At 48.9% G+C, this 115,343-nt stretch carries 102 protein-coding genes, 2 tRNA genes and 2 pseudogenes (2 of these 106 only partly in view); 83 read left to right on the top strand and 23 right to left on the bottom strand.

Features of this window, described 5'->3' with window-relative positions; all coding sequences use genetic code 11:
- From DW642_RS04295 to DW642_RS04205, 19 genes are all read left to right on the top strand, one after another.
- On the top strand, window positions 1-13 hold the 3' portion of the coding sequence (locus tag DW642_RS04295; protein ID WP_055228010.1) for a YveK family protein. It extends 731 nt beyond the left edge of the window; only the last 13 of its 744 coding nucleotides appear in the window; the start codon falls outside the window, past its left edge; it ends in the stop codon at window positions 11-13.
- A 15-nt stretch (window positions 14-28) separates the two neighbouring features.
- Window positions 29-730 carry a polysaccharide biosynthesis tyrosine autokinase gene (locus DW642_RS04290; RefSeq protein WP_055227943.1) on the top strand — a complete coding sequence of 234 codons (702 nt, stop codon included), beginning with the start codon at window positions 29-31 and terminating at the stop codon, window positions 728-730.
- 5 nt (window positions 731-735) lie between these two features.
- Entirely contained in the window at window positions 736-1,470 is a 735-nt protein-coding gene (locus DW642_RS04285; RefSeq protein WP_055227944.1) for an immunoglobulin-like domain-containing protein, read from the top strand.
- A 138-nt stretch (window positions 1,471-1,608) separates the two neighbouring features.
- On the top strand, window positions 1,609-2,445 hold the full coding sequence (gene yqeC, locus DW642_RS04280) for a selenium cofactor biosynthesis protein YqeC (protein ID WP_117509368.1): 837 nt from the start codon (window positions 1,609-1,611) through the stop codon (window positions 2,443-2,445).
- Window positions 2,446-2,470: 25 nt separating this feature from the next.
- Entirely contained in the window at window positions 2,471-2,959 is a 489-nt protein-coding gene (moaC, locus tag DW642_RS04275; RefSeq protein ID WP_022462471.1) for a cyclic pyranopterin monophosphate synthase MoaC, read from the top strand.
- Between the two features lie 3 nt (window positions 2,960-2,962).
- Window positions 2,963-3,478 (top strand): MogA/MoaB family molybdenum cofactor biosynthesis protein, encoded by a 516-nt coding sequence (locus DW642_RS04270; protein ID WP_117509367.1) that lies wholly within the window; start codon window positions 2,963-2,965, stop codon window positions 3,476-3,478.
- Window positions 3,479-3,499: 21 nt separating this feature from the next.
- On the top strand, window positions 3,500-4,543 hold the full coding sequence (selD, locus tag DW642_RS04265; RefSeq protein WP_117509366.1) for a selenide, water dikinase SelD: 1,044 nt from the start codon (window positions 3,500-3,502) through the stop codon (window positions 4,541-4,543).
- Between the two features lie 26 nt (window positions 4,544-4,569).
- On the top strand, window positions 4,570-5,184 hold the full coding sequence (gene yedF / locus DW642_RS04260; protein ID WP_082424685.1) for a sulfurtransferase-like selenium metabolism protein YedF: 615 nt from the start codon (window positions 4,570-4,572) through the stop codon (window positions 5,182-5,184).
- Entirely contained in the window at window positions 5,181-6,329 is a 1,149-nt protein-coding gene (locus DW642_RS04255) for an aminotransferase class V-fold PLP-dependent enzyme (RefSeq protein ID WP_117509365.1), read from the top strand. Before yedF ends, DW642_RS04255 begins: the two co-directional genes overlap by 4 nt.
- A gap of 57 nt (window positions 6,330-6,386) precedes the next feature.
- Entirely contained in the window at window positions 6,387-6,623 is a 237-nt protein-coding gene (locus tag DW642_RS04250) for a DUF3343 domain-containing protein (protein ID WP_022462466.1), read from the top strand.
- A 15-nt stretch (window positions 6,624-6,638) separates the two neighbouring features.
- Window positions 6,639-7,010 carry a winged helix-turn-helix domain-containing protein gene (locus tag DW642_RS04245; protein WP_022462465.1) on the top strand — a complete coding sequence of 124 codons (372 nt, stop codon included), beginning with the start codon at window positions 6,639-6,641 and terminating at the stop codon, window positions 7,008-7,010.
- A gap of 151 nt (window positions 7,011-7,161) precedes the next feature.
- The gene (yqeB, locus tag DW642_RS04240; protein WP_022462464.1) at window positions 7,162-8,007 is read left to right on the top strand and encodes a selenium-dependent molybdenum cofactor biosynthesis protein YqeB; all 846 of its coding nucleotides are present in this window, start codon (window positions 7,162-7,164) and stop codon (window positions 8,005-8,007) included.
- Window positions 8,008-8,036: 29 nt separating this feature from the next.
- The gene (locus DW642_RS04235) at window positions 8,037-9,062 is read left to right on the top strand and encodes a molybdopterin-binding protein (RefSeq protein WP_117509364.1); all 1,026 of its coding nucleotides are present in this window, start codon (window positions 8,037-8,039) and stop codon (window positions 9,060-9,062) included.
- A gap of 3 nt (window positions 9,063-9,065) precedes the next feature.
- A complete protein-coding gene (gene moaA, locus DW642_RS04230) occupies window positions 9,066-10,037 on the top strand; it encodes a GTP 3',8-cyclase MoaA (protein WP_117509363.1) in 972 nt (323 codons plus the stop codon).
- 37 nt (window positions 10,038-10,074) lie between these two features.
- Complete coding sequence (locus tag DW642_RS04225; protein ID WP_022462461.1) at window positions 10,075-10,512, top strand: MOSC domain-containing protein; 438 nt, start codon at window positions 10,075-10,077, stop codon at window positions 10,510-10,512.
- A gap of 29 nt (window positions 10,513-10,541) precedes the next feature.
- The gene (locus DW642_RS04220) at window positions 10,542-11,564 is read left to right on the top strand and encodes an XdhC family protein (protein ID WP_117509362.1); all 1,023 of its coding nucleotides are present in this window, start codon (window positions 10,542-10,544) and stop codon (window positions 11,562-11,564) included.
- Between the two features lie 26 nt (window positions 11,565-11,590).
- The gene (modA, locus tag DW642_RS04215; RefSeq protein WP_117509361.1) at window positions 11,591-12,538 is read left to right on the top strand and encodes a molybdate ABC transporter substrate-binding protein; all 948 of its coding nucleotides are present in this window, start codon (window positions 11,591-11,593) and stop codon (window positions 12,536-12,538) included.
- 153 nt (window positions 12,539-12,691) lie between these two features.
- Window positions 12,692-13,396: a molybdate ABC transporter permease subunit gene (gene modB / locus DW642_RS04210; RefSeq protein ID WP_117509360.1), complete on the top strand. Its 705-nt coding sequence runs from the start codon at window positions 12,692-12,694 to the stop codon at window positions 13,394-13,396.
- Between the two features lie 12 nt (window positions 13,397-13,408).
- The gene (locus tag DW642_RS04205) at window positions 13,409-14,452 is read left to right on the top strand and encodes a sulfate/molybdate ABC transporter ATP-binding protein (protein WP_117509359.1); all 1,044 of its coding nucleotides are present in this window, start codon (window positions 13,409-13,411) and stop codon (window positions 14,450-14,452) included.
- 91 nt (window positions 14,453-14,543) lie between these two features.
- Here DW642_RS04205 and DW642_RS04200 read toward each other — a convergent pair whose 3' ends face one another.
- On the bottom strand, window positions 14,544-15,917 hold the full coding sequence (locus tag DW642_RS04200) for a sodium-dependent transporter (protein ID WP_117509358.1): 1,374 nt from the start codon (window positions 15,915-15,917) through the stop codon (window positions 14,544-14,546).
- 124 nt (window positions 15,918-16,041) lie between these two features.
- Entirely contained in the window at window positions 16,042-17,118 is a 1,077-nt protein-coding gene (locus DW642_RS04195; RefSeq protein ID WP_055220533.1) for an NAD(P)H-dependent flavin oxidoreductase, read from the bottom strand.
- Window positions 17,119-17,580: 462 nt separating this feature from the next.
- Here DW642_RS04195 and DW642_RS04190 point away from each other — a divergent pair, with 462 nt between their 5' ends.
- The 12 genes from DW642_RS04190 (at window position 17,581) to atpC (ending at window position 28,839) form a co-directional block, all read left to right on the top strand.
- Window positions 17,581-18,159 (top strand): nitroreductase family protein, encoded by a 579-nt coding sequence (locus DW642_RS04190; protein WP_117509357.1) that lies wholly within the window; start codon window positions 17,581-17,583, stop codon window positions 18,157-18,159.
- A 412-nt stretch (window positions 18,160-18,571) separates the two neighbouring features.
- Complete coding sequence (locus DW642_RS04180; protein ID WP_117509434.1) at window positions 18,572-21,169, top strand: alpha-L-rhamnosidase; 2,598 nt, start codon at window positions 18,572-18,574, stop codon at window positions 21,167-21,169.
- A 248-nt stretch (window positions 21,170-21,417) separates the two neighbouring features.
- Window positions 21,418-21,702 (top strand): AtpZ/AtpI family protein, encoded by a 285-nt coding sequence (locus DW642_RS04175; protein WP_055220696.1) that lies wholly within the window; start codon window positions 21,418-21,420, stop codon window positions 21,700-21,702.
- Window positions 21,703-21,806: 104 nt separating this feature from the next.
- Window positions 21,807-22,229 (top strand): hypothetical protein, encoded by a 423-nt coding sequence (locus DW642_RS04170; protein ID WP_117509356.1) that lies wholly within the window; start codon window positions 21,807-21,809, stop codon window positions 22,227-22,229.
- 166 nt (window positions 22,230-22,395) lie between these two features.
- The gene (locus tag DW642_RS04165; RefSeq protein WP_117509355.1) at window positions 22,396-23,157 is read left to right on the top strand and encodes a F0F1 ATP synthase subunit A; all 762 of its coding nucleotides are present in this window, start codon (window positions 22,396-22,398) and stop codon (window positions 23,155-23,157) included.
- 50 nt (window positions 23,158-23,207) lie between these two features.
- A complete protein-coding gene (atpE, locus tag DW642_RS04160; protein ID WP_022462449.1) occupies window positions 23,208-23,486 on the top strand; it encodes an ATP synthase F0 subunit C in 279 nt (92 codons plus the stop codon).
- Window positions 23,487-23,523: 37 nt separating this feature from the next.
- On the top strand, window positions 23,524-24,027 hold the full coding sequence (atpF, locus tag DW642_RS04155; protein WP_022462448.1) for a F0F1 ATP synthase subunit B: 504 nt from the start codon (window positions 23,524-23,526) through the stop codon (window positions 24,025-24,027).
- The gene (gene atpH, locus DW642_RS04150; protein ID WP_117509354.1) at window positions 24,024-24,563 is read left to right on the top strand and encodes an ATP synthase F1 subunit delta; all 540 of its coding nucleotides are present in this window, start codon (window positions 24,024-24,026) and stop codon (window positions 24,561-24,563) included. Before atpF ends, atpH begins: the two co-directional genes overlap by 4 nt.
- Before the next feature lie 9 nt (window positions 24,564-24,572).
- Window positions 24,573-26,102 (top strand): F0F1 ATP synthase subunit alpha, encoded by a 1,530-nt coding sequence (gene atpA, locus DW642_RS04145; protein ID WP_055220549.1) that lies wholly within the window; start codon window positions 24,573-24,575, stop codon window positions 26,100-26,102.
- Between the two features lie 18 nt (window positions 26,103-26,120).
- Complete coding sequence (atpG, locus tag DW642_RS04140; protein ID WP_055220552.1) at window positions 26,121-26,987, top strand: ATP synthase F1 subunit gamma; 867 nt, start codon at window positions 26,121-26,123, stop codon at window positions 26,985-26,987.
- 35 nt (window positions 26,988-27,022) lie between these two features.
- Window positions 27,023-28,423: a F0F1 ATP synthase subunit beta gene (gene atpD / locus DW642_RS04135; protein WP_022462236.1), complete on the top strand. Its 1,401-nt coding sequence runs from the start codon at window positions 27,023-27,025 to the stop codon at window positions 28,421-28,423.
- Between the two features lie 14 nt (window positions 28,424-28,437).
- On the top strand, window positions 28,438-28,839 hold the full coding sequence (gene atpC / locus DW642_RS04130) for an ATP synthase F1 subunit epsilon (protein WP_117509353.1): 402 nt from the start codon (window positions 28,438-28,440) through the stop codon (window positions 28,837-28,839).
- A 92-nt stretch (window positions 28,840-28,931) separates the two neighbouring features.
- On the opposite strand, the gene DW642_RS04125 is transcribed toward atpC, so the two are convergent.
- From DW642_RS04125 to DW642_RS04090, 8 genes are all read right to left on the bottom strand, one after another.
- Entirely contained in the window at window positions 28,932-30,329 is a 1,398-nt protein-coding gene (locus DW642_RS04125) for a Na+/H+ antiporter NhaC family protein (protein ID WP_117509352.1), read from the bottom strand.
- Window positions 30,330-30,407: 78 nt separating this feature from the next.
- On the bottom strand, window positions 30,408-31,286 hold the full coding sequence (gene aguB, locus DW642_RS04120; protein ID WP_117509351.1) for an N-carbamoylputrescine amidase: 879 nt from the start codon (window positions 31,284-31,286) through the stop codon (window positions 30,408-30,410).
- Window positions 31,283-32,413, bottom strand: coding sequence for an agmatine deiminase (gene aguA / locus DW642_RS04115; protein ID WP_117509350.1), 1,131 nt, complete (start codon window positions 32,411-32,413; stop codon window positions 31,283-31,285). The genes aguB and aguA overlap by 4 nt, the downstream gene beginning before the upstream one ends.
- Window positions 32,385-33,518, bottom strand: coding sequence for a carboxynorspermidine decarboxylase (nspC, locus tag DW642_RS04110; protein WP_022462241.1), 1,134 nt, complete (start codon window positions 33,516-33,518; stop codon window positions 32,385-32,387). Before nspC ends, aguA begins: the two co-directional genes overlap by 29 nt.
- A 4-nt stretch (window positions 33,519-33,522) precedes the next feature.
- On the bottom strand, window positions 33,523-34,782 hold the full coding sequence (locus DW642_RS04105) for a saccharopine dehydrogenase family protein (RefSeq protein ID WP_022462242.1): 1,260 nt from the start codon (window positions 34,780-34,782) through the stop codon (window positions 33,523-33,525).
- Window positions 34,783-35,252: 470 nt separating this feature from the next.
- Window positions 35,253-35,783, bottom strand: a complete 531-nt coding sequence (locus tag DW642_RS04100; RefSeq protein ID WP_022462243.1) for a GNAT family N-acetyltransferase — start codon at window positions 35,781-35,783, stop codon at window positions 35,253-35,255.
- A gap of 2 nt (window positions 35,784-35,785) precedes the next feature.
- Entirely contained in the window at window positions 35,786-36,304 is a 519-nt protein-coding gene (locus DW642_RS04095; RefSeq protein WP_055227969.1) for a peptidylprolyl isomerase, read from the bottom strand.
- Between the two features lie 149 nt (window positions 36,305-36,453).
- Window positions 36,454-37,662, bottom strand: a complete 1,209-nt coding sequence (locus DW642_RS04090; protein ID WP_117509349.1) for an aspartate kinase — start codon at window positions 37,660-37,662, stop codon at window positions 36,454-36,456.
- A 245-nt stretch (window positions 37,663-37,907) separates the two neighbouring features.
- Between DW642_RS04090 and tsaE the strand changes: the two genes are divergently transcribed.
- The 5 genes from tsaE (at window position 37,908) to DW642_RS04065 (ending at window position 41,106) form a co-directional block, all read left to right on the top strand.
- Window positions 37,908-38,327, top strand: a complete 420-nt coding sequence (tsaE, locus tag DW642_RS04085; RefSeq protein WP_022462246.1) for a tRNA (adenosine(37)-N6)-threonylcarbamoyltransferase complex ATPase subunit type 1 TsaE — start codon at window positions 37,908-37,910, stop codon at window positions 38,325-38,327.
- Between the two features lie 118 nt (window positions 38,328-38,445).
- Window positions 38,446-39,198, top strand: coding sequence for a tRNA (adenosine(37)-N6)-threonylcarbamoyltransferase complex dimerization subunit type 1 TsaB (gene tsaB, locus DW642_RS04080; protein ID WP_117509348.1), 753 nt, complete (start codon window positions 38,446-38,448; stop codon window positions 39,196-39,198).
- Window positions 39,195-39,650, top strand: coding sequence for a ribosomal protein S18-alanine N-acetyltransferase (gene rimI / locus DW642_RS04075; RefSeq protein ID WP_179965869.1), 456 nt, complete (start codon window positions 39,195-39,197; stop codon window positions 39,648-39,650). The genes tsaB and rimI overlap by 4 nt, the downstream gene beginning before the upstream one ends.
- A 168-nt stretch (window positions 39,651-39,818) precedes the next feature.
- On the top strand, window positions 39,819-40,061 hold the full coding sequence (locus DW642_RS04070; RefSeq protein ID WP_022462249.1) for a hypothetical protein: 243 nt from the start codon (window positions 39,819-39,821) through the stop codon (window positions 40,059-40,061).
- Between the two features lie 46 nt (window positions 40,062-40,107).
- On the top strand, window positions 40,108-41,106 hold the full coding sequence (locus tag DW642_RS04065; RefSeq protein WP_117509347.1) for an alpha/beta fold hydrolase: 999 nt from the start codon (window positions 40,108-40,110) through the stop codon (window positions 41,104-41,106).
- A 72-nt stretch (window positions 41,107-41,178) separates the two neighbouring features.
- Here DW642_RS04065 and DW642_RS04060 read toward each other — a convergent pair whose 3' ends face one another.
- Entirely contained in the window at window positions 41,179-42,267 is a 1,089-nt protein-coding gene (locus tag DW642_RS04060) for an MFS transporter (protein WP_117509346.1), read from the bottom strand.
- 358 nt (window positions 42,268-42,625) lie between these two features.
- Between DW642_RS04060 and DW642_RS04055 the strand changes: the two genes are divergently transcribed.
- The 11 genes from DW642_RS04055 (at window position 42,626) to DW642_RS04000 (ending at window position 56,292) form a co-directional block, all read left to right on the top strand.
- A complete protein-coding gene (locus DW642_RS04055) occupies window positions 42,626-43,762 on the top strand; it encodes an aldo/keto reductase (protein WP_242991121.1) in 1,137 nt (378 codons plus the stop codon).
- A 390-nt stretch (window positions 43,763-44,152) separates the two neighbouring features.
- Window positions 44,153-45,109: a substrate-binding domain-containing protein gene (locus DW642_RS04045; RefSeq protein WP_117509344.1), complete on the top strand. Its 957-nt coding sequence runs from the start codon at window positions 44,153-44,155 to the stop codon at window positions 45,107-45,109.
- 188 nt (window positions 45,110-45,297) lie between these two features.
- Window positions 45,298-46,152, top strand: coding sequence for a phosphate ABC transporter permease subunit PstC (gene pstC, locus DW642_RS04040; RefSeq protein WP_226906297.1), 855 nt, complete (start codon window positions 45,298-45,300; stop codon window positions 46,150-46,152).
- Entirely contained in the window at window positions 46,142-47,044 is a 903-nt protein-coding gene (pstA, locus tag DW642_RS04035) for a phosphate ABC transporter permease PstA (protein WP_226906296.1), read from the top strand. The genes pstC and pstA overlap by 11 nt, the downstream gene beginning before the upstream one ends.
- Before the next feature lie 20 nt (window positions 47,045-47,064).
- Window positions 47,065-47,817 carry a phosphate ABC transporter ATP-binding protein PstB gene (pstB, locus tag DW642_RS04030; protein ID WP_117509342.1) on the top strand — a complete coding sequence of 251 codons (753 nt, stop codon included), beginning with the start codon at window positions 47,065-47,067 and terminating at the stop codon, window positions 47,815-47,817.
- Window position 47,818: 1 nt separating this feature from the next.
- Window positions 47,819-48,463, top strand: coding sequence for a phosphate signaling complex protein PhoU (phoU, locus tag DW642_RS04025; RefSeq protein ID WP_117509341.1), 645 nt, complete (start codon window positions 47,819-47,821; stop codon window positions 48,461-48,463).
- Between the two features lie 3 nt (window positions 48,464-48,466).
- Window positions 48,467-49,138 carry a winged helix-turn-helix domain-containing protein gene (locus DW642_RS04020; RefSeq protein WP_022462258.1) on the top strand — a complete coding sequence of 224 codons (672 nt, stop codon included), beginning with the start codon at window positions 48,467-48,469 and terminating at the stop codon, window positions 49,136-49,138.
- A gap of 9 nt (window positions 49,139-49,147) precedes the next feature.
- Window positions 49,148-50,806, top strand: coding sequence for a sensor histidine kinase (locus DW642_RS04015; protein WP_117509340.1), 1,659 nt, complete (start codon window positions 49,148-49,150; stop codon window positions 50,804-50,806).
- 438 nt (window positions 50,807-51,244) lie between these two features.
- Window positions 51,245-52,726 (top strand): 4-alpha-glucanotransferase, encoded by a 1,482-nt coding sequence (gene malQ, locus DW642_RS04010; protein WP_117509339.1) that lies wholly within the window; start codon window positions 51,245-51,247, stop codon window positions 52,724-52,726.
- A gap of 98 nt (window positions 52,727-52,824) precedes the next feature.
- Window positions 52,825-53,859: a LacI family DNA-binding transcriptional regulator gene (locus DW642_RS04005; protein ID WP_117509338.1), complete on the top strand. Its 1,035-nt coding sequence runs from the start codon at window positions 52,825-52,827 to the stop codon at window positions 53,857-53,859.
- 168 nt (window positions 53,860-54,027) lie between these two features.
- Complete coding sequence (locus DW642_RS04000) at window positions 54,028-56,292, top strand: glycogen/starch/alpha-glucan phosphorylase (protein ID WP_055227980.1); 2,265 nt, start codon at window positions 54,028-54,030, stop codon at window positions 56,290-56,292.
- 73 nt (window positions 56,293-56,365) lie between these two features.
- Here the strand turns inward: DW642_RS04000 and DW642_RS03995 are convergent, their stop codons facing one another.
- Genes DW642_RS03995 through DW642_RS03985 form a run of 3 tightly spaced genes read right to left on the bottom strand, consistent with a single transcriptional unit; the run spans window position 56,366 to window position 58,261 of the window.
- Window positions 56,366-57,199: a hypothetical protein gene (locus DW642_RS03995; RefSeq protein ID WP_055227981.1), complete on the bottom strand. Its 834-nt coding sequence runs from the start codon at window positions 57,197-57,199 to the stop codon at window positions 56,366-56,368.
- Window positions 57,193-57,891 carry an ATP-binding cassette domain-containing protein gene (locus DW642_RS03990; RefSeq protein WP_055227982.1) on the bottom strand — a complete coding sequence of 233 codons (699 nt, stop codon included), beginning with the start codon at window positions 57,889-57,891 and terminating at the stop codon, window positions 57,193-57,195. Before DW642_RS03990 ends, DW642_RS03995 begins: the two co-directional genes overlap by 7 nt.
- Window positions 57,884-58,261 (bottom strand): GntR family transcriptional regulator, encoded by a 378-nt coding sequence (locus DW642_RS03985; RefSeq protein WP_022462266.1) that lies wholly within the window; start codon window positions 58,259-58,261, stop codon window positions 57,884-57,886. The genes DW642_RS03990 and DW642_RS03985 overlap by 8 nt, the downstream gene beginning before the upstream one ends.
- A 202-nt stretch (window positions 58,262-58,463) precedes the next feature.
- Between DW642_RS03985 and pepF the strand changes: the two genes are divergently transcribed.
- From pepF to DW642_RS03960, 4 genes are all read left to right on the top strand, one after another.
- The gene (gene pepF, locus DW642_RS03980) at window positions 58,464-60,272 is read left to right on the top strand and encodes an oligoendopeptidase F (protein WP_226906295.1); all 1,809 of its coding nucleotides are present in this window, start codon (window positions 58,464-58,466) and stop codon (window positions 60,270-60,272) included.
- Window positions 60,273-60,611: 339 nt separating this feature from the next.
- Window positions 60,612-61,376 carry a nitroreductase family protein gene (locus tag DW642_RS03975; protein WP_022462268.1) on the top strand — a complete coding sequence of 255 codons (765 nt, stop codon included), beginning with the start codon at window positions 60,612-60,614 and terminating at the stop codon, window positions 61,374-61,376.
- Window positions 61,377-61,635: 259 nt separating this feature from the next.
- Window positions 61,636-61,707 (top strand) — tRNA-Gly (locus DW642_RS03970).
- Window positions 61,708-62,232: 525 nt separating this feature from the next.
- Window positions 62,233-62,760 (top strand): flavin reductase, encoded by a 528-nt coding sequence (locus tag DW642_RS03960; protein WP_117509337.1) that lies wholly within the window; start codon window positions 62,233-62,235, stop codon window positions 62,758-62,760.
- A gap of 304 nt (window positions 62,761-63,064) precedes the next feature.
- On the opposite strand, the gene DW642_RS03950 is transcribed toward DW642_RS03960, so the two are convergent.
- Window positions 63,065-64,252: an MFS transporter gene (locus DW642_RS03950; protein WP_117509335.1), complete on the bottom strand. Its 1,188-nt coding sequence runs from the start codon at window positions 64,250-64,252 to the stop codon at window positions 63,065-63,067.
- Window positions 64,253-64,620: 368 nt separating this feature from the next.
- Between DW642_RS03950 and DW642_RS03945 the strand changes: the two genes are divergently transcribed.
- From DW642_RS03945 to DW642_RS03915, 7 genes are all read left to right on the top strand, one after another.
- On the top strand, window positions 64,621-66,033 hold the full coding sequence (locus DW642_RS03945) for an amidophosphoribosyltransferase (protein WP_055227987.1): 1,413 nt from the start codon (window positions 64,621-64,623) through the stop codon (window positions 66,031-66,033).
- A gap of 115 nt (window positions 66,034-66,148) precedes the next feature.
- Window positions 66,149-67,711 carry a response regulator transcription factor gene (locus DW642_RS03940; protein ID WP_117509334.1) on the top strand — a complete coding sequence of 521 codons (1,563 nt, stop codon included), beginning with the start codon at window positions 66,149-66,151 and terminating at the stop codon, window positions 67,709-67,711.
- A 310-nt stretch (window positions 67,712-68,021) separates the two neighbouring features.
- Window positions 68,022-68,906 (top strand): ABC transporter permease, encoded by an 885-nt coding sequence (locus tag DW642_RS03935; RefSeq protein ID WP_242991120.1) that lies wholly within the window; start codon window positions 68,022-68,024, stop codon window positions 68,904-68,906.
- 38 nt (window positions 68,907-68,944) lie between these two features.
- Window positions 68,945-69,856 (top strand): carbohydrate ABC transporter permease, encoded by a 912-nt coding sequence (locus DW642_RS03930; RefSeq protein ID WP_055220601.1) that lies wholly within the window; start codon window positions 68,945-68,947, stop codon window positions 69,854-69,856.
- Between the two features lie 55 nt (window positions 69,857-69,911).
- A complete protein-coding gene (locus DW642_RS03925; RefSeq protein WP_158554970.1) occupies window positions 69,912-71,582 on the top strand; it encodes an extracellular solute-binding protein in 1,671 nt (556 codons plus the stop codon).
- A 127-nt stretch (window positions 71,583-71,709) separates the two neighbouring features.
- Window positions 71,710-73,755: a glycoside hydrolase family 31 protein gene (locus tag DW642_RS03920; protein WP_117509331.1), complete on the top strand. Its 2,046-nt coding sequence runs from the start codon at window positions 71,710-71,712 to the stop codon at window positions 73,753-73,755.
- 236 nt (window positions 73,756-73,991) lie between these two features.
- Entirely contained in the window at window positions 73,992-75,740 is a 1,749-nt protein-coding gene (locus DW642_RS03915; RefSeq protein WP_117509330.1) for a sensor histidine kinase, read from the top strand.
- A 191-nt stretch (window positions 75,741-75,931) separates the two neighbouring features.
- On the opposite strand, the gene DW642_RS03910 is transcribed toward DW642_RS03915, so the two are convergent.
- Together DW642_RS03910 and DW642_RS03905 are read right to left on the bottom strand one after the other, a co-directional pair.
- The gene (locus DW642_RS03910; RefSeq protein ID WP_117509329.1) at window positions 75,932-77,884 is read right to left on the bottom strand and encodes a glycoside hydrolase family 31 protein; all 1,953 of its coding nucleotides are present in this window, start codon (window positions 77,882-77,884) and stop codon (window positions 75,932-75,934) included.
- Between the two features lie 151 nt (window positions 77,885-78,035).
- Entirely contained in the window at window positions 78,036-78,944 is a 909-nt protein-coding gene (locus tag DW642_RS03905) for an AraC family transcriptional regulator (RefSeq protein WP_117509328.1), read from the bottom strand.
- A 130-nt stretch (window positions 78,945-79,074) separates the two neighbouring features.
- On the opposite strand from DW642_RS03905, the gene DW642_RS03900 reads away from it, so the two are divergent.
- Window positions 79,075-79,419 (top strand): MATE family efflux transporter, encoded by a 345-nt coding sequence (locus DW642_RS03900; RefSeq protein WP_117509327.1) that lies wholly within the window; start codon window positions 79,075-79,077, stop codon window positions 79,417-79,419.
- Window positions 79,419-80,039, top strand: a complete 621-nt coding sequence (locus DW642_RS03895; protein WP_022462409.1) for a sugar O-acetyltransferase — start codon at window positions 79,419-79,421, stop codon at window positions 80,037-80,039. The genes DW642_RS03900 and DW642_RS03895 overlap by 1 nt, the downstream gene beginning before the upstream one ends.
- Before the next feature lie 168 nt (window positions 80,040-80,207).
- Here DW642_RS03895 and DW642_RS03890 read toward each other — a convergent pair.
- Window positions 80,208-80,280 (bottom strand) — tRNA-Phe (locus DW642_RS03890).
- A gap of 180 nt (window positions 80,281-80,460) precedes the next feature.
- Here DW642_RS03890 and DW642_RS03885 point away from each other — a divergent pair.
- The 6 genes from DW642_RS03885 to trmL all read left to right on the top strand — a co-directional run bounded on the left by DW642_RS03885 (window position 80,461) and on the right by trmL (window position 86,361).
- Window positions 80,461-82,212 carry a B12-binding domain-containing radical SAM protein gene (locus DW642_RS03885; protein WP_117509326.1) on the top strand — a complete coding sequence of 584 codons (1,752 nt, stop codon included), beginning with the start codon at window positions 80,461-80,463 and terminating at the stop codon, window positions 82,210-82,212.
- A 41-nt stretch (window positions 82,213-82,253) separates the two neighbouring features.
- Window positions 82,254-82,991: a 3'-5' exonuclease gene (locus DW642_RS03880; protein ID WP_055220616.1), complete on the top strand. Its 738-nt coding sequence runs from the start codon at window positions 82,254-82,256 to the stop codon at window positions 82,989-82,991.
- 24 nt (window positions 82,992-83,015) lie between these two features.
- Window positions 83,016-83,174: a hypothetical protein gene (locus DW642_RS15815; RefSeq protein WP_022462412.1), complete on the top strand. Its 159-nt coding sequence runs from the start codon at window positions 83,016-83,018 to the stop codon at window positions 83,172-83,174.
- Between the two features lie 55 nt (window positions 83,175-83,229).
- Window positions 83,230-84,738: a VanW family protein gene (locus DW642_RS03875; RefSeq protein WP_117509325.1), complete on the top strand. Its 1,509-nt coding sequence runs from the start codon at window positions 83,230-83,232 to the stop codon at window positions 84,736-84,738.
- A 109-nt stretch (window positions 84,739-84,847) separates the two neighbouring features.
- Window positions 84,848-85,828 (top strand): AIR synthase-related protein, encoded by a 981-nt coding sequence (locus DW642_RS03870; RefSeq protein ID WP_117509324.1) that lies wholly within the window; start codon window positions 84,848-84,850, stop codon window positions 85,826-85,828.
- A 32-nt stretch (window positions 85,829-85,860) separates the two neighbouring features.
- Window positions 85,861-86,361 carry a tRNA (uridine(34)/cytosine(34)/5-carboxymethylaminomethyluridine(34)-2'-O)-methyltransferase TrmL gene (gene trmL, locus DW642_RS03865; RefSeq protein WP_117509323.1) on the top strand — a complete coding sequence of 167 codons (501 nt, stop codon included), beginning with the start codon at window positions 85,861-85,863 and terminating at the stop codon, window positions 86,359-86,361.
- A gap of 42 nt (window positions 86,362-86,403) precedes the next feature.
- Here the strand turns inward: trmL and DW642_RS03860 are convergent, their stop codons facing one another.
- From DW642_RS03860 to DW642_RS03845, 4 genes are all read right to left on the bottom strand, one after another.
- A complete protein-coding gene (locus tag DW642_RS03860) occupies window positions 86,404-86,895 on the bottom strand; it encodes a CinA family protein (RefSeq protein ID WP_117509322.1) in 492 nt (163 codons plus the stop codon).
- 63 nt (window positions 86,896-86,958) lie between these two features.
- Window positions 86,959-88,377 carry a sensor histidine kinase gene (locus DW642_RS03855; protein WP_117509321.1) on the bottom strand — a complete coding sequence of 473 codons (1,419 nt, stop codon included), beginning with the start codon at window positions 88,375-88,377 and terminating at the stop codon, window positions 86,959-86,961.
- Complete coding sequence (locus DW642_RS03850) at window positions 88,377-89,081, bottom strand: response regulator transcription factor (RefSeq protein ID WP_022461607.1); 705 nt, start codon at window positions 89,079-89,081, stop codon at window positions 88,377-88,379. The genes DW642_RS03855 and DW642_RS03850 overlap by 1 nt, the downstream gene beginning before the upstream one ends.
- 74 nt (window positions 89,082-89,155) lie before the next feature.
- Window positions 89,156-91,531, bottom strand: coding sequence for an endonuclease MutS2 (locus DW642_RS03845; protein ID WP_117509320.1), 2,376 nt, complete (start codon window positions 91,529-91,531; stop codon window positions 89,156-89,158).
- Window positions 91,532-92,032: 501 nt separating this feature from the next.
- Here DW642_RS03845 and DW642_RS03840 point away from each other — a divergent pair.
- The 7 genes and pseudogenes from DW642_RS03840 to rhaD all read left to right on the top strand — a co-directional run.
- Window positions 92,033-93,487 carry a S1C family serine protease gene (locus DW642_RS03840; protein WP_117509319.1) on the top strand — a complete coding sequence of 485 codons (1,455 nt, stop codon included), beginning with the start codon at window positions 92,033-92,035 and terminating at the stop codon, window positions 93,485-93,487.
- Window positions 93,488-93,724: 237 nt separating this feature from the next.
- Window positions 93,725-94,675 carry a 3'-5' exoribonuclease YhaM family protein gene (locus tag DW642_RS03835; protein ID WP_117509431.1) on the top strand — a complete coding sequence of 317 codons (951 nt, stop codon included), beginning with the start codon at window positions 93,725-93,727 and terminating at the stop codon, window positions 94,673-94,675.
- Complete coding sequence (gene rlmD / locus DW642_RS03830) at window positions 94,672-96,060, top strand: 23S rRNA (uracil(1939)-C(5))-methyltransferase RlmD (protein ID WP_117509318.1); 1,389 nt, start codon at window positions 94,672-94,674, stop codon at window positions 96,058-96,060. The genes DW642_RS03835 and rlmD overlap by 4 nt, the downstream gene beginning before the upstream one ends.
- Before the next feature lie 396 nt (window positions 96,061-96,456).
- Window positions 96,457-96,750 (top strand): ParB N-terminal domain-containing protein, encoded by a 294-nt coding sequence (locus tag DW642_RS03820; protein WP_055267517.1) that lies wholly within the window; start codon window positions 96,457-96,459, stop codon window positions 96,748-96,750.
- A gap of 429 nt (window positions 96,751-97,179) precedes the next feature.
- Window positions 97,180-97,443: a hypothetical protein gene (locus tag DW642_RS16190; protein ID WP_055267519.1), complete on the top strand. Its 264-nt coding sequence runs from the start codon at window positions 97,180-97,182 to the stop codon at window positions 97,441-97,443.
- A 414-nt stretch (window positions 97,444-97,857) separates the two neighbouring features.
- Complete coding sequence (locus tag DW642_RS03810) at window positions 97,858-98,094, top strand: hypothetical protein (protein ID WP_118700810.1); 237 nt, start codon at window positions 97,858-97,860, stop codon at window positions 98,092-98,094.
- Window positions 98,095-98,184: 90 nt separating this feature from the next.
- Window positions 98,185-98,727, top strand: a pseudogene (gene rhaD / locus DW642_RS03805) (rhamnulose-1-phosphate aldolase); the annotation flags it as partial.
- 8 nt (window positions 98,728-98,735) lie between these two features.
- Here the strand turns inward: rhaD and DW642_RS03800 are convergent.
- On the bottom strand, window positions 98,736-99,773 hold the full coding sequence (locus DW642_RS03800; protein WP_158554969.1) for an AraC family transcriptional regulator: 1,038 nt from the start codon (window positions 99,771-99,773) through the stop codon (window positions 98,736-98,738).
- Window positions 99,774-99,987: 214 nt separating this feature from the next.
- On the opposite strand from DW642_RS03800, the gene DW642_RS03795 reads away from it, so the two are divergent.
- The 10 genes and pseudogenes from DW642_RS03795 to DW642_RS03755 form a co-directional block, all read left to right on the top strand.
- Window positions 99,988-101,079 carry an alpha/beta hydrolase gene (locus tag DW642_RS03795; RefSeq protein WP_055267525.1) on the top strand — a complete coding sequence of 364 codons (1,092 nt, stop codon included), beginning with the start codon at window positions 99,988-99,990 and terminating at the stop codon, window positions 101,077-101,079.
- Window positions 101,080-101,114: 35 nt separating this feature from the next.
- Window positions 101,115-103,367, top strand: coding sequence for a glycoside hydrolase family 3 C-terminal domain-containing protein (locus DW642_RS03790; RefSeq protein ID WP_117509315.1), 2,253 nt, complete (start codon window positions 101,115-101,117; stop codon window positions 103,365-103,367).
- A gap of 62 nt (window positions 103,368-103,429) precedes the next feature.
- The gene (locus DW642_RS03785; RefSeq protein ID WP_117509314.1) at window positions 103,430-106,225 is read left to right on the top strand and encodes an alpha-L-rhamnosidase; all 2,796 of its coding nucleotides are present in this window, start codon (window positions 103,430-103,432) and stop codon (window positions 106,223-106,225) included.
- A 14-nt stretch (window positions 106,226-106,239) separates the two neighbouring features.
- A complete protein-coding gene (locus DW642_RS03780; RefSeq protein WP_117509313.1) occupies window positions 106,240-106,671 on the top strand; it encodes a glycoside hydrolase family 78 protein in 432 nt (143 codons plus the stop codon).
- A 12-nt stretch (window positions 106,672-106,683) separates the two neighbouring features.
- A pseudogene (locus DW642_RS16415) lies at window positions 106,684-107,148 on the top strand (alpha-L-rhamnosidase N-terminal domain-containing protein); the annotation flags it as partial.
- A 36-nt stretch (window positions 107,149-107,184) separates the two neighbouring features.
- Window positions 107,185-108,870 carry a family 78 glycoside hydrolase catalytic domain gene (locus tag DW642_RS03775; RefSeq protein ID WP_256359691.1) on the top strand — a complete coding sequence of 562 codons (1,686 nt, stop codon included), beginning with the start codon at window positions 107,185-107,187 and terminating at the stop codon, window positions 108,868-108,870.
- Between the two features lie 105 nt (window positions 108,871-108,975).
- A complete protein-coding gene (locus DW642_RS03770) occupies window positions 108,976-109,788 on the top strand; it encodes an SGNH/GDSL hydrolase family protein (protein WP_227093632.1) in 813 nt (270 codons plus the stop codon).
- Between the two features lie 103 nt (window positions 109,789-109,891).
- Window positions 109,892-111,268, top strand: a complete 1,377-nt coding sequence (locus DW642_RS03765; RefSeq protein ID WP_117509310.1) for an MFS transporter — start codon at window positions 109,892-109,894, stop codon at window positions 111,266-111,268.
- A 23-nt stretch (window positions 111,269-111,291) separates the two neighbouring features.
- Complete coding sequence (locus DW642_RS03760) at window positions 111,292-113,547, top strand: beta-glucosidase (protein ID WP_117509309.1); 2,256 nt, start codon at window positions 111,292-111,294, stop codon at window positions 113,545-113,547.
- 213 nt (window positions 113,548-113,760) lie between these two features.
- A protein-coding gene (locus DW642_RS03755) for an alpha-L-rhamnosidase (protein WP_055267552.1) crosses the window boundary here: on the top strand, window positions 113,761-115,343 show its 5' portion. 1,228 nt of this gene lie beyond the right edge of the window; 1,583 of the gene's 2,811 nt are visible here — the first part of the coding sequence; its start codon is at window positions 113,761-113,763; its stop codon lies beyond the right edge, outside the window.

Below are 115,343 nucleotides of genomic sequence, written 5' to 3'. Positions count from 1 at the left end.
AAGAAAGAAATAAGGGAGGATACGGAACGTGAATCAGGTAGTAGTAAAACAGGAAAAATCAGGCTATCAGATTGTGGAAGCCTACAAATCTCTTCGGACCAACCTTCAGTTCTGCGGAGAAGATAAGAAAGTAATCGCGGTTACAAGCTGTACACCAAATGAGGGAAAGAGCAGTGTTTCTATGCAGCTCGGCATTTCTCTTGCAGAGAGCGGAAAAAGAGTGATTTTGATCGATGCCGATCTTCGGAAATCGGTTCTTCTTGGAAGAACGAAAACACAGAAATCTGTTCGCGGACTGGCACACTTCCTGTCCGGTCAGGCAACTCTGGAGGATGTCATCTGTTCTACCAATGTAAAGAACTTTTACATGATTTATTCCGGCCCGTTTCCGCCGAATCCGGCAGAGCTTCTGGGGGGAAAGAACTTCCGAAGTCTTTTAAATGCACTTCGTAAAGTTTACGATTATGTGATTGTGGATACTCCTCCGCTTGGAAGCGTTATCGACAGTGCAATCGTTGCAGAAATCTGTGATGGTTCAATCATGGTCATTGAGTCCGGTGTGATCAGCTATCGTTTTGCACAGGAAGTAAAGAGCCAGCTCGAGAGAAGTAACTGCCCGCTGCTTGGCGTTGTCCTGAACAAGGTGGATATGCAGAAACAGGCGTATGGTAAATACGGAAAATACGGTCAGTACAAATATGGAGATTACGGCCAGGAGGAGGACGATTAACTGCCATGAAAAAAGGGATTGTTGCAGGTTTGATTGTCCTGTGCGTGGCGCTAGGAGCCGGTACAGCAGCTGTCGTAGTGACGGACGACCGAAAAGGCCCGGAAATCGAGCTTCCAGCTGATGGGGATGTAACGTATGAGGAAGGCAGTGATACAGCGTCTTTGCTGGAAGGCGTTACTGCAACGGATGAGAAAGACGGAGATGTGACAGATTCGCTGATGATTGAAAACATTTTCCCGAACGATGATCATACCAGTGCATCGGTTGTCTATGCGGCAAAGGACAGTCACAATAATGTATCAAAAGCAACACGCCGCGTGAATTATAAAGCTGCAGCGGAAGATACCCCGGCGGAAAATGAGGCTACGCAGGAAACGGATAACAGTGGGGCGGCAGATGAGTCTGCACCGGCAGCAGAGGAGCCGCAGCAGAATGACACAGAGGGCACAAAAAATGAGACAGATGCGCAGATGGAAATCGAAGCACTGCCGGCGGAAAGCCCAAAACTGTACCTGAATACGTATGAAGTAACAGTGGAAGCCGGAAACGATCTGGACAAAACCAGCTATATCAAAGAGATGACCGATGATGCAGACAGCCAGGAGTCACTCTTTAACCAGATTGAGATCGACGGCGATGTGGATACTGCAGTGCCGGGAGATTACACGCTGACGTATCATGTGACGGACAGCGATGGAAACAGATCAAATGCAGCGGTGCTTACCGTACACGTTCAATAAGAATAGAAGAACTGCTCTGATGGGGATGCCCGATCGGGGCAGTTCTTTTTTCAAGTTTTTACGGCGCGAGTAAAATTTGACAGCCCAAAATGAGTATGGTAGAGTGAGAAAGAAAGACGGCAGAAGGGGGCAGAGGAGATGCTTCGAATCTGGCAGAAAACAGAAAAACAGAAGCTGGAGCCGGTAGGGATGGGAACGGCGTTCCCCTTTTTAAAGGAAAAGAACCATGTAGTTTCTATCATCGGCGGCGGCGGAAAAACGACGCTGCTGTACGAGATGGCAGGCTTTTGTGTAAAAAACGATCAGAAGGTACTGGTGACAACTTCGACGCACATTTATCGTCCGCCGAAGGAATGGCATGACCAGAGTCTGGAAGCGGTCGAAAGAAAATTTCGCACAGGCCGCGCAGCGATTATCGGGAGTGCCTGCCGGGATCCGGAAAAGCTTTCCATGCCGGAAACGGAACTATTTGAAGAGGCACGCAAAAAGGCCGATCTGACGCTGATCGAGGCGGACGGCGCAAGGCACCTGCCGTGCAAGGCACCGGCGGAACATGAACCGGCGCTGCTTTCCTCTTCAGATCTTGTGATTGGTGTGACAGGTCTTTCGGCACTGGGACAGCCGCTTGGCAAGGGCTGCTTTCGGGCAGAACGGGCGGCGGAACTGCTTGACTGTACGATGGAACACCATATCACGGAAGAAGATCTGGCACGGCTGATCGCATCGGAACAGGGACAGCAGAAGGATTTGAAAGGCAGAACGTTTTATGCGGTACTGCACCAGTATGAGGAAAAAGAACACCGGGCGGCCGCAGAGAAACTTGTGGAGCTGCTGCGCAGGCAGGGGATCGAGCATGTTCTGGTTACGTGCGCGACAGGAAACAGAAGACAAAGCGGTGAGAACACGAATCCCTGGTATGGGAGAGCAGAGCTTCCCGTGCGTGAAGCGGAAGAAGAGTGGGAACCCGGAGAATAAAACGGAAATAGAACGGAGGAGACAGATGGCGGAATTTACCCATTTTAAGAAAGACGGCAGCGCCGTCATGGTCGATGTCCATGAGAAGCCGGACACGTACCGGGCAGCATCGGCGACGGGAACCATACAGGTAAGCCCGGAGGTATTTGCAGCCGTGCGGGACCATACGGCGAAAAAAGGCGATGTGCTCGGCGTTGCACGGCTGGCAGGTATCATGGGGGCGAAAAAGAATGCGGAGTTGATTCCACTGTGCCACATTGTGCCGCTGACGAACTGCGAAGTGACATTTACCACGGACGAGAATACAAATTCTATTACGGCCGTGTGCACCACATCATGTGTCGGAAAGACCGGCGTGGAGATGGAGGCGCTGACTGGCGTTTCCACAGCGCTGCTCACGATCTACGATATGTGCAAGGCGATGGACCGCGGCATGGTGATTCGTGATATCCACATTCTGGAAAAGGACGGCGGAAAGAGCGGTCATTATATCTATCAGAAAGAGGAAAAATAAAGCATGGCAGAAAAGAAAGATTTCCCGGTTTTCCGGGTGGGAATTGTAACGTTAAGTGACAAAGGATATCAGGGCGAGCGCGAGGATAAGAGCGGCCCAAGGATCAAAGAGCTGCTTCCGGCGGAGCAGTATGAGGTCGTTTCGATGCGTCTTCTGCCGGATGAGCGGGCGATGATCGAGGAGGAACTGATCCGGCTTGCCGATCTGGAGCAGTGCGATCTTGTCCTCACGACAGGCGGCACGGGATTTTCCATGCGGGATGTGACACCGGAGGCAACTCTGGCGGTATCCGGCCGTGTGGCACCTGGCATCGCGGAGGCGATCCGCGCGGGCAGCATGGCGATCACAAAACGGGCGATGCTGAGCCGGGCAGTGAGTGCAATCCGTCATCGGACGCTGATTATCAATCTGCCGGGAAGCCCGAAGGCGGTGGAAGAGAGTCTTGGATTTGTACTTGATACCCTGCCGCATGCGTTGGGACTTCTGCGCGGAACGGACGGAGAGTGCGGAAGAAGCTGAAAAAAGAGGGAACAGGTAACGATGGAAGAAGAAAAAATTATTTTCTGTAAGAGCGGCGGCTGTACGGCAAAGCTCGGGGCAGGCGTGCTAGAACATATTCTGGAGAAGCTGCCGAAAGGGGAAAAGGATCCGAATCTGCTGGTGGGCTATGACAGCAAAGACGATGCATCCGTCTACCGGCTGACGGACGACCTTGCGATGGTCCAGACGCTGGATTTCTTTCCGCCGGTGGTGGAGGATCCGTACACGTTTGGAAAAATTGCGGCGGCGAATGCCTTAAGCGACATCTATGCGATGGGCGGAGAGGTGCGGACAGCCCTGAATATTGTCTGCTTTCCGGAACAGATGGATCTGAATGTCCTCGGAGAAATCATGCGCGGCGGCGCGGAAAAGGTGCAGGAGGCGGGCGGATCGCTCTCCGGCGGTCATTCGATTGCGGATGACAGTGTAAAATACGGCCTTTCTGTCACGGGAACCGTGCATCCGGACCGGATCTGGCAGAACAATACGGGCCGCGTGGGTGATCTGCTCATTCTGACGAAACCGCTCGGAACCGGCATTCTCTGTGCGGCGCACCGCGTCGGGGAGGAAAACCCGGGGGGATTTCAAAAGGCAGTGGAATCGATGATGACGCTGAATAAGTACGCCTCGGAGACGGCACGGAAGTATAACATTCATGCCTGTACCGATGTAACGGGCTTTAGTTTCCTAGGACATCTGCATGAGATGATGGAGTCGGGCGTGTCCTGCCATATCTGGGCGGATCAGATTCCGGTGTTCCAGGGGGCTGTGGAAGCGGCGGAGGAGTTTCTGATCACTGCGGCAGGCCAGCGGAACCGGAATCATCTGGAGCAGCATGTGACCTTTAAGGATATACCGTTCGGCATGCAGGAGGTGCTGTTTGACCCGCAGACATCGGGAGGGCTTCTGATGGCCGTGGATGCCGTGGATGCAGAAAAAATGCAGAGAAAACTGCTGGAGCAGGGGATTCCGGCAGCAATCGTTGGAAAAATCACAGAGCCGGCAGGAACCGAAATTTATGTGACACAGAGCAGGAAATGGTAAGGCAGGGAGGATGAAAAATGGCAGAGATGGAGAAAAAGACAGTAAACGCAATGGGTGATGTGTGCCCGGTACCGCTGGTAAAGGCAAAAAATGCGATTGCAGAACTTGCGGGAAGCGGAAAAGTGGAGGTTCTGGTGGATAATGAAATCGCCGTGCAGAACCTGGAAAAAATGGCGCAGCAGAAAGGATATGGCTTTCTGGTAAAAGAGAAGAAAGAAAAAGAGTATCATGTGGAGTTCACCGTATCAGAAACAGAGCCGGCTGAAACAGAAGAGAAAACCGTATGCCTCGTACCGGCGGCAAAGAAAACAAAACTCGTCGTTCTTTCTGCAGACCATATGGGCGAAGGAGCCGAGGAGCTGGGTAAAATTCTGATGAAGAGCTTCCTTTATGCACTGACCCAGCAGGATGAGCTGCCGGATACGATTCTGTGCTACAACGGCGGTGCAAAGTTGACCTGCGAGGGTTCCGAGTCCCTGGAGGATCTGAAAGATCTGGCAGCGCGCGGCGTTGAAATTCTGACCTGTGGAACATGCCTGAACTTCTACGGCATCACCGAAAAGCTGCAGATCGGCAGTGTGACCAACATGTATGACATCGTGGAGCGCATGAGCAGCGCAGACCGCGTGATTAAGCCATGATTTACCTCGATTCGGCGGCAACGTCGCTGTGGCATCCAAAAGAAGCAGAGGAGCGTATGATCCAGGCACTGCGCGGCTGTGGAAATGCAGGCCGCGGTGCACACGATGCGACACTGGATGCGGGCCGCATCGTCTTTGAGACGAGAATGCGGCTGGCAGAGTTGTTTCACGCGGAGAGTCCGGAGCGGATTGCATTTACGTGCAACGATACGGAGGCACTGAACACGGCAATTTTCGGACTCTTCGGGCCGGGGGATCATGTGATCACGACAGTCTGCGAGCATAATTCCGTTCTGCGCCCGCTGTATGCACTGGAAAAACAGGGACTGGAGCTTTCCGTGATTCCGGCGGATGTATCTGGAAGGATCGATTACGATCAGATGGAAGCGGCAGTGCGGAAAAACACGAAAGCGTTTGTCGTTACGCATGCCTCCAACCTGACCGGAAATATCACGGATCTTGCGCGGGTGTGCGAAATTGCGGAACACCATTCCCTGCTTCTGATCGTCGATGCGGCGCAGACAGCGGGGATTCTGCCGATCAATGTACAGAAAAGCGGGATCGACGTGCTCTGCTTTTCCGGCCACAAGGGACTATTAGGGCCGCAGGGAACCGGCGGAATCTACGTCCGTCCCGAACTTTCGATCCGGCCGCTCAAAATGGGCGGAAGCGGAATCCGAAGCTATGAAAAAGAACAGCCTGCGGCGATGCCGGAGCATCTGGAAGCGGGAACTTTAAATGTCCACGGAATTGCGGGACTTCTGGGAGCGCTGGAATATCTGGAGAAGACGGGGATTGAAATGATTTACAAAAGAGAGAGGGAGCTGATGCATCTCTTTCTGGAGGAAATTCAGGGAATCCCGGGACTTACTTTATATGGAACAGACGATCTGCAGCAGCGGGTACCAACGGCGGCATTAAACATCGGCTCCTGTGATTCGGGATATGTCAGCGACTGGCTGTATGAGAACTATGGTATTGCAGTCCGAAGCGGGGCACACTGCGCGCCGCTGATGCACGAAGCACTCGGGACACGGGAGCAGGGAGCCGTGAGGTTCAGCTTTTCCCATGTACTGACGGAAGAAGAAGTCCGGATTGCCGCGCAGGCTCTGCGGGAGTTTGCCGAAGAAGAAATGCAGCAGTGAGAGAGGCGGCAGCCGGCATCCGGGATACAAAAGAAGCTGGAAAAAGGAAGAAACGATATGAGACAGCGAAAAGAAACCTGGATTCTGACGTTTGCGGGGACAACGCAGGCGATGCAGATGGAGCAGTATGCGAGAGCGCACGGCCTGCCGGGAAGGATGATCCCCGTTCCGCGGGAAATTACGGCGGGCTGCGGCCTTTCCTGGAAAGCAGCGCCGGAAGAGGGAAAAGAAATCCTTGCGGCACTTCAGACGGCGGGACTTGCCTATGAGGCGGAGTACCGTGTGCTGTTGTAGAGGTGTGAGGTGGAAATGGAAGAAAAAGAAGAAACATTACGACAGAAGCTGCGGTACGACATGCGGCTGCGCGTCAGCCGGACGGATCATGCCTTCGGTCCCGGTGTGGCGGAGCTGATGGAGCATGTGGAAGCAACCGGCTCCCTTTCGAAGGGCTGCAAATGCATGCAGATGGCGTACTCGAAGGGATGGAAAATCTTAAAGCGCGCCGAGGAGGATCTCGGCATCCCGCTGGTACAGGGCAACCGGGGCGGCAGCAACGGCGGCCAGACGGTACTGACCCCGGAGGGAAAAGAATTCCTGAAGCGGTACCGGAAGTTTGAACAAGAAGTCCGCGCAGGTGCCGATGCGTCGTTTCAGAAGTGGTTTGGAACAGAAGAAAAATAACATTTTTTACGGGGACACGTTGACAAAACGGGTCCTTTCCTGTATTTTTATTAATGGAAAAAGCGTTATTCTCGAACAAGAATAACGAAGCAGGCCGCGGAAGACGGAAGAAAACGGCTGCTGCTGAAACGAAAGAAGGAAGACAGCGAAGATGAAAAAGAAAGATCTGATCGTGGTACGGGGAGCAGGAGATCTTGCAACCGGTACGATCCATCGTCTGAAAAAAGCGGGCTTTCGTCTGCTGGTTCTGGAAGCAGAGCACCCGGCGGCGATCCGGCGGCAGGTGGCTTTGAGCGAAGCGGTATATGCCGGCAGTGCCAGGGTAGAGGACGTGGAAGCCGTGCGCATGGACGTGGATCTCGCAGAGAAAAAGAACCGGAAAGAACTTCTGGAACAGGAAATGGAACGGATCTGGAAGAAAGATGGTGTTCCGGTGCTCGTGGATCCGGCGGGACTAAGCATTGCAGCACTTCGCCCGGCCGTCGTGGTCGATGCGATTCTGGCGAAGAAAAATCTCGGGACGACAAAAGAGATGGCGCCGCTTGTGATTGCCCTCGGACCGGGCTTTACGGCAGGAGAAGATGTGGATGTTGTAATTGAGACGAAGCGCGGTCATAATCTTGGACGCGTGATCCGAAGCGGAAGCGCGGTTCCGAACACTGGCATTCCGGGCATCATCGGCGGGTACGGAAAAGAGCGTGTGATGCATGCACAGGCGGAAGGTATTCTGCGGAATGCGGCTTCGATCGGAGACATTGTGGAAGCCAGGGCTGTGATTGCAGAGATTGAGACAGAAAACGGGACGGTACCTGTGGAAGCATCTCTCTCCGGTCTGCTGCGCGGGCTGATCCGCGACGGCTATCCGGTGACGAAGGGATTTAAGATTGCGGACATCGATCCGCGGAAAGAAGAACTGCAGAACTGCTTCACGATTTCCGATAAGGCGCGGTGCATCGCCGGAAGCGTGCTGGAAGTGATCTGCGGGGAACTGGAATAGATTCAAATAGAAAAAGTGAGGCGTTTCAGATGAAACTGATGAAAACAGAAGACGCGGTAGGCCAGGTGCTCTGCCACGATATTACACAGATTATCAAAGGTGTGACAAAAGATGCGGTATTCCGCAAAGGCCACATCATTACAGAAGAAGATATTCCGGTGCTGTTAAGTGTCGGAAAGGACAACATTTACATCTGGGAAAAGGACGATACAATGCTGCATGAAAATGAGGCGGCACAGATTCTTTACGATATGTGTAAAAACGATCACATGCATCCGTCCGATGTCAAAGAAGGAAAAATTGAACTGATCGCGGACTGCGACGGTCTTTTGAAAGTGGACCGCGAGAAGCTGAAAAAAGTAAACAGCCTCGGCGAGATGATGATTGCGACGCGCCACGGTGATACATACGTGAAAAAAGGCGACAAACTGGCGGGAACGAGAATTATTCCGCTCGTCATCAAAAAAGAGAAGATGGAGACGGCACAGGCAGTCTGTTCCGACGGGCCGATCCTGACCTTAAAGCCGTTCCACAAGAAAAAATTTGCGGTTCTGACAACGGGAAATGAAGTGTATTACCATCGGATCGAGGACACCTTCACACCGGTTATCCAGGAAAAGCTGGCAGAATTCGGCGCGGAGATGATCTTTCATGAGGTTTACGATGATGATGCATCGAAGATCACAGACGGATGCCGCCGCGCGATGGAAGCGGGTGCCGATCTTGTCTTCTGCACCGGAGGAATGAGTGTGGATCCGGACGACAAGACGCCGCTGGCGATCAAAAATACCGGAGCACGCATCGTTTCCTACGGCGCGCCGGTGCTGCCGGGAGCCATGTTCCTTCTGGCGTATGCCGAAAACGGAACATCGATCGTCGGCCTGCCGGGATGCGTCATGTATTCGAAACGGACGATTTTCGATCTTGTCCTGCCGCGCCTCATTGCAGATGATGAGGTGACAGCGGAGGAGCTGGCCGGTCTTGGCGAGGGCGGTCTCTGCCTGAACTGCAAGGTCTGCACCTTCCCGAACTGCGGTTTTGGAAAAGGCAGATAAACGATGAAGGATCAGTATGGCAGAACGATAGATTACCTGCGGATTTCCATCACGGACGCGTGCAATTTGAGATGCCGGTACTGTATGCCGGAGAGTGCGGCGGGCTGTGCACTGGAGCAGGCGGAACAGAATCCACCGCTTACCGTCGAAGAGATGCTGAAGATTGTGCACGCCGCGGCTGGGCTTGGCATCACGCATTACCGGATTACCGGAGGGGAACCGCTGGTAAGAAAAGAGTGCGTGGAGCTGGTGCAGAAAATAAAAGCAGTGCCGGGCACCGCATCCGTTGGGATCACGACGAATGGCGTACGCCTGGCATCGTGTGCGAGGGATCTGAAGGCGGCCGGCTGTGACAGTGTGAATGTGAGCCTGGATACAGTGGATGCGGCAGAGTTTGCGGCGCTTACCGGACGCGATGCGCTGGAGCAGGTAAAGCAGGGTATCTGCGCGGCCAAAGAGGCGGGTCTTTTAGTGAAGCTGAATGCGGTGCATCGAAAAGAACTGCATGCGCAGGAACTGATTGAATTTGCAGAGCAGGAAAAAGTCCCGGTGCGGTTCATCGAGGTGATGCCGGTGGGCGCCGGAAAATCGTACGTGGGTCCGTCGAATGAGGCGCTGAAAACAGAGCTGGAACAGTGGTATGGGGCATGTACGCCGGACCAGGAAAAAGAAGGAAACGGTCCTGCGGCTTATGTGCGGTACGAAAAGCTGTCGATGCCCGTCGGCTTTATCAGCGCGATCCACGGAAAGTTCTGCGGAAGCTGCAACCGCGTACGGCTGACAAGCCGCGGCTTTTTAAAGCTCTGTCTCTGCTATGAGAACGGCGTGGATCTGCGGGAGGTTCTGCAGAACGGAACGGCGGCGGATCTGCGGGATGTGATGGCACAGGCAATCTTAAAAAAGCCGATGGAACACTGTTTTGAACGGCCGAAGGATATGACAGAGCATCACCTGATGTCCGGTATCGGCGGATGAAATGACGGCGGTTCGAAAAGAAGAGGAAACAAAAGAAATGGGAAAAATCATAGGAATCTGTATCAGTGAAAAACGGGGAACGGCAAAGCACGAGGTGGAAACGGCGAAGCTGGTGGAAGACTGGGGCATCGAGGGCGATGCACACGCCGGGCACTGGCACCGCCAGGTGAGCCTTTTGTCGTATGAAAAAATAGAAGCCTTCCGTGCAAAGGGGGCGGATATTCCGCTCGGCGCCTTCGGGGAAAACCTGATCGTGGAAGGATATGATTTCCGGAATCTGCCGGTCGGCACGCGGTTTTCCTGCGGGGATGCGCTGCTTGAGATGACGCAGATCGGAAAGGAGTGCCACAGCCACTGCGAGATTTTCAAACGCATGGGTGAATGCATCATGCCGCGGGAGGGCGTTTTCGCGGTGGTGCTGCGCGGCGGCACGATTCAAAAGGGTGACACCATCGAACTGGTGACGGAAAAGTAGACCAGAGATCAGACACAAGGAGAGGAAACATGGACGAACTTTACCGGAAACTGCTTGCACAGCTGGAAGAGGGACAGGACACGGTTCTTGCCTTTATCACCGAAGGGGACGGCTCCATTCCGCGCACGACGGGCGCCTATATGCTGGTCGGCCGGGAAGGACGGATTTTCGGAACTATCGGCGGCGGAAACCTGGAATATCAGGCGGTTCTGCATGCGCAGGAGCTGGTGCAGGAGAAGAAAAGTGAATACAGAGAATACGATCTCGGAACCGGAGAGGGGAAGGGGCTTGGCATGGTCTGCGGCGGCAGAGTGAAGGTGTGCTTCTATTTTATGAATGGAGCGCACGGCGAAGCAGAAAGTCTGGCGCAGGCGCTTGCGGCGCAGGAGCAGTACCGCAGTTACTGGATTTTTTTTGCGCTGGACGGAACCGGCATCCGCGTGCTGGAAAAAGAAGCGTGGGAAATGCTTCCGGCGGCACAGGAAAAAGCGGGCCACTGCCGGATTCTGGAACTGGACGGGAAAACGTATTACGCCGAGGAATTCTGCTACGACGGAAAGATTTATCTGTTCGGCGGCGGCCATCTGGCCCAGGAACTCGTTCCGGTGCTGCATCATCTGGATTTCTGCTGTATCGTACTCGATGACCGGGAGGAATATGTGGACAAAGCATTGTTCCCGGACGCCGGGCAGACCATGCTGGTGGATTTTACGAAACTGGACGAGATTCTTTCGATCCGGAAAAATGATTATCTCGTGATTGTGACACGCGGCCACCGGTGCGATGCGGATGCCGAGGCGTTTGCGCTTCGCACCGGCGCATCGTACATCGGTGTGGTGGGAAGCCGCAGAAAGACAAAGTATGTGCGCGAAAAACTGGAAGCGCAGGGTTTTACCGGAGAACAGCTCGACAGTGTCTATGCCCCGATCGGAATCGAGATCGGAAGCGAGACGCCGGCGGAGATTGCAATCAGCATTGCCGCACAGCTCATTCAGATCCGGTCAGCAAAAACCGGAAAACGAAAAGGTGCACATCCGGCGCTTCATACGTAAATATACAAAATGAGGAGTCAATTATCATGAAAAAGAAAACCGTATCCATTCTTCTGATGGCAGCTATGGCACTTTCTCTTGCCGCATGCGGATTTTCCAATTCCACAGATTCTTCCAGTAAGAGCAGCTCCAAGGCAGAGAGCACATCTGCATCCAGCGCTTCTTCGGAAGCAGAGAGCGCATCCAGCGCCAAGAGCACAGCAGGCGGCGAAGTATTTGACGATACCACTGTCACCGTATTTGCCGCAAAGAGCCTGAACTCCGTAATGGAGACGCTGATCAGCGAGTACAATAAGACCCAGCCGAATGTCAAACTGGTTGGAAGCTATGACAGTTCAGGAACCCTGATGACACAAATCGAAGAGGGTGCATCCTGCGACGTATTCTTCTCCGCAGCAGCAAAACAGATGGATCAGCTTGAGGAAGAGAATCTTCTGGTTGAGGGAACCCGCCACAATATCGTAAACAATCAGGTCTGCGTTGTAACCTATGAGGGAAGCAATACAGAAGTTACGGGCCTGGAGGATCTGAACAAGGCATCCAGCATCGCACTGGCAGACGGTTCCGTTCCGGTTGGAAAATACACAAGAGAAGCACTGGTCAATGCAGGCATTCTGGAGAAAGCAGACGACGTATCGGCCATCACAACCCAGCAGGTTTCCGAAGCGCTCGGCGGCGTGGAAATCAATGAGTGTGCAAACGTAGGAGCCGTTACTTCCGCAGTTGCAGAGGGATCCAACGAGGTTGGTACGGTTTATTATTCCGATACCTACGGTCTGGAGGACCGTCTGAAGGTTCTGCAGGTCGTTCCGTACGATCTGACCGGAAATGTCATCTACCCGGCAGCACAGGTTGTCAACAAAGAGGCAGATGAGACCGAGCAGGCAGCAGCGAAAGACTTTGTAGAGTTTCTGACTTCCGATGAGGCAGCCGCCATCTTCCGGAATTATTACTTTGATACAGAGGTAGAATAAAAAGAAGATCCCACAAAAAACAGCAGGGATTTGGAATCACCGTCCGAAAAAGAAAGATTTCGTTTCTGCGGACGGTGGTTTTGCATCAGAGAAAATCCGGGCAGGATGCGTGATGCAGGTATGCAGGGCTGCCGTGGATAGAAAGGAAATGTTATGCAGGAAATACTGGATTTTTTACAGTCACTGGACTGGAGCCCGCTTGTCATTTCGATCAAGACCGGTATTGTGGCGACGATTCTGTCCTTTTTCTTTGGTATTTTTGCCGCGCGTGCGGTGATGAAGCTGCGTCCCGGCGCGCGTGCCGTGATTGACGGCTTTCTGACACTTCCGATGATTCTGCCGCCGACCGTTGCAGGCTTTTTCCTGCTTCTGATTTTCAGCCTCCGCCGTCCGTTTGGTGCTGCACTGTATGAGAAGTTCAGTATCAAGGCAGTACAGACATGGCTTGGCTGTATTCTGGCGGCAACGATTATCGCGTTTCCACTGATGTACCGCAATACGAGAGCGGCATTTGAGCAGGTGGATACGAACCTGATCTATGCGGCGCGGACGCTTGGTATGTCGGAGTGGAAGATTTTCTGGAAAGTGGTCATCCCATCGGCAGGTCCCGGCGTGCTCTCCGGTACGGTGCTGGCATTTGCAAGGGCGCTCGGTGAGTACGGCGCGACGTCGATGCTGGCCGGAAATATTCCGGGAAAGACGGGTACCGTTTCCCAGAAAATCGCAATGGTGATTCAGGACGGGGATTATAAAACGGCGGGTTTTTGGTCTGTTGTCGTACTGCTCGTCGGATTCCTTACGATGACAGCGATGAATCTTCTCGGCAACCGGAGAAAGAAAAATCAGAAACAGTGGTAGAGAGGATAAATCATGGCGCTTGAAGTAGATATTACGAAAAGACTGGACGGCTTTTTTATGCATATGCAGTTCCGGGCGGAGCAGGAGATTTTTGCGATTCTCGGCGCGTCGGGCTGTGGAAAAAGCATGACCTTAAAGTGTATCGCCGGAATCGAAAAGCCGGATGAGGGGCGGATTGTCCTTGACGGCAAGGTGCTGTTTGATTCGGAGAAAAAAATCAATCTGCCGCCGCAGAAGCGGAAAGTCGGCTATATGTTCCAGGATTACGCCCTGTTTCCGCATATGAATGTTGTGCAGAATATTGAGGCAGGCATGGGAAAACGGCCGGACCGGAGCCGGACGGAATCGTTGATCCGCCAGTTTCAGCTGGAAGGGCTGGAGAAAAAGATCCCGGGACAGCTTTCCGGCGGACAGAAACAGCGCGTCGCGATGGCACGGATGCTCGCAGCAGAGCCGGAGCTGATTCTGCTCGACGAGCCGTTTTCAGCGCTCGATACCTATCTGAAATGGCAGTTGGAGCAGGAGATGTACAAACATCTGAAGGAGGCCGGAAAACCGGTCATCTTCGTATCACACAACCGCGATGAGGTGTACCGCCTCTGCGATACGGTCAGCTGTATGAACCGGGGAAAGATGGAAGTCATGGAACCGCTGAAGGAATTTTTCCAGAATCCGAAGACGCGCACAGCGGCAATTTTGTCGGGCTGCAAGAACATTTCGGCGGCCGAGCGGGTGGATGCGCACACGCTGCGGGCCGTGGACTGGGGCGTAACGCTGCACGTAAAGGAGCGGGAAATTGCAGACGATATCCGCGCAGTCGGCATCCGGGCACATTTTCTGGCCACAGTAGAAAGGCCGGGTGAGGAAAATGTATTTCCGGTCAACGAATCCGAAATCTGGGAAGATCCGTTTGAATGGAACATTTCGTTCCGGAAGAATGCCGAATGCAGCTGGCTGCAGTGGAAGATCGCAAAAACAGACTGGAGTCCGGAAATGGGGATTCCAAAGGAGCTGTATCTGAAGGAGGAAGATATTCTGCTGCTGACGGATTCCTGATGCTGGTGTGACAGATTTGGATAAAAAAAGATTGTTTTCGAAATCGTGATCGTGTTTCGAAAACAATCTTTTTTCATCGTTTACAGATTCATTACATGGTGATCCAGCCGAATGCATTTGCCACGGAGCTGAACAGAATGATCAGCGCAAACACCGGGCAGAGATACTGGATCATGACAAGAAAGATTTTCTTTCTGCGGAAGCGGCTCTCGCCATGGATGATTTCTTCCTCGATTTTTGCCACACCGATGACTCTCGAAACGAGAAGACAGGTGGCAATGGCAGCAATTGGCATCATTACGGAGTTTGTCAGGAAGTCGAAGAAATCCAGGAACTGCATGCCAAGAATGGTGACGGAGGAAAGCGGTCCGTAGCCAAGGCAGGAGAGCGTTCCGAGCGCAATCATGATAACGCCGATCAGAACGGTCGATTTTTTACGGCCCCAGCCGAGCTCATCCTCAAAGGTGGAAACGGCGCTTTCTGTCAGTGCAATGGAGCTGGTCAGTGCGGCAAACAGCACCAGAAGGAAAAACAGAATACCGATCACAGTGCCAAAGCCCATATTGGCGAATACCTTCGGGATGGTGATAAACATCAGGGAAGGTCCTGCCTGCAGGGTATCCGGATTTCCGCCGGAGAAGGCAAAGACGGCAGGAATGATCATCAGGCCTGCCATGATCGCAATGGCAGTGTCAAAGATTTCGACGTTGCGTGTGGAATCCTCGATCGAGGTGTCTTTTTTCATGTAGGAGCCAAAGGTGATCAGAATACCCATCGCAATCGAGAGGGAGTAGAACATCTGTCCCATGGCGGCAACAACGGACATCCATGAAAAGTTTTTGAGGTTCGGAACAAGGAAATACTTCACGCCTGCCAGTGCGCCCGGTCTTGTCACGGAATAAACGGCAATGATAACGGAAAGGACGATCAGAATCGGCATCATCACCTTGGAAACGCGTTCAATGCCGTTTCGCACACCGGCGTAGATGATGGCGACCGTAATAAGGCAGAAAATGGCAAAACAGAGCTCTGTGGAAACTCCGTTTGAGATGAAGCCGGAAAAATAGCCGTCCTCTGCGAGCAGGGTACTGTTGCCCTTCACGTATTCGATCAGATATTTGATGACCCATCCTCCGATGACAGAGTAGTATGGAACGATCAGAATCGGGATAATGGCGTTGATCCAGCCCCCGGCGGAAAGCCATTTCGATTTGCCGAACGACTGGAAAGCGCCGACCGGGCTTTTTCGTGTCATGCGTCCGATGGCGGACTCGGCAACGATCATGGAGTAGCCGAAGGTGAGCGCCAGCAGGATATAAATGAGGAGGAAAATTCCTCCGCCGTATTTTGCTGCGAGGTAGGGAAAACGCCAGATATTTCCAAGTCCGACGGAAGCGCCTGCTGCAGCCAGCACGTAACCGATTTTGCCGGAAAACGAGCTGCGGGATTTGTTGTGTTTGTTCATAGAGTTCCTTCCTTTTGTGTGTTACAAAAATTTTGGGTTTATGGTCAGTTCTTGAAGATTTTTTATGCTGACACCATAAAGAAGATTGTAACATTATTGGGAAGGAAAGTCACTACTAAATTTTTTATTTTTTGCTGTCCGGCAGGGATTCCCCGGCCAGTTCCGCCATCAGCTCCGGCACGGTGGTCATGTGATCGAGACGCCATGCATTTTCTCCGCAGAAAAGGAGAGCGTTGTCGGTATCGCCATCGGCAGCGCGGGTCAGGGCAGTGGTAATACAGTAGGGAATGGAGGCTTTGTCGCATTTTTTGAGGCACTGGTAGCAGTGTGAGATTTTTTCCCGTTCCTGTTCGCGTTCCGTCAGAAACGGATTGCGGATTGCGCGGCCCGGCATGCCGACCGGACTGTGCATGATCGTGATATCTTCTTTTTTTGCATTCAGGTATGCCTGTTTGTAGCGGGGATCGGCATCGCATTCTTCCGTGACAACGAAACGGGTAGCCATCTGGACGCCTGCGCAGCCAAGCGACAGATAGTGAAGGATATCCTCATGGGTGTAGACGCCTCCGGCAAAGACGACGGGGATGGTACAGGCATATTTTTCTTCGTAGCCATGTACAATCTGCAGAATTTCCCGGATTTCGTCATCGTAGCCGCGTCGTGCTGTTTCTTCTACGGTTTCGGCGGAATAGCCGAGATGGCCTCCGGCTGCAGGACCTTCGATGACAACGAGATCAGGGACGCGGTGATAGTGATTGTCCCAAAGCTTCAGAAGAACCTTGGCGGTCCGGGGCGGGGAAACGATAGGCGCGAGCTTGATGGAGCTTCCCGCTGTGTATTTTGGCAGATCAGTCGGGAGACCGGCCCCGGAGATGATGAGATCGGCTCCGTTTTCGATGCAGCAGCGGACGTATTCCTCGTAGTGGGTCAGGGCGCACATGATATTGACGCCGATGATGCCGCCGTTTGAAATTTCTTTGGCGCGGCGGATGTGGAAGGCGAGGGCGCGGAGATTGGCGCTTAAGGGATCACGCGCGAATTCCGGATCGCGCCAGCCGGGCTGGGCGGCGGAGATGACGCCGATTCCGCCTGCTTTGGCAACGGCACCGGCGAGGGATGAGAGGCTGATGCCGACGCCCATTCCGCCTTGGATGATGGGGTATCTGGCAACTAAATTTCCTATTTTTAATTCTGGCAGCATATAAATTCTCCTTTTTTGATAAACGGACGATCCAGTGGCTGCCGCCGCGCCGTGGATGTTCCTCCAGATGGGCGCGGTTTCGGAGGCCGGGAAACTCTAAGGCTTTGAAATTTTGTTAAAAGCGCTTTCGAAAACGGCAAACTCGCTGCGCTCAGACAGTGCCGTTTTTGAAAGCAACACAAAATCCCATAGCCTAAGAGTTTGCGGGCCTCCTGCAAATGCGCTCACCTGGAGGAACATCCACGGCGCGGCGGCAGCCATTGGATCTGGTTATTGGTGACGAATAAATAGAATAAATATGTGATGTAAAATACTTTAGCATGTGGTTTTTAAAACTAGATATATAATACTTTGAATATCAAAGTATGTCAAGAGGGAAAATGAAAAAGGTGATTGCGGGGGGTGGGGAGGTGTGGTAGAGTGGGTGGTAGAAAGTAAATTTGAGACAGGAGGATATGGGACATGTTAAGGGATCTGGTGTTGAAGAACAGGAGTTATCGTGGTTTTGATGAGTCGGTGAGGATTTCGCGGGAGACGTTGGAAGGGTTTGTGGATTGCGCGCGGCTTTGTCCTTCGAGTGTGAATAAGCAGCCGTTGAAGTATTTTCTGGCGTGGGAGCCGGACGAAGTGGAGAAGGTGCAGGGTCTGACGAAGTGGGCGCGGGCGCTGCCGGATATGGTACTGCCGCATCCGGGAAAACGGCCGACGGGTTTTGTTGTGATCTGCCAGGATAAGAGGATTGATGAGAATCTGAACCGGTATCAGAAGGATGTCGGGATTGTGGCGCAGACGATGCTGCTTGCGGCTGTGGAGCAGGGGCTTGGCGGCTGCATGATCGGGAATTTTCAGGCGGGCGAGGTGATGGAAGTGCTTGGACTGCCAGAGGAGATCCGGCCGCTTTTGATTGTGGCGTTTGGAAAACCGGCGGAGGAGATTCATCTGGTAGATGTGCCGGAGGATGGGAATACGAATTATTACCGGGATGAAAATGATGTGCACTATGTGCCGAAGAGAACGCTGGCGGATGAATTGCTGAACTGAAGATAGAAACTGAAGATAGAGCCGGAAAATTCCGGAAAAATGTCGGATGAACCGTCCTAAAAAGTTAGATCTAAAAAATCTGATTTCTTGGGGCGGTTCAAAGAATCCGGCATTTTTTTACTTTGCAGGAAACTTCGTTGAATTTTCCTGTAAAGTCAAAAGCCCTCCGGGCAGGATCGCACTGCGGCGGAGGGGAAAGGAAAGCACAGGCTCTTATTAGTTTCGGTGTAGCCCGAAAAAGGGAAAATGTCCCATACTTTCTGGCAATCCGGGGAGATGTCTGGTGGGCAGGAAATGGTGCAAATAAAGATGTTTTTTCCTGCAAAACAGAACCTTTTTTCTCGAAAGGGATCATGATAAAATGAGAAAAAATGGGGGAATTTTCAAAAATAAGATGGAGGAGGATATTGAAATGAAAATTTATCACGCACAGGTGAATCATCTGGAAAATCCAATGGGGTTCCGGATGGAGAGAACGGTCTTTTCCTGGAAAGTGAAAGACGCGGAAGGAAAAAAACAGAGCTATGCGAGAATCCGTGTAGCATCGGATGCAGCGATGGAGCATCTGCTGTTTGATTCCGGAGAGGATGATAAGGCGAGCAGTCTTTTCTATCCGGTGAAGCTGGATCTGGAGCCGAGAACGCGGTATTACTGGAACGTGGAAGCGGGCAGTGATGCCGGGGAGACGGCGGTGAGTGAAGTACAGTTTTTTGAGACCGGAAAACGGAATGAAGCATGGACAGGAAAATGGATTTCCTGTGACAGTAAGGAGAACCGTCATCCATATTTTGAAAAAGAAATTGTTCCGGCAAAAGAGGTAGCGAAGGCCAGGCTGTATGTCTGCGGACTTGGACTGTATGAGGTGTATGTGGATGAGAAGCGTGTCGGGGATGAGTACCTGACGCCGTACAGCAATGATTACAATGAATGGGTACAGTATCAGACGTATGATGTGACAGAGGAGGTTTCAAAACAGGGAATGCTCCGTGTGTTGCTTGGAAACGGCTGGTACAAGGCGCGGTTTGGATTCAGTGCGTTTGAGGACAAGGGATTTTACGGCAATGAGTGGAAGCTGATTGCGGAGCTGCATCTGACGTATGCGGACGGTTCGGAAGAGGTGATTGGCACGGATGAATCGTGGCAGGTGCGGCGCAGTAAAATTGCATTCTCGAATCTTTACGACGGTGAGCACCGGGACGACACGCTGTCGGAACTGCCATTGGAGAAGGCGGTTTTTTGTGAGGCACCAAAAGGAGAACTGACGGAACGCATGAGCCTTCCGGTGACGATTCATGAGACGTTTGAACCTAAAGAACTGCTTCATACTCCGGCCGGCGAGCTGGTCTTCGATATGGGGCAGGAGTTTACGGGAATTTTCAAGCTGCATGTCAACGTGCCGGCAGGAACCAAAATTCATGTTCAGACAGGTGAGATTTTGCAGCGCGGCAATTTCTACAATGACAATCTGCGGAGTGCAAAATCCGAATACATCTATATTTCCGATGGAACCGAAATGGATCTTGTGCCGCATTTTACGTTCTACGGCTACCGTTACGTGAAGATCGAAGGCATTCCGGATCTGAAAAAAGAGGATTTCACGGGTCTTTCTTATTACAGCAACATCACAGCGACAGGCTGGATGAAAACAGGAAGTGATTTGGTCAATCAGCTCATCAGCAATGTGCGCTGGGGCTTAAAGTGCAATTTTGTGGATGTTCCGACCGACTGCCCGCAGCGTGATGAGCGCATGGGATGGACGGGTGATGCGCAGGTGTTCTCGCCGACGGCGATGTATCTCGAAGATACGTATGCATTCTATGCAAAATACCTGTACGACATAGCAAAAGAGCAGAGCGTGCTCGGCGGAAAGGTGCCGCATGTGGTGCCATCGTGCGGCATCGAGGATGCAGCGTGTGTCTGGGGCGATGCGGCGTGTATCATTCCGTGGAATCTATATCTGTTTTATGGGGACAAGAGCATTCTGGAAGATCAGTTTGTGAGCATGAAATCGTGGGTGGACTACATCACGAAAGTGGATGGGGACAACCATGGCTGGAGATATGTATTCCACTTTGGCGACTGGCTGGCGCTTGACAATCCGGTGCAGGGCGCTGAGCAGGTCATGGGTGCAACGGACGAGGAGTTTATTGCAAACCTGTATTATGCGATCAGCGCAGGAATCGTGGCAAAAGCGGCCGGTGTGCTGGGATACCGCGAGGAGCAGGAGAAGTATCAGAAGCTGTCCGAGGAGCAGTTTGCTGTGGTACAGGAAGAATATTACAGCGCAACAGGCCGCTGCTGCATCAAAACACAGACGGCGCTGCTGCTGACGCTGAAATACCATCTGTCAAAGAACGAAGAGCTGACAAAACGGCAGCTTCTGAAGCTGTTTGAGCAGAGTAACCACAAACTGAAGACGGGATTTGTCGGAACACCATTGCTGAACAATGTGCTCACCGACAACGGCATGAATGATCTTGCCTACGAACTGTTGCTGAACGAGGAATTTCCGGGTTGGCTTTATGAGGTTAAGCTTGGTGCAACTACCGTCTGGGAACGCTGGAATTCCCTTCTTGCGGACGGTACGATTTCCGGCATCAGTATGAACAGTATGAACCATTATGCTTACGGCTCCATCCAGGAATGGATGTTCCGTCACGTTGCCGGCATCAACACGATGGAATCCCATCCGGGTGTCAGGACCGTACAGTTTGCACCGACGCTGAACTGGGATTTGAGGTATGCAGAGGCAAAATATGATTCTGCATCGGGAATGTACAGCATTCGCTGGGAGCTTTCCGACAAAGAGCACGTGACCATCACCATGGATGTTCCGTTCGACTGTACCGCAGAGGCCGTACTTCCAATGGTTGCCAAAAGTGAAAAAGAAGCGGTTGCAGAAGTGCTCGGATCAGAAGAAAACGGTAGATACCTGCTGGAGCCGGGACACTATGAGGTAAGCTATCAGCTTTCCGGTTGGAAAGAAAAAACGGCAGTATGTGTGGAATAAAACCGCAGTTTTTTTCAAAAAATAAGAAGCGAGGTGAACGCTGCAATTTTGCAATGGGACAAAATGAGAAAATTGTTCCAATTATTATGAAAAGAATATAAATAAAAACAAATAATTTGGAAAATATACAAATTCATTTGTCTTATGAAAACGTTTATGGTACAATCTGACTAAGCGGTTACAAAAATGGAAGACAGAACGCAGACCCGAAAGTCTGACAAAAAAGAGGCGGCAGAAAGGGACAGGATATGAAGAAGTGGACGGGGATGATTACCAATCTCACAATGTTGACACAATTCGGACTGTCTCTTGTGACGCCTCTTTTTCTTTGTCTGGCACTTTGCTGGTGGCTTTGCGACCGCTTTTCGGTTGGAACATGGATTTATCTGATCGGCTTTTTCTTTGGGATCGGAGGCGGTGCCGTGACAGCCTGGAAATTCGGGCAGAGCGTTCTGCGGCATCAGAAACGCATCGAGACGGAGCCGGACGGAAAAAAGAAGAAAAAGCGGGTGTCTTTCAACCGACATATTTAGAACGTGTCTGAAAAAGTTTTCACAGTTGACGAAGATCAAGTGGCAGAGAAAAGATTTCAGACTGATTTTAAGGGGAAAATCCCTTAGAAAGGAAACAAGGCGATATGAGCAATTTCGGAGACAAGGTCCAGCCGGCCGTAAAAAAGGAGACGAAAAATGTTGCCATCTATACTGTTGTCGGCGTGGTTGTGATGTGGGTCGGGTTTCTGATCCTGCACCTGATCTGGCCGGAAAAAATCCCATTTGACTATCGGGTGATCCTCGGGGGAATCGGAGGCGGTGCCGTTGCTGTGCTGAACTTTTTCCTGATGGGCATGGCAGTACAAAAAGCAGTGTCCGAGACAGACGAGGCGGGAGCAAAACGGCGGATGCAGGCAAGCTATTCGCAGAGAAACCTGATGCAGATGCTCTGGGCAGTTCTGGCGATTGTGCTTCCATGCTTCCAGTTTGCCGCAGGAATCCTGCCGCTTTTAATTCCGGGAACGGCCATCAAGCTGAAGGGCATAAAAAACAGCATAAAGCGCTGAACCTGATCTTTGGCGAAAGCCGCAAAGACGGGACGGCGTTTTGAAACCGAAACAGCGAAGCAGCGATTCGGTTATGAGCAAGCAGCGAAGCGGATTGTGAAGATCCGCTTTGACAAAAGGTTCAAATTTTTTATTTTATCTCATACAGAGGAGGTGAGAAAAGAGAATGGAGGTTGATATCTCCGGTGCAAAAGTCTTTTTTACGATCCCGATCGATTTTCCGCTGTTCGGGAAAATTCAGATCAGCGAAACGCTGGTGGTAAGCTGGATTGTAATGGCACTCATTACCGGACTTTGCATCTGGCTCACAAGAGATTTGAAGATACGGAACATCTCCAAACGCCAGGCGGTGGCAGAAATGATTGTGGAGACCGCAAATAAATTCGTCATCGGCAACATGGGAGAAAAATTCCGGTATCTGATTCCTTTTGTGTCGGCGCTTTTCGCGACCAGCGTTGTCTCGAACCTGATCAGCCTGATCGGACTTCGAAGTCCGACAGCAGATCTTTCTACCGAGGCGTCCTGGGCTGTTGTGGTTTTCATCATGATCACCACACAGAAGATCAAAACCAACGGTTTTGGCGGATATCTGAAGGGCTTCACGACTCCGATTGCGGTTATGACACCGTTTAACGTTTTGTCGGAGCTCGCAACGCCGATCAGTATGGCGTGCCGTCACTTTGGAAACATCCTTTCCGGCGTTGTCATCAATGCCCTGATTTACGGATCTCTGGCACTGGCAAGCGGAAAGCTGCTGGGACTGCTTCCCGGCGTGCTCGGAAGAACCCTTTCACAGATCCCGATTCTGGACGTCGGTGTTCCGGCTGTTCTGTCGGTCTATTTTGACTGGTTCTCCGGCGTGATGCAGGCCTTTATTTTCTGTATGCTGACTGTCATGTACATTGCGAATGCAGCAGAGGAAGGCTAAAGAGATTAAAAAATGAGGTTTACAAAAAGAAAATACAGGAGGAAAACAAGATGGATTTTCAGATTTTAGCAAAAGGTATCGCTCTCGCAGGATGCGCAATCGGCGCAGGATGCTCCCTGATCGCAGGTATCGGACCTGGTATCGGTGAAGGTAACGCCGTAGCAAAGGCACTTGAGGCAATCGGACGTCAGCCGGAATGCAAAGGCGATGTAACAAGCACCATGCTTCTTGGCTGTGCGATCGCAGAGACCACAGGTATTTACGGTTTCGTAACCGGCCTGCTTTTGATCTTCGTAGCACCGGGAATGTTCATGAACTTCCTGAAATAGTTGCAAGGAGTAAATGATTGCTAGGAGGAAAGAAACTATGCAGGTTCAGGAACTGGTAGGAATTGTCCCCTGGACTTTTATCGCGCAGATCTGCAACCTCTTCATCCAGATGTATCTGATCAAACGGTTCCTTTTCAAACCGATCAATGAGATGCTGGAAAAACGGCGTGCGGCAGCCGATGCGGAGATCACAGACGCAGAGGCGGCAAAAAAAGAAGCCAACGCCATCAAAGAGGAATATGAGCAGAATATGCAGGAGGCCAAGGCAAAGGCCAACGAGATTCTCGAAAGCGCCAGAAAGACAGCAACGCTGCAGAGCGAGAAAATCGTAAAAGAGGCTTCCGAACAGGCGGCTGCCCTGAAAAACAAGGCAGAAAAAGAGATTGCCCAGGAGAAAAAGAAAGCGGTCAATGAAGTCAAAGGCGAGATCGGCGGCATTGCCATGGATATTGCCGGAAAGGTCATTGAACGTGAGATTAATGAAAAAGACCATGAGAAGCTGATAGATGAATTTATATCGAATGTAGGTGAAGCATCATGACAGAAACTGCCGGAGTATACGGTGGGAGCCTGTATGAGCTGGCCGCAGAGGAGCATCTCGAAGAGGAAATCCTTTCCGAGATGAAGGAGATCCGAGCTCTGTTCCGGGAAAACCCGGAGTATCCGCGCCTTTTATCGGAGCCTTCGATTCCGCGAAAAGAGCGGATCGGGCTGATCGACGCGGCATTTGGCAGCCAGGCGGAACCGTATTTGGTCAATTTTATCAAACTGCTGTGTGAAAAAAATCTTCTCCGTGAATTCGGCGGATGCCAGGAAGCATTCCAGCGCAGATACTACGCAGCCCACAATATTGCCGAGGCAGTTGTGACGAGCGCAGCATCCCTGTCGAAGGAACAGGAAGAGCTTCTGAAGAAAAAACTGGAAACGATGAGCGGAAAAACGGTCGTGATGGAACTGAAAACCGATCCGTCCGTTCTGGCGGGTGTCCGTGTGGAGCTCGACGGAAAGCTGTTTGACGGAACCGTAAAGGGACGTTTGGCCGAGCTTTCCAGAAGAATCAGCGATACAGTGGTGTAGGAGGAAAAAATGCAACTGAAACCAGAAGAAATATCCAAGGTCATCCGCAGCCAGATCAAATATTATGAAAATGCGATCCGGCAGGATGAGACAGGCACCGTTCTGATGGTCGGAGACGGAATCGCAAGAGCCAGCGGTCTTTCGAACTGCATGGCAGGCGAGCTGCTGGAATTTGAGGATGGAAGCTATGGAATGGCACAGAACCTCGAGGAAAACAGCGTATCTGTCGTTTTATTCGGTTCCGGCGAGAACATCAGCGAGGGACAGCTTGTAAAAAGAACGGGAAAAGTTGTTTCGGTTCCGGTCGGAGAAGGCATGATCGGACGCGTTGTCAACGCGCTCGGCCAGCCAATCGACGGCGCAGGCCCGATTACGGCAGCAGAGTACCGTCCGATTGAAAGCCCGGCACCGGGCATCTGTGAGAGAAAAGGTGTTAATCAGCCGCTGCAGACCGGTATTAAAGCGATCGATTCCATGGTTCCGATCGGAAGAGGTCAGCGAGAGCTGATCATCGGAGACCGTCAGACCGGAAAGACAACGATTGCAACCGATACCATTCTGAACCAGAAAGGCAAGGATGTGATCTGTATCTACGTTGCCATCGGACAGAAACGTTCGACAGTAGCGTCCTTAGTAGAAAATCTTGAGAAGAACGGCGCAATGGCGTACACCATCGTCGTGGCAGCGACGGCATCCGAAGCGAGCCCGCTGCAGTATATCGTACCGTATTCCGGCTGTGCCATGGGCGAGTACTTTATGTATCAGGGAAAAGATGTGCTGATCATTTATGATGACTTAAGTAAGCACGCGGTTGCATACCGTGCACTCTCCCTGCTGATCCGCCGTCCGCCGGGACGTGAGGCTTATCCGGGAGATGTTTTCTATCTCCATTCCAGACTTCTGGAGCGTGCCGCAAAGCTGGACGATGAACACGGCGGCGGATCCATGACGGCCCTGCCGATCATTGAGACCCAGGCAGGCGATATTTCCGCCTATATTCCGACGAACGTTATCTCCATCACAGACGGACAGATTTTCCTTGAGACAGAGCTGTTCCACTCGGGCGTTATGCCGGCGGTAAACCCTGGCGTATCCGTATCCCGTGTCGGTGGAAATGCGCAGATTAAGGCGATGAAGAAGGTAGCCGGAACTCTGAAACTGATCTATTCCCAGTACCGCGAGCTGGCAAGCTTTGCACAGTTCGGATCCGATCTGGATGCCGATACAAAGGCGCGTCTGGAGCAGGGTGTGCGTATCGTGGAAGTATTAAAACAGAACCAGAATGCACCGGTTCCGGTAGAAAAACAGGTGGCCATTCTTTATGCGGTAACGAAAGGAATTCTGTCAAAGGTTGCAGCTGAGGATGTCCGCGCCTATGAGGACGGACTGTATACCTGGCTTGATACCGACGCAGAGGGTGCTGCCGTGATGCAGGAGATTTCCGCAACCGGAAAACTCGAGGCAGATACCGAAGAGAAGCTGAAAAGTGCGCTCGAATCGTACACCGAAAACTTTATCAATACAAGACCTGCAAAATAAGGAAAGAAGGAGGAGCCTATGGCTGCAAACATGAAAGCCGTAAAGCTGCGGATCAAAAGTGTCGAAAGCACGATGCAGATTACCAAGGCGATGGAACTTGTAGCGTCCTCCAAGCTGCGAAAAGCGAAGGAGCGGGCTGATACCTGCCGTCCGTATTTTCAGGAGCTGTACCGCACTTTGCAGGATATTGCAAAAGGAAACACGGAATTTTATTCCATTTATGCAAAAGAGGCAAAAAACGAGAAATGCTGCTACGTGCTGGTTGCCGGAGACCGCGGCCTTGCGGGCGGATACAACGCGAATCTGTTCCGATGCTTTGAGGCAGATGCCAAAGGAAAAGAGATCTGTGTGGTTCCGGTCGGCAAAAAGGCAGTGGAGTATGCAAAATCCCGGAAGCTGGACATTCTGACGGACAGCTTTGCCGAGATCGCAAATCTTTCCGTGGCAGACAGCTTTGAGATCGCGCGCGCACTGTGCCGTGAGTTCCGGAAAGGGACCTTCGGACATGTGGAGCTTTGCTATACGAAATTCGTGTCGATGCTGTCGCAGATGCCGGTTTCCGTGCCGATCCTGCCTCTGATTGACATTGCAAAAGAGGACGGAGAGGATCCGGAAGCGAAAAAAATCCGGAATCTGATCCTGTATGAGCCAAACGGTGTCGAGGTATTCGAAGCGATTGTGCCGGAATACTTAGGCGGCCTGATCTACGGCGGTATCTGTGAGAGTGTGGCAAGTGAGCTTGCGGCACGCCGTACCGCAATGGAGGCGGCAACGGGAAATGCAGAGGAGATGATTGAACAGCTCAATCTGTATTACAACCGTGCCCGTCAGGCAAGCATTACGCAGGAGATCACGGAGATCGTCGGCGGTGCGGAAGGCGTGTAAGAGTGGAAACAAGAAAAGTGAGGAGAAGTCGTTAAATGAGTGAAAAACACATTGGCGAGGTTGTGCAGGTAACGGGTCCTGTTCTGGACATCCGTTTTCCGGAAGGAGAGCTGCCGGCACTTCTGAATGCCATCGAGATAGACAACCACGGCGAGAAGCTGGTTGTGGAAGTGGCGCAGCAGACGGGCGACAACATGGTTCGCTGCATTGCCATGAAGTCCACAGACGGACTTGTCCGCGGAACGAAAGCAGTCGACACGGGCGGCCCGATCGCCGTTCCGGTCGGAGAGGAGTGCTTAGGCCGCGTGTTCAACCTGCTCGGTGAGACCGTAGACAATAAGCCGGCACCGGAAACAGCAGAAAAATGGCCGATCCACCGCGATCCGCCGTCCTATGAGGAACAGGTTCCGGCAACGGAAATCCTCGAAACCGGAATCAAGGTCGTTGACCTGATCTGCCCGTATGCCAAGGGCGGAAAAATCGGTCTGTTCGGCGGTGCCGGCGTTGGAAAAACAGTCCTTATCATGGAGCTGATCCACAACGTGGCAACGGCACACGGCGGACTTTCCGTTTTCACCGGTGTCGGAGAGCGTACCCGTGAAGGAAATGACCTTTACAACGAGATGAAAGAGAGCGGTGTTATCGACAAGACAGCACTGGTCTATGGACAGATGAACGAGCCGCCGGGAGCGCGTATGCGTGTCGGACTTTCCGGCCTTACCATGGCAGAATATTTCCGTGATGTGAAAAATCAGGATGTGCTGCTGTTCATCGATAATATTTTCCGATTTACGCAGGCAGGTTCCGAGGTTTCGGCTCTGCTTGGCCGTATGCCGTCCGCAGTAGGATACCAGCCGACGCTGGCAACCGAGATGGGCGCACTGCAGGAGCGTATTACTTCCACAAGAAAGGGATCCATCACATCGGTACAGGCTGTTTACGTGCCGGCCGATGACCTGACCGACCCGGCTCCGGCAACAACGTTTACCCATCTGGATGCCACGACGGTACTTTCCCGTGAAATCTCCAGCCAGGGTATTTACCCGGCTGTTGATCCGCTCGATTCTACCAGCCGTATCCTGACACCGGAAATCGTAGGCCATGAGCACTATGAGGTAGCGCGTGCCGTACAGCAGGTGCTGCAGAGATACAAAGAGCTGCAGGACATTATCGCCATCATGGGTATGGACGAGCTGTCCGAAGAGGATAAGCTGACGGTCAGCCGTGCCCGTAAGGTACAGCGTTTCCTGTCCCAGAGCTTCTCGGTAGCGGAGCAGTTTACCGGTATGGAAGGAAAATACGTGCCGTTAAAAGAAACCCTGCGCGGATTCCGCATGATCCTCGATGGCGAGTGCGACGATCTTCCGGAGAGCTGCTTCCTGTTTGCAGGTACCATCGACGAGGTATTTGAAAAAGCAAAAGCACTGAATCAGTAAAGGAGGAATGACGTATGAGTACATTTCCTTTACGTGTCGGCACGCCGGACGGACTTCTCTATGAGGGTGACGTAGCGCGCGTTGTCTGCAGAACCATCAGCGGCGACCTGGCAATTCTGCCTGGGCACTGCAATTACTGCACTGCACTCGGTATGGGCGAGGCGCATATTGTGCTGGAGGACGGAACGAGAAGAAATGCCGCCTGCATCGGCGGAATGCTTTCCATGATGAATGGGGTCTGCCGTGTTCTGGCAACGACCTGGGAGTGGGAAGAGGATATTGATGCAGAGCGCGCCGAGGCTGCCAAACACAGGGCCGAGCAGGCGCTGGCAAACGGCGGTCTGACAGACAGAGAATACCGTATTGCTGAAGCCAAGCTGCAGCGTGCACTGGTGCGGCTGAGTGTAAAAGAATAAAAAACAAAAAGCCTCCGACGAATTCAGAAAAATCCTATCGTCGGAGGCTTTTTTAATTTACAGGAAACTTCGTTGAAATTTCCTGTGTGTCTTTAAAGAGCAAAAATTCCGCAGATTAAGAATCCCGATACGGCGAGAGCAGCACTGATCAGGACGTAAGGAAACTGCGACACGGCATGTGACATATTGTCAATCTCGCAGGTCGCGGAGGAAAGAACCGTTGCGTCGGAATAGAAGCATGCATGGCTTCCGAAAACACCGCCGGATACGACAGCGCCAAGCGCCAGAAGTACATTAGCATCAAGGGCGATGGCAAGCGGAACAACGATGGAAACGGCTACGGCCTCAATTCCCCAGAAAGAGCTGGTGACAAAGGTCAGAACTGCAATGACAACAAAAATAATAGCTGCCAGTGTTTTGGCATTCATGTACGGAACACACAGGTTGATAACATATTCCGAGAGTCCCATTTCGCCGCAGGCAGTCTTGATCATAAAGGATGCAAGAAGAATGGCGAGAACCGGAAGAATATCTGCAAAGCCGGCAAAAAACAGTTCCACGTACCGCGTAAAGGTCATTTTCTTCCGTGGAAGATAAAGAATCATACAGGAAGCAAGAGCAAGAATGATCGCCTGCATCATATCCTGTGTGGCTACTGTCACACCGATCAGAATGCCAATAGGGATCAGAAAATCCAGTATATTTCCGGTATTGGTATTTTCGGGCGGGTAATCAACGCTCATTCCGGCCATGGCAAGGTCGACGGAAGGGGCATTGTGCATTTTGGGATGCTCCGGTGTCTGCTCTTCCTTTTCCAGATCTGCATAGGCAGCTTTCATTTTTCCGAGCTTTGGCATTAGTTTGCAGGCAAACAGAATCACAACCAGAAGGGCAGTCATGGGATAAAACATATAAGGAAGCACTTTTAAGTAAACACTCATACCAGTGGAAAAGCCCATGTTGAGAATATCCGGTTCCTGAATAAAAACACCGGAATAAAAGACCACCCAGGTGGAAAAGGGAATCAGTGCACAGACAGGTGCACCGGTTGAGTCAATGATATAGGCAAGCGCCTGTCTTGGGACTTTTCGTTTGTCACAGACATCCTTCATACAGGTTCCAACGGTCATGATGTTGAGATAGTCATCGACAAAAATAATGATTCCGAGAAATACCGACATCATCATGGTGATCCGCTCATTTTTACAGAAACGGCTTAACAGGTTGGAAAAACCAAGTGTTCCTTTTGCCTCGCGGAGCAGGAAAATGAAGCCTCCGAACAGTCCGCAGAGAAGAAGAATATACTGGTTATCTGCGTTGCTGATCTCCGAAAGCAGCAGATCACACCAGGGTCCGATAAAAGCTGCTTTGTACATGATGAGATAGGCAACCAGGGTTCCGAAAATCAGAGCTTCGAAAGATTTTTTCGTTTTTAATGCAAAAATCAGCATCGCCGCAGGCGGCAGCAGACATAAAATTCCATATTGCATAGCGGTTCTCCTTTGTAGTTAGAATATGTGATGCAGCGCACCGCTGTAGGAAGAGTTACAACAGGAAGAGACAGAGCTTTACTGTTTCGTCATGATACGATAAGTTTCCGGCCGCCGGTCACGGAAAAGCCCCCAGGAAAAACGTTCTTCGCGCAGGGCATCCAGATCGAAGGAGGCGTACAGGATTTCCTCGGTATCTCTTCCGGCAGATGCTGCGAGTTCACCTGTTGCATCGGCAATAAAGGAAGAGCCGTAGAAAGTAAGAGAAGAGGACTGGCCGCCATTTTCTTCACAGGGCGTTACGGTTTCGGTACCAATCCGGTTTGCAGCAGCAACCGGAACAAGATTTGCGGCAGCATGTCCCTGCATGACGCGCCGCCAGTGCCCGCTGCTGTCTACATTCAGAATCGGTTCACTTCCGATTGCGGTAGGATAGAGCAGGATTTCAGCCCCCTGCACAGCCATACATCGTGCTGTTTCCGGAAACCACTGATCCCAGCAGATGCCGACGCCGACGGTTCCAAAACGTGTTTCAAAGACTTTGAATCCCGTATCTCCCGGAGTGAAATAGAATTTTTCCTGATAAAAATGATCGTCCGGGATATGGGTCTTGCGGTAAACGCCAAGAATGGATCCGTCTGCATCGATCATGGCAATGGAATTAAACAGGCGCTGAACATCCCTTTCATAAAAGCTGACCGGAATCACGACCCCAAGTTCTCCGGCAACGGCCTGAAAACGCCGGATGGCGGGATTTTCTGTCAAAGGCAGGGCATAATCATAATAATCGTATCGCTTTTCCTGACAAAAATACGGTCTTTCAAATAATTCAGGAAGAAGGATGAGATTGGCGCCGTTGGAAGCGGCTTCACGGACCATGGTCTCTGCTTTGTCTATATTTTCCTGTACCTGGCTGCAGCATGAAAACTGCAGTGCGGCAATTTTTATATTTCTCATAATCTGTTTCCTCTTTTCTTTGCCGGAATCTGCTGGGTAATACAGTGAATGTTGCCTCCGCCGGTCAGAATGACGCGTGCATCGACAGGGAGGATCCGTCGATCCGGAAAGCATTTTCCGAGAATTTCTGCAGCCGCGGTGTCGTTTTCATCGCCGAACCGGGGAAGAAGGACACAGTGATTGGCAAGGTAAAAATTGATATAACTGGCGGCAAGACGTTCGCCGGCTTCCCGCTGGTCTTCGCCAGCTTCAAAATCATAGCCGAGAAGATCTTCTTCTGTAATACAGATGGGATGCTTTGGAATGGGCAGCTTGTGAATCACAAAGCTTCGTCCCTTCGCGTCAACGGTATGGGAGAGAAGATCAAAAGCGGCCCTGCTTCTGGCATACTGAGGATCGTTTTCGTCATCTGTCCAGGCAAGAAGCACTTCTCCTGGCTTTACAAAGCAGCACATATTATCAATATGGCCGTTGGTTTCATCGTTGTAAATACCAAAAGGCAGCCAGATGATTTTTTCAACCGAAAGATACTGACGCAGCTTTTCTTCAATTTCCGCTCTTGTAAGAGAAGGATTGCGCCCCGGACTCAGCAGACATTCTTCGGTCGTAAGCAGGGTTCCTTCCCCGTCAACATGGATGGAGCCGCCTTCCAGAACAAAGGGGCGGGCATTATAGAAGGAATCTCCGAGAAAACTGCAGATTCGTTCCGGAACCTCACGGTCATGCTCAAAGTGGGAGTACAGACCGTCATACTGGCCGCCCCAGGCGTTGAATTCCCATTGAATGCCTCTTCGCCCGCCCTGATCGTTGACCACAAACGTAGCGCCGGTATCTCTTGCCCAGGCATCCTCTGTCGGGGCTTCGATCAGATGAATCCGGTCGGAGGAAAGCAGTTCCTGTGCCGATGCTTTATCCTGTGGCCGGACGAAAAGATAAACCTGCTCATAAGCGGCAATTGCTTCTGCAATTTCTGCAAATGCCGTTCTTGCCGCTTTTGCCCCGTAATTCCAGGAACCGGGACGCCACGGCCAGATCATCAGCGTGCCTTCGTGGGGCTCAAATTCGCCCGGCATGTAAAAGCCATCGGCTTTTGGGGTTCTAAGACAATCGGTTTTTGAAATCTTCATATCCAAACTCCTTTATCATTCGGCAGTTTCCAGCTTTGTCCATCACCGCGATGGAAGGGAGTGGGATTCCGTTAAAGGTATTGGTTTTTACCATCGAATAAATCGCCATATCTTCAAAATACAGTCTGTCACCGATCCGGATTTGGGAATCGAAGGAATATTCGCCGATTACGTCGCCCGCCAGGCAGGTATTGCAGGAAAGGCGGTAGGTATAAGGCTTTTCTCCGGGCAGTCCGCTGCCTTTGAGCGGAGGGCGGTACGGCATCTCAAGCACATCCGGCATATGGCAGGCGGCGGAAGTGTCAAGAATTAAAATTTTTCCGTTATTTTCAACAATATCGAGAACTTCCGTGACATTGTAGCCTGCGTTTAAGGCAACTGCTTCCCCGGGCTCCAGGTAAATCTGAAGACCATACGTTTCTTTCATATGGTTGATACAGGAAATCAGGCGTTCGATATCGTAATCCTCACGGGTGATATGATGTCCGCCTCCCATGTTAAGCCAGTTCATTTTAAAAAGCCACTTGCCGAATTTTTCTTCCACGGCGCGCAGCGTGGTTTCCAGATCATCCGAATTCTGTTCACAGAGGGTATGAAAATGAAGACCATCCACAAGATCGGCCAGTTCGTCTGTAAAATCGCAGGCGCGGATGCCCATGCGGGAGCCGGGCGCACAGGGATCATAAATCGCATGGCCTTCCTGCGTGGAGCATTCCGGGTTGATGCGAAGTCCGGCTTTTGCGGTTCCGGAAGCCTTAAGTACAGGGAGGTACGTTCGGAGCTGCTTTTCTGAATTGAAAATAATGTGATCGCAGATCTGTGCGAGCTCTTCCATATCCTGCGGGCGGTAGGCCGGAGAATACACATGATTCTCCAGCCCCATTTCTTCCTTTCCAAGCCGCGCCTCATAGAGTCCGCTGGCAGTTGTTCCGCTGATATATTTTCCAATCAGCGGATATTCCGAAAAGCAGGAAAAGCATTTCTGAGCCAGCAGAATTTTTGCACCGGTGCGTTCTTCTACCTGGTGCAGGAGCTTTAAGTTTTCTTCCAGTTTGCCTTCATCAATGACAAAACAGGGAGTTGGCAGTTCGTTTATCTTATACATAGGCTTAATCTACTAAAACAGGATTTTCTACGACCTTCCACGGAAGACCCCACTTGTTGAGTGCTTCCATGTACGGATCCGGATCGAATTCATCTGTGGTGTAGACACCCGGTTTATTCCAGAGGCCGTTCACGACCATCATGGTTCCGATCATGGCCGGAACGCCGGTGGTGTAGGAGATCGCCTGAGACTCTACTTCCCGGTAGCATTCCTGGTGGTCACAGACGTTGTAAATGTAAATGCTTCTTTCTTTTCCGTCCTTGATACCGGTAAAAATACAGCCGATGTTGGTTTTACCCACGGTGCGCGGGCCAAGGGTGGAAGGATCCGGGAGAAGCTCTTTTAAAAACTGGATCGGTACAATCTGCTGTCCGTTGAAGGTAATCGGAGTGGTGGAGAGAAGTCCTACATTTTCCAGACATTTCATATGGGTCAGATAGCTCTGGCCGAAGGTCATGAAGAAGCGGATTCTTTTTACGCCCGGGATATTTTTTGCAAGAGCCTCAATTTCTTCATGGTGAAGAAGGTACATATCCTTCTCGCCTACCTCATCGAAGTTATATTCCCGTTTGATCGACATTGGCGGAATTTCTACCCAGTGGCCGTTTTCCCAGTAAGAGCCGGGAGCGGATACCTCGCGGAGGTTGATTTCCGGATTGAAGTTGGTTGCAAACGGATATCCGTGGTCGCCGCCGTTGCAGTCCAGAATATCAATCGTGTGAATTTCATCGAAATAGTGTTTCTGTGCATAGGCTGCAAAAACGCTGGTGACGCCCGGGTCAAAGCCGGTTCCGAGAAGACCGGTGATGCCGGCTTCCTTGAAACGGTCCATATAAGCCCACTGCCAGGAATAATCAAAGTAAGCAGAAAAGCCAAGCTCTTCGCATCTCTTTTCGTAGATCGCACGCCATGCCGGATCATCCGTGTTTTCTGCTTCGTAGTTTGCAGTATCAATGTAAGGAACCTTACATGCAAGGCAGGCATCCATAATGGTAAGATCCTGATAAGGAAGAGCCAGATTTAATACGGCATCCGGCTGATACTGTTTGATTAAGGCGATTAATTCTTCTGTACAGTCGGCATCCACCTTTGCTGTTGTGATAATGGTTTTTGTGGTCGGAGCCAGCTTTTCTTTTAAAGCATCGCACTTGGAAAGGGTGCGGCTTGCAATCATAATTTCAGAAAATACTTCGCTGTTCTGGCAGCATTTGTGAATGGCTACGGATGCAACACCGCCGCATCCGATGATCATAACTTTTGACATTGTTTGGTTCTCCTTTTTCAGAAAATGGTGTTGGGTTCATCTTTGGCTATAAGCACGAAAAAAAGACAGATGACGTGCATCATCTGTCTAAAAATCGAAATTTATACATGATCGTATTGTGCAAACTTCAGGGGATGGACAAAAATCCAGGCTTCTCCCTGTTTTCCTATGCAGAAATATATAGTCACGTACTCTTATTGACCGTTTCATAAGATGATGTGCTCGTCGTAGAGCATCGATTATAAAGTAATCAACTCATAAAATTTGCGCTTTTAACGCAATCAATAATGTGGCTCTTAACCACGCTCGGCAACTACCCCTGCCTGTCCGTCGGTTTTTTACCAGGGGCATATATTTTGCATAAGAACAGAATTGTTCGCTTGCAGTTCCAAATTATAAAGTGAAATGACATGGATGTCAAGAAAAATTTGTGAAACTATTCAGAGCTATGCGAAATGGAAGATTAAAAATCACAGGGTGATCCAGTAACGCTCCAGTGTTTTGTTTTCATCGGCACGATAAGCAGTGCCGTCGAACCGGCCGCCATTTTTCAGGATCGTTCTGCGGCTTCCCTCGTTGGTATCCAGGCAGCAGACCAGAATTTCGGAAAGGCCGAGGCTTTTGCAGTACGGCTGCACATTTTTCAGCATCCAGGAGGCATAGCCTTTTCTGCGTTCCGACGGGCGGACGGAGTAGCCGATATGGCCGCCAAAGGTGCGCAGAAAATCGTTCAGGTAGTGGCGCACCTGAATCATGCCGACAAGGCGGTTGTCTGATTTGCGGATGCACAGAAACTGTGTTGCGAGAACCATGCCCTCCGGCAGAGTCTCCTCTCTGGTATACCGCATGGTATCTTCAAGATACGCCTTCATATCATCAAACCGGCGAAGCGGTCCGCAGCCGTCCATGGAATCGCTGTTTTCCAGAAAATCGTTCCGGTAGGCGGCGAGCTCGGCGAAGTATTCCTCCGACGGTTCAACTAACATCAGTTCATCGTTCATCCTTAGCATTTCTCCGGTTCCGGATACTCGACGCCGAAGGTCTCAACGGTAACGGTAGCCATTCTCTGCGGCTGCAGCGGTTTGTCGCTGTAGTCGGTGTTGACAGATGCGATTTTATCTACGACTTCCAGGCCTTCTGTTACTTTTCCGAAAGCAGCGTATGCGCCGTCCAGATGCGGAGCAGCTTTGTGCATGATGAAGAACTGGCTTCCTGCGCTGTCCGGGAACATGGTACGTGCCATGGAGAGAACGCCTGGGGTGTGTGCGAGGTTGTTCTCAAATCCGTTCTGGGAGAACTCACCCTTGATGCAGTAATCCGGGCCGCCGGCGCCTGTGCCTGCCGGATCTCCGCCCTGGATCATGAATCCCGGGATGACACGGTGGAAGATCAGGCCGTCATAGAAGCCTTTTTTTACCAGACTGATGAAGTTGTTTACGGTGTTCGGCGCGATTTCCGGGTAAAGCTCTGCTTTCATCACATCGCCGTTTTCCATAGTAATTGTAACGATTGGGTTAGACATCATTGTTTTCCTCCTGATTTTTAAACGATTTTTTGATAAGACGTAAGCAGCCATTTTTCGAAGAAAAATGAGCGGATTACGAATGTTTTTGATGATTGCCGGAGTGCAAAGCACGTAGCAATCTGGTATCAAAGGGGTCCCCCCCTTTTTCAGACATGCTCCAGGAATGTCTCATGGATCGCACGCATTGCCTGATCTGCGTATGCTTCGTCGATCAGGGCAGTGATGCGGATTTCTGAGGTGGTAATCATCTCGGTATTGATTCCTGCATTGGCGAGCGCGCCGAACATTTTGGCAGCCACGCCCGAATGGGAGCGGACACCGGCTCCGATGACGGAAATCTTTGCCACGTTCTCATCATAATCCAGCTTTTTGATGCCGAGCGAATCCTTATTGTCGTTCAGCACATCGATCGTGCGCAGCATATCCGGCTTTGCAACGGTAAAGGAAACGGACTTTGTGCCGTCCTTTCCGAGTGACTGGATCATGACATCGATGTTCAGATTGTTCCGATCCAGTAAATTTAAGAGGCGGAACGTGCTCTCCGGATCGTTGCCAAGGCCTGCAACACGGATTTTTGCCACATTTTTGTCGGCAGCCACGCCGCTGATTAACATTTTTTCCATTTTGGTTTTCTCCCTTACCATCGTTCCGGAATTCCGGTTCAGACTGGAGCAGACCAGAAGTTCCACGCCGTATTTTTTTGCGATTTCCACGCATCTGCTGTGAAGGACTTTTGCGCCGAGCGAAGCCATCTCCAGCATTTCATCGTAAGTTACCTCTTCCATTTTGCGCGCATTCGGTACAATCCGCGGATCTGCGGTGTAGACGCCGTCTACATCCGTGTAGATTTCACAGACATCCGCGTGCAGCTCTGCAGCGAGGGCAACCGCAGTCGTATCGGAGCCGCCGCGTCCGAGCGTTGTGATATCATCGTATTTGTTGATCCCCTGAAAGCCGGTGACAATGACAATTTTGTTGTCATCCAGCTCTTTACGGATGCGCTCGGTGTCGATCCGTTTGAAGCGCGCGTTCTGATAATCGGAGGTCGTGTGCATCGGTACCTGCCAGGCATTTAAAGAAACAGCACTGACGCCCATCTGAATCATGGTTATGGCCATCAGGGAAACGGAAACCTGTTCACCGGTGGCAAGAAGCATATCCATCTCGCGGCGGGACGGTTTTTCCGTAATCTGTTTTGCGGTTGCAATCAGTCCGTCCGTCGTTTTTCCCATCGCGGAGAGAACGACAACGACCTGGCTTCCGGCCTGCTGTTTTTCGATGCAGCGCTGTGCTACATTGCGGATGTGCGCAAGATCTGCGACGGAGCTTCCGCCAAATTTCATTACAGTCAGCATAACAGTTTTGATCTCTTTCCTTTTTGATTTACGCGGACAAAAGCGCAGAGCGTGTTTTACCGCGTTTTCCGGGCCGAAAAAACAGGAGTGGGACGTTTTTGGGCCGCGAAACTCTGATACATAGTATAGCGAAAACAGATAGAAAAAGCAAGGAAAAGCACAAGGAAAAGCGGTTTCGTTCTGCGGTTGTATTACCTTTTTGTTTGTGTTAAAATGATAGGCAGAAAAAGAGGAGAAGAAAGCATATGATCATAGAAACAAATTCTGCGTCGGAGACGCTTGCCCTTGGCGAAAAGCTGGGAAAAGCGGCGAAGCCTGGCCAGATTTATACATTAAACGGAGACCTTGGTGTTGGAAAAACCGTTCTGACGCAAGGCTTTGCAAAAGGACTTGGCATCACAGAGGCAGTCAACAGTCCCACATTTACCATTATTCAGGAATATACGGAAGGACGTCTGCCATTTTATCATTTCGATGTTTACCGGATCGGTGATATAGAAGAAATGGAAGAAATCGGATACGATGATTATTTTTTCGGTGAGGGTGTCTGCCTGATCGAATGGGCAGAACTGATTGAAGAGCTGATCCCGGAGGGTGCGATTTCGATTACGATAGAAAAAGACCTCGAAAAAGGGTTTGATTACCGGAAAATTACGGTGGAATAAAAGAAAAAAATCCTGAATGTGGTGGAAAAACAAAAGGAAATCGTAAAGATTCCTGTTTCCGGCAGACTGCCAAAATGAGTTGCACAGGAAGGAAATATCGGAAAGGAAACAAAAAATTATGAAAATACTTGCACTGGACAGCTCCGGCCTGGTGGCTTCGGTGGCTGTTGTTGAAAATGACACACTGCTTGCGGAATACACCGTAAATTATAAAAAAACACATTCCCAGACTCTGCTTCCGATGCTGGATGAAATCTCGAACATGACAGAGCTGGATCTTTCGACGATCGATGCGATTGCAGTTGCTGGAGGTCCGGGCTCGTTTACCGGTCTTCGCATCGGTTCTGCAACAGCCAAGGGACTTGGTCTGGCACTTGAAAAACCACTGATTTCCATTCCAACGACGGCGGCAATCGCGTACAATATCTGGGATACTGACAAATTTGTCTGCCCGATCATGGATGCGAGAAGAAACCAGGTCTATACCGGAGTTTACTGCTACACGGATCATCGTCTCGATACGGTCTGGGAACAGGATACGATGAGCATTGAGGCACTAGCGGAGGGCCTGAACTGCCTCGACCACGAAGTGATTTTCCTCGGGGACGGCGTTGCGGTTTACCGGGAAAAATTAGAGGCACTGCTGACGATTCCGTTTTCCTTTGCACCGGCACACGTCAACCGCCAGAGAGCGGCAGCCGTCGGAGCACTGGCTGAGGTTTATTACAAAGAAGGTAAGATTCAGACGGCAGAAGAGCACGAGCCGGAATACCTGAGAAAATCGCAGGCGGAGCGTGAAAGAGCGGAGCGGGAATCTGTGAAGCATGCCGATGTGGTGAAAAAACAGGAGAACGGAGAAAAAAGCGAATGATCACAATCCGTGAAATGCAGATCGATGATCTGGAGCAGGTGATGCCGATTGAGGAGGCCAACTTTTCGATTCCGTGGACAGAAACCGGATTTTTTACATTTCTGATCCGTGACGACGCACTGTTTCTTGTAGCAGAGGAGGACGGTGAAATTTTAGGATATCTCGGAATCCTGATTTCCTTTGATGAAAGTGAGATCACAAATGTCTGCGTGGCAGAAAAAGCGAGAAGACGCGGCATCGGCCGTGCACTGATGGAAGAACTGTTCCGTCGGATGCAGGAGAGAAAGGTGCGCGTCATTCATCTGGATGTGCGCATCGGCAATACGCCGGCGCGGAATCTGTATGAGAGTCTTGGCTTTGTGCAGGACGGCCTCAGGAAGGGGTACTACGATCTTCCAAAGGAGGATGCGGTGCTGATGAGCCGGACGGATGAATCGGTTCCGAAGAGGTAGAGAGAAATCGTTATTGTATACGCATTTAACGCACAGGACTTTCCTTTCATTCCCAGTAGGAATGGCGGGAAAGATGTGTTACAATCGACAGGACACAGGAGAATCTGATTTCTGTTTTGTGTCAGGAACGAAGAAAGAAACGTTTTTTGATACACGGGAGGAAGAAAAATGCGGAAATACAACAAAAACACAAATGAGCTGGAAGCGGCGGTGTGTAACTGCTGCGGAAAAAGCATGAAAATACAGAATGGAATGCTGCTGGAGGGGATCTGCTCGGTCGACACGACGTGGGGGTACTTTTCCGGGAAAGACCTGGAAAAGCATGAGTTTGATCTGTGCGAGGAGTGCTACGATCGGATTACATTGTCGTTTGCGGTTCCGCCGGAAATTTCGGAGGACACGGAGGTTTAGAATTTCGGGCAGTTCGGCATCGTTCTGGAAGAAAGGGGAAGGTGCAATGCAAAGAGGTTTTACGATTCAGTCGAAGGTGGATGGACTGATGCTTGACGGGCTTGTGGTGGAGCCGGAGGAGGGCGTACAGCGGACGGCGCTTCTGCAGCTCAGCCATGGAATGAGCGAATACAAGGAGCGGTATCTGCCGTTTATGGAGTTTATGGCGGAACACGGTATAGTGTGTGTGATTCATGATCACCGCGGGCACGGAAAGAGTGTGAAGTCGGAGCAGGACCTCGGATTTATGTACGGCGCAGGCGGCGCAGGACTTGTGGAGGATCTGTTTCTTGTCACGAAGTGGGCAAAGAAGGAGTACCCGGATCTTCCGTTTGTTCTGATGGGACACAGTATGGGATCCCTGGTTGTGCGCGCATACGCGAAGGAACACGACCAGGAGCTGGATGCGCTGATTGTGTGCGGTTCGCCGAGCAAAAATTATCTGCGGCCGCTGGGGGCGGCTGTAGGACACGCGGAAGCGGCGGTGCTCGGGGATGGGCATCGGAGCAATCTTCTGGAGGCGATGTCGTTTGGATCGTTTGCGGCGCGGTTTGCGGATGAGAAGAGCCGGTTCGCCTGGTGCTGTTCGGACCCGGAGGTGGTGCGGGAGTATGAAGAAAATCCGCTCTGTGGCTTTACGTTTTCGGATGATGCTTTTTTTGCGCTGAATGATCTGCTGAAGGAGACGTATGGATTTCATGGATGGCATTGCACAAACCGGAAGCTGCCGGTGCTGTTTTTGTCCGGCGGGGATGATCCGTGTTATGTGAATGTGCGGCGCTTTAAAAAATCCATCGACCATATGCGGCTGATCGGGTACCGCAATGTCAGAGGAAAGCTGTATCCGGGAATGCGGCATGAAATACTGAACGAGAAAGAGAAGTACCGCGTATATGGCGATGTCTGGAAGTGGTTGAAGAAAGAAAAAGTGGTGGAGAATGTGGAGGGGGGAAGCACACCTCCGCAGACCCCGGACGGCGTTCCGGCAGGGAGCGGCGGTGTTTGATCATTTTTTGAAAAAAACGCTCATCAGCAAAAAACTGATGAGCGTTTTTCAATGAAAGTAAATTTTTGACGATCACATGATCCATCCAAATACGGTGGAAAGGACGATCATAATCATGGAAAAGACAAACGAGTTCACCGACATCAGCGTCGCCCGCTGCCTGGACGGGATCATGTCATTGAGCAGAATATCGGTCCGGACTTCAAGAAAATCATCGGAAAAGGATCCGATAAATCCGCCGAAGACCATAAGGGCCGGCAGTCCGGTAAAGCTCATAAGAAAGGCGAAAAGTACACCGATCGTGCCAAACAGCAGAATCGCGCGGTAGCGGTATTTGTGAAAGTATGCCGTCATCCGCGATCCCAGTGCCGCGCCGAGTCCCATCACGAAGAGGGCAGGTCCAAGCAGCGCGCTGTTCATGCCGGTGAGTGGCAGCTTCGCCTGTAAAAAGAAGAGAACCAGCGTAGAAACGGCACCGATGAGTGCGTTCACCAGCATAATATTTCTTGCTTTTTTCTCACGGACAAGAAACTGCCAGCTTTCCTGCACAACCGAAACGATTTCCTGTCCAACAGGATAATGAACTGGTGTTGCGTCCGTTTTTACTTCCGCAAGGCGGAATGAAATGCCAAGCGCAATCAGCCCGAAGAAGAGATCAATCGCATACGCGCGCCGGTATCCCAGCCACAGGGCAAGGCCTGCGCAGAGCGTTGCGGTGGAATTGGTGATACGGTACAGCATCATTTCAGTAGAAGAAAAACGGGCATAAAATCCTTCGTCCCCGTTCTGCTTCAGACTGTCATACGCAAGTGCCTCCCGTGTGCCGGATGCAAGGTTATAGCTGAGCGCACTGCATCCAAGCGCAAGCGCCGTTGTGGCAAAGCCGGTGGAAAAAATCATCAGCGTACCGGAAATCAGGGCGGCCACCTGACTTGCAATCAGCGTTTTCCGTCGCCCGAAAACATCGGCGACAACGCCGGAGGGGAGTTCAAAGCAGAGGCTCACGATATGGAAAATACTTTCGAGCATCCCGATCTGCAGCAGCGAAAATCCACGGAGTGCGAGCAGTGCAACCCACGAAGCCGCCGCAATCTGAAAATAGCCGACCGTGGTCATAAGATATAAAGTTCGTATTTGTTTTCTGGTATTTTTCTCAGACATAAAAAAATCTCCTTGTCAAAATATAGTAAAATTCTGATGGGGAGATACGTGCATTTTCTGTGTGGTTTTAAGAATACAAGATGTGAAGTTTACTTAAAAAAGAGCGCACTATCCCCATAAACAGCTGAAACATCGCCATTTGTGAGGTGAAGAAACTGGTTTTTCCAGATCATAGTGCTACTCCTTTTGTAATCATAATTTTTTACCAGAATACCACCGGAAACGGAAAAAGTCAAAGAAAAATTTTGACAAAAATAAAAAAAACTATTGACTTTCAAGTATACTTTAATGCTACAATTTTTTCAACAATACTGAGGAAACGAAGGTTTTCTGCGGAAAAGAAAGGGGATATTTTAACATGAGTGTAGATGTAACAAAAATGCCGAAATTAGGATTTGGCATGATGCGCCTTCCGGAGAAGGACGGAGAACTGGATCTGGAGCAGATCTGTAAAATGGTCGATGCGTACCTTGCCTCCGGAATGAACTATTTTGACACCGCCTATATGTACTGCGGCGGAAAATCGGAGAGCATCGTGAAAAAAGCGCTGGTAGAGCGTCATCCGAGAGAAAGCTTTACTCTGACAACCAAACTTCCGCAGTGGATGATGGACGAGGGCATCGAAGGCCGTGACCGCATTTTCAACGATCAGCTCGCGCGCACCGGAGCAGGCTACTTTGATTATTACCTGCTGCACAGTGTCGAGGACGGCGCAAACTATGACGGCTATGTGAAATACGACTGTTTTAACTGGGCCAAGAAGAAAAAAGAAGAGGGACTGATCAAACACTTTGGTTTCTCCTTCCACGGAACGCCGGAGCTGCTTGACAAGATTCTCTCCGAGCATCCGGAGGTTGAAATTGTCCAGATCCAGATGAACTATGCTGACTGGGACAATCCGCTGATCCAGTCCGGACGTCTGTATGAGGTGCTTCGGAAATACGATATGCCGTTCCTTGTTATGGAGCCGGTAAAGGGCGGTTCCCTTGCATCAGCAGGCAAAGAGATTGAAGCAGAGATGAAACGTGTTCATCCGGATGCATCGATTGCGTCCTGGGCACTCCGCTTTGCGGCTTCCCTCCCGGGTGTTGCAACCGTGCTCTCTGGTATGTCAAACGAGGAACAGATGGAGGATAATATCAAAACCTTCCGAAATTTTGTACCGTTAAACGAGGAAGAAAAAGCAGTGATCGCCAAAGCACAGGAAGCGCTGAAAAAGAGTCCGGCGGTTCCATGTACCGCCTGTCGTTACTGCTGCGACGGATGTCCGATGGGAATCGCGATTCCGGATGTGTTCAAGGCATTGAATACCATCCGCCTGTATGGAGAAGAAGACCGCGCGAAAAATTATTATAAAAAGCTGCTGGAAACATCGGGAAAAGCAGAAGACTGCGTGCAGTGTGGTCAGTGTGAGAGTGTATGCCCGCAGCATCTGCCGATCATTGACCTGTTAAAAGAAGCGTCCGAAAAGCTTGACGTGCTGGTGACGGAATAAGAGGATTGCGAATATCCGCTTTTGCATATGCTTTAGAAAAAGGCTCCCCGGAATACTCTGAAAAAAGAGTATTCCGGGGAGCCTTTTTTTCTATGGGAAATCTTGTTGGAATTTCCTGCGGAGAAAAAGATCCTTTGGGCAGGATTGCACTGCGCGGAAAAAATGTGCCACTTGCGAGAGATGTGACGGAGCGGTTTACGACCGGAAAAATGGAATGTAAAAAAGAAAAAACTCATGTTTTACATAAACTTAACATCTCTGAGATTTTGCATTTTACACGCCGTTGTTATGATGAAACCTGTAAAAACGAAATGTAAAAAACGTCGGGATTGCGATTTTACAAAATAGAAATCACAAAAATCCCGTGTGAAAAGAGGAGAAAAGAATATTATGAAGAGAAAAGTAATTGCAATCACCTTAACCGCAATGATGGCTGCAGGAATGCTTGCAGGATGTGGAAGCAGCGATAGCAGCAGTTCTTCCACAGCAGACACTACAAAAGAGGCTTCTGCAACAGAGGCAGATGGCAGCACAGACGGTGACAGCACCGCAGCAGGCGGAGATTTCTCCGGACAGATCAGCGTGATCTCCCGTGAGGATGGTTCCGGTACCAGAGGTGCATTCATCGAGCTGTTCGGTGTAGAAGAGAAAAACGATGCAGGTGAGAAAGTAGACAACACCACCGTTGATGCACAGATCACCAACAATACTTCCGTTATGATGAGCACGGTGGCAGGTAACCAGTACGCAATCGGTTATATCTCCCTTGGATCCTTAAATGATGAAGTCAAAGCACTGAAAATCGACGGAGCAGAGGCAAGCGCAGAGAACGTAGAAAACGGTTCCTATAAAGTAAGCCGTCCGTTCAACATTGTAACAAAAGACGGTCTTTCCGCAGATGCGCAGGATTTCATGGACTACATCTTAAGCACCGACGGACAGCAGGTTGTTTCAGATGACGGATATATTGCAATCAAAGATACCAAAGCCTACGAAGGAAACTGCAGCGGTGAAAAGGTTGTGGTAGCAGGATCTTCCTCTGTAACACCACTGATGGAAAAATTAAAAGAGGCTTATACAAAAGTAAATTCAAACGCTAACATCGAAGTACAGCAGAGCGATTCCACAACAGGTATCACTTCCGCAAGCGACGGTCTCTGCGACATCGGTATGGCATCCCGTGACTTAAAGGATGAGGAGAAATCCTCAGGGCTTACCGCAACCGTAATCGCAACCGACGGTATTGCTGTCATCGTAAACAAAGAGAACCCGACCGACGGGCTGACCAGCGATCAGGTAAAGAGCATCTATGTTGGCGACACAACCGACTGGGCAGATGTAAAATAAAGAATATATAAAGCAATGGAAAAAGAAGTAAGGGCGAACAATGGAAAATCGCTCTTACTTCCGTATCCAAAAATGTTCAGAAAAAGAAGCTGTCTTTCGGAACGTGCTTGAAAAAGCAGTTCGTAAGAAAAAACGAAAGTCTTTTTCAAACACGCTCCGCGAAACAATGAAATGAAAGGATTTATCTTATGAAACTAAGAGAAACGATCATGAAACTTGTATTCCTGATTGCGGCATGCTGCTCCGTACTGGCTGTTGCACTGATCTGCATTTTCCTGTTCATGAATGGCGTTCCTGCCATTTTTAAAATCGGACCGCTGAAATTTTTGACCGGTACCGTGTGGAAACCGGGAAACAATATTTTCGGCATCCTGCCGATGATTGTCGGCAGTATCTGCGTGACCGGTCTTGCAATCCTGATGGGTGTGCCGGTTGCCATTCTTACTTCGGTGTTTCTTTCTCGTTACTGTCCGAAAAAATTTTACGGCATCTGTAAATCAGGCATTAACCTGATGGCTGGTATTCCATCTATCGTATATGGATTTTTCGGACTGGTTGTAATCGTCCCATTGATGGCACAGCTGACCGGAAAAAACGGAAACACAATGCTGACGGCATCCATTCTTTTGGCCGTTATGATTCTTCCGACCGTGGTCGGTGTAACAGAATCCGCCATTACGAGTGTTCCGGAATCCTACTATGAAGCAAGCCTTGGTCTTGGTGCCACGCATTCCCAGAGTGTTTTCTTTGCAGTTGTCCCGGCAGCAAAATCCGGAATCCTGGCAGGTATCGTGCTTGGCATCGGACGTGCCATCGGAGAGACAATGGCAGTGATTATGATTGCCGGAAACCAGCCTCGTATGCCAAAAGGAATCACAGAAGGCCTTCGTACCATGACAGCCAATATTGTACTGGAGATGGGATATGCATCCGGACTTCACCGGGAAGCGCTGATTGCAACGGGTGTTGTGCTGTTTGTCTTTATCCTGCTGATCAATTTATCGGTGTCTATGCTGAACCGGAGGGTACCTTATGGTGATTAAAGGAAATGGAGCTGTAAATACAATGGAAGCTGTAAAAATAAATACAAAAGAAAAAGAAAGAACAAAGGTTACGTATCACAAAAGTGTTTTTTCCTCCGTGCTGACCGGAATTACCTGGGGAGCAGCCATTCTTGCACTTGCCGTTCTGGTTTTCCTGGTTGGATTCATTCTGATTCGTGGCGTGAAAAACCTGACACTGGAGCAGTTTGCCTGGACCTATAATACAGAGAATGTTACGATGCTTCCGGCGATCATCAACACTGTTACGATGACGGTACTTTCCCTTCTGCTTGCTGCGCCGCTTGGCATTTTCTCGGCAATTTATCTGGTTGAATATGCCAACAAGCGCGGAACGCTGGTTGGCCTGATCCGGATTACTGCAGAGACCCTTTCCGGTATTCCGTCGATCGTTTACGGTTTGTTCGGTATGCTGTTTTTTACGAAAACCCTGAAAATGGGATACTCGATGATGTCCGGTGCCTGTACCCTTGCCATCATGATTCTTCCGCTGATTATGCGAACAGCAGAAGAAGCCTTAAAATCGGTTCCGGATTCCTATCGGGAAGCAAGCTTTGGACTGGGAGCCGGAAAGCTTCGTACGATTTTTAAAATTGTTCTTCCATCTGCCGTACCCGGCATTCTTTCCGGTGTCATTCTTGCGACAGGCCGTGTCGTAGGAGAGACGGCAGCGCTTCTTTTCACAGCAGGAACGATTGCAAAGGTGGCAGGCCTTATGGATTCCGGCCGTACCCTTGCCGTTCATATGTATGCACTTTCCAGTGAAGGCCTTTATATGAATCAGATGTATGCAACCGGCGTCATCCTGATGCTGATTGTCCTTCTGATCAACGGCTGTTCCGGAATGATTGCGAAGAAAATTGCAAAGAAATAAAAGAGAGACGAGGAAAAAACATGAGTAAAATAGATGTATCCAATATGGATCTTTATTACGGAGACTTTCATGCCTTAAAAAATATCAATCTGAGCATTGATGCCAATGAGGTGACGGCTTTTATCGGACCTTCCGGCTGTGGTAAATCGACCCTGTTAAAATCCATCAACAGAATGAATGATCTCGTTCCGGGCTGCCGGATCACCGGTGAAATGCTGTTGGACGGAGAAAACATCTACGGCGGAAAAATGGATGTCAACGGACTCCGAAAACGGGTCGGCATGGTATTCCAGAAACCAAATCCGTTCCCGATGAGCATTTACGACAATATTGCCTATGGCCCCAGAACCCATGGTGTCCGTTCCAAAGCGAAGCTGGATGATATTGTGGAGCAGTCTCTTCGACAGGCGGCAATCTGGGATGAGGTGAAGGACCGTTTGAAGAAAAGCGCACTTGGCATGTCCGGCGGACAGCAGCAGCGTCTTTGCATTGCGCGTGCCCTTGCTGTACAGCCGGAGGTTCTTCTGATGGACGAACCAACCTCAGCACTGGATCCGATTTCTACTTCCAAAATCGAAGATCTTGCGGTAGAACTGAAAAAAGATTATACTATTATTATGGTAACCCACAATATGCAGCAGGCAGCCAGAATTTCCGACAAAACCGCATTTTTCCTGTTAGGAGAGGTAGTAGAATACGGAGAGACCGAACAGATCTTCTCCATGCCGAAGGATAAACGGACAGAGGATTACATTACAGGGAGGTTTGGCTGATATGAGGGAAAGATTTGAGCAGCAGATGGAAATTCTGCACACGGAGCTGATTGAGCTTGGCGCACTCTGCGAGCAGGCAATCGGACGGACATATGAGGTTCTGCTGGAGGGAAACCAGAGAGCGGCAGAAGAGATTATCAAAAAAGACCAGGTTGTCGATGCGAAAGAACGGGAGATCGAGGATCTCTGCTTCCGCATCATTTTACAGCAGCAGCCGGTAGCACGTGATCTGCGCCAGGTATCTGCGGCATTAAAAATGATTACCGATATGGAGCGGATCGGAGACCAGGCAGCAGATATTGCGGATATCGTAAAAGTAACGAGTCTTGGTGTGCCGGATGCAAGCATCCGTCTGAAGGATATGGCGAAAGCAACAGCTTCTATGGTAACAAAATGCATCGATGCATACGTTAAGCAGGATCTGAAGCTTGCACGGGAGGTTATCGATTCCGATGATATCGTGGATGATCTTTTTGACGAGGTAAAGGATGAAATTCTGCAGGGTATGCGAAAGGGAATTACCACAGATGTCCAGTCTCTGGACTATCTGATGATTGCAAAATATTATGAAAGAATCGGTGACCATGCAACAAACATTGCGGAATGGGTTGTGTATTCCATTAACGGTCACCATAAAGGGGAATAACAGATGATTTACTGCGTGGAAGATGAAAGAAATATACGGGAACTGATCGTATACACACTGGAATCGAGCGGTTTTACCGCAAGAGGCCTGGAAAGCGGAAAAGAGCTGAATGCAGCTATTGCAGAACAGCTTCCGGATCTGATTCTCCTGGATATCATGCTTCCGGGAGAGGATGGTCTTGAAATTCTTTCACGCCTCAAGGCATCGGAAGTAACAAAAGAAATTCCGGTCATTATGGTAACGGCAAAGGGCGCTGAGTATGATAAGGTCATGGGCCTGGACTGCGGAGCCGATGACTATATTACCAAGCCGTTCGGCATGATGGAATTTATCGCAAGGGTACGTGCCGTGCTGCGCCGTGCCGGAAAAGAAGAGAAGGAAAACGATGTGCTGGAGACCGGGGATCTGCAGATCCAGGTAAAGCAGCATCAGGTTCTGGCCAAAGGGGAGAAGGTTACCCTGACCTTAAAAGAGTTTGAACTGCTGAAATTTTTAATGGAAAATAAAGGAATTGTCCTTACGAGAGACCGTCTGCTCGGCCATGTCTGGGGTTATGATTTTGACGGAGAAACCCGTACGGTAGACGTTCATGTGCGTACACTCCGCCAGAAGCTGGGCGAATGCGGCGAGCTGATCGAGACGGTCCGCGGCGTGGGATACCGGATAGGAGGCTGAGAAAGTAAGATGCGTAAAAAAGTCTTTCAACATGCGGGAGCGTTGATTATCGCTGCGATTATCCTGACTTTTTTCACCATGAGCTGGGCAATGTACAACAATACGGCGGAGCAGCTTCGTGTTTCGGTGAGAAATGAATGTGAGTATTACAGGTATTTTCTGGACAAGATGGGTGATGACAGTCTGGATAAACCGGCCGGAAAGATTACAGCAAGCCGGGTCACCCTGATTGACACAGACGGAACTGTTCTGTTTGATTCGGTTGAGGATGCGAAGATGATGGGAAATCATTCCGGGCGGCCGGAGGTGATTGAGGCAGAAAAGACAGGGGAAAGCAATATTTCCCGTTATTCCGAAACGCTGCGGAGCAAAACATATTATACGGCACTGCGCCTGGACAATGGAAAAATCATCCGTGTTTCCCTGACAACGGACAGTGTGTTCGGTGTGATGCTGCGGAATATATGGCTTGTGGCTGTGCTGATTGCGGCAGTTCTTGTCGTAGAGCTGATGATGGTCAGCCATATGACAAAGGCACTCGTAAAGCCGATCAATGAGATTGATCTGAATCATCCGCTGGACAACAAAGCGTATGAGGAATTGAGTCCGCTGCTTGGCAGAATTCATCAGCAGCAGAAGCAGATCCAGCAGCAGATGGAGGAGCTCCGCCATAATCAGGAGGAGTATCTTGCCATCACGGAATATATGAAGGATGGTCTGATCGTGACAAACCAGTCGGTTGTACTCTCCATCAACCGCTCGGCACAGAATTTGTTTGATGTGACGGCAGAGGAGTGCATCAATCACAATATTGTGACAGTCAGCCGCAATGAGCAGCTGAAGGAGGCGCTGGATCATGCTCTGGAGGGCAGTTCCGAGGAGCGGATGCTGGAATTAAACGGAAGAGTCTATCAGCTTCTTGCTAATCCGGTGCGTGTGGACCGTGTTGTATCCGGTGCGGTCATCCTGGTGCTGGATGTGACAGAAAAACAGAAAGCGGAGGTGATGCGCCGTGAGTTTTCTGCCAATGTGTCACATGAGCTGAAAACACCACTGATGTCGATTTCCGGATATGCGGAGATCATAGAAAATAACATGGTGAAACCGGAGGATATTCCAAAATTTGCGGGAAGAATCCACAGTGAGGCGAGCAGGTTAAGCTCTCTTGTCGAGGATATTATCAAGCTGTCCAGACTGGACGAGAACGACCAGTCGATCCCGATGGAGGAAGTGGATCTGATGCAGATCTGCCGTGATGTCGAGGGACATCTTTCCATACGGGCAAAGGAGCAGCAGGTGAAGATGACACTGAGAGGAGAGAGCTGCCGGATCAAAGGTGCACGGCAGGTTCTTTATGAGATGATCTACAATCTCTGCGACAATGCGATCAAGTACAACCGCAGGGACGGTGAGGTCGAAGTGACGGTTTCCCGCGGAAGAAACGGACGGGCAGTGGTATCTGTGGCAGATACCGGAATCGGAATTGCAAAGGAAGATCAGGAGCGGATCTTTGAACGGTTCTATCGTGTAGATAAGAGTCATTCCCGTGAAACGGGAGGTACGGGACTTGGACTTTCCATTGTGAAGCATGGAGCGATTCTTCATGATGCAAAGATTAAAATTGAGAGTACGCTTGGAACCGGAACAAAGATAATTCTGGAGTTTTAAGTGAAAAACAGATAACGCAAAAGACAGCATGCGGGGACAGAACCTATATGGGAGGCTTGAAAAATTCATGATTTTTAAGTGCCCAAAGCGGTTCCGTCCCCGCATGCTGTCTTTTTATGTATGGCTTGTATCGTTACAAAAATGCAAATTCGTTGTTTTGAATAAACAGAGTATTCAATATTTGGTAAATATGATAAGGGGGTTGGGGGTTGTTTTTTGATGCAGAGTATGGTATTGTAAATATAACGAGTTCCGGAAACGTTACCGACACCGTTTCCGGAAATACAGACGAGATACCGACAGCCCTGTTTTTACGAAACAAAATGAGCTGGCTATAGGGGTTGCATAAGTTACAATTTGCTGCGTATCCGTGAACAGGAATTATGTATTTGTGGGGTCGGATGGATAGAAAAAACGACAAGGAGAAAGGGTTAAAAAATGAGAGCAAGTGGTATTTTACTTCCGGTAGCTTCGCTGCCGTCCCGATATGGAATCGGATGTTTTTCGAAAGAAGCATATGAATTTGTGGATCGCCTGGAGGAGGCCGGCCAGAGCTACTGGCAGATTCTTCCACTTGGACCGACGGGATATGGAGATTCGCCGTACCAGTCGTTCTCTACTTTTGCAGGAAATCCATATTTTATTGATCTGGAGACCCTGGTAAAAGAGGGACTTCTGACAGAAGAAGAGTGTGATGCGTGCGATTTCGGCGACAATGCAGAGTATATTGATTACGAAAAGATTTATCTGTCCCGTTTCAAAGTACTCAGAAAAGCATTTGAAAGATTTGCGGCAGATGACGTATATGATGCATTTGTATCGGAAAATGGTTACTGGCTGGAGGATTATGCGCTGTATATGGCGATTAAGGATGCACTCGGCGGAATCAGCTGGAGTGAGTGGCCGGCAGAATTAAAGGACAGAGAAGAAGCAGCACTGAATCAGAAACGGGAAGAGCTTGCCGGGGAGATTGCATTTTACAAATTCCAGCAGTTTATGTTCCTGAAACAGTGGAAAGCACTGAAGGCATACGCAAATGAAAAGGGTATCCGTATCATCGGTGATATTCCGATTTATGTTGCATTTGACAGTGCCGATACCTGGGCAAATCCGGTTCTGTTCCAGTTTGATGAGGACAACCAGCCAAAAGCAGTTGCCGGATGCCCGCCGGATGCGTTCTCCGCAACCGGACAGCTCTGGGGCAACCCGTTATACAAATGGGACTATCATAAGAGCACAGGTTATGCATGGTGGCTGTTACGTCTGGCTCACGTGTTTAAACTGTACGATACTGTCCGCATCGACCATTTCCGCGGATTTGATGAATATTATTCCATCCCGTTCGGTGATCAGACGGCAGAGCGCGGCCACTGGGAAAAAGGACCGGGCATGGATCTGTTCAACACCGTCAAAGAAAAGCTCGGCGATGTGGATGTCATCGCAGAAGACCTGGGATATCTTACCGAGAGCGTGATCGAAATGGTGAAAGAATCCGGCTATCCGGGTATGAAGGTGCTGCAGTTTGCTTTTGACTCCCGTGAGGAGAGTGATTATCTGCCGCACAATTACGAGAGAAACTGTGTTGTCTACACCGGAACGCACGACAACGATACGATTCTTGGATGGTATTATGTCATGAGTGAGGAAGACCGCGAATTCTCCAAAGAGTATATGGGAAATGCAAAGAGTACCGACGAGGAACTCCCGTGGGATTTCATTCGCATGTCAATGGAGAGCGTGGCAAATCTGGCTGTCACTCCGATGCAGGAGTTTTTAGGCCTTGGCACGGAGGCAAGAATTAACTATCCGTCTACACTTGGAAATAACTGGAAATGGCGCCTGCTTCCGGGACAGTTTACATCGGAAATGGCAAAGAGAATTCATCGGCTGACACAGATTACAGCACGTATTGCAAAATAAAAACACGCGCTGGAAAGAAAGCAAAACAGGCCGGGGAAACAAGCCGGAAGAGATTCCGGCAGAACAGGTACAGAGTTTAAAGGAGAGGCCTGCAGAATATGGAACAGGTAACAATCAGGGACATTGCCCGCAAATGTAAGGTAGGCGTGAGTACCGTATCGAGAGCGATGAACAATCATCCGGACATCAATCCGGAAACAAAAGAGATGATTTTAAAGGTGATTGCTGAATCGAATTACGTACCGAACAACAGTGCCAGAAACCTGAAGCGGTCGAATGCGAAAGCGATTGCCATTCTGGTAAAAGGCATGGACAACATGTTCTTCAACAACATGATCAGTGTGATTGAAGAGGTTGTGCGAAAAAAGAAATACGCCTGCATTATTGAGCGAGTCGAGGAAAAGGCAAATGAGGTAGACTCCGCGATCGAGATCGTCAAAGAAAAACGGCTGCGCGGCATCATTTTCCTCGGCGGAAACTTTACGCATCCGCATGAGAAAATGGCGCAGATCCCGGTTCCGTACGTGATCAGTACAATCGGGGCGGTTTCAGACGGAGGAAAACCGTGCGCGAGCGTATCGGTCGATGACTACAGGGAAAGCTATAAGATGGTAGATTATCTCTGTGGTCTCGGGCACCGGCGCATTGCCATCATTACCGCCTGCGAGGACGACATCAGTATCGGACGGCTCCGTCTGAATGCGTACCGCCAGGCTTTACTGGATCATGGGATACCTTATGACCCTGATCTGGTATTTCATATGACGAAGGACGACACGTATTCTTTCGCCACAGGGTACAAGATAACAAAAAAAATTCTGGAAAAAAAGACGGAGTTTTCCGCGCTGTATGCCACCGCGGATACGCTGGCAATCGGTGCGTGCCGTGCCTTAAAAGAGGCCGGGCTTACCGTGCCGGATGATATTTCCGTTGCCGGATTTGACGGAATTGATGCGGGAGAGTATTATATACCCAGTATCACAACGATCCGCCAGCCGGTGGAGCAGCTTGCCGCAGAGACGGCGAAAATGCTGTTTTCCTTAATTTCAGGAAAAGAAGAACCCTGCAGCAAAGTATACGATGGGGAACTCGTCGTAAGGGAATCCACAAAGTCGCGGATCGCGCAGCAGTAAAATATTTGCTGTTTCGCTGCCCCCAAAAGTGATTCAGAAGTGAACCGTCCCATTCAGGGAAAAGCTTTGAATGGAACTGCGAAAGCTGCCAATTGCAGGAAATCTGGAATGGCAGCGCAACTAAATGACACTGTGGGAATTTATCCACAGCAATACGAGGAGAAAAAAATGGAAGAAAGAATTCAGGCAATCTTAAAAGAGCGTTTTGGAAGAGATCTGGACAACTGCACAAAGAGCGAAATCTTTGAAGCCCTGATGGTTATCACCAAACAGGAGATGGCAGGTCGCAAAAGAAACACCGGAAGTAAGAAGCTGTATTATATTTCAGCAGAGTTTCTGATCGGAAAACTGCTGTCCAATAACCTGATTAACCTTGGCATGTACGAGGAAGTTGAAAAAGCACTTGCAGCTCACGGAAGAGAGCTGACCGAGATCGAGGAGATGGAAATGGAGCCGTCCCTTGGAAACGGAGGTCTCGGCCGTCTGGCAGCATGCTTCCTTGATTCTATCGCAACGCTTGGCCTGCCGGGAGACGGTATCGGCCTTAATTATCACTTCGGTCTGTTCCGCCAGCTTCTGGTCGACCACAAACAGAAAGAAGTGAAAAATCCATGGATCACAAATGAGAGCTGGCTCGTCAGACAGCCGGTATCCTTTGCAGTTCCGTATAAAAACTTCACAATGCATTCTACCCTGTATGATATCGACGTACCGGGTTACAACAATGGCTGTAACCGTCTGCATCTGTTCGATGTAGATACGGTAGACGAGAGTATCGTTCCATCAGACAGCATCAACTTTGACAAGCATCAGATCCAGAAAAACCTGACACTGTTCCTCTACCCGGATGACAGCGACCGTGCCGGACAGCTGCTTCGTATCTACCAGCAGTATTTCATGGTCAGCAACGGCGCACAGTTCATCCTGATGGAGTGCGAGCAGAAGGGCTACGATCTGCATAAGCTGTATGATCACGTTGTGATCCAGATCAACGATACTCATCCGTCCATGGTCATTCCGGAGCTGATCCGTCTGCTGCAGGAGAGAGGCTTTACCATGCAGGAAGCCATCGATGTTGTAAGCAAGACCTGTGCTTACACCAACCACACCATCCTGGCAGAGGCACTGGAAAAATGGCCGATCGATTACCTCGAGGAGGTTGTTCCGCACCTGATGCCGATTATCCACGAGCTGGACGCACAGGCAAAGAAGAAATACAAAGATGAGAAAGTAGCGATCATCGACAAGGATCAGCGCGTCCACATGGCACACATGGATATCCACTACGGATTTTCTGTTAACGGCGTTGCAGCACTGCACACCGAGATCCTGAAAAACTCCGAGCTGAAACCGTTCTACGATATTTATCCGGAGAAATTCAACAACAAGACAAACGGAATCACTTTCCGCCGCTGGCTGCTGCACTGCAACCGTGAACTGGCACAGTATATCGAGAGCCTGATCGGACCGGGATTCAAAAAAGATGCCGACGAGCTGGAAAAACTGCTCAAATACAAAGACAACAAGAAGGTTCTTGCAAAACTTGAGGAGATCAAACACAACCGCAAACTGGATCTCAAACAGTTCCTGTATGAGACACAGAATATCGCGCTGGATGAAAATTCCATCATCGATGTACAGGTAAAACGTCTTCATGAGTACAAACGCCAGCAGATGAACGCCCTGTACGCTATTTACAAATACATGGATATCAAGAGCGGCAACAAGCCGAAAACCCCGATCACCATGGTATTCGGTGCAAAGGCTGCACCGGCTTATATCATCGCAAAAGATATCATCCATCTGATCCTGTGCCTGCAGGAGCTGATTGATAACGATCCTGAGGTAAGCCCGTACTTCAAAGTGATTATGCTTGAGAACTACAACGTATCAAAAGCTGCAAAGGTGATCCCGGCAGCAGATATCTCCGAGCAGATCTCCCTGGCATCCAAAGAGGCTTCCGGAACCGGAAACATGAAATTCATGCTGAACGGTGCCCTGACGCTTGGAACAGAAGACGGTGCAAACGTTGAGATTGGCGATCTTGTCGGAAAAGAGAACATCTACATCTTCGGAAAGAAACCGCAGGATGTCATCGACCTGTACGCAGATGCTGCTTACTGCTCAAAAGACATCTATGACGAAGATCCGGAGATTGCAAAGCTGGTTGATTTCATCGTCAGCGATGAGCTTCTTGCTATCGGCGACAAGGTTTGCCTGGAGAGACTCTACAAAGAGATCTTGAACAAAGACTGGTTCATGACGCTGCTCGACCTGAAAGAGTACATCAAGACAAAAGAAAGAGTATACAAAGACTACGAGAACAAAGATGCATGGAACAAGAAGTGCCTGATCAACATCGCAAAAGCAGGCTTCTTCTCCTCCGACCGTACCATTGCACAGTACAACGAGGATATCTGGCATCTGGCATAAGTGCAGAACATGCATACAAAACGCCGCCGCAGACGATTCGGTTCGTCCGCGGCGGCGCTTTTTAATGCAATTTTTATGAAAGATTCAGCCGTCTGCTTAAGATATAGCGGCAGATCAGGAACAGAACAACGCAGAGCACCACGGTGATGATAAGTGTGGAAACCGAGGATGTGGTAACCACAGCAGTCGGTGTGGAGTCCTGGAAAACACGGACGATGCTGATTCCGCCGAAGATCTGGATCACGGTAGTCATGCCGATGTAAGAGAGGACAGCCGTCAGAATTTTGTGGCTGGATACCAGGCTTCCGATGCTGATGGCGGCATAGAACAGAAGAATGCCAAAGAACAGCGAAGCGAAGAAGCCAACGATGGAAAACAGTGCCATACCGATGTGGTTCGTGATGCCGATCAGGGAAAAAGCAGCATCGGCAACACAGGTAATCTGTGCCCAGAGATAGGACAGAAAATTGGAAAAGGTCATGGCCTTGTTGTAAAAAAGCAGGGTGTTTGCGGTAAAATACCGGATTGCGTACGGCAGAAGCAAAAAAGCGAAGGAAGCGAGAACGGAAAGTGCGTTTAAGATGCTCCATGCGCCGAAAACCAGCATTTTGGAGAGAATATGATCCGTTGCCGATACCGGAAGGACGTTGGTCAGATACCCTTCGTCGGTAAAAAGATTTTTATAGTAGCGCTGGATCATCAGCACCTGTGTCATGACGGATGCGGCGATCACAATCAAAACGTATGCAAACAGATAGAGGACGATCAGCAGATCCGGCAGCTCAGAAATCTGGGAAAAGAGGAATCCGGAGCCTCCGAGAGCGCCCATGAAAATGGCGGCACCGTTCAGCAGCGCCATGTTTTTCCAGCATGCTTTCCACTCATGTTTCAGACATTTTTTTAACATTTGAATACCTCCCTGAAATAAGAATCAATCGATTCACCCTCCTGCATCCGGATATCCTCAACCGAGGCGTGCAGTTTTAACTGGCCCTCCTGGATAAAGATGACCTCATCGAGAATATTTTCGACATCGGAAATCAGATGTGTTGAGATGAGGATGGATGCGTCTGGTTCGTAGTTGTTTAAAATCGTAGATAAAATGTAATCGCGTGCTGCCGGATCGACGCCTGCAATCGGCTCGTCGAGGCAGTAGAGCTTTGCGCGGCGGCTCATCGTGAGGATGAGCTGGACTTTCTCTTTCGTTCCCTTCGACATCGTTTTCAAACGGTCCTTCGGGCTGATTTTTAAGGATTCCAGCATGGCATTGGCGCGGGACATGTCAAAGTCCTCAAAGAAATCGCTGTAATACGTTAAAAGATCCGAGACGCGCATCCAGCTGCCGAGATACATTTTATCCGGCAGATAGGAGACGATCCGTTTTGTCTCAATACCGGGATGATTTCCGGCGATGAGGACTTCACCCTCACTCGGGGTCAGCAGTCCGTTCAGCAGCTTTAAGAGCGTCGTCTTTCCGCTTCCGTTGGGCCCCAGCAGTCCGATAATTTTCCCGGAATCCAGGGAAAGGTTGAGATGATCGAGCGCGGTGTGGTTTCCGAAGCGCTTCGTCAGGTCTTTACACGTTACAAGTTCACTCATGATTTTCTTCCTCCTCAATCGTTTCGGCAAGTAGCTGCCGGATTTCCTCCGGGGTTATGCCGAGCTGTTTCATGTGGGCAACAAAAGCAGATACTTCTGCGGCGGCAAGTTCTTTTTTCATCTGATGAATCAACTCCTTATCTTCGGTAATAAAGCGTCCGCTGGTCCGCTGGGAATAGATCAGTCCGCTGCGTTCCAGTTCGGAAAGCGCTTTCTGCATTGTGTTCGGGTTGACGGCGGCCTCCTGCGCGAGATCGCGGACGGACGGAAGCTTATCGCCCGGCTGATAGCGCCCGGTGATGATGTCCATCTGTACCCGCTCGATGATCTGCAGATAGATCGGCCGCGAGGAATCAAGATTCCATGGCATATGGCATTCACTCCTTTTGTACTACTGTATTAATTTGATAGTACAATCATACAATCGGTTTATGGATTTGTCAAGAAAATTAAGAAAAAATTTTAGATTTAGAGGTTAAATTGTGGTAAACTAAGCGTAAGTGCGGCACATTAGTATTAGAAGAAAAACCGCAGAAATAGTTCCGTCTAAAAAGATGGATGAAGGGAGAAATATGGCAGAAATTAAACTGAAAAAAAGAGAAGAGATGGATCCGGCGTACTGCTGGGATCTTTCGAGTTTGTTTGGTAGTGATGAAGAATTTGAGAAAACAGAGCAGGAGCTTGCGAAGAAAATAGAAGCGTTCCGCGCAAAACAGGGAACAATGAAAGAGAGTGCAGAAGCGCTGTATGACGTTCTTTCCGGTCTTGATGACATCAGCCGCGTCTTTTCCAGCCTGTATGTCTATGCAAGCCAGAAATATCACCAGGATATGGGAAATCAGAAGTATCAGGGCTATGCCGGAAAGATGGACAGCATGATGGCTGTTCTTGCGGATGCCTCTTCTTTCGTAGAGCCGGAGATCCTGGAGCTTGACGAGGAGACGGTTACAGAATTTGAAAAAGCATATGAGCCGCTCCGTCTGTACGATCGCATATTAAAAGAAAATTTCCGCAAGAAAGAGCACATTCTCTCGCCGGAGATGGAGGCGGTTCTTGCAAAAGCCGGAGAGATGGCATCCAGCCCGGATCAGATTTTTTCGGCATTTTCGAACGCAGACCTCAGATTCCAGCCGGTCACGGATGAAGAGGAAAATCAGGTTCCACTGAGCCACGGCACCTTCGTCGGATTTTTACAGTCGAAGGACCGCCGGGTCAGAAAAGAAGCGTTTGAGAAGTATTATGCGGAGTATGAAAAACACAAAAACATGCTCGCCGCAACGTTCGGTGCCAATCTGAAACAGGCCGCATTCTTTGCAGATGTAAGAAAATATCCATCTGCACTGGCTGCATCGCTGGATGGCGGAAATATCCCGGTTTCGGTTTACGACAAGCTGCTCGAGGCGATTCATGCAAAAATGCCGGCGATGTACCGCTACGTGGCACTGCGTAAAAAGCTGCTCGGTGTGGATGAACTTCATATGTATGATGTTTACGTTTCTCTGACGAAAGAGTACGAGCAGAAATATACGTATGAGCAGGCGATCGAGATCGTGAAGAAAGCGCTTGCCGTGCTCGGGGATGATTATGTGGCACTGCTGGACAAGGGCTTTTCGGAGCGCTGGGTGGATGTTTATGAGAACGAAGGAAAAAAGAGCGGTGCTTACTCCTGGGGTTCTTACGATTCCCATCCGTATGTGCTGATGAGCTTTAACGGAAATATCGATTCGGTCTTCACACTGGCGCATGAGATGGGCCATTCGCTGCATTCCTGGTATTCGAACCATACGCAGCCGTTTACGTATGCGGAGTACCGCCTCTTTGTCGCTGAGGTGGCATCAACCTGCAACGAGGCACTGCTGATCCGCTATCTGCTGAAGCATGCGAAAGAAAAAGAGGAGAAGATTTTCCTGCTGAATTATTTCCTGGATCAGTTTAAGGGAACGGTGTTCCGCCAGACGATGTTTGCGGAGTTTGAGAAGCGGATTCATGAGAAGATGGCAGAGGAAGGCACGCTGACGGCGGACGGTATTTCGGAGCTGTATCTGTCGATCAACAAGGAGTATTTCGGACCGGATATGATTTCGGATCCGCAGATCGCGCTGGAATGGGCGAGAATTCCGCATTTTTATACACCGTTCTATGTATATCAGTATGCAACGGGATTTTCGGCGGCGATTGCGATCAGCAGCAAGATCCTGGCAGGGGAGCCGGGTATCGTGGAGAAGTACAAACAGTTCTTAAGCGGCGGCTGCTCGATGGATCCGATTGACCTTTTGAAGATCTGCGGCGTCGATATGACGAAGCCGGAGCCGGTGGAAGAGGCGCTGGATGTGTTTGCTTCTTATGTGGAGGAGCTGGAGAAGCTGACCGCGGAAGCGTAAGCACAGGTTTTAAAGTTGCATAAATTTGATGGGAAATATGTGTGAAAAATATACAAAATTTGGCGCGTTTTTCCCTTGAAAAAGTTTTTGGATATGTTACAATATTATTACAGAGTAAAAATGGATGAGCTGGAAATTGAAAAATATTTGCGATTAAGAGGGAGAATTTCCGTATTTCTGTCGAATGCGGAAGATTAAACGTAAATTTTTCGGAATGCGGCTTTGCTCCTGTAAAAATGGGGAGCGGGCCGCGGCCGGCTATGAAAGAAATATTACTGTTCATTCAGCAGTGAACTGTAACAAAAACAGACGGATAGCAGATGAAGTAAGGGTGAGAGTATGAATTTATATGAGGCTATTTTTGTTAGAAAATCAGTAAGGAATTATTGTTTTGATACGCTTCCGCCGCAGACTTTGGATAAGATTTGGGAGCATTATAAGGAGATGCCGGCACTGTTTTCGGGCATCGGTGTGGATATGGCGATTCTGGACAACAGAAAAGGGCAGGAGAGAATGCTCAGTATGTTCAGTGTGAAGGCACCGTATTATATGGCTTTTTATTCGGAGGAGTCAGAACGATATCTGATGAACGTGGGTTATATTATGGAACAGATGGTGCTGTATCTGTGCAGTATCGGACTGGGAACCTGCTTTATCGGAAGTAATCGTGTGAAAAAGGCGGAACTTGAGAAGAACGGAAAGCGGCTGGTGGGGATCGTCGCTTTTGGTAAGAGTCATGGTTCGCATACGAGACGGCAAAGTGAAGCAAAGAGACTGCCGCTGGAGGATCTTTGTGTGTTCAAAGAGGTGCCGCGGCAGTGGATGACGCAGATGCTGGAAGCGGCGAGACTGTCGCCATCCAGTATGAACAGCCAGCCGTGGAGATTTGTGGTGTATGATAACAGGATTCATATTTTCTCGAAGAAGCACAGTGTGGAGAAGCTTCGGAAGTGGGATGAGGTGAATTTCGGGATTATGTTTGCAAATATGATGGTGGCAGCAGAGGAGCTGTGGCTGGATGTTGACCTGATCAGACTCGGGGATATTTCGCAGAAAAACTTCTCAAATAATCAGTATGTGCTGAGCGCGATTCTGAAGGCTTAGGGGAGAAAGGACGGACGACCTCGGACGACCTCGTGCGGCTTCGTACCTGCGATGCAGGTACGAAGCCACGCGAGGTCTGACGGTGGGGACGGTGGTAAAGCGGCTGGATCCGCCAGAAGGGCGAAAATTGGGTGAATCGTAGATGTTTTTTGATTTTTTTGAAAAAAATTGAAAATAAGTGTTGACAAATGAGGGAAGTTCCTGTATAGTATCATTTGTAAGGTGCAGCGAGCACTTAACAAGATAAAAAATGAAAAATGCGCGAGTGGCTCAGGGGTGGAGTACAACCTTGCCAAGGTTGGGGTCGCGGGTTCGAATCCCGTCTCGCGCTCTACTGGAAACCGGAATGTGTAAGCATTCCGGTTTTTGCGTTGTGGAAAAATAGATGAAAAAGAAATCTTATTTTTAAAACTTAAGAATATTGCATTTTAAATTTTCATATGCTATAATGCCGATAGGCAATGAAATGAATGGCTTGCAAAGTCAACAAAAGCCCCACGAGCTGCAACTCGTGGGGCTTTCTGTGCCTTTTGGGCAAGGCGGCTTAAACCTTAGGCTGGCTGCCAGTTATTTCTTACCGTCCAGCCATTTGCAGATATAGTAGGCTACTATACTTGCCATAACGGAAAGAAAAAATGAAATGAAATGAATAGTTCTTGCACTGTCAACCCTCCCTTCTCTGCCTGTCTGGGAGTGGCAACGTTCATTAGTATAACATACAATTCTTATTTCTAAAATAAAAAAATTCCCTGTTTTTATAAAAATTCAAGGCTTCGAAAAAAAGTTCTTGCCCGGTAGTTACTACCGTACGGTATGCTAAGGATAACAAAGCAAATCAGCGAAAGGGGAATGTAGTATGAACATTACGATGGAGAATTTTAAAACCGCAAAGTATGATGTGTTTTCTATTTTTGATGACCGCTGGGGTTTGTGTACTGCGGGTACGCCAAGGGAGTATAATACGATGACGATCGGATGGGGTACGATGGGGACGATCTGGGGACCGCCAAAGAAAGGAAAGCAGATCATTACCGTATTTATCCGGGAAAGCCGCCGGACGCATCAGATTCTGCAGAAGGAAGACGAGTTTACGGTCTGCTTTTTTCCAGAGAAATATCGGAAGGATCTTGGAATCCTGGGATCAAAATCGGGAAATGATGTGCCGGATAAGATCAGTCTGACCAGTCTGACACCGAAGATGCTGGGAAATGCGGTTGGATTTGAAGAGGCAGAGCTGACCTTTGTCTGCAAAAAAATCTATGCGGTCAGAATGGAGAAAGAAGATCTGCCGGAATTTACGCGCGATACTTTATATAAAGATGGCGATCTCCATTATCTGTATATGGGCGAGATTGAAGATGTCTTTGGCATGATTGAGGAATGAAACAGGAAAATTGGCGTGATGTATCAGTATTTCTTATCACAATCTTGTATATACTGCACCGGGCAGAAAGGCATCAGACTGCGTGAAATGCGGAAAATGTGAGAAAGTATGTCTGCAGCACCTGCAGATCAGAAACCTGCTGGAGGATGTGGTGAAAGAGTTTGAAGCGGAGCGTGCTTGAAAAAATTTCCGAAATTTACAAAAAGTACATCTGATCAGGGAGTAACCTGATCAGATGTACTTTTTTGTACGCAGTATATCAGAGTTTGATCCAAGGGGACCATTCTGCTGCAGAATAATTGGATTAATAGTTGGCTTTATAAGAATTTCTCTTTTCCGCCGTTACGCGGTGCATCCGCTCTGCCATTACAACCATCAGAATCAAAATGGCCATCAGGAATACCGGATACAGTCCGAAGGAAATATGCTGGCCGAGAACGCCGAAAACCGGCGGCATCAGGCAGGTTCCGACGTAAGCAAAGGCCATCTGGATGCCGATGATTCCCTGGCTTAAGTCGGCACCGAAGTTTGCCGGTGTCTCGTGAATGATGGAAGGATAAATCGGCGCACAGCCAAGTCCGATCAGGATCAGGCCGATAAACAGAAGGGAATCGCCAAGCGGCAGCAGCATCAGAATCGTGCCGACTGCGATCACAGCCTGTCCGAGCCGGATCATTTTCTGGTCATTTAATTTCATTGTGATGAAACCGCAGAAGAACCGTCCGATCGTGATGCCAACGTAGAACAGGCTTGCCCAGCTTGCCGCACGCTTTGCATCGATGCCGCGGAACAAAGTACAGTAGCTTGCAGCCCACATGCCGGCAGTAGATTCTACCGCGCAGTAGCAGAAGAAGCAGGTCAGAACCTCTTTGACACCGGGAACGCGGATCAGGCGGGAAAAACTTCTCTGTTCCGGAACGGAGGTCTCATCTGCAGAAGCATCAGCAGATGGCTTCTGCCAGAGCGGAAGACTGAAAAATAAAATCAGAGTCAGCACAATCTGAAACAATGCGATGGTACGGTAGCCGTTGTTCCAGGTGGAATGATTGATGGCATATCCCATGACGACCGGCCCCGTGCTGCATCCGACGCCCCACATACAGTGCAGCCAGCTCATATGGCGGGCTTTATAGTGCAGGGCAACGTAGTTGTTCAGGGCTGCGTCCACGCTTCCGGCGCCGAGGCCATAGGGGATACCCCAGAGGCAGAGGGCGAGAAAAGAGTGGCTGACGGAGAATCCAAACAGCGCCACTGCTGTTGTGAGAACGCTTACTGCCGTGATTTTTCCGGTGCCGAAGCGGGTATTCAGACGGTCGCTGTTCAAACTGGATACGATTGTTCCGGCGGCAATAATCATAGAAATGATGCCGGCAGAAGAAACAGAAGTTCCAAGCTCCTGATACATGACCGGCCACGCTGAGCCGAGCAGAGAATCCGGCAGTCCGAGACTGATGAATGCCAGATAAATGACTGGTAACAAAAGTGAAACCATGGTAAAAACCTCCTCTTAAGAAAAGATAAAATAAGAATGAATCGTTTTCTTGCGTTTAACGCAAAACCAAGATTCATAAGCAGTTTTAAAGTATCATAACCGATAAAAAGAATCAATACTTTCTTTTTTGGATTTTACAGTAAAATCTTTGTGGAAAAAGCTGTAAATTTATTTATTAATGTAGATTATTTTTTATATCAAATTTATTAGTTGTACTTTACAGTACGGAGAAGATCGTGGTACACTAAAAGAAGACTGGTTGCGGTTCCCGCATCGGTGAACAGTAACCGGGCATCCCGGTTTGCCGGGGCATTCATATTTAAGAGAACACAAGGGCGAAAAAATACACAAAGAGAGGTAGACAAGAAATGGGAGGCTTTTTTGGAGTTGCATCAAGAAAAGACTGTACACTGGAACTGTTTTATGGAGTAGACTATCACTCACATCTCGGAACAAGAAGAGGCGGTATGGCGACATACGGAGCAAATGGCTTTTCACGTGCTATCCACAACATTGAAAATTCACCGTTCCGTACAAAATTTGAGCGTGATGTGGAAGAAATGGAGGGAAACCTCGGCATTGGCTGCATTTCCGACTATGAACCGCAGCCGCTTTTGATCCAGTCACACCTTGGAAGCTTTGCGATTACCACGGTTGGAAAAATCAACAACATGGATCAGCTTTTAAAAGAGGTTTACGGCAACGGCCGCACCCATTTCCAGGAGATGAGCACCGGTCAGATCAATGCAACCGAGCTTGCGGCATCTCTGATCTGCAGTGAAAAGACGATTCCGGAGGGCATCCGCCATCTGCAGGATGTTGTTGACGGTTCCATGACGCTGCTGCTTTTGACAAAAGACGGCATCTACGCTGCGCGCGATAAAAAAGGCCGCACCCCGCTTGTTATTGGAAAGAAAGAGGGAGCGTACTGCGCATCCTTTGAAAATTTTGCATATCTGAACCTGGGTTACACGGATTACCATGAACTCGGACCGGGTGAGATTGACTTTATTACGCCGGAGAGCGTCGAGATGCTCGTGCCGCCGCAGGAGGAGATGAAGATCTGTTCCTTCCTGTGGGTTTACTATGGTTACCCGACTGCGTCCTATGAGGGGATCAATGTAGAGGAGATGCGGTATCACTGCGGTGCCATGCTTGCCAAACGTGATGCGGGAAGCAATGTCCACCCGGATCTCATTGCAGGCGTGCCGGATTCCGGAATTGCCCATGCAATCGGCTATGCGAATGAGTCCAAAGTTCCGTTTGCAAGACCATTCATCAAATATACCCCGACCTGGCCACGCTCCTTTATGCCGACAAATCAGGAACAGAGAAATCTGATTGCCCGAATGAAGCTGATCCCGGTGCAGGCACTGATCGATCAGAAAAAACTGCTGCTGATCGACGACTCCATCGTGCGCGGTACGCAGCTCCGTGAGACAACGGAATTTTTATATCAGAGCGGTGCAAAAGAAGTTCATGTCCGCCCGGCGTGCCCGCCGCTGTTGTATGGCTGCAAATTCCTGAATTTCTCCCGCTCCAAATCCGAGCTGGATCTGATCACCAGACGGATTATTCTGGAAAAAGAGGGAGAAAACGCAGAGAAAGTACTGGAAGAGTATGCAGATCCGACCAGCGACCGCTACGAGTCCATGTGCCAGGAAATCTGCCGCCGTCAGAATTTCACCAGCCTTAGGTATCACCGTCTGGACGATCTGGTAGAGTCGATCGGACTGCCGAAATGCAAAATGTGTACCTATTGCTTTGACGGAAAAGAATAAACAGGTTATAATGGTTTTTAAACAGGCCAGCTGACAGAAAAATAAGAGTCTGTCGGCTGGCTTTTTTCTGTAGGAAAAAGAAGAAAAACAGAAAAAATATATTGGAGGCTTACCTATGGGAATTAGTATTCTGATTGTAGATGATGATAAGCTTCTGGTGGAAAAGCTGGAAGAAACCGTCAACTGGAGCGGAATTGGAATTGATATGGTATTTACGGCAAACAACATCCGCCAGGCGCAGAAGCTGCTGGAAGAGTATCCGATTGAAATGCTGCTGTGTGACATTGATATGCCACAGGGCAACGGGCTGGAGCTTCTGGAATGGATCCGGTACAAAAAGCTGGATATTGAATGTACCTTCCTGAGCAGCTATGCAAATTTCGCGTATGCGCAGATGGCGCTGAAGCTGTCATCAAGGGAATATCTGTTAAAACCGATTTCCAATGTGGATCTGGAAACAGCGCTGCGCAGAATTGTCGGGATTGTGCAGGAAAAACATCAAAAACAGAAGAAACAGGAGAAAAAAGGAGAGAATGAAAAGCAATTCTGGGAGGATCTTCTGGTTCAGTGTCTGCAGGAGGAGTATTGGATTGAAAGGGCAAAAAAGAGCGGATATTGTACTCCGAATGAGACCTTCCGTCTGATTCTGCTGCGGGTACTGGAAATTCCGGATAAGGAACATTATAAAAAGGAGATCAGCTTATATAATTTTGTGATTACAAATGTTCTGACGGAATATGTGGAAACAACAGAAATGAAACTGGAAACCGTGGTACATGTCAGCGATCTGGAATGGGCAGTTGTGTTGCGAAATCACGGAAGTGCGATGGGAACGCAGGAGGAACTGGCAGAACTGCGGACCTGTCTGGCGGGTGCGTTTCCGGCAAGATTCTGCATGTACATGGGAAAACCGGCGGTACTGGATGAGATTTCAAAGAGCCGCGATCAGCTCGAAGAGATGGAAAAGTATGTAGTGCCGGATGAAACAGGGATTCTGTATGAGACACGCTGGTCCTTCGTAGAGCGTGATTATCAGGAAGTGCCGTGGAAAACGTATCTGGCTGAGATGGAGCGATCCGATTCCCTTGCGGCTGTGCGGGAAAAGCTGCAGGAATATCTGAAAAAGCGTGAGAAAAGCGGCGGTCTGCGAAAAGATTTCACAAGTCGTTTTTTTGAAGAAATGATACAGAATATATATGTTTATTTAAAAGAGAGCAATATCGTTTTCGGACAGATTTTTGACAGTGAAGAGTATGAAACGAAACGGAGAGAGGCGGTTCTCTCTGTGGTAGGTGCCCATGCGTTCATCGATTATCTGTTTGATGTGCTGGAAGGTCAGAAAAAGAACGAATCCCGCAGTGACAATGTGGTGGAGCAGCTAAAAGACTATATCGAACAGAATCTGAACGAGGATCTTTCAAGATCCGTGCTTGCAGGAAAAGTGTTCCTCTCAGAGGACTACGTTTCCAAAATTTTTATGAAAACAACGGGAATGTCGCTTCCGAATTATATTGCTGAGCGGCGCATTGAGCGGGCAAAGGAGTATTTGCGCAGTTCATCGCTTCCGATTAGCAAAATTGCGATGGAAGTCGGCTATGGAAATTTTTCTTATTTCAGTAAAACGTTCCGGGAGCTGGTCGGATGTACACCAAATGAGTACCGGAGTAGACAAAAATAACAAAAAAACGATGTCAATAACAAAAAAACGTTCTGATTAAAAAAGAGATGTGAAAAGACATCTCTTTTTTAATATACAGACTGCCGGAAAATGATAGAAAAACGCCCCTCTTTTTTGTATAATATGTTCATCGGTTGAAACGAGAGCATGAAAAAGAAAAATTGTAACGATTCAGAGCCATGCGAAATGGAAGAAAAATCGAGATGGGACTCTGAACAGTTACGAAAAATTTAAAGGAAAGAAGGGATGATATGTGAGCGCCAACCATAGTAAAACTAAAAAGAAGAGTTCCATAGGATTTGTAGAGGGAGTGAGAAGAAGCAGGCCATTATATTTACTGATGATTCCTTCTATTATCATTTTTGCACTGTTTACGTACTACCCGATGTACGGAATTGTGATTGCATTTAAAAACTTTACACCTGCGGATGGAATTATGGGAAGCAGCTGGGCTGGACTGAAATACTTCAAACAGTACTTTAACTCCTATCAGTTCGGTCTGACCATTAAAAACACAATTATCATCAGTCTTTACACCATCGCGGTAACATTCCCGCTTCCGGTTATCATGGGACTGCTGGTTAACCAGATGAAGGCACAGAAGTTTAAAAAATTCTTCCAGGTATCAACCTATCTGCCGCACTTCATCTCCACCGTTGTTATGGCCGGAATGCTGATCCTGTTTCTTTCCCCAAGTACAGGTATTATCGCAAAGCTGGTCGGACTGCTTGGATTCAAGCTCCCGAACCTGATGGGAAGTGCAAAAGCATTCCCGCACATTTATGTATGGTCTGAGGCATGGCAGCATGTAGGATGGGACAGTATCCTCTATATCGCAACACTTTCCTCTGTAGACCCGACCCTGTATGAAGCGGCAACGATGGACGGCGCCAACAAATGGCACAAAATGATCCACATCGACGTTCCGGCTCTGCTGCCGACGGCAACCATCATGTTTATCATGAGAATGGGAAGCGTTATGAGCGTTGGATTTGAGAAGGTTTACCTGCTGCAGAATACACTGAACAGTACCTCAAGTGAGATCATTTCCACCTATGTGTATAAGATGGGCCTTGTGAGCAGCCAGTACAGCCTTTCCGCTGCAATTGGCCTGTTTAACAACATTATCAACCTGGTTCTTCTTCTGGCAGTCAACTTCATTTCCAGTAAAATGAGTGATACCTCACTGATCTGACAGAATTTTGAGCCTACATAGGAATGGAGAGCAAAGATATGAGTAAAGCAAAAGCAGTATCAACAAATAAAGTAAAGAAATCCAGAGAAGACTGGATTTTCGATATCATCCTGTATACGATCGGCGTGCTTCTGATCATCATCACCCTGTATCCGATGTACTTCATCGTCATTGCATCGTTCAGTGATCCGGCAGCCGTATCCAACGGACAGATTATGTTCCTTCCAAAAGGAGTTAACTTCAAAGGATACAAACAGCTGGCGAGCTATGCAAAGCTGTGGACCGGCTACCGTAATACGATTGCTTACGTAATTATGGGAACGCTTGTGACACTCGTTGTCAATATTCCGGCTTCCTACGCGCTTTCCAGAAAGCATTTGTATGGAAGAAGATTTTTCACAGCATTTTACCTGATCCCGATGTTCTTCACCGGCGGTCTGATCCCAACCTACCTGGCAGTACAGAGATTTCATCTGCTGGACACCTTCTGGGTTATGGTTGTTCCGTTCTCCGTTGTAACGTATTACATCATCGTAGGACGAACGTTCTTCAACAACAGTATCCCGGAGGATCTCTGGGAGGCGGCGCAGCTGGATGGATGTGGATACCTTGGATTCTTCTTCAAGATTGTGCTTCCGCTTTCCAAAGCCGTTATCGCTGTTATTGCCCTGTGGGCAGCAGTAGGACAGTGGAACTCCTACTTTAATGCATTGATTTATATCCGAAGCGAAAGTCTGCAGCCGCTGCAGATTGTCCTTCGAAGCATTCTGGTCGGCAATCAGACCATGAGTGCCATGAGTACCGGCGCTGCAGCTGTTGAGGCAAAGCAGATGGCCGACCTCATCAAATACGCGATCATCGTGGTTTCCTCCGCGCCGATCATGTGTATGTACCCGTTAGTGCAGAAATACTTCAATCAGGGTGTTATGCTCGGATCACTAAAAGGCTGATCCTGCGGACAGGAGAGAAGTATTGCAAATAAAAAATCATAAAGGAGAGATGATGATGCGAAAGAAAACAAAAATGGCCTGGAGCGTTGCTCTTTCGGCCGCAATGGCAGCTGGACTGCTTGCAGGATGTGGAAGCAATGGAGGAACGGAAAGTACGAGTGGAAGCACTGCAGCAAGCTCTGCCAAGACAGAATCTTCTGCCAGTGACACGACAGATACCAGTGACCGCCCAACCTATAAGATTGCAACGGTAAGATGGACCGATACCTGGCCGACCGATTTCCTGCATGAAGGCGTCATGAAAGAAATCGAGGACAAGATGAATATCAACATCGACTGGCAGGTTTATTACAACAGTGACTGGTCCGAGCAGAAATCTCTGCTGCTGGCTTCCGGAGACCTCCCGGATGCATTTCTTGGCTCCATCTGCTTAACACAGGCAGATATGGCACAGAACAAATCGGCATTCCTGGATCTGACAGATCTGATCGAAAAAGATATGCCAAACCTGAAAGCAGCCTTTGAGGCTGATCCGGAACTGAAAGCAGTCTGCACCAGCCGTGACGGAAGAATCTACAGCTTACCGAAGAAGCTTCCGCTTCGTCCGAAGGTTTGCGGCGATGTTATGTGCATCAACCAGGAATGGCTGGATAACTTAGGACTGGAAACACCGAAGACCTATAAAGAACTGGAAGAGGTTCTTGTTAAATTTGCGACAGAAGATGCTGACGGCGATGGCGATCCGACCAACGAGATCGGTATCACAAATGCGGCAAGCAGCGGACTGTTAAGCGGTGATCTGCGCCACATCCTTTCCCCGTTCGGAACCATGGTAAGCCGTGACGGAAACTACATGGGACTGAATGGCGAAGGAAAACCGGTCTTCATGCCGATGGAAGAAAATTACAAAGAAGCAGTAAAATGGATGCGTCAGTTATGGGAAGAGGGCGTTGTTGACCCTGAGTACTTCACACAGGACGGCTCTATGCAGACAGCAAAACAGCAGGCAGATGGCGGTTCTCAGGTAGGTCTTATCTTTGGATGGACTGCAGATGCTCAGGTTGGCCCGAACGTAGATCAGTTTAAGACCCTTGAGGCAGTAGAAGGCTACGATGGAAATCACTACGTAGAAGCAGCAACCAATTACCTTGATATCTCCGACCGTGAGCTCATGATCTCCAAAGACTGTAAAGATCCTGACACTCTGCTGAAATGGGCAGATGAATTTTATACCGATCTTGCATCGTTACAGACCTTCTATGGTACGATCGGAAGCCAGATCACAGACAATGGCGACGGAACCTACAATGTAGATGTGCCAAGCGATGGATCTTCTCTGGATACTTCCGCATGGTCCAATTCCCTCCGTGACTTCGGACCAAAATACATGAACGAGGATTTCTATGACAAAGTTTCTCTTCCGGAGGATCAGGGCGATGGTGTCAAACTGGCCGATGATGCAATCAATGAGAAATACGTTGATACTGAGAAAAACTGTGGATTCCCGATGGTTCAGTACACTGACGAAGACCTTTCCAGAATCACGGCAATCGGAACCGATATCTATAAATATGTAGAAGCACAGTATGCACACTGGGTAGTAGACGGCGGCATCGATGATGAATGGGATTCCTACATCGATCAGCTGAAAGCTATGGGTATTGACGAGTTCCTCCAGATTCAGACAGATGCTTACAATGCATACAAAGAAAATCTGGCAAAATAAACAGAAAATAACATTACCTGTAAGAAGCAGGCGTTGATCCGGCGGATCAATGTCTGAGGTGCAAAACAGCAGGAGAAACGGCAGGCCAGAAATGACCTGCCGTTTTTGACAAAAGGAGGATTTTTACATGTTTTTGGAAAAAGAGGGTAAGTTAATTTATTCCTACGATGGCGAGACCGTCTGCATCGAAGCGTGGGGGAAAGATGCACTGCGTGTACGCGCGACAAAAAATCGAAGCTTTACCGGCCGTGACTGGGCGCTGGAAGCAAAGGACGCGCATGCGGGAGAGGTTGAAATCTTTGAGGATCCATCAGCAAAAGGCGGAGCCTTTGCCAATATGTATGAGGGAACGGATACTTCCTACGGAAAAATCACAAATGGAAAGCTTCATGCAGTGATCGATTCCGGCAGCGTCATTACGTTCTATCATGAGGATGGAAGAGTTCTGTTAAAGGAGCATTTCCGCCGTCTGCGCGATGAGGAAAGCATGCCGCTCAACATCATGGGACGCGAGTACAGCAACGGCGTCGGGGATAATTTCCGTATTGTAGCGCGGTTTGTAGCAAGAAAAGGTGAGAAAATCTTCGGAATGGGACAGTATCAGCAGCATGAGCTGGATCTGAAGGGCTGTATGCTGGAGCTGGCACAGAGAAACTCACAGGTCAGTGTTCCGTTCTATCTTTCCAGTATCGGCTACGGCTTCTTATGGAACAATCCGGGCGTCGGACAGGTGATGTTTGCGAATAATGGAACGGAATGGGTAACGGAATCCGGGAAAGAAATCGATTATCTTGTGATTGCAGGTGATACGCCTGCCGAGATCGAGGAGAATTATATGACGCTGACCGGAAAACCGCCGATGATGCCGGAATATGGCATGGGCTTCTGGCAGTGTAAGCTCCGCTACTGGAATCAGGAACAGCTTCTGTCTGTAGCAAGAAAATACAAAGAGCTTGGCGTGCCGCTTGATGTAATTGTCGTCGATTTCTTCCACTGGACGAAGCAGGGCGAGTTCAAATTTGATCCGAAATACTGGCCGGATGTGCCGGGCATGTGCCGCGAATTAAAGGAGATGGGAATTCAGGTTGTTGTGTCGGTATGGCCGACCGTTGACATTTATTCCGAAAACTTCGAGGAGATGAAAGAGAAAGGCTATCTGGTTCGCACGGAGCACGGTGTACCGCTGACGATGCTCTGTGGTGGAAATGAAGTCTTCTTCGATGCAACCAACCCGGATGCAAGAACATATGTCTGGGAAAAAATCAAGAAAAATTATTACGATCAGGGTGCAAAACTCTTCTGGCTGGATGTGGCAGAGCCGGAATACAGCGTTTACGATTTCAAGAACTACCGCTATCAGCTCGGAAGTGTACAGGAAGTCGGAAATATTTACCCGAAATACTATCTGAAAGCGTTCTACGACGGCATGACAGCAGAGGGCGATGCGATGCCGATCAGCCTGATCCGTTCCGCCTGGGCGGGCAGTGCAAAATACGGTGCGCTTGTCTGGTCGGGCGATATTGTAAGCTCCTTTGAGTGCTTCCAGCGCCAGGTACAGGCAGGGCTTAACATGGCGATTGCCGGTATTCCGTGGTGGACCACCGATATTGGCGGTTTCCACGGTGCCAGAACCGACGACCCGGATTTCCATCGTCTGTACATCCGCTGGTTTGAGTACGGATGCTTCTGTCCTGTCATGCGTCTGCATGGAAACCGCAATCCACAGGAGGGCTACGGCGCAGAGCAGATCGGCTCCGGCAGTGATAATGAGATCTGGAGCTTTGGCGATAAGGCATATGAAATTTCAAAAAAATACATTTTTCTGCGTGAGCGCCTGAGGGATTATATCCGGGCACAGATGAAGAAAGCACATGAGGACGGAACTCCGGTAATGCGGCCTGTTTTCTATGATTTTCCGGCCGATCAGGAAAGCTGGAATGTGGAGGACGCTTATCTGTTCGGACCGGATCTCTATGTTGCACCTGTGATGGAGGATCACGTAACGGAGCGCGAGGTTTATCTCCCGGATGGAACAGCATGGTTTAACGCATGGACCGGAGAAAAGTATGAGGGAGGACAGAACGTAACGGTTGCTGCACCGCTGGATACTATTCCGGTATTCGTAAAAGAAGGAGCGGATGCAGAAAAGCTGCTGAACATTTTCTCTGAATAAGAGAATGTTACCGCTCACCGGTAGCAGGCGAACGGCAACAAAGAATCCTGTTCTCACCATGTGAAACACGGACTTTGCATGCACAAAGCGAAAAAATGTGATATAATGGGCTGTGTTACAAAGAACATAGCTGCAAATATATTCCGTGAGTGTAAAATGACTGCCGGAGCTGCGCGGTAAGGTGCGGCGTCCGGCAGTCGCTCTGCAGACAGAAAAAAGGAGGGGTGGATGCGCTTATGAATCTCTGGCAGAAAGGAAAACGAAGGATGCTGCATAGCGTTCGAATACGCAGTATGAAGGATACGTCACTGCGGCTTGGAACTCCGGTTTTTCTGGTTTTGATGGGGCTTGTTGTCTGCCTGCTCTGGGGCATTTGGGAAAACCGCAAGCTGGCAGATAAATACATTGCCGATACGGCAAAGCTCTATGTCGATCAGATCAACCGTGATATGTCGCAGATCAACAGTGAACTGATCTATCTGCTGGATTCTGACAGCAATATCAAAGAAATCCCGGATCAGATAACATCGACCGATGCTCAGTATTATGAAATGGAGCAGACGCTGCGAGAGCGAAACCGTGTACTGAAAATCCGTTATCATGAGGTACAGACCTTCTTTGTCTACGGTCAGAAAGCCAATGTTCTGATTACGGACAGCGGAACTATGTTTACCGAGAGTAAGGGAATGACAACACTGAATCAGATGCTGATGTCATATCTGCAGATTATGACATCCAGGGATTCGATCAGCACACAATGGACCGTGATTACATTTGGCGATGACGACTATATTGTCGGCTGGTATGCGAAAAACAAAAAAGTCATCGGCTGCGTCATCAATCTGAATCTGATTTTCCGGACCATCCGCGCCAAAACAGAGGAGTATGATGTCATTCCGTTTATGGTAGATGCCAGAGGACGCGTGATGACGCAGGCAGACACATCGGAAAAATATAAGAATGAGATTATCGATTTTTCCAAAGCGGGAAAGAAGAAAAATGCGACGGTCTATTCCTACCAGCTTGGCACGGTCGGAAAAATCAATCTTATGGTTCTGCCGGGAGGAGGTATTCTTGAGAATGTACTGATTATGCAGATTGCATTTGTCGTCCTGATCGCGGTTCTTCTGATTGTCTGCGCATTGGAAATTACAGCATATTACCACCGGATTCTGGTACCGCTGGAAAAATTCGGACAAAAACTGGAGGATCTGGAAAAAGAGCAGAGTCTGAATGAGGATGGCAACAACAATTTGTTAGAGCTGGAGTCTGTGAGTGGTAAGTTTAAGGAATTGTTGCGGAAAATACAGGGATTAAAAATTGCGATCTACGAGAAAGAGCTTGCCGAACAGAAAGCAGAGCTGGAATACACGCAGGAACAGATCAAGCCGCATTTTTTTCTGAACTGCCTGAGTCTGATTCATGGCATTGCAGATAAGAACCATGAGGGAGAAATTGTGGAAATCACAACAGTACTGTCAGATTATATGCGCTATATTTTTCAGGATTCCAAGAAACAGCGGAATGTGGAGGAAGAGCTGGAACACATTGAGGCATATATCCGCATCCAGAAGCTACGGTACGGGGAAGAAGCCTTTTCCTTTGAAGCGACGATGGACGGTGATATTGGAGAATGGAAGGTTCCGTCTCTTCTGCTGCAGACACTGGTGGAAAACTCCGTGGTACACGGTGTATCCCTGGACCGGAAGAGCGAAATTTCCCTGTATCTGACAAATGAAACGTATGAAGACGGCGAGTACCTCTACATCTGCATTTCCGATACCGGAAACGGATTCCGAAAAGAAGCGTTGGATGCGATCGAACATGATACCCCGATCATCTATCATGGCCGTCACCATGTCGGCATTTCCAATATCAAACGCCGTCTGGCACTGATGTACGGTGAACGGGCAAGCATTACGTGTTCTAATATGGATGAAAATTACGGAGCTGTTGTAGAAGTACGGCTTCCGAAGACAGAATAAAGAGAAGAGAGAATAGCAAAGACGGGAACTCCGAGAGAAGATGCAGGAGATTCCCGCTTTTTGTCGGGAGAACGATTGGACAAAAGGAACGCTCGGGAGACGGTTGAAAAAAATTACAGGAGTTCCCGGAAGCTTTGGATTCCGAAAAACTCCTGTAAAGGGGAGAGATGATTCAAAAATTGTGTTTAAAATCAGATACGGGAAACTCCGTCATCGGTATAACGCTCGTAGGAAGCGCCTTCGTATCCGACCATGCGGATGCTTTCCTCTTTGATATCCGGTACGGATTCTGCAAAATCGGCAACCGGGATTGCGCAGCCTTTGCGGATGAAGAGAGGAACCTCATTCAGGGCAACCTCTACGTAGTGGATACCTTTCGGAAGAATCTCCTGGAACATGTTTCCATTGCCGAGGAATTTTACAAACATCATTTCTTCCGGCAGATATACGTAACGGCCAATGGCATTCTGGGTGTAAACCGGTGCGATCATGATCTCATTACCGATCATCAACTGATCTTCTGTATTTCTTGCCAGCTTGTCATCCGGGTAAACGAAGGCAAGCGGTTTGAAGTACATATCATCGTTTAAAGCAGCCTTCATGTACTCGCTGTACAGATACGGAACGAGGCGGTAGCGGACGCCGATGACGTTGCGGAAGTCCTCGATATGCTCAAACTGGTAAGGTTCCTGCTCACGTGTTCCGAGTGCAGCATGGTTTCTCATCAGAGGAGTGAAAACACCAAGTGCCAGCCAGCGGAGCAGCAGGTCTCTTGTGGTATTTGCACCGAATCCACCGAGGTCGGCTCCGGTATAAAGGAAACCGCACATATTGAGGGACGGCATCATCTTCAGGTTCAGCAGGATGTGTGACCACCACGAGCAGTTGTCTCCGGTCCAGATTCCGCCGTAACGGTGCATGCCGATGTAGGAAGAACGGGAGAACATCAGGATTCGCTTATCCGGGGAAATTCGTTCAAAAGCTTCGCCTGCAGAACGGGTCATGTTGTAGCCAAACAGATTGTGTACCTTGTCGTGGCGGATCTGTTCGCCGTTTACGTTGTGATAAAAGCGTTTATAGTCCTCATGGTTGTTTGCCAGTGCCTGAAGCTTTCCACCTACCATGTAGTGCGGAACTTCCGGGTCACCTTCCACGTATTTCTTTGCAGTCTCTTTGAAATCAGCAAGGCCTTCCTGAGAATAGAAGATGGATGGCTCGTTCATGTCATTCCAAAAGGCATCGATTCCTTTGGAAACGAGAACATCGTATTTGTCGCCAAACCATTTTCTGGCATCTGCATTTAAGACATCCGGGAAATGAGTCCAGCCCGGCCATACAGTAGCTTCGAAGTAGGATCCATCCTCACGGCGGCAGAAGTAGCCTTTTTCACAGCCCTCTTCGTAAATGTCATAATCCTTTTCGACTTTCACACCGGCATCGATGATCGGAACGAGATGGATCTTTTCTTTTTTCATATCCTGTACAAAGCCCTCGAAATCCGGGAAACGTTCTTCATTTACGGTGAAGTCCTTGTAATCCTGCATGTAGTCGATATCCATGTAAACCATATCGAGCGGTACATGGTTTTCGCGGTATTTTTTCACTACCGTGCGGAAATCATCCTCTGTTTTGTAGCCCCAGCGGCTCTGACCGTAACCGAAAGCAAACTTCGGAGCAATGTAGCTGCGTCCGATGATGCCGCGGAACTGTTTTACGATATCAAGATCGGAATCACCGGTGATCATGTAAACGTAGAGGTCTGCGTTTTCGCAGGAAACGGTCATTGTATCGGAAGTCGTGTAGCCGATATCGAAACGCAGGGTGCCCGGATAATCGAAGAAGAATCCTACGTGTGTCTTGCCGGAGATGATGATGAAGTTGTGTGCTGCATACAGAGAGGTTTTGCTCTCTACGTGATTTGGATCATCGGCGCAGTCACTGATGTAAAGAAAGCCGCGTTTGTTGATGCCGCGGTTGGCTTCGCCAAGTCCGAATACCATGTCCTCGTCAGCAAGCTTTGTAGTGAAGGAGAAGCCGTTCTCGGTGGAGAAGGTACCGTAATCAGGGTTTCCTTCGGAAGAGGGGATCTCTTTTACAACAGCTTCGGTTTCAAATGGGGTTCCGTAGACAAATTTTTTTACCATGTCATCCTCCTTGTAAAATAAATGGAAAATATAGTGTTTTGGTTAGGTTTAGCGCAACACCTTTGTAATTTTATTATAACAGGGATCGGAAAAATGTCTAGCAAAATTCTTCCTTTTTTTTAACAAAAAAACGTGTACAGAAAAAATCCGGTTATGTTGGCAGGACTTCTGCACGTTTCCGGAAATCTCTCGGCGTACAATGGTAAGTACGCAGAAAGATTTTGGAATAATAGCTCTGATGATTGAAACCGCATGCGGTACAGATTTCCGCGATGGACATTTTGGTTGTGTTTAGCAGATGACAGCTCACTTCCAGACGGTAATGATTCAGAAAATCAATCGGGCTCTGGCAAAGATAGCGGCGGAAAATCTGACAGCATTTATTGCGGCAGACTTTTCCGGCGGCGGCGATCTCTTCCAGATTGATGGATTCACTGTAGTGGCTGTAAATATAGGAAACCATATCGCGCTGGATCAGAAGATCTGGATCCTGTGAGACGGCGGTGTTGCCGTCCGGCATCATCGGATGCGTGCGCAAAAGACGGCACCACAAAAGGGAAAGCAGAGCAGCAGCCTCGATTTCGTAGGCGGTCGGCTGTTCCTTCTTCAGCCGGAGAATTTCCGGGAGGGTCTGCAGCGCTTCAGTATCTTCCGGATTTTCCGGCTTCAGATGAAGATATTCCAGAGCCGGATTCGAAAGCACCGGCGTAATATAAGACTGGTACAGAACGCTGTTCGCGGTGAGGATTTTCGGATGGCACAGGATACAGATAAAGTCACATTCCTGGCCGTTTTCGGAATATCCGTAGTGCATCTGGCGGGAATTGACGATAATCGCCTCCCCGGCGTTTAAAAGGACTCTTTTTCCATTGATATAGTAGTTCATCTGACCGGAGCGGATCTGTACCCATTCGATATCCTCATGCCAGTGGCAGAGCGCCCGGTGATCCGGATAGGAAGAAAGCAGTCCTTCCCGGATATAAAGCGGAATGCCGACTTCATCGTAGCGGACGATTTCGGATGCGTCCTGCATGACTTTTGTAATTGGGTCATTCATCATAAAAACCTCCGTGAAAAAGTACAATTATTATAAAAAATAAGAAATATTGTCGTAGAAAAAACGCAAAACCTAAGATAATATGATTATAACATATACGTGTATGGAATAAAACAGAAAAAAGGAAAAAGAAATGAAAAATCAGAGGGAAATCAAGAAAAAAGATCCAGAATTCTACCGGAAACTTCTTGCACTGCTGATCCCGATGGTTGTACAGAACCTGATGAATGCACTGGTAAGTGCGTCCGATGCGTTAATGGTTGGTACGCTGGACCAGAATTCACTGTCTGCAGTTTCGCTTGCCACACAGATTTCTTTTGTCCTGAATCTCTTTTATGCGGCGATTACGATCGGAACAACGGTCATGGTCGTTTATTTCCTGCTGAATCTGGATGAAATGATTAAGCTTCCTGCCGTATACAGACACTATAAAAAATATCAGTGGGTGAATAATATTACCAGGGAGGATACAGAATAATGAAAAACGTAGAGAGAAGAGACAGACAGTTACCGTACATTTCCGATGCAGAGGTCATGGAGCAGCAGATGAATGCGAGAAGACTGACGCAGAAACTGAACACCATCGACCGTTCGGATTTTGACGGAATCGCAGCCATTGTAAAAGAACTGTTTGGAAAATCCGAGGGTGCATTTGTCAATCCGCCATTTTACTGTGACTATGGCTTTCATATTGAGGTTGGAAAAAATTTCTTTGCAAATTATAACTGCACCATTCTCGATGTGGCAAAGGTAAAAATCGGAGACAACTGCCAGATGGCGCCGAACGTTGCCATCTATACTGCAGGTCATCCGGTGCATCCGGCGGCAAGAAACAGTGCGTATGAATACGGCATTGAAGTTACCATCGGAGATAATGTCTGGATTGGCGGAAATACCGTTATTTTACCAGGTGTACATATCGGAGATAACGTTGTTATCGGCGGCGGAAGTGTTGTAACAAAGGACATTCCGGACTGGTCGATTGCAGCAGGAAATCCGTGTAAAGTCATTCGGAAGATTACCGAAGAAGATAAACAGTACTATTTCAGAGATAGAAAATTTGATGATGAAGCATGGGAGGTAATCAAAAATCTGTAAAAACGAAATGTTTTCTTGGGCAGTTATGCGACGAAAAAAACTCTGTACCGTATCCATCCGGGAATTTCCGGGGATGCGGTGCAGAGTTTTTTTGCGATAGGAGACAGGAGATTCTGCCGGATTTTGCTGTGGCAAAAAATGTGAATCCTGCTTTTGTGCAGCAAAAAATGCCCAGAGCCGGAATCGAACCAGCGACACGAGGATTTTCAGTCCTCTGCTCTACCAACTGAGCTATCTGGGCATTTTGATTTCCTGTTGGAAACCTCTGTTAATATAACATGGATTCGCGAAAATTGCAACTGTTTTATCGAAAATCGCGAAAAAATTGTGCTTTTGGAGGAATGGCGGTGTATTTTCGTTCGAGAATGTGGTAGTATAAAAGATATGCAAAGAGGAACCAAGGAGAAGTATTAGAAAAATTATGAAAATTATTCTGACTGCGGTCAACGCAAAATATATTCATTCCAATCTCGCAGTTTATACACTGCAGGCGAGCGCGGAGAAAGCCGGCGTGTTCCCGGAGATCCGCGAATTTACGATCAATCAGTCAAAGGATTCCATGCTGCGAAGCCTGTTTCTGGCGCGTGCAGACGTTGTCTGCGTTTCCTGCTACATCTGGAATATATCAATCGTAGAGGATCTGATTACAGAATATCATAAAATCAGTCCGAAAACAAAGATCTGGCTTGGCGGGCCGGAGGTTTCGTACCATGCAGAGGAGATGCTGGAGCAGTATCCGTTCCTTGACGGAATCATGAAGGGTGAGGGCGAAATTACCTTCCGTGAACTGGCAGTGTATTACCAGAATCAGGAGAACGGCACGGAGGGGAAAACGCTTGAAGAGATCCACGGCATTACATACCGTGATGCAGAAGGAGCCATCAAAAGCAACCCGTGGCGTCCGGTCATGGATCTGTCCGAGGTGGATTTTCCGTATGCGAATCTGAAAAAATTCGAGAACCGCATCATTTATTATGAGTCAAGCCGCGGTTGCCCGTTTTCATGCAGTTACTGTCTTTCTTCTATTGATAAGCGGCTTCGGTTCCGAAATCTGGATCTGGTCAAAAAGGAACTCGCCTTTTTCCTGGAACAGAAAGTACCGCAGGTCAAATTTGTGGACCGTACGTTCAACTGCAAGAAAGACCATGCAATGGCGATCTGGAAATTCATTGCGGAGCATGACAACGGCGTGACGAATTTCCACTTTGAGATTGCCGCTGATCTGATTACTGAGGAGGAACTGGAACTCTTAAATACCCTGCGCCCGGGGCTGGTACAGCTTGAGATCGGCGTTCAGTCTACGAATCCGCAGACGATCGAGGCGATCCACCGGAAGATGGATTTTGGAAGAGTCACAGAGATTGTAAACCGGATTGCGAAGGGAAGAAACATCCATCAGCATCTCGACCTGATCGCGGGCCTGCCGTATGAGGATTATGACAGTTTCCGCCGTTCGTTTGCGGATGTCTATGCACTGCGTCCGCAGCAGTTACAGCTGGGATTTTTGAAAGTGCTGCGCGGTTCTTTCATGTATGAGCATACCGAGGAATATGACTGTCATTATCAGGAGCGCGAACCATATGAGGTACTGTACACGAAATGGCTGCCGTATGACGATGTGCTGAAGCTCAAAGACGTGGAGGAGATGGTGGAAGTCTACTACAACAGCGGCCAGTTCGTCCACACACTGCCGATGATCGAGCGTCTGTATGAGAACCCGTTCGATTTCTTCCAGGAACTCGGCGATTTCTACCGGGCAAAGGGCTACAGTGAGGCGGCACATAACCGGATTCAGCGGTATGAAATTCTGCTCGGGTTTTTGCAGGACGAAAAACAGCAGGACGAAGCATTCTTCCGTCAGATGATGGTGCTCGATCTGTATGCGCGTGAAAATATGAAGACACGGCCACGCTTTGCAAAAGATCCGTCCGAATGGAAAAACGAGTCGCGTGACTTTTATCAGAAAGAAGCCGAAACGAGAACGCTTCTGCCATCGTATACGACATACGATTGGAAGCAGCTGCAGCGCATGACGCATGTGGAAGTTTTTGATTACGATGTGCTCGGAAACGGGGAAAAGGCGCGTACGGTACTCCTGTTTGATTATCAGAAGCGCGATCCGCTGACGGGAAATGCGGAGATGATCGACTGTAGTGAGCTTTTTTACGCTTGACATTTCAAAAGAACATGAGATACTAGAAAAGGTAATAAAAGATGAAAATACAAGATTTTGTAGTGCTCGATCTTGAGACAACGGGTCTTTCTGTAAAGGAAGACCAGATTCTGGAGATCGGTGCAGTAAAAGTGCAGGGCGGAGAGGTCACGGCATCGTATGAGACTTTCGTCAATCCGGGCAGAAAAGTGCCGGAGCGGATCACGGAACTCACCGGAATCCGGGATGAGATGATTGCGAATGCGCCCGATGTGGAGACTGCTGTCCGCGGCTTTCTGGATTTCTGCGGCGGCCTGCCGCTTCTTGGGCACAATATTCTGTTCGATTACAGCTTCATCAAGCAGGCAGCGATAAATGCCCGTCTGGACTTTGAAAAAGAAGCGTGGGATACGTTGAAAATTGCACGGAAAGCCCTCCCGGATCTGGAGAGCAGAAGCCTTGAAGCACTCTGCGGCTACTATCAGATCCCGCGGGAACACGCACACCGTGCAATGGACGATGTGCTGGAAACGCTGGCACTGTTCCGAAAACTGGAAGAAGGATTTTCGGAAGATCACCCGGAATGGTTTGCCGCAGCGCCTCTGAAGGCCAAAATGAAACGTGAGGTTCCGGCGACGGAGGCACAGAAAAAATATCTGGCGGATCTGATCCGGTACCATGAGCTGGATCTCGAACCGGAGTGGGGAGCACTCACAAAAAGCCGTGCATCCCGCATGATCGATCAGATTATTCTGGCACATGGAAGAATGGAAAAACGACAGAGAACTGAGAAAAAATAGAAGAGAAAAAGAAAGGATGGAACGATGAGTAATAAAGTCAATCGAAAAGCCCCGACAGAGGCACAGAAAAAGAAGAAAGATCCGCTGGCAAAGAAGAGAAATGCAGCAAAGATACTGGCATTGATTCTTGCAGTGGTTATGGTGCTTGGTATGGTTCTTCCAGCACTTTTATGGCTGGTGTAAAGAGATTCTGTAAAAGACAGAGTGAAATGGGAAACGGATCAAGAAGAGGCACAGTATGAAAAACAGCAGAAAAATGAGAGGCCTGCTGGTGATGCTTATCGCATTCGCATTCTGCTTTCTGGCAGAACCAGTCAAAGCGGATGGCCGGACAGCGCTGGACGGAATCTATGTAGAAGACATTTCCGTCGGCGGTATGACCGAAGAGCAGATCACACAGGCAGTAAACGACAAAATTGAACAGTTAAAACCCTCGGTTATCAACCTGTCTGCCGGAGAGCAGAATGCACAGGTGACAGCAGGGGATCTCGGACTTTCCTGTGCCAACCCGGAGGTGGCAAGAGAAGCCGTCACAATCGGGCAGGAAGGCAATGTACTGAAGCGGTTCCTGACACAGAACCGGCTCAAAAATGGAGAGACGGTGACGTTTTCCCTGAAATATACAGTCGATGGCGAGGCAGCGCGCCAGGCGGTAGAAAACAACACAGCCGTGCTGAACCGCGAAGCAACAGATGCAACGCTGACCCGCGAAAACGGCGAATTTATCGTCAATCCGGGCCAGACCGGATGCAGCGTCAACGTGGATGAGTCCACGGCGAAGGTTGTCAATTACCTGACGACAAGCTGGCGGGGCGGCATCGGCGGCGTAGAACTGGTAACAGAAGAAACACCGGCAGGCGGTAATCCGGAGCAGCTTGCACTTGTCAAAGATCTGCTCGGCGAGGGTACGACGGAGTATGGCAACGGTACGAGCGGCAGAAAACAGAATGTCGCAGTCGGCGCAGAGAAGATTAACGGAACGCTGGTACAGCCGGGCGAGGAATTTTCCGTAGAGGCGGTCGTTGTGCCGTTTGATGCGGAAAATGGTTATGCACTGGCAGCATCGTATGAGATGGGCAAGGTCGTCGATTCGTACGGCGGCGGTATCTGCCAGGTTTCCACAACGCTCTATGTTGCTGTCTTAAAAGCAGAGCTTGAGGTAACGGAGCGGTACAGCCATTCCATGATTGTCCACTATGTGGATCCGTCGATGGATGCGGCGATTGCAGAGGGATTGAAAGACCTGAAATTCATCAACAATACGGATGCGCCGATTTATATTGAGGCGAGCGCGGACGGAAGCACCCTGCATTTTGCCATCTACGGCCATGAGACGAGAGATCCGAACCGCACGGTCCGCTATGAGAGTGAGACGACAAACACGGAGGATCCGACGCCGAGCCTGACGGAAGATGCGAATGCATCGTTTGGAACAATTGAACAGACATCGTACGGCTATCAGGGTTCGACGGCGCGGCTGTGGAAGATTGTGAATGACAATGGAAATGAGACGAAGGAGCAGGTGAATTCCAGCACTTACCGCATGACATCGGATGTCTATACCGTGGGAACAAAGACGGACAATGCAGCGGCGCGTGCGGAAATGCAGGCGGCGATTGCGGCAAATGATCTTGCAAAAGCAAAGGAAGTTGCAGCGAAATACAGCCAGAGCAGTTCGTCATCGAGTTCTTCGGAGAAGAAGGAAGACAGCAGCGATACAGAGAAAACGGAGGACGATGAGGACTAGGCGTTTTCTGGTTACTGTTCACTTAGCAGTGAAACACTTGCTGTTTCGTTGCGTAAGAACATGACGTCTGCTTTTTCGTTTGAAACAGGAAGTTCGAGGAGGACGAGGGATGCGAAAGGGTAAATTACAGCAGAGCGTGCTGGTGCGCTCGGTGTTTAAGATGCTGGGGCAGAAAAGAGAGGACGCAGCAGGGCCGGCGGTCGGACGTGGGGTATCGGCATTTGCAGGAGAAAAGGAGACGCAGGTGTTTTCGTGTGCGCCGGTGCTGGTGAAGGATCCGGAGGACGCGGTGCTCGCGGTCTGCCGGGTGTGCAACAGTGTGGCCGCGGCGGGGGCATCGGCAAAAGGAGTGCTGGTGTCGCTGATGCTGCCGGAGGCGATGGAAGAAAAGGATTTAAAGGAGCTGATGCGGGCGGTTGACGGTGCGTGTGTGCGGTATGGAACTGCGGTGATCGGCGGGCATACGGAGGTGACGGACGGGGTTTTGTATCCGGTGCTTACCGTGACGGCGGCAGGCGGGACAACGCGTGCGGGGCTGTTTGATCCGTCGTGTGTGACAGCGGATTTGGATCTTGTCGTGACGAAGGGGATTGCGCTTGGCGCGGTGTCTTATCTGGCAAAGACAAGAAGGGATGAGCTTCTGACGAGATTTTCTCCGGGATTTATCCATGGGGCGGCGGATTTTTCGGAGGATTACTCTGTCTGCCGTGAGGCGGAGATTGCGATCGAGCACGGTGCGGCTGCGATGCAGGATCTCTCGGAGGGCGGGATTTTCGGGGCGCTCTGGGAGATGGCGGATGGCGCGGGTATCGGGCTTGATGTGGCGCTGAAGAAGATTCCGATCCAGCAGGAGACGGTGGAGATCTGTGAATTTTTCGGGGTGAATCCGTATCAGATGCTTTCGACGGGGGCGCTGCTGATTGCGGCGGCGGACGGCGAGGGGCTGGTGCAGAAAATGGCACTCGAAGGGATTCCATCGGCGGTGATTGGGCGGACGACATCCGGGAAGGAGAGGATTCTCCGGAACGGGGAAGAGGTCAGGTATCTGGATAAGCCGCAGATGGATGAGATGTACCGGGTTGGCAGATAAGGCTTAAATATACGACAGGAGTGATTGGTAAAATGGCACATTTGAATATTGTTCTTCATGAGCCGGAGATTCCAGCAAATACAGGTAATATCGGACGGACGTGTGTGGCGACGGGGACGAGGCTGCATCTGATTAAGCCGCTGGGGTTTGATATTTCGGACAAGGCGGTCAGGCGCGCGGGGCTGGATTACTGGTCGAAGCTGGATGTGACAGTGTATGAGAGTTACGAGGATTTTCTGGAGAAAAATCCGGGGGCGAAGATTTACTATGCGACGACGAAGGGGCCGCAGACGTATGTGGATGTGCAGTATGAAGAGGACTGCTTTATCATGTTCGGAAAGGAAAGCGCGGGGATTCCGGAGGATATTCTGTACGATAATCAGGAGACGGCGGTGCGGATTCCGATGATTAATGATATTCGGTCGCTGAACCTTTCAAATTCCGTGGCGATCGTGCTGTACGAGGCACTGCGGCAGAATAACTTTGACCATATGCAGCTCGCGGGGCATTTGCGGACGCATGAGTGGAGGTAGACGGACGGGACTCTGGTGATCGTAGACGGAGCTGCATTCTTTTTATAAGGAAGAAGTTGAGATCATTTCCAATTCGGCAAAGACCTGCTCTGCGTAAAGCTGTTTGATTTCGTGGCGGGTCATGCCGGAGACGTTGGTCTGGAAGGTGAAGGTGTGGGCTTGGGCTTTGTATAAAATACAGAAGTAGACAACGCCCTGTACGCTGTCAGCGTTGTTGGGGTCGAGATTTCCGGTTGTGCCGGTGATTCCGATGGCGATGGCGGTGTGCAGGTTTTCTTGTACTGTGCGGGCCATGGCTTCGGCGCATTCGGGGGAGTAGACGCCGTGGATTTCGATGACGGAAGGGTCGACGCCGACGAGGACTTTGGTTTCGTTCAGATACGTGACGTAGCCGCCGGGGAAAATGGCGGAGGCGCCTTCGGTGTCGGTGATCAGGGAGGCGATCAGGCCGGAAGTGCAGCTTTCCATGGTGGAAATGGTGGTGTGGGATGCAATGAGCTGTTTGATGATGGAATCAATGGTGTTTGGGTTCATAGTGAAAATTACCTCCAGAGTTAGTTTGATATGTCTGGCAAAAAAGCCCCTCGGCGGAGGGGCTTATTTTGGTGCTTCGCCTTTGGCGAGTGTAAAGATAAATTCGGTACCAACGCCCTCTGTACTGATGACATTGATATTCTGGTTATGCGCAGTGATGATCTCTTTGACGATTGAAAGCCCAAGTCCCGTTCCTTTGCGGTCCTTGCCGCGGGAGGCGTCGAGCTTGTAGAAGCGCTCCCAGATTTTCGTGATACTTGCCTTTGGAATGCCGCAGCCGGTGTCCTTGACGGAGACGAAGACTTTACCGTGCTTCTCCGTTGTCTCAACTGTGATGGTGGAATCGTTGTTGCTGAATTTGATTGCATTATCAATGAGATTGTACAGCACCTGCTGGATTTTTCCCATATCGGCGCAGACGTATAAGGTGCGCGATGCGAGGATCAGTGAAATGGAAATCCGTTTTTTTGTGCAGGTTCCCTCAAACGAAGCGGCGGTATCCTTGATGACGGCGTTGATGTCAAACGAGGTCAGATCGAGCATATTCCCTTTATCGTCGATGTCGTTCAGCGTCAGCAGGCTCTGCGTCAGCTTGTGCAGCCGTTCTGTCTCAAACAGAACGATTTTCAGATATTTTTCCTGCATTTCCGGCGGAATCGTTCCGTCGAGGATTGCCTCCACATAGCCTTTGATCGAGGTCAGCGGTGAGCGGAAGTCGTGAGAGACGTTCGCCACAAATTTCCGCTGGTATTCGCCGGTCTTGTTCAGCTCGCCGGACATGTAGTTCAGCGTGGAAGCGAGATACCCCATCTCATCGTGAGATTTAACATCAATTTTGTGGGTCAGGTTGCCGGAGGCATACTCCTTTGCACCGTTGATGATCTTTTTCAGCGGCCGGTACACGACGAGGGAGAAAAAGATCAGAATCACAAACGAGAGTCCGAACACGAGCAGGAACAGAAAATCAATCCGTGCCAGCAGACTTTCCCTCTGCTGATAGACGTCCTGCAGCGGAAGGTGGATGGCGACATAGCCATTGATCCGGAAATCGGAGGTGACGGGAACCATGACGCTCAGCATTTTGTCTTCGAAATAGCCGAAAAACGTTCCCGTGCTGTAATACTCGCTGCCGAGCGCAACTGGATCAAAACCGTCGATGATCTCCGGGTTTTCCTCATCGAGTACAGCTGCCGTGTTCAGCAGAATTTCCCCGTCTGCGCTGATGAGCCAGATCTGGGAATTGTGATAGGAAGCCAGTGCACTGAGCGAATTGTAAAGATCCGTCAGGGAACGCTCACTGTGGTAATAAAGGTCGCCCTGTTTGGAAGCGATCTGCGTGGCCTCCCGGTACAGACTGGTGCTCGCGCTGGAGACCAGACTGTCCTCCACCATGCGGGAGCCGACCGTTGAGATCAGCGTAAAGCCGGCAATGGCGAGAATGACATAAATGAGAATTAATTTCCGGTAAAGCGTGCGTCGCATTATTTTTTAACCTCAAACTTGTAACCGATGCCCCAGACCGTCGTGATGGCCCAGGAGGCATGGTCCTTGATTTTTTCGCGGAGACGTTTGATATGAACGTCTACCGTGCGGGTATCGCCGATGTACTCATAGCCCCAGATATGGTCGAGGAGCTGTTCTCGCGTAAAGACCTGGTTTGGTGAGGAAGCAAGGAAGTAGAGAAGCTCCAGTTCCTTCGGCGGCATATCGACGGTGCGGCCCTGGTAAATGACGGAATAGTTCGTCTGGTTGATGATAAGATCCGGGTACTCGACACATTTTCCTGCGGTCGCGGACACCGGGATCGTGCGTGATGGCTGAAATCTCCGCAGCACTGCTTTCACACGGGCAACGAGCTCCTTGGAATCAAATGGTTTGATGATGTAGTCATCCGCGCCGAGTTCCAGGCCGAGGACTTTGTCGAACACCTCGCCCTTTGCCGAGAGCATGATGATCGGAACATCGGAATCGTGCCGGATTTCGCGGCAGACCTGGTAGCCGTCCATGCCGGGCAGCATCAGGTCGAGCAGAATCAGGTTCGGCTGGAAGGAGTGAAACTCCCGGACAGCCTCTTCTCCATCGTTTACAATTTTTGTGTCATAGCATTCCTTGGTCAGATAGAGAGAAATCAGTTCTGCGATATTGTTATCGTCATCGACGATCAGAATTTTCTGTTTGGAAGCCATAAAAGATTCTCCTTCACTGGGGACAGGACGGAACCGCATACAGTATGCGTTCCGTCCCATATTTTCCTGAGTTTTTATTTCTTAAACGTAACAATCGTAACGCCGGCATCGCCCTCGCCAAATTCCGCTAAATGGAAGTCCGCTACGTGTTTCTGGCGACGCAGATAATTGTGAATGCCTTTCCGCAGTGCGCCCGTTCCTTTTCCGTGGACAACGCGGACACTCGGCAGATGGGAGAGATAAGCGTCATCGAGATATTTGTCGAGTTCGGCAACCGCTTCATCCACCGTTTTTCCGAGCAGATTGATCTCGGTAGAAATCGTGGCAGCCTTGGAAAGCTTCGATTTTCCGCTGCTTGTGCGGGAGATGGACGGGCCGGTGATGACAGCCTCGTCGATCAGCACAAGGTCGGAGATATGCACTTTGGTCCGCATGATACCCATCTGGACGAAGAGATTTCCCTTCGAATCCGGGCGGGTGCTGACAGTACCTTTGAGATTCATGCTTAAGACTTTGACGGCATCGCCGAGATGAAGATCCTGCGGGCGGAGATTTCCGGTGCGCTTCGGCACTTCCTTCGCCTTTTTCTTATCGAGCTTGTTCATTTTTTCACGCAGAGCGGTACGTTTCTGCTCCATTTCGCGGACGGAAACATTCTCTTTTCCAAATTTCTGGAAATCGCGCATCGTCTGGTCGGCGTATTCCTTCGCCTCGCGGAGAATTCTCTGTGCCTCCTCGGTTGCATCGGAGATCATCTTTTCTTTTCTTGCGTCGATCTGTTCCTGATTCTTGGCAAGGCTCTGCTTCAGGGATTCGACTTCCGCGCGGGTGCGGGCAAGCTCTTCTTTTTCGCGTTCCAGCGTGATCCGGTTCTGCTCGAGAGTGGTCAGAACGTCTTCAAACGATTCATCCTGCTCGCTGATTTCGTCTTTTGCCTTGTTGATGATGTAGTCCGGCAGGCCGAGTTTGCTGGAAATCGCAAACGCATTACTCTTTCCAGGAACGCCGACGAGCAGGCGGTATGTCGGGCTTAAAGTCTCGACATCGAATTCACAGCAGGCATTCTCCACGCCCGGTGTGGATAAGGCATAGATTTTCAGTTCACTGTAGTGTGTCGTTGCCATGGTGCGGATGCCGCGCTCGTGGAGCGTAGAGAGGATCGCGATGGCAAGCGCCGCGCCCTCTGTCGGGTCGGTACCGGCGCCGAGCTCATCGAACAGGACGAGGGAATTGCGGTCTGCCTTGTCGAGGAAGGAAACCACATTCGTCATGTGGGAGGAGAAGGTACTCAACGACTGCTCGATGCTCTGCTCATCACCGATATCGGCGTAAACCTCGTCGAAAACGGAAAGGGAGGAGCGGTCGAGTGCCGGAATGTGAAGTCCGGACTGGCCCATCAGTGTTAAGAGTCCGACCGTCTTTAAGGAAACCGTTTTACCGCCGGTATTCGGTCCTGTGACGATCAGAAGGTCGAAATCTTCGCCGAGCGACAGATCAATCGGAACGACTTTTTTCGCATTGATCAGCGGGTGGCGTGCCTTGCGCAGGTGGATTTTACCTTCGGTGTTGAAGATCGGCTCATTGGCGTTCTGCTCCATTGCAAGAGCGGCGCGCGCGAAGATGAAGTCAAGCTCTACCATGTTTTCGAGGTCGTAACGGATCTCATCGCGGTGCAGGTCTGCCTGGGCACTCAACGTAGAGAGGATGACCTCGATTTCTTTTGCTTCTTCAATTTCCAGCTCACGGATATCGTTGTTCAGTTTGACAACGGCCATCGGCTCGACAAAGAAGGTGGAACCGGTCGAGGACTGGTCATGTACCATGCCAGGAACCTGGCCTTTGTACTCGGATTTGATCGGGATACAGTAGCGGCCGTCGCGCATCGTGATGACGGCATCCTGCAGATACGTGCGGTAGGAACCGTTGACGAGCGAGATTAACTGGCTGTGGATTTTTTCCTCACACGATTTGATGGAACGACGGATACGGCGTAGATTCGGGCTTGCATCATCGCTGATTTCATCCTCGGAGAGAATACAGCGGCGGATTTCCGTGGAAAGCAGCGTCAGAGGCTCCAGTGTTTCGAAGAGATCTTCGAGGCTGTCCGGCGTCTGGTCCGCATTTTCGCGGCGGCCGTACGCTTTGACGCGTGCCGTGTTTTCCAGAAGTGCGGCGGTCTGCAGAAGCTCCGTGATGTTCATGGAGCTGCCGATTTCGAGACGCTTTAATGCGCCGCGGATATCTTTGGCATCACCAAAGGAAATGTGGCCTTTTTTAAAGAGCCGGGTGAGCGCGTCGTGTGTCTCGTGCTGCATCCGCGTAATCTGGGAGAGGGAAGAAGAAGGAACGAGCTCCAGACATTTCTTCCGGCCCAGCGGAGAACTGGCATACGAAGCCAGTTGTTCGATAATTTTGTCGTATTCGAGCGTTTTTAATGCTTTCTGATTCATAATACTTACCTTTTCGTAATTCATAATTCAGTCATTGTCTACAGATAACGCGGTATTTTTGATGCAATACCGCACGGATCTGATGTTACAGTTCACAGGTACCCTGCGAACTGTAACATTCGCAGCCCTCATTTAAAGTTTTGTTTCGCAAAAGGAGGGCTGCTCACACATGAATCACTTTCTTACGCAGCGAAACAGCAAGTGTTTCACTGCTGAGTGAACAGTAGCGATCTGATTATATATCTGCACGGGAAGTACAGACCGGAAGTGGAATGTGGGTCACAGGTTTTTCCACTCCCCCAATTATACCTTAAAAAAGAAAAGAAAGAAACCCCAAGAACGAGAAAATGCAGGATGTTGCGCAAATGAGAAAAAAATGTAACAGTCTTCATAAAATGTTCATATCTATCTGGTAAAGTTTTTTATATATGTGAAGATTGCGGAAGCGCATATGCGCAGAGCAGTTCGGTATGGAATACAGATGTATGGAGAAAGAAATGTATGGAAAATGACCCAAAACCTTACAAATTCATGAAAGAGAGCATCAAAAAGCAGCCGCCCGACTGGAAAAAGATTGTTCTTCTGATTGCCGGATGGCTGGCACTTGCGGCGCTTGGCGGTCTGGTTGCGGCTGCGGTATTTGCGGTGACAGAGCCAAAGATTGCAGAAGCAGTTACCAGGGAAGAGCCGCCGGCGAAAGTGGATATCCCGGGAGATGAGGATCCAAACAGCGGACAGGAGCCGGATGAGACAATTACCGCATCTTCGGCGAGTGCGTCGGTAGACAGCAGCGGCTCCGGTTCGGAAATCAGCAGTTCTACAGTGGATAGCAGTACTTCAGAAAGCAGTGTATCCGAAAGTATGGTTTCCGAAAGCACAGAGGAGAATGGAGCGGCAGAGGGAACGGAAAGCAGCACTTCCGAAGAGCCGGAGGAGGGCAGCGAGGTTTCCAGTGTCGATGGGGAAACGGATGCGGAGGAAAAGGACAGCAGCCTGAAAAATTATGAAGCGCTCTACCAGGATATGCTGGAAGTAACGGAAAAACCAAAACGAGCGCTGGTTACCGTCATCGGCATTACCAATCAGATGGACTATTTTAACCAGAACTATGAAAACCAGCAGCAGATTTCCGGTCTGATTGTTGCGGACAACGGGCAGGATCTCTTTATTCTGACGGAATACCGCATCGTGGAAAATGTGGAGCGGATTCAGGTCACCTTCTGGGACGAGACGATGGTGGATGCCACATACCAGCGCCACGATCCGAGCACCGGCCTTACGATTGTGAAGGTGGATGAATCGAAGCTGGATGAGGAAACACGGGACGGTCTTGCGGTTGCGCCGCTCGGCAGTTCGTATCTCGTCAGCCAGGGTGACCCGGTCGTGGCTGTCGGAAGCCCGGTCGGCTATAGCAATTCGATTGCGTATGGTGTGGTGACTTCGGTTACGAACAAGATTTCCGCGCTGGACAATGAGTACAATCTGCTGACCACCGACATCCTCGGCAGCACGGACGGCAGCGGCATTCTGGTAAATCTTGACGGCGAAATCGTCGGCATTATTGCGCAGAGTTACAGTGCCAAGGGAAACAACGTGGTGACGGGCATTGCGATTTCCCAGATCAAAAAGCTGATCGAAAATCTTTCCAACAACGTGAGCCGCGCGTATATCGGCATCCGCGGACAGGATGTCACAGAAGAACTTTCCGATAAAACCGGCATTCCAAAAGGCGTTCTCATCAGCCGCGTCGCAGACGATTCTCCGGCGATGATGGCGGGCATGAAAGAGTACGATGTGATTGTAAAGGTCGGGGAGCACAAGGTTGAGACGATCAAACAGTACCATGAACAGCTTGGCAAATACAGCACAGGAGACGTGGTTACCGTGACGGCGATGCGGAAAGGCGCTGAAGGGTATGCGGAGATGACGTTTGATGTGACGATGGGGGAAGTATAAAAAACAGAGGCTTTCGGGAGCAGAAAAAGCCGGTTTTAGCCGGTGGGGCTTCCGGAAGCTTTTCTTTTCGAATGGTTTTCCACTGGCGGATGAAAAAATACGTGCATTCTGCAGGAAAATCTGGTAGAATTGGTAAGGCATGCAGGAGCACAGGCTTTGCATCATAAAAACGGCATCATAGAAACAAAAACGGAACACTGTGTCCGCATTTATTTTAGAAAAAGAGGATTTATTTTTATGAAGTATATCAACGAACTCCGGGAAGGAAACCGCATTTCCGGAATTTATCTCTGCAAACATAAACAGTCGGCTGTTACCAAAAACGGAAAACAGTACGAAAACGTGATCTTACAGGATAAAACCGGTACGATCGATGCGAAAATCTGGGATCCGAATTCTATGGGAATCCGTGAATTTGAAGCACTGGATTATGTAGATATTATGGGAGATGTTTCCAGTTTCAATGGAGCACTTCAGGTTTCCATTAAAAATGCAAGAAAAGCGGAAGAGGGCGAATATAATCCGGCGGACTATCTGCCGACGAGCCGTTACGACATCAATACGATGTATCAGGAGCTGATCTCCTGGATCGGAACGGTGAAAAATCAGTATCTCTCCGAACTGCTGACGTATTATTTTATCCAGGATCAGGAGACCGCAAAACGGTTCCGCATGAGCTCTGCAGCAAAAAGCGTGCATCACGGATTCGTCGGCGGCCTTTTAGAGCATACGTTAAGTGTCACCCGTTTCTGCGATTTTATGGTAAAATCGTATCCGATTCTGAACCGCGATCTGCTGATTACGGCAGCAATTCTGCACGATATCGGAAAGACGAAAGAACTCTCCTTATTCCCGCAGAACGATTACACCAATGACGGACAGCTGCTCGGCCACATCATGATCGGTGCGGAGATGGTACACGATGCGGCGCAGAAGATCGACGGTTTCCCACAGGAACTCGAGAATCAGTTAAAGCACTGCATTCTGGCGCACCACGGCGAGCTGGAATACGGTTCCCCGAAAAAACCGGCAATGGTAGAGGCGGTAGCGCTGAACCTGGCGGACAATGCCGATGCCAAAATGGAAACCCTGACCGAGCTGTTTGACGCAGCGCCGGCCGGCAATGAGTGGCTTGGCTACAACCGGTTTTTTGAGTCCAACATCCGCAGAACAGGAGACTTTTCATGAACTATCAGAAAAATGATGTACTGACGGTGAAAATTGAAGATATGGGACACGACGGAGAGGGTATAGGCAAATGCGAGGGCTATACCCTCTTTGTCAAGGACACCGTCATCGGCGATCTTGCCGAGGTAAAAGTGATCAAAGCAAAGAAAAATTACGGCTACGCGCGCCTGATGCGCCTGATCGAGCCGTCCGCGCACCGCGTCGAGCCGGTCTGCCCGGTTGCACGTCCGTGCGGCGGATGCCAGTTGCAGATGCTCGACTATGCGGAGCAGCTTCGCTTTAAGGAGAAGAAAATCGCCGGAAATCTCCAGCGCATCGGCGGCATGGCGGAGATCCCGATGGAGCCGATCGCGGGGATGGAAAATCCGTTCCGCTATCGAAACAAAGCCCAGTTTCCGATCGGGCAGGATAGAAATGGAAAGCTGATTACGGGATTTTATGCGGGAAGAACGCATCAGATCATGGAAAACCGGAACTGTTATCTCGGCGTGGAGCAGAACGAGGAGATTCTGAACCGCATTCTTGCCTGGATGGAGGAGAACGGCGTTCCGGCATACAACGAGGAGACCGGCAAAGGCCTGGTGCGCCATGTGCTGATCCGGTTTGGATTTATGACGAAAGAGATTATGGTCTGTCTCGTTGTGAACGGAAAGAAACTGCCGGCCGAGGAGAAACTCATCAAATCGCTGACAGAACTCGAAGGCATAACAAGCATTACCCTAAGCGCAAACCGTGAGCGGACCAATGTGATCATGGGAAAAGAAATCCGCTGCCTGTGGGGACAGGGGTATATCACCGACTATATTGGAACCGTAAAATATCGGATCTCCCCGCTGTCCTTCTACCAGGTCAACCCGGCGCAGACGGAAAAGCTGTACGGTCTTGCCCTGGAATACGCAGGCCTCACCGGAAATGAGACGGTCTGGGATCTCTACTGCGGCATCGGAACGATTTCCCTGTTCCTCGCGCAGAAAGCCAAAAAAGTCTACGGCGTCGAAATCGTCCCGGAGGCAATCGCGGATGCGAAGAACAATGCGAAAATTAACGAGATCGAAAACGCTGAATTTTTCGTTGGAAAATCGGAAGAGATTCTTCCGGCCTACTACGAACAGTACGCCAAAGACCACCCGGGCGAACACGCCCACGCGGACGTAATCGTCGTCGATCCGCCGAGAAAAGGCTGCGAAGAAAACCTCCTCCACACCATGGCCAGCATGCAGCCGGACCGCATCGTGTATGTATCCTGCGATTCCGCAACGCTGGCACGAGATGTGAAGGTGCTTGGGGAGCTGGGGTATGAAGTAAAGAAAGTCCGAGGGGTTGACCAATTCCCGATGACGTGCCATGTGGAGTGCGTGGTTGCACTACATCGGGTCGATATGTAAGAATCCTTGATTTGCGCGAAGGCAACGAGGAGAGTTCCGAAGAAATAACTGGCTGTAAAGCCAGTGTTTATGCGGAATTCGACGACTGCCCGCGAGTCGGGAAGTTTGTAAAACTTCTCGACTTCCGGCACTTTGAGCGACATATGATGTTCTCACAGAGTGATAGAAAAACCTACAAAAAAGCAATTTCAGACGGTGTGAATGTCTCAGTCGTATTGGATGTGGGGTGTGGAAACACATAAAAGTACAATTAATATTTTGAAGTTATTCAATAGAATACGAAGCGTGAAAGACCGTTCATTTTCAAGTAATTGGAGATGAGCGGTCTTTTTCTGTTTGCAGATAACATTGACGTAACTGAGTAGAAGTTATTCTACCGGAAGAACGGAGGTTGTAATGGAAGAGATAAAGAGTATCAGAATAAGCGAGTTAAAGGACTTTAAGAACCATCCTTTTCATGTGCAGCAGGACATAGAGCTGTGTGCCCTTATGAAAAGTATTGAAGATGAGGGTGTGATTGTACCTTTGCTTGTAAGACCGAATCCTGACGGAGAAGGTTATGAAGTGATTGCAGGACACAGACGAAAGGCAGATGCCGGCTGGGCTGGTCTTGCGGAGGTTCCGGCAGTTATAAGAGAATTGGATGATGATCAGGCGATAGTGGCGATGGTAGATTCTGTGCGCCCGTAAGGCGTTTGGGGTGGACACCCAAGCGACGTGGGTCATTATGATTTTGTTTTGAGAAAACAATAAGAAAAATTATCAAGTGTGAAGAACACAGTCTTATCGCCAACAACTAACCTTGAATGGAAACATAAAGGGGACAACAGCACGTTTGTAAAGGCACAAGTCAACAAAGCTTCCAAGTTGCGACTGAGTGTCGAGGTGAAAGGTACTATATGAGGATGAAAGCTAAACTGCTTGAAGGAAAGTCAGAGGCTAGAGCTAACCATCTCCGCACCGAAGGGAAGATGTTACGGTGATGTATTGGCAGATTAGTATTTTGCTGTCTGCAATCTGCGTGATAATCAATGCAAGCTAGCCATAGGTTCATTTGAGGATGCATCTGAAATCAAGGAAAAATTCAGAGTATTTCTCGAGGATACTCTGCATCTTGAGATGTCCGAAAAAAAGACCAAGATAACACATAGTCAAGATAAAGCAAGATTTCTTGGATATGATATCACCACCGCAAAGAACTCAGCGCTTATGCAATCATCAGGGCATACAGAAATGCCTATTCAGGCGGTTGGACAGGAACAACCTGTGCCTGACGATAAGGGTGCTTCTGGGAATATGGATTACACAGAGGAGGATGTGAAGAAGTATCAGATGGATCCTGATATCAATGAGTTGCTGGATTTCAGTTTTTGCGGGGAATGACAGCAGAAGGCTACAAAACATTTATAAATGGAAGTGTTATGGCATCATTTATGGAAGGAATTGTAGCCTCAATTTTAGAAGAAAAAAGTGGTGCCGGATACGGCACGAATTGTAGCCAATTAAATACAGTTATCAGCGTAATTGAAGCCATGTATCTTTGCGAAGGTATGTGGCTTTTTCCTTTTTGCGCTGAGGATAGATTTTTTAACCAGCCCTCGTGCATTTATGCGAGGGCTAAGCCTCGCAGAGCGAAATACACCCATCGCACAAAACTTCGTTTTGTACTCTGTGTATTTCGCCCTTGCAGGGGGCTATCACGCCGGATACGGCGGTGGGTTCGTAAACGGACACCTATATGTCCACTCACATTGGCATTAGAAGTGAAAGAAAGAGTTGCAGGAGCAGATTGCTGTATTGGATAGAAAAGCAGGGAGGATGAAATCAGAGCTTTCAAATGTGCTTCAGGATGCAGACTATGCAAATGCTTCGGAGTTTTATACCGAGCTATTCATGGTTCGTGAGGAGAGGCAAAGGTATGAAGAGGCTTGTAAGGAATGGCAGCAGAAGTGTGTTGAGGTGGAACTTGTAGCGGTGAAGGATAGTAAGTATTTTGGGGACGTAATTCCGATTAGCAGGAATAGAGGGCGATAAAGTAAGGCGATGCTATTAGTGAATCTGATAGCATCTGTGTAACTACATAGTGACAATTTTGCATCTTCGAAGTGGTAGTCTATGCAAAATATCATCGAATTGGATGAAAAAGGAGAGAATTACCGCATCCTTTGGGGTCTGGTAAACGGAGGCAGACCGACCAGTGAGCTGCCGAGTCACCTGATGAACCATGAAGTGAAAAAAGGCGTTACCAATGTTTATCATGCACATACCACGAATGTGATCGCACTGACATTTGTACTGCCGTTGGAGGATAAAGTATTTACTAGAGAACTCTGGGAGATGGCGACCGAGTGCCCGGTTGTATTTCCTTCCGGAATCGGTGTAGTAGGATGGATGGTGCCGGGCGGCCGTGAGATCGCAGTGGCGACAAGTGCCCTGATGAAAGAATATGATGTGGCAATCTGGGCGCATCACGGCATGTTCTGCTCAGGGGAAGACTTTGATCTTACATTCGGATTAATGCACACCGTAGAGAAATCCGCGGAAATCCTTGTAAAGATGCTGTCCATGAGACCGGATAAAAGACAGACAATCTCACCTCAGAATTTCAGAGATTTGGCGAAAGATTTTAAAGTAACTTTACCGGAAAAGTTTCTATATGGCAAATAATGTACATATCACATATTTGGCGTATCAGAAGCATGAAGCATGTTTCGATATTCCATAGGCGTACATCCGTATTTCTTGCGGAACAGCTGAAAGAAAAAGCTGGTATTCTGATATCCGACGGCAAGGCTGATATCATTTGTGGAAAGTGCGGTGCTCCTTAACAATTTTGCCGCCTGAGAGAGCCGGTGTGTCTGGACCAGCTCTTTGTAAGTGGTTCCGGTATGCTGGCGTATGTAGGCAGAGAGATAGTTTGGGTGCATATTAAAAAACTCAGCTGTAGAAGAAAGGGTACAGTCCGCAAAGTTTGTTTCGATATATCGGAGTATGGTATAAATCTGATCCACAGAGGCGTGATCTAGAACCATACCGTGCTGGAACAGATTGATCATCTCGCAGGTAATCAGCGTAAAAAGACTGTCTAAAAAAGGTCCGGATGTTACGGACGGAGAATAAAATTCACAGAGAAACTGGTTGGCAAGATCTGCCAGCCGGTTTTGTTTTTGTTCCGGGGAAAAGACAATATACATGCTTTCCTGCATCGTGGTGTTCAGAGCCTCAATGAAAAAGTGTGTAAGGTAATTATCCTGAGACAGGCGTTCAAAAAAAGTACCGTTCAGATATTCGCGCGTCAGCAGAAAATTGATGATAATATCATTTTCTGAACATCTTTTGACAGAATGAGGTGCATTCTGGCTGATCAGAACCATCTGCCCGGCTTTTAGCCTGAATGTAGTCTTATTTATCGTCATTGTGCAGGAACCAGAATAAATATAACTCAACTCCAGCCACTCATGGATATGCAGAGGTACGTTTTCAAAACGATCCTGTTTTACAACAGCGAAGTTGTAATAACTCGGAAGCACTTTCTTTGAAAGAAATAAAGAACGCAGATCTTCAAGGTTCGTATCAAAACGGTAACAGGGTGTATCAAACTTACCTCTGGCAACAGGAAATTGTGAATAATCTTTCTTTACACCATTCAGATGCTGGGTTTCTTCGGTAGTGTGCTGCTTCAGAAATTGATTCAATGCAGATAATGTCATCATATATAATCTCTCCTTTTCGAGATATGAATGAACTGTGATTATAGTCATCAGCAGTTTATTTAACCTGTCTAAAATATACCATATTGGGGGCAAAGGTGTACAGAGTAATCTCGGATATTTATTAAGTTTGGTCGGTAAATCACTTATGTTTCGTTGATGTAATTTTAGTCTGTATAAAGTAAGATGTCAGTAAGAAAAGGAGGCATAGGTTAGGATGAAGATATTTTTTGCAGTAGTGGTGATTGTTTTATTATTTGTAATCGGTGCGACATTATATGTCTATAAAAAAAGTGCCATGTTTTTGCCGGCACTTCTTGGCATCTGCGGATTTCCAAAAATAAAGGAAAGCAGCTATTACGATGAAAACGGACATTTCCGTCCGGGAACGGGGGAGGACAAAGTTGGATTTTTCATGCAGCATCCGGTATTCGGCGGTTTTAAACATATGTTTTTCAATGTGGAGGACAACGTGCTGAAAGCTATTGCGCCTGTAAAGTATAAGGATTTTTTAAAGGCGCCGGGCCGTGAGGAACAATTGGATGCAGCCTTGGAATCTTTCAATTATCTAACCGGACTTGTTGAGAAAGGTCAGGCAAGGCTGGTGTCGGATCTGTATCCTGCGGAAGCAGTGAAGGGTCATCCGTACAGGTCACATCTGACGGGAATGTTTTATCAGGGACAACAGGGAAAACCACTTGCCATTGTAGTTCCGGGAGGCGGATTTATCAGTAATGTAACTGATTGCGAGGGGTATCCTGTGGCGATGAAGCTGCATAAAATGGGATATTCTGTTTTCGTCGTAAGTTATCCGGTCGGCAGACAGCTGGGTGAGACAGAACAGGTAAAGCAGGGACAGGCTGCCGCGAGGGAACTGACACAAGTGATTCGATATCTGACGGAGCATCAAAAACAGTTTTCTGTAAACATGGATGATTATGCCATCTTTGGTTTTTCAGCAGGAGGACTTATGACCACGGCGTATTCATTTGCCAATTATGAGGACTGCTGCCACAAGAATCATCTGCCAAGACCGAAGGTGATCTTCCCTATGTATGGTCTGGACTGGAATATCAAAGCTTTGCAGGAGGACAAGGGACTGGCGGTATTTTCTATCGTAGGGCGGGATGATGAGTTCGGTTTTGCAAATGTGGAAGATAAACTGCCGGAATTAGAGAAGGTACTGGGCAAAGAAAATGTGTCGGTCAGAATCGTTGACGGACTGGGACATGGATTTGGAATAGGAAATGAAACAAAAGTGAAAAACTGGCTTCAGGAAGCAGTCATCTTCTGGGAAGCCCACAGATAGGAACAGATAAGAATTTATTTAAGGAGGATTTCATAATGAGCAGAAACCTGAAAGAATTGATCAGACAGATGACACTGGAGGAAAAAGCAGGACTATGTTCGGGAGCGGATTTCTGGAACACGATGGGAATCGAAAGGTTAGGGATTCCTTCCGTTATGATGACAGACGGCCCGCACGGCTTGCGCAAACAGGAAGGCGCGGCAGATCATCTCGGCCTGAATAAAAGTGTGAATGCAGTCTGCTTTCCGGCAGCCTGCGCCACGGCATCCAGCTTTGACGTGGAACTGATGGAATGTATGGGACAGATCCTTGGGGACGAGTGTCAGGCTGAGAACGTGGGCATGCTCCTCGGCCCTGCAGTTAATATCAAACGCAGTCCTCTCTGCGGAAGGAATTTTGAATATATGTCCGAAGATCCATATCTGACAGGAAAGATGGCGTCAGCATATATCCGGGGCGTACAGTCGAAAGGCATCGGAACCAGTATGAAACACTTCGCCGCGAATAATCAGGAAACAGACCGTATGCAGATATCGTCGGAAGTATCGGAACGGGCTTTCCGGGAAATTTATCTGCCGGCTTTTGAGGAGGCGGTGAAGAAAGCGCAGCCAAAGACTGTGATGTGCAGCTACAATAAGATCAACGGAGTATTTTCTTCAGAGAATAAGAAGCTTCTGACAGATATCCTGCGGGATGAGTGGGGATTTGAAGGATATGTGGTCAGTGACTGGGGAGCTGTAAATGACCGGGTGAAAGGACTGAAAGCCGGTCTTGACTTGGAGATGCCGGGATCAGGAGGATATAATACAAGAAAGATTATTCAGGCAGTGGAGAATGGAGAACTGGAGGAAGAAATTCTTGACAGAACGGTGGAACGCATACTGAAAGTAGTCTTCTCCTACACAGATAACAGGAAAGCGGAGACTGTATTTGACAGGGAAAAGGATCACAAAGCAGCGGCAGATATCGAAACAGAGTGCGCCGTACTTCTGGAAAACAGGGGAGTGCTGCCGCTGAAAAAAGAACAGAAAGTAGTCTATATCGGGGAATTTGCAAAGAAACCGCGATACCAGGGCGGGGGATCGAGTCACATCAATACGGACAGCGTAGTGTCGGCTCTGGAAACTGCGGTGAGAAAAGGCAGGGCAGTGGAGTACGTGAAAGGCTTCTCGTCAGAGCGTGACGAGATGACAGAAGAGGATCTGAAACAGGCGTGTGAAGCGGCAGCGGGCGCAGATGTAGTTGTAATCTTTGCCGGACTGCCGGACAGCTTTGAGTCGGAAGGATATGACAGAACATCCATGGAACTGCCAAAGTGTCAGAATCGCCTTATAGAGGCTGTGGCTGAGATACAGAAAAATGTGGTAGTGGTTCTTCATAACGGAAGTCCCGTAGAAACTCCATGGGCGGAGTCTGTAAATGCCATTCTGGAGATGTATCTGGGAGGAGAAGGCATTGGGGAGGCCAGCGACCGGCTGTTATTTGGGGAGGCAAATCCAGGAGGACGTCTGGCGGAGACGTTCCCATATCGTCTGGAAGACAACCCGAGTTACCTGAATTTCCCTGGAGACGGCAGGACTGTTCTCTATGGAGAAGATATCTTTGTCGGATACCGTTACTATGATGCGAAGAAAGTACCGGTGCGCTGGGCATTCGGCCATGGACTGTCATATACGGAATTCAGCTACAGCAATATGAAACTCTCTTCTGCGGAAATGAAAGATGGAGATATTCTGAAGGTGAGCATTGATGTGGAGAATACAGGGAAGAGGGCAGGAAGTGAAGTGGTTCAACTCTATGTCAGTGACAAGGACAGCACGGTGCCAAGAGCAGTGAAAGAACTAAAAGGGTTTGCGAAAGTATTTCTGAATCCGGGTGAGAAGAAGACGGTTACAATGGAACTTTGCGCGAGAGATTTTGCTTACTACGAGACAAAGATTCACGACTGGTACACTCCGTCAGGTACATATGAGATCCAGATCGGGCATGCCAGCGATGTGATCAGAGAGGCTGCAGAACTTACATTTACTACTGATGTGCTGCTGCCGTTCACTGTGGATATGACCACTACAATGGGGGAATTGATGAACCACCCGAAGACAGCAGGGAAAATGATGGAGTATCTTGAGGGGATATCACAGGGAGAAGAACCTAAGAAAGAAGATGGGGAGGTACAGCTTGTGACTCCGGAAATTATTGCGCAGATGTCGCTGAAATCATTTTTAAGCGTTATTCCGGGCGAAGCGATCGAGCAGATGATCGTGGAGTTAAATGCTCTGTGTCAGTAGTGGGAGGAACGGTTGGCTTATTATTGGATGAAAAAGTATCAGCATGAAAATGAGGAAGAATTATGGGCAAGATTTATGCGGCAAAAACAAATCATATCACAAACCCTTTAGGGTTTTATCTGAAACCGTTGGTATTTTCATGGAAAGTGAAAGGCGGCAGAGGACAGGAACAGAAACATGCAAGGATTGTGATCAGCAAGAACAAAACCTTTACAGATATCTGTCACGACACGGGGGAGGCAGAGCTGGACAGTCTCTCTGCAAGAGTGGAATTTGAACCGCAGCCGTATACAAGATATTACTGGAAAGTTATTGTGACAACAGATGCAGAGGAAGTGATCGAATCAGACACGCAGTTCTTTGAGACCGCCAAAATGGATGAACCGTGGACGGGCAGGTGGATTACCTGTGACAGCAGTCAGGAACGGCATCCGATTTTCTCAAAGAGGATTCGTCCGGCAAAAGAAGTGAAAAGCGCAAGACTGTACATTTGCGGCCTGGGATTGTATGAGGCATATTTTCTTGGGGAAAATAAAGAAAATCCTAAGAAAATCGGTGAAGAGTATCTGACTCCGTACTGCAATAATTATGACCGGTGGATCCAGTATCAGACGTATGACATCACAGAACAGGCAGAACGAGGAGGTGTGCTGTCTGTTCTTCTCGGAAACGGTTGGTATAAAGGCAGGTTCGGTTTCAATGATCCGGAGCGGGAAGCATATTACGGTGACGAGTGGAAGCTGATTGCGGAGATTCACATAGAGTACAAAGACGGAACGAAAGATGTGATCAGTTCTGATGAAACCTGGTCAGTTACAAGAAGCAATTTGTGGTTTTCCAATATCTATGACGGTGAGAGAAGAGATGATACGCTGCCGCCGGTAGAGGAGTCTCCTGCGCGGATCGCAAAGGTTCCGAAAGGCCGGCTTATGGAACGGTTATCTCTTCCAGTTAAGGTACAGGAGGAGATGAAGCCGGCAGAGCTGATCCATACTCCTGCCGGAGAAGAGGTATTTGATCTGGGGCAGGAGATCACGGGGATCTTCCGGCTGCGGGTGCATGAGCCGGCGGGGACAACTATCAGGATTCAGACGGGCGAGGTGCTTCAGGGCGGATGTTTCTACAACGAGAATTTAAGAACTGCACTTTCGGAGTACATTTATGTTTCTGATGGTACAGAAAAGGTGATTACGCCTCATTTTACATACTATGGTTATCGATATGTGAAAGTGACCGGGGTTAGGGACCTTTCGTGTGAGGATTTTACGGCGCTTGTTCTTTACAGTGATTATGAGAGCATCGGGGCAATCGAGACAGGGAATGATCTTGTGAACAAATTAATCTCCAATATCGAATGGGGAATGAAAGGGAACTTTCTGGATGTGCCTACAGACTGTCCCCAAAGAGATGAGAGGATGGGCTGGACAGGAGATACACAGGTATTTTCCGCGACTGCAAGCTATCTGGCTGATACCTATGCGTTTTACCGAAAATATTTATACGACCTGTATCAGGAACAGCTTCTGGCGGGCGGAATGGTTCCGGAGATTGTCCCCACATTCGGACCGACAAAATGTTCCTGCGCATGGGGAGACGCCGCATGTATCATCCCCTGGAACGTATATTTGTTCAGCGGGGACAAAACAATACTCGAAAACCAAATTGAGAGCATGAAAGCGTGGGTCGATTATATCCGGAGAATTGATGGAGACCATCATGGATGGAGACAGGTTTTCCATTATGGTGACTGGCTTGCTCTTGACCGTACAGGTGCCGCTGCGAACAGCGTGTATGGAGCGACTGATGAAGCATACATTGCAGACATCTACTACGCGGCAAGTGCACAGATTGTTGCAAAAGCAGCAGAGGTGCTTGGACTGGAAGAAACGAGACAGGAGTATCAGAAAATCGCAGACCGTCAGTGGCAGGTCGTGAAAGAAGAATATTTTACTGCTACAGGCAGATGTGCGGTGAAGACGCAGACAGGGCTTATTCTTGCACTGAAATATCATCTGTCTGAAAATGAAGAACTGACAAAGCAGATGCTGCAAAAGCTTCTCAGGGATAATAAAAATAAATTAAATACCGGGTTTGTAGGAACCCCGCTTCTGTGCAATGTCCTGACTGATCATGGAATGACAGACGCGGCATACCGGCTGCTTCTGAATAAGGAATACCCGGGCTGGCTCCATGAAGTGAAGCTGGGAGCAACAACGGTGTGGGAGCGTTGGAATTCACTGGATGAGAGCGGACATGTCTCCAGCACGGGGATGAACAGTCTAAATCATTATTCTTACGGCGCTGTATTGGAGTGGATCTTCCGTCATGCGGCCGGGATTGATGTGACGGAACAGAACCCGGGAGGCAGGGTGATGCGGATCAGCCCGAAAGTGAATAATGGACTGAAATATGTAAAAGCTGTTTATGATTCGGCAAGCGGATGCTATCAGTGCGGCTGGGAGATATCAGAGGATAATAAAATCACGGTCACTGTTACGGTTCCGTTCGGCGGAAGTGCAGAAGTGGTTCTTCCATATGCGTCGGAATCTGTATATGAAGATAAAGAAAATCCATTATTTGAAGAGGTGGAAAATGGAATCTGCCGTGTGAGAGCCGGAGAATATGAAGTCGCTTATGAGGCGTCACAGCCTTTAAAGAAGAAATACAGCATAGACTCGACAATGGAAGAACTGCTGAACCATCCGGATATCCGCGCGTTTCTTTCTCAAATGATGGAAGTGGATATGATCCCCGATATTGCATATGGGCTTTCGCTTAGAGATGTCGCGAAAACATTCGCAGGAGAGATAAAAAAAGATGAGGCGCAGATGCTGGATGCGGCACTGGCAAAATTCTAATCAGGAGGGTTGCTATGGAGCTTATAAGGCTTAAAGTAAACAGTCAATATAGACCATGCGTGGACGAAGCACCTTATTTTTCATGGGTAATCACTAGTGATGAAAAGAATGTGATGCAGACATCCTATCATATCACAGTGAAAAATATGGACGAAGTAATGTGGGATTCTGGAATGGTAGAAAGTGATAAAAGTATTTTTGTGGAGTACTCCGGGAAACCATTACAAAGTCTCAGTGACTACAACTGGACAGTGGAAGTGACAGTTAATAACGGAGAAAAGGCGGCGGCATCCTCATCCTTTGAGACAGGATTTATGAAGAAAGAATGGACGGCCGAGTGGGTGAAATCTCCGTTTCCTATGAAAAAGGTAAAACCCGGAACCGGCGGGCAGAACCCGGCAGAATATTTTCGCAAAGAATTTGATGCACGAGACGGCATAAAATGAGCGCGCGTTTATGCCACCTGTCACGGAGCATATCAGCTCAGCATGAACGGAATGCGTCCGGATGACAGAGAGTTTGCGCCGGAATTTACCGTCTATTCTAAATATCTGTGCTACCAGACTTATGATGTGACCCCGTTTTTGAGAGAGGGAGGAAATGTCATAGGAATGCTGGTGGGGGACGGCTGGTATGACAGCGCGAACTTTAAACCGAGAAGCAGGAAGTTTAAAGCCGAACATTCTGTGTTATTTCAGATAAAGATTGATTATGAAGACGGAACGAGTGAAATGGTGCTGTCAGATGATACGGTGAAAGTTTCAGAAAGTCCGATTCGTTCATCAGATCTGTTTGCAGGTGAACTCTATGACGCACGGATGGAACAGGAAAACTGGAACTGCTGCGGATTCGATGACAGCAGCTGGAAAACCGGTATTCCATGCGGAAAAATTTACGTGAACCTGGTGGCTCAGTACGGGGAACCGGTGCGCCCGGTAAAAGAAGTGCCGGCAGTAGGAATGACAGTTAGCCCGAAAGGCGAGACGATCATTGACTTTGGACAGAACTTGGCAGGTGTTCTGCGGGTAAAAAGCAAACTGCCGGCCGGAACAAAAATGGTATTAGATCATTTTGAAACTCTTGATCAATATGGAAACTATTTCAACAATATTTTCATGTCAGAGAAAACAGGGCACAAGCAAAGTGATATTTATATCTCAAACGGGAAATTCACAGAATACATACCGCATTTTACATATCATGGATTCCGCTATGTGAGAGTGACATGCGATCAGCCGGTGAGCCCGGAGGATTTCACAGCGATTGTCCTGTCTTCTGACAATGAGGATCTGGGAACATTTGAGACGTCCAACGAAGATATAAACCGGCTTTACGAAAATACAAGATGGTCTCAGCGGTCGAATCTGTTTTCAATCCCCACGGACTGCCCGCAGAGAGAAAAAGGCGGATGGACCGGAGATATCCAGATTTATGCAAGAACAGCCATGCTCAACGAAAATGTAACCCCATTTCTGACAAGATGGCTGCGTAATATGACCTTCAGTCAGCAGAAAAATGGGGCAATCCCCAATGTGATCCCCCTTACCGGAATCTATGAATTACTGGAGAAACTGAATCGGATCGTATACCGCAATTTTGAACCGGTGGGAGAAGCAGGATGGGGAGATGCCGCCTGTATCGTACCGTGGAGCATGTATCAGCTTACAGGAAATATCAGGATACTGAGAGAGCAGTATGACACAATGAAAAAGTGGTGCGACTATATCATCAACACTGCAAAGAAGCGTAGAGGCAAGATGAAACATCCAAAAGAAATTGACCAGTATCTGTGGAATACAGGACATCAGTACGGGGAGTGGCTCATACCGAGCCAGACAGTAGACGGAGCAGACCAAAGCGCTGCAAAACTTATCAATACTTCTACATACTGCGCGCCAATTTTTGGATGGAATTCCTGCCGGATCATGGCAGATACGGCAGCACTCCTCGGGCATACATCAGACGAATTATACTATGATGACATTGCGTCCAGAATGAAATCTGCCATTCAAAAAGGACTGATCGATGATGATGGGAAGATGCCTCTTGATTTTATGGGCAGTTATGTGCTGGCAATCGCATTTGATCTTGCTCCTGAAAGGAAGAAAAAAAGTATCGCCGGACATTTGATCCGCAAGATAGAAGAAAACGGGGATTGTCTGGATACAGGGTTCCTGACGACGCCGTATCTGCTGGATGCGCTCTGTAAGATCGGCAGGATGGACAAGGCATATAAAATCCTGCTCCAGACAAAGTGCCCGTCATGGCTTTATGAGGTGAAGCAGGGAGCGACAACAATCTGGGAAAATTACATTTCTTACAAGGAGGACGGGTCTCCGGTTATGACAAGCCTGAACCACTATGCCTTTGGATGCGTGGACGACTGGATGTTCCGGAAGATAAGCGGCATTGATATGGCTGCTCCCGGATTTAAGGAGATTGTAATCGCACCGGAGCCGGACAATGCGTTTACCAGTGTAAAACGTACTTATATAAGTGAGTACGGGGAAATCGCAGTCAGGTGGAGTATGGACGAAGGGAAATTTAAGCTGAAAGTAAAAATCCCCTGCAACACGACTGCCGTTGTAAAGATGCCGGATGGCAGATTATACAAGGTAGGAAGCGGAATGTATCAGTTTGAATAAAGAATCAAAGAAAACAAAATGACAGTATTTGCGAGAACTGACCGGTAAATACAGACGGTTAGTTCTCTTAATATGAAAGTTGAAAATAATAAGGAGTTAGGGATTATGAAAAAGAAAATATTGAAGATTATCTTAAGTATCGTTTTAATTCTGATTCTGGCTGTGGGAATCGGCCTGACATATTTAGTAGGAGCAGCAGGCGGTGGAGGACCGTTTGATTTTGTCTGGAAGAACAAACTGAAAAAAATGCCGGGAAACGCAGAAAAATACAGTCTGGAAAATATAGAACCGTTAGAAAACAGCCCTCTTGAAGGGAAGCGTATCTGCTACCTTGGATCATCTGTAACCTTAGGTCTGTACTCAATGGATGTTTCTTTCGCAGATTATATCTCTTACAGAAATGGCTGTGAGTATGTAAAAGAAGCTGTAAGCGGTACTACTTTAGTGGATAACGGAAAGACGTCTTATATCCAAAGGATGAAAAATAATATCGGTACAGATGAGAAATTCGATGCATTTGTCTGTCAGCTTTCCACGAATGACGCGTCGAAGGAAATGCCGATGGGAGAAATCAGCAGTTCAGAAAATCTGGAGGATTTTGATACACAGACGATAACAGGAGCAATGGAATATATCATTGTATATGCAAAGCAGACATGGAATTGTCCCGTGATCTTTTATACCGGAACAAAATATGACAGTAAACAGTATCAGCAGATGGTAGATGTATTGTTTGAGCTTCAGGATAAATATGGAATAGGCGTGATCGACCTTTGGAATGACGAGGAGATGAATGACGTTTCTGAAAAAGAATATGAAGTTTATATGGCAGATCCGGTTCATCCGACGCAGGCAGGATATCTGGAATGGTGGACGCCTAAGATGGAAGAATACTTATATCAGTTTTTAGAAAGATGATTATTATATTAAGTTTCGTCGGTAAACTGCTTATATATCGTTGGTGATTTGCCCTTTGGAATTATTTATAATTGAATCAAACAATGAAAGGACGGATAACGAAATGGAAAATTCAGTTACAAAAAGAGAAAAAATCAGTTATGGTTTGTATTTTATGGGACAGAATGTATTCTATGGACTGGTAGGATATATGACTACATATTTTACAGATATCGGCATAACGGCAGCATTGGTTGCGATCGTGGCGCTTATCACGAAAGTGTGGGATGCCATCAACGATCCGATCTTCGGTATGATCATGGATAAGGTGAATTTTAAGAAAGGGAAATTCCTGCCGTGGCTTCGAATATCTGTCATAGCGATTCCGGTGGCAACTATTCTTCTTTTTATAATACCTACCGGGATTTCCATGACGGCTAAAATCATATGGGCAACACTTGCTTATATGTTATGGGATACAGCCTATACCCTTTGCGATGTACCGATTTTTGGTATTGTTACCACGATGACAATAGACCAGAAGGAACGTGTTTCACTAAACAGCATAGGAAGATTGTTTGCTATTTTTGCAGGTATTGTTACAGGAATTGCCCTGCCGTTGGTACGGCAGCGGTTAGGCGGCTGGTCAACAACAGTAATTGTGTTATCTCTTTTGTCATGTGTTATGATGATTCCGATTTGTCTGTTCGCAAGGGAGAGAGTAATTGAAAAAGAAAGAGTCCAGAATGACGGGGCAGAAGAAAGTTATACATTGCGAGATATGGTAGAATGTCTGCGGAAGAACAAATATTTATTGCTTTTCTTTGCGGCTCCGCTCATCAGCAGCCTGCTTAATGTTGGTGCAAATTGGGGCTTATACGTTGCCCGGTACTGCCTTGGCGGTGAAGAAGCTGCCTCATATGTTTCGATGGCGGTAATTATTCCGACCTTAATCGGTGCGGTTATGGCAGTAGAATTATGCAAAAAATATGATAAATTTAAAGTCTTCTATATTTCATATATTTTCGCGTTACTTCTGGGAATTGTAAGATTCATAGCCGGGTATGAGAATATGATGGTGTATGTGATTTTAAATGCCTTAGGAGGAATTCCGCTGGGAATAGCAGTTATACTGCAGTATCAGTTTACGCCGGACTGCTACGAGTATGGACAGTACAAGACAGGATTAAAAATGCGTGGTGTAACGTTTGCGGCGCAGACATTTTTTACAAAATTAAGTGGAGCGATCGCAACAGCAGTCAGTGTGTTTGCGTTAACTATAATCGGCTTCCGAGAGGGAGAAGGCGTTGTTCAGGCGGCAGGATTTGCCGATAAATTATGGACATTCAGCTGTCTTGGCAGCATTATCGGGGGTATTTGCACTCTGCTTATACTTCGTCTTTACAAGCTTAATGACCATGATGTCCAGCTGATGGCAAAATGCAATAATGGTGAGATCAGCCGTGAAGAAGCAGAGGCACAGATGATCAATCAGTATTAAGAAAAGAAAGGAGGACTTTTGCGATGGACAGAATAAAGGAACTGATTTCAAAAATGACGCTGGAAGAGAAGGCAAGTCTCTGCTCGGGCGCTGATAACTGGCATACGAAAGAAATCAAACGACTGAACATTCCGTCAGTTATGATGGTGGACGGCCCTCACGGACTGAGAAAGCAGGAAGGGGAAACGGATCATCTGGGATTGAATGAAAGTGTGAAGGCCGTTTGTTTCCCGGCAGCCTGTGCAACAGCCTCCAGCTTTGATGTTGACCTGATGGAACGGATGGGAGAGACGCTGGGAGCGGAGTGTCAGGCCGAGAATGTAAGCATACTGCTTGGCCCGGCGGTGAATATTAAAAGGAGCCCGTTATGTGGGCGGAACTTTGAGTATCTGTCGGAGGATCCATATCTGGCAGGTAGGATGGCATCGGCATATATCCGCGGAGTACAGAGTCAGGGCGTGGGGACAAGCATTAAGCACTTCGCACTGAATAACCAGGAAACACTCCGTATGACGATATCTTCCGAAGTGTCAGAACGTGCGCTCAGGGAAATCTACCTGCCTGCGTTTGAGGAAGCGGTGAAAGAATCAGCTCCAAGAACCGTCATGTGTAGCTACAACAAAATAAATGGAGAATATGCTTCGGAAAACAGATATCTTCTGACAGATATCCTGAGAAAAGAATGGGGATACAAAGGCTGCGTCGTCAGTGACTGGGGCGCTGTAAATAACCGTGTGAAAGGACTGCAGGCCGGACTGGATCTGGAGATGCCTTATTCCGGAGGATACAATGACAGACAGATTGTGAAAGCAGTACAGGAGGGAAGACTGGACGAAGCTGTGCTGGATGAAGCGGTGGAGCGGGTATTGAATGTTGTGTTTGCCGGTGAAGAGCAGCATCGTCCGGAAGATATATCTGATAAGGAAACAGATCATAAAAAAGCAGCTGATATTGAGACGGAATGTGCGGTCCTGCTGGAAAATAACGGTATACTTCCGCTGAATACAGACAGAAAGGTTGCCTATATAGGGGAATTTGCCGAAAAGCCGCGGTATCAGGGCGGCGGCTCCAGCCATATCAATCCGTTCAGGGTTGTTTCGGCATTGGATGCTGCCGGAGAAAAAGGGCGTAGCGTGACTTATGCAAAAGGATTTTCTAACGAAAATGACTCGATGACGGAACAAGAGCTGGAAAAAGCGCTTCGGACTGCTGCAGAAGCAGACGTCGCGGTAATCTTTGCCGGGCTGCCTGAGATATTTGAGTCGGAAGGGTATGACAGAACATCCATGAAGCTGCCAAAATGCCAGGACCGGCTGATCGAAGAAGTGTTGAAAGTACAGCCTAATGTTGTAGTGGTACTCCACAATGGAAGTCCGGTAGAACTGCCATGGGCAGACCGGGTAAGCGCGATCCTTGAAATGTATCTAGGAGGTCAGGGCGTTGGCGAAGCCTGCGACCGGCTGTTATTCGGGGAAGCAAATCCGTCCGGCAGGCTGGCAGAGACATTCCCGTACCGGCTGGAAGATAATCCGAGCTTCCTTCATTTTCCGGGAAATGGAAAGCGGGTGTTATATGGCGAGGATATCTTTGTCGGATACCGTTATTATGATACAAAGAAGGTTCCGGTGCGGTATGCATTCGGACATGGGCTGTCTTACACGGAATTTACTTATGGGGACCTGACTTTGTCATCGGCTCAAATGACGGATGAGGATATACTGACAGTCTCTCTCAAGGTGAAAAATTCAGGAAAGACAGAAGGAAAAGAAGTCGTACAGTTGTACGTGGCTGACCTGTGCGGCATATCGGAGAGACCGGTCAAGGAATTGAAAGGATTTGCCAAAGTTCATCTCCTGCCGGGAGAGGAGAAAACGGTGTCGATGGAAATTTCGGCGAGGAATCTATCCTATTATGAAGAACGTCTTGGGGACTGGTATGCGCCATCCGGAACATATCGGATCCTGATCGGCCATGCTTCTGATGACATCCGCTTACATGCTGATGTTGTGTTTGAAATAAAGAAAAAATTGCCCCTTCGCGTAGATTTCACAACAACGTTCGGAGAATTATTGGATCATACGAAAACCGCTCCCGTTATTACGGAACTGCTGGCGCCTTTGGCAGCAGCGGCCGCATCAGCAGAAGGGATGAGTGACGAATACAAGAAGCTGGGAGAGCAAGTTATCCGGGAAATGCCGCTGAAATCTCTGCTGGGGCAGATGCCGGGAGAGCAGGTGGAACAGCTGATCGGGCAGCTGAATTGTTTACTTGCACAATAGGATAATTGAGGATGAGGTAGCGGTAAATGGTATTCGTAATATGGCAGAAGAGATTGTGTTGAAAGAATTGATTTACAGGTAAACAAAGAGCTGAAATCTTAAGCTTGGTAGGTAAAATGATGAAATTCCGTAAATGATTTTATGAGGCAAATCCATTATACTCGAATTACAGTGTACACAATGAAAAAAGGAAGGAGCTTAGAAAACGGCAATATGAATCAGATTTACGCAGCAAAAACAAATCATATCACGAATCCGGTGGGATTTTTACTGAATCCGGTGGTTTTTTCGTGGAAGGTCAGAGAATGCAGGGGAAAGAACCAGAGATGTGCCAGAATCCTTGTGGCAAAGGATGAAACCTTCGCGGATGTTCTTTGGGACACCGGGGAGGCAAAGCTCGACAGTCTGGCTGTAAAAGCGGAGATGAATCTGGAGCCTTGTACCAGATATTACTGGAAGGTAATCGTTACTACGGACGCAGACGAAGTGCTGGAGTCCGACGTACAGTTCTTTGAGACGGCAAAGAGGGACGAGCCGTGGGTGGGAAAATGGATTACCTGCGACAGCAGGATGGAACGCCATCCCATTTTCTCAAAGCGAATCATTCCCCGTGGAAAGGTAAAAAAAGCCCGTCTCTATCTCTGCGGACTGGGGCTTTATGAGGCATATTTTACGGATGGAGAGAAAACCGAAACAGATATTTTAAAATCCGCGAAAATTGGGGAAGAATATCTGACCCCGTACTGCAATAACTACAATCAGTGGTTACAGTATCAGACGTATGATGTGACCGCGCAGATGCAGCGCGAAGGTGTGTTGTCCGTTCTTTTGGGGAATGGGTGGTACAAAGGGAGGTTCGGGCTCAATCAGACAGAACAGAAAGGATTTTACGGCGACGAGTGGAAACTGCTGGTAGAGGTGCATCTGGAATATGAGGATGGCACACAAGAGATAATCGGCACGGATGACACATGGGAAGTGACAAGGAGCAATCTGTTTTTTTCCAATATATATGACGGGGAGAAACGGGATGATACCTTGGAACCTGTCGAACCTGTCAGCGCGCAGCTTGCGGAGGCGCCGCAGGGGCGACTGACGGAGCGGCTGTCCCTTCCGGTGACTGTGCATGAACAGTTTACACCGAAGGAACTGATTCACACCCCGAAGGATGAATGGGTGTTTGACTTAGGGCAGGAGATTACCGGGATTTTCAAACTTCATGTCCATGAGCCGAAAGGAAAAGAAATCAGAATCCAGACAGGCGAAATCCTGCAGGACGGATGTTTTTATAACGAAAACTTAAGAACCGCTTTGTCGGAATATGTGTATATCTCTGACGGGGAAGAAAAAGACATTGTTCCGCATTTTACATTTTACGGATACCGGTATGTAAAAATCAGCGGGGTAACCAATGTCTCCTGTGAAGATTTTACGGGAATGGCACTCTACAGTGATTACGAAGGTACCGGTAGTATACAGACAGGAAATGAACTGGTAAATCAGTTGATTTCCAATGTGGAATGGGGCATGAAGGATAATTTCTTAGATGTGCCGACAGACTGTCCGCAGAGAGATGAGCGCATGGGATGGACAGGCGACACACAGGTGTTTTCGGGTACGGCATGTTATCTGGCGGATACCTATGCATTTTACAGAAAATATCTGTACGATTTGTATAAGGAACAGCTGATTGCCGGAGGGATGGTTCCGGAGGTGGTGCCGACCTTCGGTCCGTCGAAATGTTCCTGTGCATGGGGCGATGCGGCCTGTATCGTTCCGTGGAATGTCTATCTGTT

It is taken from the genome of Blautia sp. AM23-13AC, from assembly GCF_003435675.1.
GTDB lineage: Bacteria > Bacillota > Clostridia > Lachnospirales > Lachnospiraceae > Fusicatenibacter > Fusicatenibacter saccharivorans.
The sequence above is the reverse complement of the archived record's forward strand: the minus strand, read 5'-3'. Positions and strand labels throughout refer to the sequence as shown.

Excerpts from the sequence above, each read along its gene's own strand:
- modA (WP_117509361.1), top strand. The coding sequence starts at position 11,591 with ATGAAAAAGAAAACCGTATCCATTCTTCTGATGGCAGCTATGGCACTT.
- DW642_RS03765 (WP_117509310.1), top strand. The coding sequence starts at position 109,892 with ATGGAAAATTCAGTTACAAAAAGAGAAAAAATCAGTTATGGTTTGTAT.
- DW642_RS03795 (WP_055267525.1), top strand. The coding sequence starts at position 99,988 with ATGAAGATATTTTTTGCAGTAGTGGTGATTGTTTTATTATTTGTAATC.
- DW642_RS15815 (WP_022462412.1), top strand. The coding sequence starts at position 83,016 with ATGAGTAATAAAGTCAATCGAAAAGCCCCGACAGAGGCACAGAAAAAG.
- pstA (WP_226906296.1), top strand. The coding sequence starts at position 46,142 with ATGGTGATTAAAGGAAATGGAGCTGTAAATACAATGGAAGCTGTAAAA.
- DW642_RS04165 (WP_117509355.1), top strand. The coding sequence starts at position 22,396 with ATGGAGGTTGATATCTCCGGTGCAAAAGTCTTTTTTACGATCCCGATC.
- DW642_RS04095 (WP_055227969.1), bottom strand. The coding sequence starts at position 36,304 with ATGTCTAACCCAATCGTTACAATTACTATGGAAAACGGCGATGTGATG.
- DW642_RS04020 (WP_022462258.1), top strand. The coding sequence starts at position 48,467 with ATGATTTACTGCGTGGAAGATGAAAGAAATATACGGGAACTGATCGTA.
- DW642_RS04250 (WP_022462466.1), top strand. The coding sequence starts at position 6,387 with ATGAGACAGCGAAAAGAAACCTGGATTCTGACGTTTGCGGGGACAACG.
- DW642_RS04195 (WP_055220533.1), bottom strand. The coding sequence starts at position 17,118 with ATGCTGCCAGAATTAAAAATAGGAAATTTAGTTGCCAGATACCCCATC.
- DW642_RS04225 (WP_022462461.1), top strand. The coding sequence starts at position 10,075 with ATGGGAAAAATCATAGGAATCTGTATCAGTGAAAAACGGGGAACGGCA.
- DW642_RS03930 (WP_055220601.1), top strand. The coding sequence starts at position 68,945 with ATGAGTAAAGCAAAAGCAGTATCAACAAATAAAGTAAAGAAATCCAGA.
- DW642_RS04245 (WP_022462465.1), top strand. The coding sequence starts at position 6,639 with ATGGAAGAAAAAGAAGAAACATTACGACAGAAGCTGCGGTACGACATG.
- moaA (WP_117509363.1), top strand. The coding sequence starts at position 9,066 with ATGAAGGATCAGTATGGCAGAACGATAGATTACCTGCGGATTTCCATC.
- DW642_RS03925 (WP_158554970.1), top strand. The coding sequence starts at position 69,912 with ATGCGAAAGAAAACAAAAATGGCCTGGAGCGTTGCTCTTTCGGCCGCA.
- DW642_RS03850 (WP_022461607.1), bottom strand. The coding sequence starts at position 89,081 with ATGGCTTCCAAACAGAAAATTCTGATCGTCGATGACGATAACAATATC.
- DW642_RS03885 (WP_117509326.1), top strand. The coding sequence starts at position 80,461 with ATGAAAATTATTCTGACTGCGGTCAACGCAAAATATATTCATTCCAAT.
- DW642_RS04060 (WP_117509346.1), bottom strand. The coding sequence starts at position 42,267 with ATGTCTGAGAAAAATACCAGAAAACAAATACGAACTTTATATCTTATG.
- trmL (WP_117509323.1), top strand. The coding sequence starts at position 85,861 with ATGGCACATTTGAATATTGTTCTTCATGAGCCGGAGATTCCAGCAAAT.
- DW642_RS03845 (WP_117509320.1), bottom strand. The coding sequence starts at position 91,531 with ATGAATCAGAAAGCATTAAAAACGCTCGAATACGACAAAATTATCGAA.
- DW642_RS03915 (WP_117509330.1), top strand. The coding sequence starts at position 73,992 with ATGAATCTCTGGCAGAAAGGAAAACGAAGGATGCTGCATAGCGTTCGA.
- DW642_RS04125 (WP_117509352.1), bottom strand. The coding sequence starts at position 30,329 with ATGCAATATGGAATTTTATGTCTGCTGCCGCCTGCGGCGATGCTGATT.
- DW642_RS04100 (WP_022462243.1), bottom strand. The coding sequence starts at position 35,783 with ATGAACGATGAACTGATGTTAGTTGAACCGTCGGAGGAATACTTCGCC.
- yedF (WP_082424685.1), top strand. The coding sequence starts at position 4,570 with ATGGAGAAAAAGACAGTAAACGCAATGGGTGATGTGTGCCCGGTACCG.
- DW642_RS03990 (WP_055227982.1), bottom strand. The coding sequence starts at position 57,891 with ATGAGTGAACTTGTAACGTGTAAAGACCTGACGAAGCGCTTCGGAAAC.
- DW642_RS03920 (WP_117509331.1), top strand. The coding sequence starts at position 71,710 with ATGTTTTTGGAAAAAGAGGGTAAGTTAATTTATTCCTACGATGGCGAG.
- DW642_RS03840 (WP_117509319.1), top strand. The coding sequence starts at position 92,033 with ATGGAAAATGACCCAAAACCTTACAAATTCATGAAAGAGAGCATCAAA.
- yqeB (WP_022462464.1), top strand. The coding sequence starts at position 7,162 with ATGAAAAAGAAAGATCTGATCGTGGTACGGGGAGCAGGAGATCTTGCA.
- rlmD (WP_117509318.1), top strand. The coding sequence starts at position 94,672 with ATGAACTATCAGAAAAATGATGTACTGACGGTGAAAATTGAAGATATG.
- DW642_RS04285 (WP_055227944.1), top strand. The coding sequence starts at position 736 with ATGAAAAAAGGGATTGTTGCAGGTTTGATTGTCCTGTGCGTGGCGCTA.
- pstC (WP_226906297.1), top strand. The coding sequence starts at position 45,298 with ATGAAACTAAGAGAAACGATCATGAAACTTGTATTCCTGATTGCGGCA.
- atpG (WP_055220552.1), top strand. The coding sequence starts at position 26,121 with ATGGCTGCAAACATGAAAGCCGTAAAGCTGCGGATCAAAAGTGTCGAA.
- DW642_RS03820 (WP_055267517.1), top strand. The coding sequence starts at position 96,457 with ATGGAAGAGATAAAGAGTATCAGAATAAGCGAGTTAAAGGACTTTAAG.
- atpA (WP_055220549.1), top strand. The coding sequence starts at position 24,573 with ATGCAACTGAAACCAGAAGAAATATCCAAGGTCATCCGCAGCCAGATC.
- DW642_RS03835 (WP_117509431.1), top strand. The coding sequence starts at position 93,725 with ATGAAGTATATCAACGAACTCCGGGAAGGAAACCGCATTTCCGGAATT.
- DW642_RS03900 (WP_117509327.1), top strand. The coding sequence starts at position 79,075 with ATGAAAAATCAGAGGGAAATCAAGAAAAAAGATCCAGAATTCTACCGG.
- DW642_RS04070 (WP_022462249.1), top strand. The coding sequence starts at position 39,819 with ATGCGGAAATACAACAAAAACACAAATGAGCTGGAAGCGGCGGTGTGT.
- DW642_RS03860 (WP_117509322.1), bottom strand. The coding sequence starts at position 86,895 with ATGAACCCAAACACCATTGATTCCATCATCAAACAGCTCATTGCATCC.
- DW642_RS03790 (WP_117509315.1), top strand. The coding sequence starts at position 101,115 with ATGAGCAGAAACCTGAAAGAATTGATCAGACAGATGACACTGGAGGAA.
- DW642_RS03785 (WP_117509314.1), top strand. The coding sequence starts at position 103,430 with ATGGGCAAGATTTATGCGGCAAAAACAAATCATATCACAAACCCTTTA.
- aguA (WP_117509350.1), bottom strand. The coding sequence starts at position 32,413 with ATGAAGATTTCAAAAACCGATTGTCTTAGAACCCCAAAAGCCGATGGC.
- tsaB (WP_117509348.1), top strand. The coding sequence starts at position 38,446 with ATGAAAATACTTGCACTGGACAGCTCCGGCCTGGTGGCTTCGGTGGCT.
- DW642_RS03760 (WP_117509309.1), top strand. The coding sequence starts at position 111,292 with ATGGACAGAATAAAGGAACTGATTTCAAAAATGACGCTGGAAGAGAAG.
- pepF (WP_226906295.1), top strand. The coding sequence starts at position 58,464 with ATGGCAGAAATTAAACTGAAAAAAAGAGAAGAGATGGATCCGGCGTAC.
- DW642_RS03800 (WP_158554969.1), bottom strand. The coding sequence starts at position 99,773 with ATGATGACATTATCTGCATTGAATCAATTTCTGAAGCAGCACACTACC.
- rimI (WP_179965869.1), top strand. The coding sequence starts at position 39,195 with ATGATCACAATCCGTGAAATGCAGATCGATGATCTGGAGCAGGTGATG.
- DW642_RS03940 (WP_117509334.1), top strand. The coding sequence starts at position 66,149 with ATGGGAATTAGTATTCTGATTGTAGATGATGATAAGCTTCTGGTGGAA.
- DW642_RS03945 (WP_055227987.1), top strand. The coding sequence starts at position 64,621 with ATGGGAGGCTTTTTTGGAGTTGCATCAAGAAAAGACTGTACACTGGAA.
- DW642_RS03960 (WP_117509337.1), top strand. The coding sequence starts at position 62,233 with ATGAACATTACGATGGAGAATTTTAAAACCGCAAAGTATGATGTGTTT.
- phoU (WP_117509341.1), top strand. The coding sequence starts at position 47,819 with ATGAGGGAAAGATTTGAGCAGCAGATGGAAATTCTGCACACGGAGCTG.
- DW642_RS03875 (WP_117509325.1), top strand. The coding sequence starts at position 83,230 with ATGAAAAACAGCAGAAAAATGAGAGGCCTGCTGGTGATGCTTATCGCA.
- DW642_RS03950 (WP_117509335.1), bottom strand. The coding sequence starts at position 64,252 with ATGGTTTCACTTTTGTTACCAGTCATTTATCTGGCATTCATCAGTCTC.
- DW642_RS16190 (WP_055267519.1), top strand. The coding sequence starts at position 97,180 with ATGTCCGAAAAAAAGACCAAGATAACACATAGTCAAGATAAAGCAAGA.
- DW642_RS04065 (WP_117509347.1), top strand. The coding sequence starts at position 40,108 with ATGCAAAGAGGTTTTACGATTCAGTCGAAGGTGGATGGACTGATGCTT.
- DW642_RS03870 (WP_117509324.1), top strand. The coding sequence starts at position 84,848 with ATGCGAAAGGGTAAATTACAGCAGAGCGTGCTGGTGCGCTCGGTGTTT.
- DW642_RS03895 (WP_022462409.1), top strand. The coding sequence starts at position 79,419 with ATGAAAAACGTAGAGAGAAGAGACAGACAGTTACCGTACATTTCCGAT.
- nspC (WP_022462241.1), bottom strand. The coding sequence starts at position 33,518 with ATGTATAAGATAAACGAACTGCCAACTCCCTGTTTTGTCATTGATGAA.
- DW642_RS04270 (WP_117509367.1), top strand. The coding sequence starts at position 2,963 with ATGGCAGAAAAGAAAGATTTCCCGGTTTTCCGGGTGGGAATTGTAACG.
- DW642_RS03985 (WP_022462266.1), bottom strand. The coding sequence starts at position 58,261 with ATGCCATGGAATCTTGATTCCTCGCGGCCGATCTATCTGCAGATCATC.
- DW642_RS04220 (WP_117509362.1), top strand. The coding sequence starts at position 10,542 with ATGGACGAACTTTACCGGAAACTGCTTGCACAGCTGGAAGAGGGACAG.
- DW642_RS03880 (WP_055220616.1), top strand. The coding sequence starts at position 82,254 with ATGAAAATACAAGATTTTGTAGTGCTCGATCTTGAGACAACGGGTCTT.
- moaC (WP_022462471.1), top strand. The coding sequence starts at position 2,471 with ATGGCGGAATTTACCCATTTTAAGAAAGACGGCAGCGCCGTCATGGTC.
- atpD (WP_022462236.1), top strand. The coding sequence starts at position 27,023 with ATGAGTGAAAAACACATTGGCGAGGTTGTGCAGGTAACGGGTCCTGTT.
- DW642_RS03975 (WP_022462268.1), top strand. The coding sequence starts at position 60,612 with ATGAATTTATATGAGGCTATTTTTGTTAGAAAATCAGTAAGGAATTAT.
- DW642_RS03995 (WP_055227981.1), bottom strand. The coding sequence starts at position 57,199 with ATGTTAAAAAAATGTCTGAAACATGAGTGGAAAGCATGCTGGAAAAAC.
- DW642_RS04015 (WP_117509340.1), top strand. The coding sequence starts at position 49,148 with ATGCGTAAAAAAGTCTTTCAACATGCGGGAGCGTTGATTATCGCTGCG.
- DW642_RS04175 (WP_055220696.1), top strand. The coding sequence starts at position 21,418 with ATGAAGAAGTGGACGGGGATGATTACCAATCTCACAATGTTGACACAA.
- atpE (WP_022462449.1), top strand. The coding sequence starts at position 23,208 with ATGGATTTTCAGATTTTAGCAAAAGGTATCGCTCTCGCAGGATGCGCA.
- DW642_RS04205 (WP_117509359.1), top strand. The coding sequence starts at position 13,409 with ATGGCGCTTGAAGTAGATATTACGAAAAGACTGGACGGCTTTTTTATG.
- DW642_RS04005 (WP_117509338.1), top strand. The coding sequence starts at position 52,825 with ATGGAACAGGTAACAATCAGGGACATTGCCCGCAAATGTAAGGTAGGC.
- DW642_RS04105 (WP_022462242.1), bottom strand. The coding sequence starts at position 34,782 with ATGTCAAAAGTTATGATCATCGGATGCGGCGGTGTTGCATCCGTAGCC.
- DW642_RS04255 (WP_117509365.1), top strand. The coding sequence starts at position 5,181 with ATGATTTACCTCGATTCGGCGGCAACGTCGCTGTGGCATCCAAAAGAA.
- DW642_RS04000 (WP_055227980.1), top strand. The coding sequence starts at position 54,028 with ATGGAAGAAAGAATTCAGGCAATCTTAAAAGAGCGTTTTGGAAGAGAT.
- DW642_RS04055 (WP_242991121.1), top strand. The coding sequence starts at position 42,626 with ATGAGTGTAGATGTAACAAAAATGCCGAAATTAGGATTTGGCATGATG.
- DW642_RS04200 (WP_117509358.1), bottom strand. The coding sequence starts at position 15,917 with ATGAACAAACACAACAAATCCCGCAGCTCGTTTTCCGGCAAAATCGGT.
- DW642_RS04090 (WP_117509349.1), bottom strand. The coding sequence starts at position 37,662 with ATGCTGACTGTAATGAAATTTGGCGGAAGCTCCGTCGCAGATCTTGCG.
- malQ (WP_117509339.1), top strand. The coding sequence starts at position 51,245 with ATGAGAGCAAGTGGTATTTTACTTCCGGTAGCTTCGCTGCCGTCCCGA.
- DW642_RS03770 (WP_227093632.1), top strand. The coding sequence starts at position 108,976 with ATGAAAAAGAAAATATTGAAGATTATCTTAAGTATCGTTTTAATTCTG.
- yqeC (WP_117509368.1), top strand. The coding sequence starts at position 1,609 with ATGCTTCGAATCTGGCAGAAAACAGAAAAACAGAAGCTGGAGCCGGTA.
- DW642_RS04180 (WP_117509434.1), top strand. The coding sequence starts at position 18,572 with ATGAAAATTTATCACGCACAGGTGAATCATCTGGAAAATCCAATGGGG.
- DW642_RS03855 (WP_117509321.1), bottom strand. The coding sequence starts at position 88,377 with ATGCGACGCACGCTTTACCGGAAATTAATTCTCATTTATGTCATTCTC.
- DW642_RS04045 (WP_117509344.1), top strand. The coding sequence starts at position 44,153 with ATGAAGAGAAAAGTAATTGCAATCACCTTAACCGCAATGATGGCTGCA.
- DW642_RS04235 (WP_117509364.1), top strand. The coding sequence starts at position 8,037 with ATGAAACTGATGAAAACAGAAGACGCGGTAGGCCAGGTGCTCTGCCAC.
- atpF (WP_022462448.1), top strand. The coding sequence starts at position 23,524 with ATGCAGGTTCAGGAACTGGTAGGAATTGTCCCCTGGACTTTTATCGCG.
- aguB (WP_117509351.1), bottom strand. The coding sequence starts at position 31,286 with ATGAGAAATATAAAAATTGCCGCACTGCAGTTTTCATGCTGCAGCCAG.
- modB (WP_117509360.1), top strand. The coding sequence starts at position 12,692 with ATGCAGGAAATACTGGATTTTTTACAGTCACTGGACTGGAGCCCGCTT.
- DW642_RS03910 (WP_117509329.1), bottom strand. The coding sequence starts at position 77,884 with ATGGTAAAAAAATTTGTCTACGGAACCCCATTTGAAACCGAAGCTGTT.
- atpH (WP_117509354.1), top strand. The coding sequence starts at position 24,024 with ATGACAGAAACTGCCGGAGTATACGGTGGGAGCCTGTATGAGCTGGCC.
- tsaE (WP_022462246.1), top strand. The coding sequence starts at position 37,908 with ATGATCATAGAAACAAATTCTGCGTCGGAGACGCTTGCCCTTGGCGAA.
- DW642_RS04190 (WP_117509357.1), top strand. The coding sequence starts at position 17,581 with ATGTTAAGGGATCTGGTGTTGAAGAACAGGAGTTATCGTGGTTTTGAT.
- DW642_RS03905 (WP_117509328.1), bottom strand. The coding sequence starts at position 78,944 with ATGATGAATGACCCAATTACAAAAGTCATGCAGGACGCATCCGAAATC.
- atpC (WP_117509353.1), top strand. The coding sequence starts at position 28,438 with ATGAGTACATTTCCTTTACGTGTCGGCACGCCGGACGGACTTCTCTAT.
- DW642_RS03780 (WP_117509313.1), top strand. The coding sequence starts at position 106,240 with ATGGAGCTTATAAGGCTTAAAGTAAACAGTCAATATAGACCATGCGTG.
- selD (WP_117509366.1), top strand. The coding sequence starts at position 3,500 with ATGGAAGAAGAAAAAATTATTTTCTGTAAGAGCGGCGGCTGTACGGCA.
- pstB (WP_117509342.1), top strand. The coding sequence starts at position 47,065 with ATGAGTAAAATAGATGTATCCAATATGGATCTTTATTACGGAGACTTT.
- DW642_RS03775 (WP_256359691.1), top strand. The coding sequence starts at position 107,185 with ATGACAGTTAGCCCGAAAGGCGAGACGATCATTGACTTTGGACAGAAC.
- DW642_RS04170 (WP_117509356.1), top strand. The coding sequence starts at position 21,807 with ATGAGCAATTTCGGAGACAAGGTCCAGCCGGCCGTAAAAAAGGAGACG.